Raw genomic sequence first — 108,749 nt, forward strand, 5'->3', positions numbered from 1 at the left:
GCGGTCCGCGGGCGACGCGCACGGGTCCGTCGCGTGGATCGACGGCGAGCCCGCGCGCTACCGGGTGGTCGACGCGGAACTCGGGAGCGGCCTGGTCGCGGCGGTCGCGCGGCGCGGCCTCGGGCAGGTGGTCGTGCGGATCCGGGACCCGGACGGGCCGGGATCCGGCGCCTGACCCCTCAGCGCCGCCCCACCTTCGGCAGCTGCGGCAGCGGCCCGTCCGTGAGCCAGGCCCGCAGCAGCGCGCCCGCGTCGCCGGCGGCGCCGACGAGGTCGGCGGTGGTGCGCGGCGCCGTCCACGCCGGATCCGTCCAGCGGAGGAGCAGCGCGCGCCATGCCGCGTCGCCGAGCGTCAGCCGGAGCGCGTGCACCGCGAGGGCGCCGCGCTTGTAGACGACGTCGTCGAACATCGCCTCGGGGCCGGGATCGCCGATGCCGACCTGCGTGCCGTACCGGTCGAGGCGCGCGTGGTGCTGGCGCGCGAGCGCGTCCGTGGTCGGGCCCCCGGACTCCTCCGACCACAGCCACTCGGCGTAGCAGGCGAAGCCCTCGTTGAGCCAGATGTGCTGCCACGACGCGAGGCCCACGGAGTTGCCGAACCACTGGTGCGCGAGCTCGTGGGCGACGAGCCGCTCGGATCCGCCCGTGCCGTCCGCGTGGTTCGAGCCGAGCACGGCCATCGCCTGCGCCTCGAGCGGGATCTCCAGCTCGTCGTCCGTGACGACCACGCGGTACTCGCCGAACGGGTACGGCCCGAACAGCGTCTCGAAGAAGGCCATCATGCGCGGCACGAGCGCGAGGTCCTGCAGCACCCGGGCCTCGCGCGGCTTCGGGTACGCGAAGACGGCCTGGGTGGATCCGGCGGGCACGCGCTTCTCGACGTACCGGCCGATCTGCACGGTCGCGAGGTACGGCGCGGTGGGCGCGTCCTGCTCGTAGGTCCAGGTCGCGCGGCCGGAGCGCTCGAGCCGGGACACGAGCCGGCCGCTCGCGACCACCGAGTAGTCGACCTCGCACGCGACACGGATGCGGAAGGCGGCCCGCACGTCCGGCCGGTCGTTGCAGGGGAACCACGTGGACGCGCCGCTCGGCTGCGACGCGACGAGCACGCCGTCGCCGAGCTCCTCCCAGCCGAGGTCGCCCCAGACGGTGCGTCGGGGGCCGGGCTCGCCGGAGTAGGCGACGTCGACCGTGAAGGACGCGCCCGCGGGGATGGGAGCCGCGGGCGTGACCACGAGGCGGCCGCCGCGCTGCACGTGCCGGGTCTCGCGGCGGCCGTCGACGCGGACGTCGCCGGCGCGGAGGCCCGTGAGGTCGAGCTCGAACCGGGGGAGGTCCTCGCGGGCCGTGGCGGTGATCACCGCGCGCGCCTTGAGGCGGTTGCGGGCCACGCGGTAGTCGAGGTCGAGGTCGTAGCGCTCCACGGAGTACGCGGTGGAGCCGACCTCGGGGGTGTAGCCGTCGCCGGACGCGGGTCCCGCCGCGGCCCTCACCGGCGACCGGCGGTCGCGGGGGCGGGGGAGTCGACGGAGGCGGAGGCGGCCGACGCGGCGGCGTCGGCGGCGGGCGCGGCGTCCGCCGGCAGGTAGCGTCCCGTCTTCACCTCGCGCCACGGGCCGATCGGGTTGCCGCTCCAGCGGCTCGCCTCGGGCACGAGCTCGCCGCGCATCACGAGGCTCGCGGGGCCCACGGTGGCCTGCGGGCCGATGCGCGCCGCGGGGAGGATGACGCTGTGCGGCCCGAGGCTCGCACCGGCGTCGAGGGTGACGGTGTCCATGCTCATGATCCGATCATGGAACAGATGCGTCTGCACGACACAGCCGCGGTTGATCGTGGATGCGTCCCCGAGGGTCACCAGGTCGGCCTCCGGCAGCCAGTGCGAGTCGCACCACACGCCGGATCCGATGCGCGCGCCCAGGCTCCGCAGCCACCAGACGAGCGCGGGCGTGCCGGCGGCCGACGACGCGAACCAGGGCGCGGCGACCATCTCGGTGAACACGTCGGAGACCTCGCTGCGCCACACGAACGACGACCACAGCGGGTGCTCCTCCGCGCGGATGCGGCCGATGAGGATCCACTTGGCCGCCGTCGAGATGCCCGCGGCCACCGCGCCCGCCACGAGCAGCACGACGCCGCCGAGCAGGAACGCGACGAGCGGCCCCCACGCCTCCGTGATCGCGGCGAGCGTCACGAGCACGGCCAGGCCGATCGCGCAGGTCACGAGCACGGGCACGACGCGGAGCAGCTCCCAGAGGATGCGGGCCACGCGCAGCCGGGTCGGCGGCCGGAACGTGCGCGAGTCGTCGGCCGCGGCGACCGTGCGGCGGAGCCGGACGGGCGGGGAGCCGAGCCACGAGGATCCGGCCTTCGACTTCGTGGGCGCCGCCGAGAGCACGGCGACGAGGCCGTCCTTCGGGACCTTGTGGCCGGGCCCGGCCATGCCGGAGTTGCCGAGGAACGCGCGCTGGCCGATCTCGGCGCGGGCGACGCGCATCCACCCGCCGCCGAGCTCGTAGCCGGCCACGAGCGTGTCGTCGGCGAGGAAGGCGCCGTCGCGGATCGTGGTCATCGCGGGGATGAGGAGCACGGTCGACGCCTCCACGTCCTTGCCGACGCGCGCGCCGAGCAGGCGGAGCCAGACGGGCGTGAAGAGGCCCGCGTAGAGCGGGAAGAGCACGGTGCGGGCGAGGTCGAGCAGGCGCTCGGTGGTCCAGAGCTGCCAGCCGACGCGGCTCCGCACCGCGTGGATGCCCTCGGTCACGCCGAGGCCGAGGAGGCGCACGGATCCGACCACCAGCAGCGCGAGCACCAGCCCGGTCACGAGCACCGCGGGCACGAGCGCGCCGAGGCCGCGCCACCACGCGTCGCCGAGGTCGGCGGATCCGCGGATGGCCGTCGCGAGGATCCCGCCGCCCGCGACGAACGCCACGACGGGCACGAGCGCGGTCGCCACGGACGCGGCGCCGTACGCCGCGACCCAGCGCGTGTTCCGCGGCGGCCGGTGGTCGGGCCACCACACTCGGGCCTTGCCCTCGCGCGCGGCGGGGGATCCGGCCCAGCGCTGGCCGGACGGCACGCGCCCGAAGACCGCGGAGCCCGGCGCGATCTCCGCGCCCTTGCCGATGCGCGTGCCCGGCAGCAGCGTCGAGCGGGTGCCCACCGTGGATCCCGCGCCGATGCGGACGGCCCCGACGCGGACGGTGTCGCCGTCGATCCAGTACCCGGAGAGGTCGACCTCGGGCTCGACGGAGGCGCCGCGGCCGATCCGGAGCATGCCCGTGACGGGCGGCAGCGTGTGCAGGTCGACGTCGTCGGCGATGCGCGCGCCGAGCGCCCGCGCGTAGTACGTGATCCACGGCGCGCCCGCGAGCCCGACCGCGCCGATCTGCTGCGCGATCTGCTCGGCCAGCCAGAGCCGCAGGTGCCAGCGGCCGCCGCGCGGGTGGTCGCCCGGCGTGAGGCCGCGGAGCAGGAGGCGCGCGGCGACCGCGGAGATCGCCATGCGGCCGAACGGCGTCGCGAAGAGGAGGAGGCCCGGCACGAGCAGCCAGAGGGGGACGGACGGCAGCGCGTCGAAGCCGCCGAGCGGCCGCAGCAGCGCGGAGCCCGTGAGCAGGAGCGCGAGCCAGCGGAGGCCCTGCAGGGCGAGGAGGGGCGCGCCGAGGAGGGTCTGGATCCACTGCGTGCGGCGCGGCGTCGGCCGCACGTCCACCTGCGGTCCGGTGCGCGCGGCCCGCGGCGCGCGTCCGGCCATGGCCGCGTGCATGGCGCCGAGGCGCGGGTGGGCGTAGACGTCGGCGACCGTGAACTCGGGGTCGATCGACCGGATCCGGGCCACGAGCTGCGCCGCCGACAGGGATCCGCCGCCCAGGTCGAAGAAGTTCGCGTCGGCGCTCGCCACGGGCGTGCCGAGCGCGGCCGACCACATCTCGGCGAGCGGGCGCAGCTCGGCGTCGAGGTCGGCGCCCTCGTCGCCCGCGGCGCCGGGGAGCGGCCAGGGGAGCGCGGCGCGGTCGACCTTGCCGGAGGTGCGCGTGGGCAGCGACTCGACCACGCCGATGAGCGGCACGAGCGCCGCCGGCAGGGCGACGCGGAGGCGCTGCACGGCGTCCTCGCGCGAGAAGGTCGCGGGATCCCGCGGCACGAGGTATCCGACGAGCACCGGGTTGCCCGCGCCCGTGGTCTGCACCGCGACGGCGGCGCCCTGCACGTCGTCGAGCGCCTGCAGCGCGGCCTCGATCTCGCCCAGCTCGATGCGCCGGCCGCCGACCTTCACCTGGTCGTCGGCGCGGCCCTGGAAGACGAGGCCCTCCGCCTCGAAGCGCACGAGGTCGCCCGAGCGGTAGGCGCGGTCCCAGCCGAGCGCGGGGAAGGGGGCGTACTTCTCGGCGTCCTTGGCGGGATCCAGGTAGCGGGCCAGCCCGACGCCGCCGATGATCAGCTCGCCCACGCCGCCCTCGGGCACGCGCGCGCCGTCGGCGTCGACCACCGCGAGGGTCCAGCCGTCGAGCGGCAGGCCGATGCGCACCGGTCCCGGCCCGCCGAGAGGCGCCGCGCACGCGACGACGGTCGCCTCGGTGGGGCCGTACGTGTTCCAGACCTCGCGGCCGTCGGTCGCGAGGCGCTGGCCGAGCTCGGGCGGGCAGGCCTCGCCGCCGAAGATGAGCAGGCGCACGTTCTCGAGCGACTCCGCGGGCCACAGCGCCGCGAGCGTCGGCACGGTGGACACGATGGTCACGCCGTGCGTCGTGAGCCAGGGCCCGAGGTCCATGCCGCTGCGGACGAGGCTGCGCGGTGCCGGCACGAGGCACGCGCCGTGGCGCCAGGCGAGCCACATCTCCTCGCAGCTGGCGTCGAACGCGACCGACAGGCCCGCGAGCACGCGGTCGCCGGGGCCGATCGGCTCGTCCTGGAGGAAGAGGCGCGCCTCCGCGTCGACGAACGCGGCGGCCGAGCGGTGCGAGACCGCGACGCCCTTGGGGGTGCCGGTGGATCCCGAGGTGAAGATGATCCACGCGTCGTCGCCGGGCGCAGGCGGCGTCACGAGGGGGAGCGCGGAGGTGGAGGCGTGCGCGGCGGCGGTGGGGAGGATCCGGAGCGCGGCCGCCGTGGCGCGTGCGGCGTCGCCCGCGCTGCCCTCGCCGGCGTCCGCGGCGCCGTCCTCGTCGGCGGCGCGCGGCGCGTACTCGCCCGTGCCCGTCACGACGCCCGCGACGCGCGCCTCGCCGAACACCAGCCGCGCGCGCTCCTCGGGGTCGTCCGCGTCCACCGGCACGTAGGCGGCGCCGGCCGCGAGCACGCCGAGCACCGTGACGTAGAGGTCGCGGGACCCGGACGGCATGCGGATCCCGACCCGGTCGCCCTTCTCGACGCCCGCCTCCCGCAGCGACGCGGCGACCTGCACCACGCGCGCCATGAGCTCGCGGTAGCTGAGGGCGCCGTCGCCGTCCTCGATGGCGGAGGCGTCGGGGTGCGCGGCGACGGTCGCGCGGAGCACGTCCACGAGCGTGCGCGCGGGAGTGACGGCGTCGGCCCCGTCGAGGACCCGCTGCGCGTGGGCGGGGGCGGCGGCCTCGGCGGCGCCCGCGGCGGCCTCCTCCGGAGGAGCGCCCGCGGCCCGTGCGTCGTCGTGCGGCGTCGCCGCCTCCGGGGAGGACTCGGGCATGTGGTCTCCGATCGGACGGGGCGGCGTGCGTACTGTCGGGCCTCCGGGTGAACGGGAGGTGGAATCGCGGCGACCCCGGGGCTCCGGAGCCCGCGGCGGCGGATCAGCCGGCCGCGAGCGCCTCGTCCACCAGGCGTCGTGCATCGGCGTCGGAAGCGCCGAGCCGCCGCGCGAGCTGCGCGTACGCGGCGGCGGATGCCCGCAGCGCCGCCGGCACGTCGTCCTGCGCCGCGACGAACGACCCGGCGCGTCCGCGCGTCTCGATCACGCCGTCCGCCTCGAGCTCCTTGTACGCCCGCGCGACCGTGTTGACGGCGACGCCCGCCTGCTCGGCGAGCGCCCGCACGGTCGGCAGCCGCGCGCCGACCGGCAGCTCGCCCGCCGCGGCCCGGCGCGCGACCTCCGCGCGGAGCTGCTCGTAGGGCGGGATCGCGGAGCCCGGGTCGATGCGGTAGCCGGGCGCGGGATCCATGCGCCGAGGCTAGCGAGCCGCGGGCCGCCGCCGGGCGCGACATGCACGGCGCGCGCACCCGCCGAGCGCGCCGGCAGGGGAGGATGGACGCGCGGCACGCACGGCCGCCGACAGGAGGTCCCGCATGTCCGAGCTCGAGCTGATCACGATGTGGTCGCGCGCCCGCAAGCAGATGATCACGAGCCAGCTCGGGCCGATCCTCCTGCTCACCGCGACGGTGTTCCTGCTGCGCACCGGCCTCGCCGACGCCGACCTCGGCACGCGCCTCGCGGCCGCCCTGATCCTGCTGGCCACCGGCGCCCTCGGCGCGGCCGTGCAGTTCTCCATCAACTCGCAGGCCATCGCGATCGCCCGCGATCTCCGCGAGTCCGGCGCCTCCTCGCACGCGGCCCGCGTGGTCATCGCCGCCGAGGGCCTCACGAACCTCGTCCGCTACGCGATCCCGGCGCTCTTCGTCGTCATCTACGTCGTGATCCTGGTGGCGCTGTTCGCCTGATCGTCAGGGTGTGATCGCGGGTGTGATCGCACTGTCGCTCAGCGTGTGTTCCACTCGCTCAGCGGATAGCATGTCCCCATGTCGATCACCACGCCCGGGCTGGGCGCCTACGAGACGGCCATCCGCGCGTCTGATGCTGAGCTGGTCGCCGGCCTCCGCGAGGTCCTCGGCGCCAAGCTCGTCGCCTACCTCGGCTCCGTGCAGGAGACGCGCGCCGTCCGACAGTGGGCGGAGGGGGAGCGCGTCCCGTCCGCGGTGGCCATGAACCGGTTGCGCCTGGCCTTCCACGTCGCGGGGATCCTCGTCGAGCGAGAGCATCCCCGGGTGGTGCAGGCCTGGTTCACCGGCCTCAACCCGCAGCTCGACGATGCCTCGCCCGCACGTCTCATCCGGGAGTCCCCGGACCTCGACGAGGCGGGCGCCCGGATCCTGGCGTCGGCCCGCTCCTTCGTCGCGAACGCCTGAGGCGGGATCGGTGGAACGGCCCCGCCCTGCGCTGCGCACGGACCCGGGCGAGGTGTGGCGGGTGGGACGCGCCCCGGATCCGTGGGGCTGGACGGACTGGCGGTACGCCGAACGCGGTCGCTTCCCCGGGCGGTGGGATTCCCCCGACGGCTCGTACCGCACGATCTACGCCGGCTCGACCCCGCACGCGTGCCTGGTCGAGCTGATCGCGCCGTTCCGCCCCGACCCGTCCGTGGCCGACGATCTCGCGGCCATCGTGGAGGACGAGGCGGACGCTGCGCTGCATCCGACCGTCGCCCCCGGTCGTCTCGACGACTCGTGGTTCGGCGCCCGGCGTCTCGGTCGCGCCGTCCTCACGGGGACCTACTGCGACGTCACCCACTCGTCGACCGTCGCCGCTCTCCGTCCTCGGTTCCTCGACCAGGCGCGACAGGCCGGACTGGCGGACCTCGACGTGGCAGCCCTGCAGGACGCGCGTCCCCGTCAGCTGACCCAGGCGATCGGGCGGGCGCTGTACGAGGAGACGGAGGACGGACGCGCGGTCGTCGACGGGATCCGGTTCCCGTCACGCCACGGGCGTGACCTCGAGCTGTGGGCGGTGTTCGAGCGCGCCTCCGACGTCGGTCGGAGCGGTCGTCTGACCGAGGCGACCGTGCAGGCGCTCGACGCCGATCACCCGGCCGTGCGCTCCGCTGCGGCGCTCCACGGCGTGCGGATCGGCTAGCCCTACTCCAGCGTCCGGTTCACCAGCCGCGAGAGCACGATGGCGCTGCGGGTGTGGTCGACGTTCGGGGCGAGGCGCACCTTCTCGAGCGCGTCCTCGAGGCTCGGGATGTCGCGCGAGCGGATGCGGACGATGGCGTCGGCGTCGCCCGTGACGGTGCCCGCGTCGACGACCTCGGGCACCCCCTGGAGGATCCGGCGCAGCTCGTCGGGCGCGACCGTCCCGCGGCAGAACAGCTCCACGTAGGCCTCGGTGCTGAGGCCGTCGACGGCGGGATCGACCTGGATCGTGAAGCCGCGGATCACGCCGTCGGCCACCAGCCGGTCGACCCGCCGCTTCACCGCGCTGGCCGAGAGGCCGACGGTGCCGCCGATGTCGCCGTAGCCGGCGCGTCCATTCTGGCGGAGGAGGTCGATGATCCGGTGGTCCAGGTTGTCCATGCTCCGAGCCTATGGCGGGATCCTGCGCCGGACGGGGGTCGGACGCGCGGAATCCGCGCCGCGCCCCCTCGAACGGGCGTGATGCGCCTGCCAGGCTGACGGGAAGGCGTCCCCTCGGGGCTCTGGGACATCGTCCGCCTCCACGACCGCGCCCCGGCGCCGCACGAAGCAGGAGCACCATGCCCTCCACCCTCTCCCGGCCCGCGGACACCGCATCCGGCCGCACCCCCGTCGCGAAGCGCGTGCTGATGTGCCGGCCCGACCACTTCGACGTGGTCTACAAGATCAACCCCTGGATGGACCCGGCCGTCCCGACCGACACCTCGCTCGCGGTGCGCCAGTGGCAGACCCTGCACGACGCGTACGTGGGCCTCGGCATCCAGGTCGAGCTGATCGACGGCATCGCCGGCCTGCCGGACATGGTCTACGCGGCCAACGGCGGCTTCACGCTCGACGGCATCGCGTACGGCGCCGCGTTCCAGTTCCCCGAGCGCCAGCCCGAGGGCCCCGCGTACATGGACTGGTTCCGCGAGGCGGGCTTCGACGTGCGCGTGCCCGAGCAGGTCAACGAGGGCGAGGGCGACATCCTCCTCGTCGGCGACACGATCCTCGCGGGCACCGGCTTCCGCAGCGACAGCACCAGCCACGCCGAGGTGGCCCGGATCTTCGACCGCGAGGTCGTGACCCTCCGCCTCGTGAACCCGTCGTTCTACCACCTGGACACCGCGATCGCGGTGCTCGACGACGCGAACATCGCCTACCTGCCGAGCGCCTTCGACGCCGCGAGCCTCGACGAGATCGAGCGCCGCTACCCCGACGCGATCGAGGTCAGCGAGCAGGACGCGTCGATCCTCGGCCTCAACTCGTACAGCGACGGCCTGCACGTCGTGATCGCCGAGAAGGCCGTGGGCTTCGAGGCGTCGCTGCGCGAGCGCGGCTACGAGCCCATCGGCGTCGACCTGTCCGAGCTGCTGCTCGGCGGCGGCGGCGTGAAGTGCTGCACGCTCGAGCTGCGGCAGTAGGCCCCCGATGACCGACACGATCGACCGCCCCGCCGCCTCCGAGGCCGGCGCCCTGGCCATCCACGCGGAGGAGGCGCACGCCGCGCACAACTACCACCCGCTGCCCGTCGTGGTCGCGTCCGGCCAGGGCGCGTGGGTCACCGACCTCGACGGCCGGCGCCTGCTCGACTGCCTCGCCGCCTACTCGGCCGTGAACTTCGGGCACTCGCACCCCGACCTCGTGCGGGCCGCGACCGAGCAGCTCGGGCGGATCACGCTCACGAGCCGCGCGTTCCACAACGACAAGCTGGGCCCGTTCGTCACGGCCCTCGCCGAGCTCGCCGGCAAGGACATGGTGCTGCCGATGAACACGGGCGCCGAGGCCGTGGAGTCCGGCATCAAGGTCGCGCGCGCCTGGGGCTACCGCGTGAAGGGCGTCGCCGCGGGCCGCGCGAAGATCATCGTGATGGCCGGCAACTTCCACGGCCGCACCACCACCATCGTCAGCTTCAGCGACGACGAGGAGGCGCGCGCCGACTTCGGCCCGTTCACGCCCGGCTTCGTGACGGTGCCGTACGGCGACGCCGCGGCGCTCGAGGCCGCGATCGACGCGGACACGGTCGCCGTGCTCGTCGAGCCGATCCAGGGCGAGGCCGGCATCGTCGTGCCGCCCGCCACGTTCCTCGCGGACGTGCGGCGCATCTGCACGCGCGAGCGGGTGCTGATGATCGCGGACGAGATCCAGTCGGGCCTCGGCCGCACGGGCGCCACCTTCGAGTGCGACAACGCCGGCATCGTGCCGGACCTCTACCTCCTCGGCAAGGCGCTCGGCGGCGGCATCGTGCCCGTCTCCGCGGTCGTCGGCGACGCGGACGTGCTGGGCGTCATCCAGCCGGGGCAGCACGGATCCACCTTCGGCGGCAACCCGCTGGCCGCGGCCGTGGGCCACGCGGTCGTCGCGATGCTCGCGACCGGCGAGCCGCAGGAGCGCGCACGTCGCCTCGGCGCCGTGCTGCACGCGCGGCTCGCGGACCTCGTGGGCCACGGCGTGCTCGAGGTGCGCGGTCGCGGCCTGTGGGCCGGCATCGACATCGACCCCGCGCTCGCCACGGGCCGCGCGGTCTGCGAGCGGCTCGCCGAGCGCAGCGTGCTGGCCAAGGACACGCACGGCTCGACGATCCGGCTCGCGCCGCCCATCGTGGTGGAGGAGGAGGACCTCGTCTGGGCCGTCGACCAGCTCGCCGCGGTGCTCCGGGAGCTCGGGGCGCGCTGAGCCGTCGCCCGACCCCGGTCCGCGCCCGGCCGCCCTACGAGGTGGTCGGGCGCCGTCGCGTCCGGGATCCGCCGGCTGCGGCCGGGGCGCGCGTCGCGATGGCGACGCCGGCCGCGACGCACACCACGACGATCGCCCCGAGCTGCACCGGCGAGAGCGTCTCGCGCAGCACGATCACGCCGAGCACCGCCGCGACCACCGGGCTGAGGCTCGTGAGCACGGCGAAGAGCCGCGGGGTGATGCGGCGGAGGATCACGGTGTCGAGCGAGTAGGGCACGGCCGACGACAGCAGGCCGATGGCCACGAGCAGGACGAGGATCCGGCCGTCGATCGCGCCGACGTCGAGCGTGGTCAGCGCCCACGGCACGAGCACGACGAGGCTCACGACGCTCGCGACCGCGATGCCCTGGAAGCCCGGCAGCCGCTCCGCCACCCGGCGCGTGAAGACGATGTAGGCGGCCCACGTGACGGCGGCGGTCGCGCCGCAGACGAGGCCGAACGCGTCGATCCGCCCCTCGAGGCCCGTGAGCACGACGACGCCCGCCGCGGCGACGAGCGCGCACGCCGCGTCGAGCAGGCGGCGCGACGCGAGCAGCGCGATCGACAGCGGCCCGAGGAACTCGATGGTCGCCGCGATGCCGAGGCCCAGCCGGTCGACGGCCGCGTAGTAGGAGAGGTTCATCAGCGAGAGGGAGAGGCCGAGCATCACGGCGGGCACGAGCTGCGCGCGCGTCATGCGGTGGATCCGCGGCCGCGCGACCGGCAGCACGAGCGCCGCCATCATCACCTGGCGCGCGGCGACGACGAGCACGGGGCCGACCGCGGGGATCGCGAGCCCGGCGAGGGACGACCCGAGGCTGACGCTCACGATGGTGCCGACCTGGAGGGCGGCGCCCGCGGCCGTGCTGCGCGGGCGGGAGCCGGGTCCGCCGGGAGCGGCCGCGTCCGTCGCGTCCGCGACCGCCGCCTCGACGCCGGCCGGGGTGGTGCCGGGCGCGGATCCGGGGTGCGCGCCCGCGGGATCGACGGGGTCCCCGGGGCTGGTCACCCCGCGAGCGTACCGACGCGGGGCGCGGGCGACCGGGCGGGAGGAGGCGGCGTCGCGCGGCGGATCAGCGGACGAGGTCGCCGAAGGGCTCGGGTGGCGGCGGCCGCTCGCCCGCCGCGAGGAGCACCGCCTCCTCCAGCTCGTCGGCGACGTCCTCCCAGCGGTCGTCGCACGCGTCGCAGCCGCACGCGGGGAACGCCGCGGACGTCCGGCGGCCCGTGTGCAGCATCACCCCGGGGAACGACGTCCACTCGAGCGCGAAGGCCGGTCCGCTCCCGTCGCGCGGCGCGAGCCGGACGGTGCGCACGGCGTCGGGATGCGGGTCGGCGAGCGTCGGATCCGCGCCTGCGATGGCCGTCACGTCGTGCGTCGCCACGAGGTGCGCCACGAGCGCGTCGGCGACCGCGTGCAGCGGGGCGAACCGCTCGAGGTGCGAGGTGCGCGAGCACGCGTCCTCGGGCGGCCCGTCCGCGAGGTCCCACCGGGAGCCGGAGGGGACGCCGGCGTCGTCGAGCGCGGGTGGCGCGTCGATGCGCGGGCGGACGTAGGCGGGCATCTCCGGAGGCTAGCGACGGGCCGCCGAGGGGTGCACGCCCCCGAACGGCCGCTCGCGGCGGACGTCGCTCAGTCGACGGATCCGCCTAGCGCGGCAGCGCGTTCCCGTCGGCGTCGAGGTGGTCGCGCCAGCTGCGCTTCGGCTCCCAGCCCAGCAGGCGGCGGGCCTTCGCGGTCGAGATGCCCGAGGAGTCCACGCGCTCGATCGCCCGCAGCTCGATGGCGTCGCCGTAGTGGCGGCGCAGCTCCGCGGCGAAGTCGTGCCCGCCCGCGTTGTCGGCCGCGGCGATGTAGAACACCTCGTGGCCCGGCAGGTCGGACGCGACCGACAGCACGATCGCGTCGGCCAGGTCGTCCGCGTCGATGTAGCTCCAGAGGTTCGCCGTGAGCACGGACGCGTCGCGCACCTGCTTCCCGAGGTTCGACGCGTAGTTGTCGTCGTTGTGCACGGTGCTCGGGCGGAGCGAGATCACGCGGATGTCGGAGCGGCGCACGGCCGCGTCCATCAGCTGCTCGCCGAACGCCTTGGAGAGCGCGTACGGATCCTGCGGGTGCAGCGGGTGCTCCTCGTCGACGGGCGCGTAGTCCGGCAGGAACGGCCTCTCGGGGAAGAAGTTGCCGACGATGCTCTCGCTCGAGATGTTGACGAAGCGCGGCACCCCGAAGCGCACGGCCGCCTCGATGAGGTGGAACGTCGACATGAGGTTCGTCTGCAGCACCACGTGGGCCGGGTTGCCGGTGGGCTGCGGGATGGCGGCGACGTGGACGACGGCGTCCATGCCGGCGACGACGGCGAAGGCGTCGCCCTGGTCGGTGAGGTCCGCCATCACGTAGCGGCCGGGCACCACGACGCCGGCGTCGAAGACGGGACGCACGAGGTCGACGCCCGTGACGTCGTGGCCCGCGGCGACGAGCGCCTCGACGGCGGCGCGGCCGACCTTGCCGCGGGATCCGGTGACGAGGACCTTCATGCGCCGGCCCCCGCCTGGCCCTCGGGGGCCTTCATCACGACGGGCACGAACGGGTCGTCCTCGAGCCGCTCGGCGAACCAGGCCTCGTCGACGTAGCCCTCCGACCACAGCTTCAGCGGGGTCGCGACGGTGGGCGTGAACAGCTCCCACCGGGTCCAGAGGCGCGCCTCCTCGGTCATCATCCGGCCGACCTCGCGGGTCCAGCGGACGACGACGTGGTCGGCGGGCAGCAGGCGCTCGAACGCGGCCTGCGCCTCGGCGAGACGGGCGGACCGGGTGCCGTCGCCCGACACCTGCTCGGCGCTCAGCGCGAGGACCAGCGTCCAGGTCGTGCTCTGCAGCTCGGTGTCGCGCGGCCCGGACGCGTCGACGGCGGCGTCGGCTCCGGGCGATGCGGGGGTGGTGTCGTGGCTCATGCGGCGTCGCGCTCCTCGTGTCGATCGAGTCTGTCACGCGGGGTCGCCCGCGTCCGGAGCGCGAGGTGCACCAGGACCCCCGCCACGAGCGCGCAGAACGCCGCGCCCAGGCCGCCCACCGTGATCCCGGACGCCGCCACCACGAAGGTCGCCACCGCGGGCAGGTGCGCGCCCGGCTCCCGCATCGCGGACGCCAGGCTCGACGCGAGCGACGGCGCGAGCGCGAGCCCGGCCGCGGCGGCCACGACGCCCGCCGGGCCCGCCACGATCAGGGTCGCGAGCGCCGCCGACGCGAGCCCGAGCACGAGGTTCGTCCACCCGGCCGTGCTCGCCGCGCGCCACCGCTCGTCGGGATCCGGATGCGCGGAGGGCGCCGCCGACAGCGCCGCGGACAGCGCCGCCAGGTTCACCGCGTGCCCGCCGAAGGGGGCGCTCACGAGGGTCGCCGCCGCGGTCGTCGCCATCGACGCGCGCCACGGCGTCTCGTACCCGAAGCTCGCGAGCACGGCGACCCCGGGCAGGTTCTGCGACGCCATCGTCACGACGAACAGCGGGATCCCGAGCGCGACGGCGGCGGAGAGCGTGACGACGGGCGCGGTCAGCTCGATCCGCGGCAGCAGGTGCGCCGCGTCGAGCGCGGCGCCCGGGGCCGGCCCGACCACGGCGAGCGAGACGCCGACCACGACGAGGGCCGCCGCGAGCGCCGCGGGGGCCGCCCAGCGCGGGGCGAGGCGCGCGGCGACGAGCCAGGCGGCGATCACGGGCAGGACGACGAGCGGCGTCGCGACCGCCGCGGTCACGGTCGCGACGCAGAGGGGGAGGAGCACGCCCGCGAGCATCGCGGCGGCGACGCTCGCCGGGATCAGCCGGACGAGGCGCCCGAGCAGCGGCCACAGCGCGGTCGCCAGCACGAGGATCCCGCACACGAGGAACGCGCCCACCGCGGCGGCCCACCCGCCCTCGACCGCGCCGGATCCGATGAGCAGCGCCGCCCCGGGCGTCGACCACGACAGGGTGATCGGGCGGCGGAAGCGGTGCGCGAGCAGCACGGTGCCGAGGCCCTGGGTGATGCAGAGCGCGAGCAGACCCGATGCGGCCTGCGCGGGCGACGCCCCGACCGCCGTCAGCCCCGTGAGCACGACCGCGGAGGTGCCGGCGAACCCGACCACGGCGGTGACGATCCCGGCCCCGCGCGCCTGCGCCCGACCGCCCCGCGCCTCGATGACCGACATGCGAGCTCCCGACCGGACGCGGGTCGTCCTGCCGCCCGATCCTAGGGTCGCGGCCGTCCCGCGTCGGTGGCGCGGACCGGATTTCCTCATGCGCGGAAACGAAAGTGGATGGTGGTGTTCCTGCGCATTTCGGTTACCGTCGAAAGGACCGCGCTCCACCGACACCGACGAGGCCCGCCATCTCCCGCATCGCCCGCACCTCCCGCCGCGCCGCATCGCGCCCCCGGGCCCGCACCGCGCGGGGCCTCCGGATGGCCGCCACCCTCGCCGCGAGCGCCCTCCTGGTCGGGCTCGGCGTGCCGTCGGCGCAGGCGGCGGAGGAGTACCCCACCTGGTCCGAGGTGCAGGCCGCGCGCTCGAGCGAGCAGGCCACCGCCGACCAGGTCACGCGCATCACCTCCCTCATCTCCGGCCTCGTCGGCGAGGTCGAGGCGGCCACGGCCCTCGCCCTCCAGCGCGCCGACGAGCACGCGGCCGCGGTCGACGCGCTCGACGAGGCGACCGGCAAGGCGGAGGCACTGGCGACCAAGGCCCAGAAGGCCCAGACCGAGGCGGACGACGCCAAGCGCCAGGTCGGCCAGCTCGTCGCGCAGCTCGCGCGGAGCGGCGGCGGCGACGTCTCGCTCCGCCTCTTCGCGAGCGGCGGCGAGGACGCCGACGCCCTCCTCGCCCGCATGGGCACCGCGACCAAGCTCGCCGACCGCCAGGACACCGCATTCACGTCCGCGGTCACCGCGGCGCGCACCGCCGAGTCGCTCGGCAAGCAGGCCGCCGTCGCCAAGGACGCGCTCGCCGAGCTCGCGGCCGTCGCCGAGGCGAAGCTGCAGGAGGCGTCCGCGGCCCAGGCCCGGGCGGATCAGGCGCTCGCCGAGCAGGAGGCCCGCAGCTCCGAGCTCCAGGCGCAGCTCACGACGCTCCGCGACTCGCGCATCTCCGTCGAGGAGGGCTTCGCGATCGGCGAGCGGAAGCGCCAGGAGGCCGCGGCCGCCGAGGCGCGCCGCCAGGCCGAGGCCCGCGCGGCGGCGGCCGCCGCAGCCGCCGCGGCGAACGCGGCCTCACGCCCGCCGGCCAACGCGCCCCGCCCGCCGTCCTCCGGCGGCCAGCCCTCGGCGTCCGGCTGGACCATGCCGATCCGCAGCTACGGCTTCTACCAGTCCTACGGGATGCGCCTCCACCCGATCGCCAAGGTCTGGCGCCTGCACGCGGGCGACGACTTCGGCACGGGCTGCGGCACCCCGATCTACGCGGCGGCCTCCGGCACCGTGCAGTTCGCGGGCGGATCCAGCGGCTTCGGCAACGCGATCACGCTCAACCACGGCGGCGGCGTCACGACCGTCTACGGGCACATGTACTCCTACGGCGTCATGGTGCGCACGGGCCAGGCCGTGCAGGCGGGCCAGCAGATCGGTGCGGTCGGCAACGCCGGCTACAGCACCGGCTGCCACCTGCACTTCGAGGTCCGCCAGGGCGGGGTGGCCACGTCCCCCATGCCGTTCCTGCGCGCACGCGGCGTCTGACCGGGGAGTAGCCTGGACGGGACGATCACCGGGGGGTGCGGCGCGTGGCAGGTCGGATGAGGCGCATCGCGCAGGGCATCGTCCGGCCCGTCATCTTCGTGCAGTACCTGGCCCTCCGAGCGGGCCTGCAGAGCAACGTCTTCCCGCGCGACGCCGGCTCCGGCACGGTGGAGGGCGAGGCGCCGCAGCGGATCCTCGTCATGGGCGAGGCCACCGCCGTCGGCTTCGGGGTGCTCTCGCACGAGCTCGGCATGGCCGGCCACTTCGCGCGGCAGCTGTCGCGACGCACCGCGCGCGGCGTCGAGTGGACCACCCGCCCGTTCGCCGACCTCACCATCCACACGGCCGCCGCCACGGTCCGCGACCGCGAGCTCCTCGAGGACGTCGACGTCGTGCTGCTCATGCTCGGCGTGGGTGACAGCATCCGGCTCACCCCGCAGCGCACCTGGCGCCGCCTGCTGTGCGCCACCATCGACGACCTCAGCCGGGGCCTGCCCGAGGGTGCGCGCGTCCTGCTCTCCGAGGTGCCGCCGCTCAAGGACAGCGCGGGCCTGCCCGAGCCCTGGCGCACCATCGCGGCACGTCACGGTCGCCTGCTCAACCGGGTCACGGCCGAGGTCATCGCGTCCCGCCCCGCGGTCGCGTCCGTCGCGTTCCCCAGCGAGAGCGTCATCGACCTCGGCGACCCCGACTCCGCCCAGGCCTCGCGCGTCTACGCGACGTGGGCGCGCGCGTTCCTCACGCGGATGCTCGGCCCGTCGGCGTCGTCCCCGCGCGAGGCGTGACCTCCGCTTGACCGTTCCCTGTGCATTCCCCGGGTGCGGGATCCCCGGCTCGGGCCGGGCGTAGCGTCGGACGCGTGCCCGCCCCGGTGTCCTCACCGGAGCCCGGGCTCCCGGGTCGCATCGCGACCCGACCCCACGCACCGAGATCGAACGAGGAGAAGCAATGCCCCAGGTAATCGAGACCGTCGACGTCAACGTCCCCGTCAGCACCGCCTACAACCAGTGGACCCAGTTCGAGTCGTTCCCGAACTTCCTCAGCTACGTGGAGTCGATCACGCAGGTCACCGACACGCTCACCGAGTGGAAGGTCAAGATCGGCGGCGTCGAGCGCACGTTCGAGGCGAACATCACGGAGCAGCACCCCGACGAGCGCGTCGCCTGGAACTCCACGGGCGGCGACGAGGACCACGCCGGCGTCGTCACGTTCCACAAGCTGAGCGACACCGAGACCCGCGTCACCGTCCAGCTCGACTGGGCCGCCAAGGGCCTCGTCGAGAAGGTCGGCGCCGCGATCGGCGTCGACGACCACGTCATCAAGGGCGACCTCAAGAACTTCAAGGAGTTCATCGAGAAGCGCGGCACCGAAGAGGGCGCCTGGCGCGGCGACGTCCAGGCCTGATCGTGCAGACCGACGAGATCCGCTGGAACCAGGAGGCGCGCGACAAGATCCTCACGGACAGCGACCGCGTGCTCCAGGAGGCCGTGCAGACGGCCGCCCGCGAGCTCGAGGGGAAGGACTGGGAGACCGTGTACCAGCGCCTCTTCGAGCAGCTCAAGGACCGGTTCATCGACTTCGAGCCCGGCCCGGACCTCCGCAAGTACGCCGAGGCCGTGTCCCGCGGGGAGATCCAGGGCTGACGCGAGCGTCGCCCGCACGACCAGCACGACCGGGAGGGCCCGGCACCCACGAGGGTGCCGGGCCCTTCCCGCGTCCCGATTCCCTCACCCGCTGGATACTCTGGATCCGCGCCGCCGGGCGCAGCGACCACGGGAGACGCGATGAGCGACACGCACGACGACGGACGGCCGGACGCGGGGGAGCGGCCGCAGGAGCGCGGGGCGGCGGATCCGCAGGGCGGGTCCTCGTACGCGTCGGAGTACGCCCCCGCGTCCGCGTACCCGGCCGGCTCCTTCCCCGTCGCGCCCCAGCCCGGCGACCCGCACCCCGCCGGGCCCTACCCGCCGATGCACCCGGGCGCCGTGCCGCCGCCCGGCTACGGCATGGTCCTCGTGCCGCACGCGATGCGGCCCCTGCCCGCGCACGTCGATCCCGGCTGGCGGCTCGCGGGCGTCGGGCGGCGCGCGGCCGGACGGATCCTCGACCAGGTCGTCTTCGGGATCGTCGGCGGGCTCTCGGCGGGCGCCTTCATCGTGCCGCTGCAGGGGATCGCCCGGCAGCGGATCAACGACATGCAGCTGTTCGGCCAGGCGGCCGAGGACATGATGGACGCGTACTTCGGCGCAGCCCTGCTCGGCTTCCTCATCAGCATGGTCTCGTACCTGCTCATCGCGACGTGGTGGCTCGGCTGGAAGGGCTCGACGCCCGGCAAGGCCATGGTCGGCATCCGCGTGCAGCGCTTCTCGGAGCCCGGGATGCTCGGCTTCGGCCGGGCGCTGCTCCGCGGCGTCGTGCAGAACGCGTTCGCGATCGGCTCGATCTTCACCATCTGGCTGCCGTACGCGTCCGTCGGCTGGGACTCCCGCCACCTGCTCCGCGGCTGGCACGACCTGGCGGCGGACGACGTGGTGCTCGCCCGCCGGACGGAGGCGTCCGCCTCGTTCTGACGAGCGATCCCGCGGCGCCCTCCTCGTCCTGCCGGCCGGCCCCGCGGCGCGCCCGGCCGTGCAGGCAGCCTGACGAGCGCCTGGGAGAAGGGACCCGCGAGGAATGGCACCCGCCGGGACCGGGTTCGGGCGAGGGCGGTCCGCTCGGGCCGCTGGTCCCCGCCCGCACCCCGACGTGATCCGTCGCGGCGCGCGCCGGGCCACCCGCGAGACGAAGGATCCACCACGTGAAGCTCTTCTCCCCCGTCACCCTGGGCGCCCTCGAGCTCCCCAACCGCGTCGCCATGGCGCCCCTCACCCGCATGCGCGCCGACGAGCAGGGCGTCCCCGGCGACCTGATCGTCGAGCACTACCGCCAGCGCGCGTCCACCGGCCTCATCGTCACCGAGGGCGTGTTCACCAGCGAGCGCAGCAAGGCGTACCCGGGACAGCCCGGCATCGTGACGGACGAGCAGATCGCCGGCTGGCGCCGGGTCACCGAGGCCGTGCACGCGGCGGGCGGCCGCATCGTCATGCAGCTGATGCACGGCGGCCGCGTCTCGCACGAGGACATCACGGGCGGCCTGCCGCTGCTCGCGCCGAGCGCCATCGCCATCCAGGGCGAGGTGCACGTGCCCACCGGCAAGAAGCCGTACCCCGTGCCGAGCGAGCCGGAGACCGACGAGGTCCCGCTCATCGTCGACGAGCTCACGGTCGCCGCGCGCAACGCGGTCGACGCCGGCTTCGACGGCGTCGAGATCCACTCCGCCAACGGCTACCTGCTGCACGAGTTCCTCTCGCCCGTCTCCAACGTGCGCACCGACGCCTACGGCGGATCGCCCGCGGCCCGCGCGAAGCTCGGCATCGACGTGGCCCACGCGGTCGCGCGCGAGATCGGCGCGGACCGCGTCGGCATCCGCATCTCCCCGTCGCACAACATCCAGGACGTGCTCGAGGAGGACGCCGACGAGACGCGCGCGACCTACGAGGCGCTGCTCTCCGGCATCGCGCCGCTCGGCATGGCGTACGTGAGCATCCTGCACGCGGAGCCCGCGGGCGAGCTCGTGCAGGGCCTGCGGAAGACGTTCGGCGGACCGCTCATGATCAACAGCGGCTTCGGCGTGCAGACCGAGTACGACGAGGCAGTGCAGCTCGTCGACGACGGCACGGCCGACGTCGTGGCCGTGGGCCGCATGGTCATCGCGAACCCCGACCTCGTCGAGCGCTGGGAGTCCGGCGCCCCCACGAACGAGCCGAACCCGGCCACGTTCTACGGCCCCGGCGCCGAGGGCTACACCGACTACCCGGCGCTCGCCGCGAGCTGATCCGCCGCGTCACCTGACCGGCTCCGGCCGGCACCGCCCGAGGCCGGGCTCACTCCGACGGAGCGAGCCCGGCCTCGTGCACGAGCACGGCCACCTGCACGCGTCCGTCGACGCCGAGCTTCTCCAGCACGTGGCCCACGTGGGTCTTCACCGTCGCCACGCTCACGAACATGTCGGCGGCGATGCGCGCGTTCGGCAGGCCGCGGGCGATGGCGAGCGCGACCTCCTGCTCCCGCTCGGTGAGCGTGTCGAAGCGGGCGCGCTCGGTGGTCCGGTCGCCGCGGTCGCGCTGCGCGGCCACCCCGATCACGGTGTCGAGCACCGAGGGGGAGAGGATCGACCGGCCGGCGGCGGCGTGGCGCACGGCGTCGACGAGCTCGGCGGGCGGCGTGTCCTTGAGCAGGAAGCCGCGGGCGCCCGCGCGGAGGGCGCCGAGCACGAGTTCGTCGGCGTCGAAGGTCGTGAGCACGATGACCGGCAGGTCGGGTCGGCGGGCGACCTCGCGGGCCGTCGCGGCGATCCCGTCGCAGACCGGCATCCGGATGTCCATCAGCACCACGTCGGGCGCCGTGCGCGCGATCACCGCGGCCGCCGCGAGCCCGTCGGGCGCCTCGCCGACGACCTCCAGGCCGTGCCCGCCGCCCAGCATCATGCCGAGGCCGGCGCGCACGAGCGCGTCGTCGTCGACGACCACCACGCGGATCGGGGCGTCCGGGACGGCGGGGACGCTGTCGCCACCGCCTCTCACGCCGCCCACGGGAGCACCGCCTCGACGACGTGCCGGCCGTCGATCCGCGCGACCCCGAGGGTGCCGTGCACCGCGCGGGCCCGCTCGGCGAGGCCGGTCAGGCCGTGGCCCGCGGGAGCGCCGTCCGCCGGGGCGGCCGCCACGTCACCGTCGACCGCGTCTCCGGGCAGTGGGTTGGCGACGGCGATCCGCAGCTCCCCGCCCGCACGGCCCGAGACCGCGACCTCGACCGGGGCGCCCGGCGCGTGCCGGCGGGCATTCGTCAGGCACTCCTGCACGATCCGGTACGCGTGGCGGGAGGTCGTGACGCCGAGGCGCGGGAGGTCGTCGCGCGTGCCGTCGGCCACGTCGACCCGGACCGCGACGCCGAGCGCGCGTGCCTCGTCGAGCAGGGCCGGGAGGTCGGCGAGCGTCGGCTGCGGCGGCGCGGCGGCCGGCGACCCCTGCGGATCGCGCAGGACCCCGAGCACCTCGCGCAGCTCGGTGAGGGCCGTCCGGGCGTTGTCCCGCACGACGCCGGCCGTGCGCCGGACCTCGCCCGGGTCGAGGTCGTCGCGGTACTCCAGGGCGCCCGCGTGGAGCGCGACGAGCGAGAGCCGGTGCGCGAGGACGTCGTGCATCTCGCGCGCGATCCGGGTGCGCTCGTGGTCGGCCGCCTGCGCCGCGCGGAGGGCCTGTTCTTCGTCCGCGAGACGGGCGCGCTCCCGGAGCGAGGCGAGCAGCTCGCGCCGGCCGCCGACGTACAGGCCGACGGCGATCACGAGTCCGACGCCGGCCACGAGCACGGCCGCCAGGAGCGGGTGCTCGCCGGACGTGGAGGGGAGGAGCGCGAGGCCGGAGAGCTCCCAGCCGCCGATGGCCAGGATCCAGGCCAGGGCCACCGGCGCGATCTCGCGGGGGCGGCGTCGGGCGGCGAGCGAGACGAGCGCGATCAGGGCCGCGAGGAACGCGAGGCTCGAGACGGCCGAGATGGCGCCGAGCGCGACGGCCACCGTCACGGGGGCGAGCCGCCGGAGTGGCAGGAGCGCGATGCCGAGGAGCCCGGCGCCCGCGTCGAGCAGCAGGAGCGGAGCGGCGCGCGATCCGGCGACCCCCGCCTCGTCCACGAACGTGAGCGTGGCGCCGAAGGCGACGAGGCCGACCACGACGGAGAGGGCGACCAGCGCGGTCTCGCGGCCGACGGCGCGGGTGCGGCCGGGGATCCGGAGGCGGGGAGCGGGGGCGCTGGGAGAGGACATGCCCCGACCCTACGGAGACGCGTGGAGGCGGCGGATCGACCGGAGGGGGGAGATGCCGGCCGTCGGAGAGCGGAGGGACCGCCGGGTCAGCGGCGGACGCGCTCCGCCTTGCGCGCGGCGCGGGAGGCGCGCCAGCGGCGCCAGGCGTCCCAGAAGCGATGGAGCTGGCGCTTGAGGAAGACGTTCACGCGGTGGGCGGCGGGGAACTCGGTGCCGAGCACGGCGATGCCGAGGAAGACGATGAGCCAGCCCGGGCCGGGCAGCGGGATGAGCACGATGCCGACGAGCACGATGCCGACGCCGAGCATGCCGACCAGGATCCGGTAGAGCCAGCGCGCCTTGGGGTGCAGCTCGATCCAGGCCCGGCAGCGACGCAGGAACCGGCGGAGCGGATGGGCGTGGCTGGAGCCCGCCTCGAACTCGCGGGTCAGGGTGTCGGACATGTTCCCACGCTACGGGCGGGTCCTGGGAGGCGTCTCCCTCATCCGGGGAATCCGCAGGGTGCCGTGACGGATGCGCCGGGGGAGGAGCCGGCGACGGCTCCGCTCGCGGCCGACCGCCTAGCGCGTGGGCGGCGCCGTGATCCGGCGGGCTGCCTCCACGACGGCCGCCCGGTCGGCGGCGCGCGCCCGCGGGCCGTCCGCGTGCATGGCCGGGTACGGCGACTGCACCCACGCCTGCGCGAGCGCGAACAGCATCGTGAGGAGGCGCTGCGGATCCCAGGACGGGTCGATGTGCCCCTCCTCCTGCCCGCGGCGGACCGCCTGCACCTTGGCCGACGGCGAGGTCGCGCTGTGCGGCACGTCGAGCTCGAGGCCGTCGAGCCGTGCCCACGCCAGCATGCGGCGGTGCTGCGGGTGCTCGTACGCGTGGTCGAAGAGCTGGCCGACGAAGCCGGGGAGGTCGGCGGGATCCAGCGTCACGGCGGAGAAGAACTCGACGCCGTTGAGCTTCAGCACCGCGTGGAACAGCGACTCCTTGTCGGTGAAGTGCGCGTAGAGCCGCTCCTTGCTCGCGCGGCCCGAGCGGGCGATGCGGTCGACCCGCGCCCCCGCCAACCCGTGCGCGGCGAACTCCTCGCGCGCGGCCAGGAGGATGCGGTGCCGGACGTCGTCCTGCTTCTCGTCGGTGGTGGATCGGGCGGACCCCGTCGTCTCTGCCATGTGAACAGCGTATGTCAAACGAACCGGTTCGTTTGACTCGGTGCACGGCGCGGCCCTAGATTGGACCGTCCTCGCCCGCCCGGGCGCCGCACGATCCTCCAGGAGCACCAGATCTCCCACGCACGCACCCCCGAAGACGCACCGCCCACGACGTCCCCCGCCGCGCCCGCCGGCCCGGCCGGCTCCGCTGCGGAGCCCGCGGGCCCCGCGACCCCCGCCGCGCCCTCCGCCCGCAGCAAGTGGATCCTCCTCGCCGTCGTCGCGCTCGCCCAGCTCATGGTCGTGCTCGACGGCACCATCGTGAACATCGCGCTGCCCGCCGCGCAGCGCGACCTCGGCATGACCGACGCCGACCGCACCTGGGTCGTCACCGTCTACGCGCTCGCGTTCGGCTCGCTCCTCCTGCTCGGCGGCCGCGTCGCCGACTACTGGGGCCGCAAGCGCTCCTTCCTCCTCGGCATGGTCGGCTTCGCCGCGGCCAGCGCGCTCGGCGGCTTCGCCGTCTCGAGCGAGATGCTCCTCATCGCCCGCGGCCTCCAGGGCGTCTTCGCGGCGCTCCTCGCCCCCGCGGCCCTCGCGCTCCTCTCGGTGACGTTCCCGTCCGGGCCCGACCGCGTCAAGGCGTTCGCGGTCTACGGCACCATCGCCGGATCCGGCGCGGCCGTCGGCCTGCTGCTCGGCGGCGTGCTCACCGAGTACCTCAGCTGGCACTGGTGCCTGCTCGTCAACGTGCCGATCGCCATCGTCGCGATCATCGCCGGCATCCCGCTCGTGCAGGAGAGCCGCGCCGACGGCGACCGCAGCTACGACGTGCCGGGCGCGCTGCTCGTCACTGTCGGCCTCGCCTCCATCGTCTACGGCTTCTCGCGCGCCGAGAACGGCTGGGGCCAGCCCGACACCATCGGCTTCCTCGCGCTCGGCGTGGGCATCATGGTCGCCTTCGTCTGGTGGGAGTCGCGGGCGCGCAACCCGCTGCTGCCGCTCCGCGTGGTGGCTGACCGCACCCGCGGCGGCGCGTACCTCACCTCGGTGATGGTGGGCGCGGCGCTCCTCGGCGGCCTGCTCTACCTCACGCTGCACTTCCAGATCGTGCTCGGCATGTCCCCGCTGATCTCGGGCCTCGCGTCGCTGCCGATGGCCGCGACCATCATGCTCACGGCGCCGCAGGTCGCGCGGCTGCTGCCGAAGGTGGGCCCGCGGATCCTCATGACGGTCGGCCCGCTCATCGCCGCCGCCGGGCTCCTCTGGTTCAGCCGCGTCACGGTCGACGGCGCGTACGTCGTGCAGGTGCTGCCCGGCCAGATCCTCCTCGGCATCGGGCTCGCGTGCGTGTTCGTGCCCATGCAGAACGTCGCGCTCTCCGGCATCGAGCCGCGTGACGCGGGCGTCGCGGGCGCGGCGCTCACGGGCACGCAGCAGATCGGCGGATCCATCGGCACGGCCGTCTTCACCGCGCTCTTCGCCTCCGCCGTCACCGCGGCGACGACCGACGGGGTGCAGAACCCGCTGCAGCAGCAGGTGGACGGCTACCACGTGGTGTTCCTGGCCGCGGCGATCGGCGTGGCCTGCGCCGCGATCATCTCCTGGTCGATGGTGCGCGTCCCGATCGAGCGCTTCCGCGAGGGCGCGTCGACCGAGGCCGTGAGCATGCACTGATCCCGCGCCGGATCGCACGACGACGCCCCTCCCGCACCGACCCTCGTGGTCGGGCGGGAGGGGCGTCGTCGTGCGCGGGCCGGGTCAGACGGCGGGCGACCAGCCGAGCGCCGGGCCGAGGAGCTCGGCGATGTCGGTGAGGATCTGCTCGAGGTCGGCCTCGCCGAGGGTGAAGGGGAGGGCGAACGCGACCTCGTCGACCGCCTGGTACGCGGGGTCGGCGTGCAGGCGCGCGGCGATCTCCTCCGAGGTGCCCACGAGGTCCTCGGCGAAGAGCAGCCCCCGCGGACCCTGCGGCACGCCCACCCGGTGCGACCGGGACGCCGCGTACGCCTCGTAGCGGGCGCGCTGCTCGGGGGTCGCGCGGTCGGTGGGGATCACGACGAGGCCCTGCGACACCCGGGCGTCGGCGCCGGCCGGATGCGCGGCCCGGTAGGCGTCGATCTGCGCCCGCTGGTTCGCGCCGAAGTCGTTGCCGAGCTCGCCCTGGATCACGCTCGACGTGAGGAGGCGGAAGCCGTTCTCGCCGGCCCAGACCGCGGAGCGCGTGCTCGCGGCGCCGTACCAGATCCGCTCGGCGAGTCCCGCGGCGTACGGCTGCACGGTGGAGGCGTACTCCTCCTGTCCCTCGCGGGAGGCGGCGTCGCTGACGGTCCGGCCGCGCACGAGGTCGCGGAAGCGGAGGAGGCGGTCGTAGCCGAGGTCCTCGAGGTCGGCGGTCGCCGGGTAGATCGCGTCCTGGTAGGTGTCGAAGCGCATGGGCGTGCCGACCGAGAAGCCCGGCTGGAGGCGGCCTTCGGTGAGGAGGTCGACGGTGGCGAGGTCCTCGGCGAGGCGGAACGGGTTCTCGGCGCCGATGGGCGTGACGGCCGTGCCGAGGTCGATGCGGCGCGTGCGCTGCGAGGCGGCGGCCATCACGGCGACGGGGGAGGAGATGCCGTGCTGGAGGTGGCGGTGCCGGAGCCACGCGCTGTCGAGGCCGAGCTGCTCGCCCCTCTCGATGATCCGGAGGGTGGCCTCGTGGCCCTCGGCGGGCTCCGTCGGGTCGAACGTGCCGATGGTGAGGAAGCCGAGGCGGGCGAGCGGGGTACCGGATGCGGGCATGGACCGATGGTAGGCGGGCGGCGCCGCAGCGCCCGGCGGCGACCCCGGACGCGGCTCGCGCCGGGAGGCAGCCGACGCGGATCAGGCGGTCGCGGGCGCCCAGCCGAGCGCCGGGCCGAGGCGCTCGGCGACGTCGGTGAGGATCCGCGCGAGGTCGCCCGCGGGGAGGCCGGCGGGCAGCGCGATCGCGAGCTCGTCGGCGGCCTGCACCGCCGGGTGCGCGAGGAGCGCGGCGGCGAGCTCGTCGGACGGGCCCACGAGGTCGGGCGCGCGGACCATGCTCGACGCGGCCGCCGCGTCCTCCGACTGGTCGGTGCGCCGGGCCCGCTCGGCGCGCGCCGCCGCGTCGGCCGCGTACCGGGCCCGCTGCTCGGCCGTCGCGCCGTCGGTCGGCACCACGACGAGGGCGAGCGTGACGTGCGCGGCGGCCGGGTCCGGATGCGCGGCGCGGTAGGCGTCGATGAGGTCGCGCTGGTCGGCCGCGAAGCCGCGGCCGCCGGTGCCGGATGCGCGCTCGGTCACGTCGGAGGCGAGCAGGCGGAAGCCGTGCGATCCCGCCCAGGCCGCGGTGCGGAGCGTCGCCGCGCCGTAGCCGAGCCGGTCGGCGAGGCCGGGGGACGCCGGCTGCACCGTGGGGGTGAGGGCGTCGTCGTCGTGCTCGTCGTCGGATCCGTCGGGCCGCTCGTCCGCGCCCGGCACCCGTCCGCCGCGCAGCAGGTCGCGGAAGCGCAGGAGCCGCTCGCGCCCCGGCTCCTCGTGCTCGGCCGTCATCGGGTGCACGGCCCGGTCGACCGCGGCCACGCGCTTCGGGCTGCCGACCGAGAGACCGGGGCGCAGGCGGCCGCCGGAGAGGAGGTCGACGGTCGCGAGGTCCTCCGCGAGGCGGAGCGGGTTCTCGGCTCGGACGGGGATGGAGGAGGTGCCGAGCGCGATGCGGCGCGTGCGCTGCGAGGCGGCGGCGAGCATCGCGACGGGGGAGGAGATCGCGTGGCGGAGGTGGTCGGGCCGGAGCCACGCGGTGTCGAGGCCGAGCGCGTCGCCGAGCTCGACCAGCCGGAGCGCCTCCTCGAGGCCGACGGCGGGATCGGCCGGATCGAACGGGCCGGTGGTGAGGAAGCCGAGGCGCGTCGGCGCGGATCCGGGTGCGGGCATGCGACGAGGGTAGGCGGTGCCGATGCGAGCGCGCCGACCCGGCCTCAGGGGATGAGGACGATCGAGCCCGTGGTGCGCCGGGCCTCCAGGTCCTCGTGCGCGCGGGCCGCGTCGGCGAGCGGGTACGTGGCGCCGACGCGCACGTCGAGGGATCCGTCGAGCACGGCCGCGAACAGCTCGCCCGCGCGCCAGCGCCGCTCCTCCGCGTCGAGCAGGAAGTGGGCGAGCGTCGGGCGGGTGACGGCGAGGGATCCGCCGGAGTTGAGTCGCTGCAGGTCGAACGGCGGCACCTGGCCGCTCGCGCCGCCGAAGAGCACGAGCGTGCCGCGGATGCGCAGGGACGCGAGCGAGCCGTCGAACGTGTCGCGGCCCACGCCGTCGTAGACCACGTCCACGCCGCGGCCGTCGGTGAGCTCGCGGACGCGCACCGGCACGTCGTCGTAGCCGAGCACGTGGGCGGCGCCGGCCGCGCGGGAGAGCGCGGCCTTCTCCTCGGTGGAGACCGTGGTGATCACCTCGACGCCGCGATCCGCGAGCAGCTGCGTGAGCAGGAGCCCCACGCCGCCGGCGCCCGCGTGCACGAGCGCGCGATCCCCGGGGCCGGCCGGGTACGAGCTCGTCGCGAGGTAGTGCGCGGTGAGGCCCTGGAGCGGGAGCGCGGCGGCGACCTCCATGCCGACGCCGTCGGGCACGGGCAGCAGCGTCTCGGCGCGGACGAGCGCGTGCTCGGCGTAGGTGCCTGTCGCCTCGGCCGTCGCGACGCGGTCGCCGACGTGCACGCCGGTCACGCCGTCGCCGAGCGCCTCGATCACGCCGGCGGCCTCGGATCCGGGGACGTACGGGTGCGCCATCGGGTAGACGCCGCTGCGGCGGTACGTGTCGATGAAGTTGACGCCCGCGGCGTGCACGCGGATCCGCACCTCGCCGGGCCCGGGATCCAGCACGGGGCCGTCCGTCAGGGTCATGACCTCGGGGCCGCCGGGCCCCTGAACCTCGATGCGCGCGCTCATGGGTCCAGCCTGCCGTGTCGGCGGCCCGCGGTCACGCGTCCGACGCGACCTGCCCGGCGAGGAGGTCGCGACGGTCCGGTGCGAGTCCCCGGTGTCAGCGCAGGGGGACCGTGCTGACGGGGAACGTCACCCCGGTGAGCTCCTCCGACACCGTCCACAGGCGCTGCTGGACCGCCAGGTCGTGCGAGTCCGGGCTGGAGGTGACGATCTTCGGGTGGCCCCGGGTCTCGCTGCGGTTGCCGGGTCCGTAGTACTGGCCGCCGAGGACGCCCGGGTCGGTCGCAGCACGCGCCGTCGGCAGGGCGCCCATCTCCGCGGGCTGCGTCATCAGCGGCGTGAGCCAGGCCACGGGCAGGCGGAACGCGGCAGGCGCGTTGCGCGTGAGCTCCGTGTCGGAGAGCCCGGGGTGGGCGGCGACGGCGACGGTGGTCCCGTGGGTGGCGAGGCGGCGCTGCAGCTCGTAGGTGAACATCAGGTTGGCGAGCTTGGACTGGCCGTAGGCGCCGGTGCGGCTGTAGGAGCGGTCCCACTGGAGGTCGTCGAAGTGGATGGCGGCCTGCATCCGATGGCCGATGCTGCTGACGGTCACGACGCGGGAGCCCGCGACGGGCAGGAGCCGGTCCAGCAGCAGGCCGGTGAGCGCGAAGTGGCCGAGGTGGTTCGTCCCGAACTGCAGCTCGAACCCGTCCGCGGTGGTCTTCTTCGGCGTGTGCATGACGCCGGCGTTGTTGATCAGCAGGTCGATCCGCTCGTGCTCGGCCCGCAGGTCCGACGCCGTGGAGCGCACGGAGTCGAGGGAGGTCAGGTCGAGGGCCTGCACCCGCACGTCGCCGGTAATGCGGCTGGCCGCATGCCGGCCCTTCTCGACATCGCGGACGGCGAGGACCACGGTCGCACCGTGCTCAGCCAGCATGCGCGCGGTCTCGAACCCCAATCCGGTGTTCGCGCCGGTGACGATCGCCACCCGGCCGCTCTGGTCGGGGATCTGCTGCTCGGTCCAGTCGTGGTTCACGATGCTCCTTGGAAGGCCGGTGGTCTGTCGTCCGCATCAAGATAGGAGACCGCCGGTCTTTTGTCAAGGGACCGCCGGTCTTTACTAAGGTCGGCACATGACCTTCCAACGAGCACGCAACGACGAGCAGCGGCAGATCCGGCGGCAGGCGATCCTGGACACGGCCGCGGGCATGCTCCAGGAGATGACCGTGGCCGAGGTGACCCTCAACGAGTTGAGCAGACGCGTCGGCTTGGCCAAGTCGAACGTCCTGCGGTACTTCGAGTCGAGGGAGGCGGTGCTGCTCGACCTGATGGACGACTACTTCGCGAGGTGGCTGGTCGTGCTCGAGACCGAGTTGGGTGACGAGCTCGACAGGAAGTCGACGCCTGCGGTGCGTGCCGACCGGCTGGCGGAGGTGCTCAGCGGCACCCTGGCGCAGCAGGTGGTGCTCTGCGACCTCTTCGGTGCGCAGGGCGGCGTCCTCGAGCACAACGTCTCGGTCGAGGTCGTGAAGGCGCACAAGCGGTCCTCCCTCGCCAAGCTCGCCACGATGACCGAGCTCGTCCGCCGCCACCTCCCCGAGCTCGGCGAGGGCGCGCAGATGTTCTGCTTCATGACCGTCGTGTCCGCCGGAGCGCTGTCGACCTACGTGCCGCCCTCGCCCAGCCTCCTCGCCGCCTACGCGGACGAGCCCGAGCTCGGCGTGCTGAACCTCGAACTGGTCGACGCCCTCCGGGACGTCTTCACCTCGACGCTCGTCGGCGCGCTGCCGCGCCCCGGATCCGATCCGCTGGCGCATCTCGACGGCGTCTCCGGTCCGTCCGCGTAGGCGGGGATCCGCCCGCATCTCCCTCGCCCGGCGCTCGTCCGTTCGACCCGCCGGGTCCGCGGCCCGGGGTCACGCGTCGCGCGGCGGACGGTCCTCCTCGTCGCGCTCCTGCTCCTCGTCCCGCGCGCGCTGCTCCTCGCGCTCGGCGATCTTCCGGCGGTACCCGTCCATCGCCCGTTCGTCCAGCCGGTGGCGGATCTCGGCGACGTCGGGCGCGGAGGTCTCCTTCGTCAGCTCCCGGGACGCCAGCCACTTCTCGTGGAACTCGGCGTCGGTCGCGCGGGGGCGCCAAGCCCGTCTCCACAGCGTCTCGCGTCCTTCGACGCCGGCCATCACCGAGGCGAGCACGACACCGCTCGGGACGCCGAGCGACAGGATGACCGCCGCTGCTGCGGCGTCGCCCCCGCGAGCCACGGGAGGACCGCGAAGCCCCATCCGCCCGGAGCCATCAGCCGACGGCGGACGACGAAGGGACGCTCGACCACGACCTCGACGGCGCAGAAGACCAGGGTCATGAGGGTCGCCCCTCCGATCGTCCGATCGAGCGAGCCCGGGCCCCAGGCAGGGATGAGCATGAGGGCCTGGGACACCACGACCACGATCGGCGCCTTCACCAGCGCCACCGTGAGGTGCCCCGACAGCGGCGCCCACAAGCCGGGCGGTGTCCAGTCGGGCGGGTTCCGCCGGACCGGGTCGCCTTCCTCCGGTGCAGGCGCGTCACGCATGCCGTGCGGTGGGGCGGTCGGGCATGTCCCTCCTCCACAGCTCGACCGCGGTCGCCGTCCACCCGCCCCGGAATGCCGCCGCGACGCGCGCGGTTGGCCTCCCATAGGCTCGACGACGAGCCGGTGCGCGCGGTCCGGCCCCGCACCGATCAGGATCACGACGAAGGTGGAACCCATGGCAGGTCGCGTCTACGACGACATCACCCAGCTGGTCGGCGGCACGCCGCTCGTGCGTCTCAACCGGCTCACGGAGGGGCTCGACGCGACGGTGCTCGTGAAGCTCGAGTCGCACAACCCCGCGTCCAGCGTGAAGGACCGCATCGGCGTGGCCATCATCGACGCGGCCGAGGCGTCGGGCCAGCTGAAGCCCGGCGGCACGATCGTCGAGGGCACGAGCGGCAACACCGGCATCGCGCTCGCCATGGTGGGCGCGGCGCGCGGCTACACGGTCATCCTCACGATGCCCGAGACCATGAGCATCGAGCGCCGGCTGGTGCTGCGCGCGTACGGCGCGCGGATCGTCCTGACCCCCGGCCCCGAGGGCATGCGCGGCGCCGTCGAGCGCGCGCAGCAGATCGTGGCGGAGACGCCGAACGCCATCTGGGCGCAGCAGTTCGCGAACGCGGCCAACCCGCAGAAGCACCGCGAGACCACGGCCGAGGAGGTCTGGGCGGACACCGACGGCGCCGTCGACGTGTTCATCGCGGGCGTCGGCACGGGCGGCACCATCACGGGCGTCGGCCAGGTGCTCAAGGAGCGGAAGTCCGGCGTGAAGATCGTCGCGGTCGAGCCGCTGGACTCGCCCATCCTCACCGGCGGGAAGCCCGGCCCCCACAAGATCCAGGGCATCGGGGCGAACTTCGTGCCCGAGATCCTCGACACCGAGGTCTACGACGAGGTCGTCGACGTCTCGCTCGAGGACTCCATCCGCGTCTCCCGCGCGCTCGCGACCGACGAGGGGATCCTCTGCGGCATCTCGTCGGGGTCCATCGTGTGGGCCGCGCTCGAGATCGCCAAGCGCCCTGAGAGCGCAGGCAAGACCATCGTCGCGATCGTGTGCGACTACGGCGAGCGGTACCTCTCGACCGTGCTCTTCGACGACCTGCGCGACTAGGCGTGGGAGTCGTCGCCCGCCTCGTCGAGGACCTCCGCTCCGCCCGCGCCCACGATCCCGCCGCGCGCGGGTACCTGGAGATGGTGCTCGGCTACCCGGGCCTGCACGCCGTGTGGCTGCACCGGGTGTCGCACGCGCTCTGGCGACGGCGCATCCGGCTGGCGGCGCGGCTGCTCGCGCAGGTCGGGCGGGCGCTGACGGGGGTGGAGATCCACCCGGGCGCGCGCATCGGGCGGCGGCTGTTCATCGACCACGGCATGGGCGTCGTGATCGGCGCCACGGCCGAGATCGGCGACGACGTGCTGATGTACCACGGCGTCACGCTGGGCGGGAAGAGCCTCGTGCACGGCAAGCGGCACCCGACGGTCGGCGACGGCGTCACCATCGGCGCGGGCGCGAAGCTGCTCGGGCCCATCGCGATCGGGGCGGGGAGCGTCATCGGCGCGAACGCCGTGGTCGTGAAGGACGCGCCCGCGGGATCCGTGCTCACGGGCATCCCCGCGGTGGAGACCGGCAAGCGCGCCGGGCGCGGGCCCGACGCGCACGTGGATCCGGCCTTCTTCGTCGACCCGGCGATCTACATCTGATGCCCGAGCCCGAGGGGTCGGAGCGCACGCCGGCGGCCGCCGCCGACGCGGCGTCGAGCGCCGAGCCGGCACCGGCCGCCGAGCCGGCACCCGCCGCCGAGCCGACGCCCACCCACGAGCACAGCACGCACGGCGTCGGTCCCTGGCCCGGCGGCCCCGAGGCGTGGCCGGACGAGCCGCACCTGGATCCGGAGCTGCTGGAGCGCGGCGACACCCGCAACGTGATCGACCGCTACCGGTACTGGCGCATGGACGCGATCGTCGCCGACCTCGACCAGCACCGGCACCCCTTCCACGTGGCGATCGAGAACTGGCAGCACGACATGAACATCGGGTCGATCGTGCGGAGCGCCAACGCGTTCGCGGCCGACACCGTGCACATCGTCGGCCGCCGCCGCTGGAACAAGCGCGGGGCGATGGTCACCGACCGGTACCAGCACGTCGTCCACCACGCGACCATCGCCGACCTCGTGGGGTGGGCGCACACCGAGGGGCTGCCCATCATCGCGATCGACAACGTCGACGGATCCGTGCTGCTGGAGACCACGCGCCTCCCCGAGCGCTGCGTGCTCGTCTTCGGGCAGGAGGGCCCGGGCCTCAGCGACGAGGCGGTGGCCGCGGCCGACATGACCGTCGCGATCTCGCAGTTCGGGTCCACCCGCTCCATCAACGCGTCGGCGGCCGCCGCGGTCGTGATGCACGCGTGGATCACGCAGCACGTGGCGTTCGACTGACCCGCTCGGCATGGCCGTGCGCGCCTGCCAGGATGTCCCGGTGATGCACGACCGCGACCGCCGCCGACCCGACGTGACGACCGTGGAGGTCGTGGGCGGGCAGCCGCCCCTCACGGTCGGGCTGGAGGAGCACGACCCCGCCTGGGCGGAGGCGTACGCCGCGCACCGGCGGCGGATCCTCGACGCCGTGGGCGACGCGGCGCTCGCCGTCGAGCACATCGGCTCGACCTCCGTGCCGGGCCTCGCCGCGAAGCCGATCGTCGACGTCGTGCTCGTGGTGGCCGACATCACGGCCGAGGAGGACCACGTCGCGCCGCTGGTCGCCGCGGGCTACGAGCTGCGCGTCCGCGAGCCCGGGCACCGCCTCGTGCGCACGCCCGCGCGGGATGTGCACGTGCACGTGTACGAGGAGGGCGACCCCGCGGTCGAGGCGTACCTGCTGCTCCGCGACCGGCTGCGCTCGGACTCCGCCGACCGCGACCTCTACGCGCGCACGAAGCGGGAGCTCATGACCCGCCGGTGGGAGTCGATGGACGCCTACGCGGACGCGAAGACCGCGGTGATCCAGGGCATCCTCGCCCGGGCGCGGGCGGCGCGGGCGGCCGGCGAGACCTGAGGGTCGCCGCCCTGGCCGGATCCGGTCAGGGGAACGGCCACGCGTCGTGCGCGTGCGGCACGGCGACCACCTGCACGTCGTCCTCGTAGGTGATGCGGCCGGGCGTCCGCGTGCGCAGCTCGTGCCAGGGCACGTCGTGCCGGTCGAGGAGGTCGAGGTACGCGCGCGTGACGTGGAGCAGGTCCACGGCATCGACCGCGTCGGCGCGGAACCAGGCGCGCGCCCGCGGGTGGAGCGCTCGGTCATAGCAGCCCGGGACGACCGTGGACGGATCCGCGTACGTCGCGTTCATGTGCGCGTTCCGGTCGGCCAGCCAGGCGAGCTCCTCCTCGGAGAGGCGCCCCTCCTCGCGCAGCCCGTTCGCGAGGGCGAAGACGCCGGGGAAGGTGCCGCGGCGGTTCGGGGCGGCGCTCTGGAAGCGCACGAAGTCGGGCATCCGGCGAGGGTAGCCCGACGGGCGCGGACCGCGCGGACCGCGTCCCCGGAGCACCCGCCAGGACGGCCGAGGGGCCGAGCGGGAGATCCCGCTCGGCCCCGGACCGGATGCCGCGCGCGGCGGGCGCTAGTGCCCGCAGTGGAAGCGGATGTCGGGGAGGGGGATGTGCATGGAGGCCCCGTGACCTCCGCAGATCCCGTTGGTCTTGACGAACTCCAAGAGCCCGGCCGCCGCTCCGGCGATCATCACGCAGGTGATCTTGGTGAGGTCGGGGAAGGCGGCGCAGACGAGACCGGCGACCGTGCTGCCGGCGGCGGCCATGACGGATCTGATCAACGCGTTGTTGAAGAAGACCCACTGGGGCGCGATCGGCTGGAGGATGTTGGGCGTCTGGCCGATGATGCCCTGGATCCTGTGGATGATCTTGGGGACGTTGATGTGGATGTGCGGGATGAACCGGCTCCACCAGTGCTTGGACTCGGCGACCGGTGCATCGCCGGACAGGGGCGCCGGTCGGTAGGAGGTGGTGGAGGTGCCGTCGGGCGCGGACGCGAGCGCGCTGTCCATCTGCGCGGACGCGGATCGTAGGGATGCGATGGACTCCGCTGTCTCCGGGTCGGTGGCGGCGCTCGCGCGGAACTCCGCGACGGCCTTCCCCTGCGTGGCCTCCTCCTCGGGGGTCAGGCCCGCCCACTTGTCGACATGGTGCCCGAAGACGTCCATGCCGGTCGTGCTGACGATGTCGACGTCGGCCTCGGTGATCCTGCCGGCACTCACGTCGTCGAGGAAGTGGCCGTGCTCGAGGGAGGCGGCGACGCGCTCCTGGGGGGAGGCGAGACCTGCGGCGAATGCGTCGCTGCCGGGGGCGGCGATGACGAGGCCGATGACCGCGACAGCGGTGAGGGCCGTGTGCGCGAGCATCGTGCGCGGGGTGAGGGACCGGGCGGCCCTCGAGCGGATGGACATGGGTGATGTGCCTCCTCGGCTGCGGCGTCGGTCGCCGCACTCAGAAGCTAGGAGCAGGGGTCACGCTGTGCGGTCAGTCCCCAGTCGCGCAGGTGAAGGGCAGACGACCGACTGGCCAAGGGGATGCGGGGCTCCTAGCGGAACGGCCAGTCGTCGACCGTGTGCGGGGTCGCGATGACCTGCACGTCGTCGGCGTAGACGATGCGGCCGGGCGTGCGCGTGCGCAGCTCCTGCCAGGGCACGTCGTGCCGGTCGAGCAGGGCGAGGTAGTCGCCCGTGAACGCGAGGAGGTCCGCGGCGGTCGCGCGGAACCAGGCGCGGGCGCCGGGGTTGATGTCCCGGTCGTAGCAGTCGGGGTCGACCGAGCGCGGATCCGCGTAGGACTCGGACGCACGCGCGTTCGCCGCGTCCATCCACTCGCCCTCCTCCGCCGAGAGCAGGCCGCTCAGGCGCAGGCCGTTCGCGAGGGCGAAGACGCCGGGGTACGTCCCGCGGCGGTTGGGGACGGCGCTCTGGAAGCGGACGTAGTCGGACACGGGGCGATGCTAAGGATCCGGGCTGCGCATGCGACCGCGCGGGCGCGGAACGGACAGCGCGTGGATGCGCAGCGGACATCCGAGCGGCGCGAGATGGGCGGCGGGCGGGCGGGCGACCGGCGCGGGGCGGGCATCGGGTCGCGTGCGCGGGCTGGCAGGCTGGTCGGGCCGCGGGGACCCGCCCGCGTGCGAGACGGGAGATCCATGACCGCCGTGACCCTGATCCGCTCGGCCGCCCTCGCGGACGCCGCCGAGTACGCCTACGCCGCGACCGCGCCCGCCGACGCGCGGCTCGTCTTCCTCGCCGGATCCTGCCCGCTCGACGCCGAGGGCCGCACGGTCGGCGTCGGCGACCACGCCGCCCAGGCCGTGCAGTGCGTCGCGAACCTGCGCGCCGCGCTCGCGGCCGCGGGCGCCACGACCGACGACCTCGTGAGCACGCGCGTGCTCGTCGCCTCCGACCGGCAGGCCGACCTCGTGACCGCGTGGGAGGTCGTGCGCGACGCGCTGGCTCCGCACGATCCGCCGAGCACGCTCCTCGGGGTCACCGTGCTCGGGTACGACGACCAGCTCGTGGAGGTCGAGGCCGTCGCGGCCGTCGTCGACTGAGCGCGGTCGCGGCCGTCCCCGACCGACCGACCTGCCGGCCCGGGCGCCGGGATCAGGCCGGGATCAGGTCGGGCTCAGAGCGCGGAGGCGCGCCAGGCGTCGACCGCCGCGAGGAGCTCGGCCCGGCTCTCGTCCGGCAGGAACGCGGCCTCGAACGAGTTGCGGGCGAGGAGCGCGACGGCGTCGTCGTCGAACGCGTGCGCCTGGCGGAGCTGGCGGAGGTTCTCGCCGAGGTAGCCGCCGAAGTAGGCCGGGTCGTCGCTGTTGACCATCGCGAGCACGCCGCGCGCGAGGAGCTCCGGCAGGGCGTGCTCGTCGAGCGTCTCGTTCACGCCGAGGCGCACGTTCGACAGCGGGCACACGGTGAGCGGGATCCGGTCGGCGACGAGCCGGTCGACGAGGGCGGGATCCTCGAGGCAGCGCACGCCGTGGTCCACCCGCTCCACGTGCAGCAGGTCGAGCGCCTCCCAGACGTACGCGGGCGGGCCCTCCTCGCCCGCGTGCGCGACGGCGTGCAGGCCGAGCTCGCGGGCGCGCGCGAAGACGTCGACGAAGAGCGACGGCGGGTAGCCGACCTCGGCGGAGTCGAGCCCGACGGCGAGGATCTCGTGGGCGCGGCCGGCGACGGACTCGAGGGTCGCCATCGCCTCCTCCACCGGGCGGTCGCGCAGGAAGCTGAGGATCAGGCCGCCGGAGATGCCGTGGCGCACGCGCGCATCGCGGAGGGCGTCGAGGAGGCCGTCGACGACGTCGTCGATCGCGACGCCGCGGGTCGTGTGCGCCTGCGGGTCGAACGACATCTCGACGTGCCGGATCCCGTCGGCCGCGGCCCGCTCGAGGTATGCGGCGGCGAGGTCGTGGAAGTCGCGGCGCGTGCGGAGGACCGCGGTGCACGCGTAGTAGAGGTCGAGGAACGACTGCAGGTCGGTGAAGGCGTAGCGCGAGCGGAGGTCCTCGATGCCGGCGTACGGCAGCTCGACGCCGTTGCGCTCGGCCAGCTCGAACACCAGCTCCGGTTCGAGGGTGCCCTCCACGTGCAGGTGCAGCTCGGCGGTGGGCGGGAGCGTGGAGATCATCCGTCCACGGTAACGGGCGTCGTCCGGGTGCCCGCCGGGGAGGGGCCGCCGACCGATCGCTCGTAGGCTCGCGGGATGGAGGCGTTCGAGGTCGTCGTGCTCGGGGAGCGCTGGCGGATCTCGGAGCGCGAGCCGCGGGGCGCGACCCCGACCTACGACCTCGCCTGGCTCGACGGGCCCGCGGACGGCACGTACGGGTTCACGGTCGGCGGAGCCCACCGCACGCCCGAGCAGCTGATCGCGGAGGCGACCGCGTTCGTGGACGCCTTCTCGGAGCCCGGCGGCATCGGCGAGGACTTCCCGGGCTTCGTCCCGGTCCGCTTCCGCGGCGAGGGCTGAGACCGCGACCGGCCCGGCCGCGACCCGTCTGCGAGCATGGCCCCATGGATCCCGACGACGAGCCCGACCTGGTCCCCGAGCTGCTGGTCACCGACCTCGCCGCGAGCCTCGCGTTCTGGCGGGACCTCTGCGGCTTCCGCGTGCGGTACGACCGCCCGGAGGAGGGCTTCGCCTACATCGCGCGCGGCGGGGCGCACCTCATGCTCGAGCAGGCGGGCATCATCCGGAACTGGGTGACCGGGCCCCTGGAGCGGCCGTACGGGCGGGGGATCAACTTCCAGGTCTTCGTGGAGGACGCCGACGCGGTGGCCGAGGCGCTCGCCGCGGCCGGCGTCGCGCTCTTCCTGGAGCCGGAGACGACCTGGTACCGGATCGGCGACGAGGAGACGGGCGTGCGCCAGTTCCTCGTCACCGATCCCGACGGCTACCTCGTGCGGTTCCAGTCGTCGATCGGGCGGCGGCCGGCGGCGGATCCCGCGGGCTGACGCCGCCACCGCCGCTACGGCCCGCCCGGTGCCGGGCGGGCCGCAATCGTCACCCCTCCGCGATGCCCGCGGGCAGCGTCGCGCCGGCCGCCGTGAGCGCGTCGACGAGCTGCTGGCCGCTCACGGTGGTGGTCTTCTGCCCGCCGATCATCAGCGTCGGCGTCCCGGTCACGCCCGCGGACGCCGCGGCCTCGGTGTTCGCGGTGATCCAGCCGGCGTACGCGCCCTTCTCCGTGCAGGTGAGGGCGTCGGCGTCGGTGACCCCCTGCGAGCCGAGCCAGGAGGAGAAGTCCTTGCCCGTCCACGAGTCGGTCGCGGCGGAGTGGTTCGCGAACAGGGCGGAGTGCACGCCGGGCCACGCGGACGGGTCGTGCTGCAGGACGCACGCGGCCGTGCTGCCGGCGGCGCGGCCGTAGTTCGTGACGATCCGGATGGGGTGGTAGACGACGCGCACCTGACCGGACGCGGCGACGCGGTCGAGGAGCGGGCCGGTCGCGGCCTCGTACTCCTGGCAGTGCGGGCAGGAGTAGTCCTCGTAGACGTCGAGCGTCACGGGCGCGTCCGCGGCGCCGACCGACACCGCGTCGGGCTCGGTCGCGACGTGCGCCTCGCCGGCGCTCGCCAGCTGCACGGTGGCGTCCGCGGTGGGCGCCACGCTGCCGGCCGACGCCTGCTGGCGGAGGAGGCTGGCGCCGCCCCAGATGCCGGCGACGAGGATCACGACGGCGCCGGCGACGCCGAGCTGGGTCAGCAGGCGGCGGCGCTTGCGCTTGGCCTCCTCGAGGCGGCGCTGCGCGTTCGCCTTCTCCCGGATCTCGCGGGTGCGGTCGCGGTCGGCGCTGGTCTTCTTGCTCATGATGCGGTGCTCCTGTCGGTGGGTCGGGCGGTGTCGATGTCGATGGCGGTGTGAGGGCCTGGGTCGGTGTCGGGATGGGGGTCGGGCGCGACGGGGACGGCGCGGTCGCCCGCGCTGCGCCGCATCACGGCGCCCGCCGCGGCTCGTCGGCGCGCTCGTCGAGGGCCGAGAGCCGCGCGTTGTAGGCGCGGAGCTCGGCGTCGTCGTCGCGCGCGGCCGCCCTGTCGTAGCGGGTGGCCGCGCGCTGCTCGGATCCGGACCACTGCCGCACGACCATGAGCGCCACGAGGACGACGGGCAGCTCGCCCGCGCCCCACGCGATGCCTCCGCCCGCGGCCTGGTCGGCGAGCAGCTGCGCGTCGGTCTGGATTCCGAGCTGGTGCCACCAGTCGATGGCGAGGATCTGCGTGCCCGACATGATCGCGAGGCCGAAGAACGCGTGGAACGCCATGGTCGCGAGCAGCAGCATCAGGCGGATCGGGTACGGCGGGCGCTTCGGCCCCGGATCCACCCCGATCAGCACGAAGAAGAAGAGGTACCCGCTGATGAGGAAGTGGACGGTCATCAGCATGTGGCCCTGGTGGGTGGCGAGCGACCACTCGAACCACGGCGTGTAGTAGAACGCCACGAGGCTCCCGGCGAAGACGACCGCGGCGACGATCGGGTTCGTCACGATCCGCGAGTACCGGGAGTGCGTCGCGGCGAGCACCCACTCGCGGACGCCGCGGCTGCCGTCCTTCCGCGCCGGCAGCGCGCGCAGCAGCAGGAGCACGGGGGCGCCGAGCACGAGCAGCGGCGGCACGTACATCATCAGCATCATGTGCTGGATCATGTGGGTGCTGAAGTGCACGGCTCCGTACACCGCGGGCCCGCCGCTCGTGGCGTAGACGAGCATCGCGCAGCCGAGCAGCCACGGCACCGTGCGCGCGGCCGACCAGGCGTCGCCGCGACGACGGAGGCGCCGCACCGCGACGAGGTACAGCCCGGCCATGGCCGCGGCCACCCCGAGGAACAGGAAGTCCGGGTGGACGGCGGTGAGCATCCGCAGCGGCGTGACGGGGTCGGGGAAGGTGAAGCCGATGAGCGACGCGAGCGGGTCGACGTCGGCGATGGTCGTCTGCGGCACGGGCGGGGCGCTGCGCGAGAGCGCCACGGAGACGCCCATCGCCACCGACATCACGACGACCTCGCCGACCGCGAGGCGGAGGAACGCCGTCCGCCGGGTCGCGTCGCGGACGAGGCCCGGGATCAGGATCCGGCGGTGCGCGAACCCGGCGACGCCGAGCCCGACCAGGATCGCCGTCTTCACGAGGAGCAGCAGCCCGTACGCGGTCGTGACGAGGTCGAGCGGCGTGCCGATGCGGAGCGAGGCGTTGACGATGCCCGACATCGCGACCGCGACGAACGCCCATCCGGCGAGCGTCGAGTAGCGGCCGACGACCGCGGGCAGGGCGCCCTTCGCGAGCTTCTGGCAGAGGATCACCGCGACCAGGCCGCCGGCCCACACGGTGACGCCGACGAGGTGGATCCCGAGGCTGTTCACCGCGTTCGCGTGCTCGTAGGTGCCCGCGGCGTGGCCCGACAGCGAGAGCGGGAGCAGCGAGGCGAGGGCGACGGCCGCGGCCACGCCGATGCCCGAGACGCTCCGCGTCCACGCGCTGATGCCGAACGCCACCGCCACGCAGACCAGCGACGCGAGCAGGGTCTGGCCGAGCTCGAGCCGGAGCGTGAAGTAGCCGAACTGGCCCCGGAAGGTCGGGGAGGTGAGAGGGACGCCGATCACGTTCGCGCCCGAGAGGACGAGCACGGCGATGCTGGCGGCCAGCCACACGGCGGCGGCGCGAGAGGCCCAGCGGGTCGCCCTCCACTGCGCGAAGCTCGCCAGCCCGGGCTGCTTCCGCTGGCCGGGCAGCGCGAAGGCGGCGACCACGAGCAGCCCGATGGTCACGGCGGCGGCCGCGTCGTGGATGACGCGCGCGACGGGGAGGCCGTAGGTGACGACGTCGCCGGGATCGACGAGGAGGGTCTGCGTCGTCGCGCCCGTGAAGGAGGCGGCGGCCAGCGTCACGGCGACGGCGAGCGGGAGGCACGCCCACAGCAGCGCGTCGCGCCCGCGGACGTGCGGGACGGTCAGCGTGCGGGGGACGAAGACGGGGTCGTCGGGATCCGGTCGGTCGTGGTCGGTGCCGGGATCGGCGGAGGGCAGGGCGGAGGGTGGGGGCATGGCAGGTGTCCTGGGTGGGCGCCGTCCGGGGAGGGCGCGACGGGACGGCCGGGTCTCCGGCGGGCGGGGCGCGTCCGAGCGGGTCGGACGGGACCGCCGCGCGGAGGGCGCGGGCGCGTCGGGGTGCGCGTCGGAGGACGCGCGAGGGCACGGCGCCGGGGGCGTCGTGCGTCGTCCGGGCGCTCGTGAGCGGGCCGGACCGGGGGTCGGATCAGGCGGCGGCGGGCGGCCCGCGGTGGGGCGACGCGGCGACGCAGACGCCGAGGTCGCGGATGCCCGCGCGGAGCGCGCGCGCGACGCGGTGGCGCACCTCGGCGCGCGGGACGACGTCGAGCGCGGCCACGAGGACCAGCGCCCGGAGGCTCGTGCGCGCGAGGGCCACGAGGTCCCAGAAGGCGCGCTCGCCGGAGCGCAGCGCGACGATCGTCAGGACGGCCGCGAGCAGGTGCGCGACCCACATCGCGGATCCGTGGTGCATGCCGCCCATGTCGCCGGCGCCGGCCGCGGCCGGGCCCGTGCTGACCAGGTGGCCGCCCATGCCGTGGTGCCCGCCGACGACCTGCATGGTCGTCGTGGTCGGCGCGCCGACGGAGAAGAGGAGGTGCAGCACGGCCTGGCTGCACCCGACGGCGACGGCGAGCCGCGCGGTCGAGACGGTGCGGCCGGCGAGCAGCACGCACGTCGGCACCGCGAGCGCCGCGGCGACGACGAGGCCGACGGCGCCCGGGACGGGTCCGCCGCCGGCGACGTGCGAGAGCATCGACACGAGGATGGCGAAGGCGGCCGTGACGGCGCCGCGCGCGACGCGCGTCCCCCGTCCGGCCATCGCCAGCGTCCCCGGTTCCCTCATGTGCACGACAGCCTAGGTGGGGTTCCCGGGGAGACGGTGGGCGGCGGGGACCCCGAGGCGTGGTCGGAGGTGCGTCCCCTCGGCCCCGCCGTACGGGGGCATTCCCCACCCCCGATCCGGGAGCGGGCAGGATGGGCCCGGTGCCCGTCGCTCGCGAGGCTGGGACCATGAACCAGACACCCACCACCACCGACGCCGAATCGACGCCCGTGCCACTCGAAGAGCTCTTCCCCGGCGCCGCCGACGCGTCCGACGGCGCGTCCGACGGCGCAGGCGCGTCCGGCGCCGGCGTCCCGCCGGCCGGCGACCCGCACGGGAGCGACGACGTGGATCCGGACGACGCCGCGCCGCCCGCCGAGCGCCGCCGCCGCTCCTTCTACGCCGAGGCCTGGCGGCGCTTCCCGCGCGACATCGGCTACCTGCTCCTGACCGCGGCGCTCTTCGCCACCGTCTACTTCGCCGTGCCCACCGTGGTCTACGGCCTGATCGACACGCTCCTGTCGTCGTCCGGCCTGTTCGCCGCCGTCGCCCTCTTCGGGGCGCTGTTCGCGGCCCGCGCGCTCGGCGCCCTCGAGCGGATCCGCATCGGCTGGGCCGAGCCGCGACCGATCCGGCCGGTGGACTGGTCCCCGCGGTGGACCCAGAACCGGGCGATGCGCATCCTCTCGGCGGTCGCCAACCCGCACTACTGGCTGTACCTGCTGCACGCGGTGGTCGTCTACCCGCTGGTGGCCCTCGTCACCCTCGGCGCGGGCGCCCTCCTCGTCGTGGGGCTCGTCCTCCCGGTGCTCGGCAGCATCGCGGTGCTGATGTACGGCGGGCGCGTGGACGCCAACATCGCCGAGGCCGGCTTCACCCCGCCGACCTCGTGGATCCCGGTCGTCGTCGCGGGCGGAGTGACCATGATCCTGTCCGCGGTGCTCCTGCCGCTCTGGAGCCGCGGCTCCACGCTCGCCCACTACTGGGTCGACCACGCCCTCCTCGGCGGCTTCCGGTCCGACGCCCTCGAGCGCCGGGTGCAGGGCCTCGAGCAGTCCCGCGCCGGCGCCGTCACGGCCGAGGGGCAGACGCTCCGCCAGATCGAGCGCGACCTGCACGACGGTCCGCAGCAGCGGCTCGTGCGCCTCCGGATGGACCTCGCGGCCGCCGAGCGCGCGATGGACGCGGATCCCGAGCGCGCCCGCACGCTCATCGCCGAGGCCTCCGCCCACGCGCACGACACGCTCGAGGAGCTGCGCGCGCTGTCCCGCGGCTTCGCCCCGCCGATCCTCCTCGACCGCGGGCTGGTCGCCGCCCTCGAGGCGCTCGCCTCCCGTTCGACGGTGCCGGTGGCGCTCGACGTGCAGCTCCCCGAGGGCCTGGCGCTGCCGACCGAGGTCGAGCGGAACGTGTACTTCACCGTGAGCGAGCTGCTCACCAACGTCGCCAAGCACTCGGGCGCCACCCGCGCCGACGTCACGCTGGCGCTCGTGAGCGACCTCGACGGCGACCGGGTGCTCGCCGCCCGCGTGACGGACGACGGCCAGGGCGGCGCGTCCGTGCAGGAGGGCCACGGGCTCGAGGGGCTGCTCGGCCGCCTGGGCGCCCTCGACGGCGACGTCAGCATCTCCAGCCCCGCCGGCGGACCCACGCGCATCACCGCGCGCGTGCCGCTCGTCGCGCTGAACGGCACGCCGACCGACCCGCGGGCCGCCGCGGACGGGACCGCCGACGACGCGGGCGCGGGATCGGGCGGCGCGACCACCGCCCCGCCCGCCGCGTGACCCGCCCGCTCGATACGATCGGGGCCATGGACGACGGCCCGGATGCAGCGCGCATCCGGGCCGTCGTGGTCGACGACGCGGTGCTCCTCCGGGAGGGGCTCGCGCGCGTGCTCGTCGAGGCCGGGATCGACGTGGTCGCCCAGCACGAGGACGCGGACGCGTTCCTCGCCGCGCTCGCCGACGACGCCCCCGACGTGGTGGTGATGGACGTCCGGATGCCGCCGTCGTACACCGATGAGGGCATCCGCGCGACGGTCGAGGCCCGGCGCCGCATGCCCGGGATCGGCGTGCTGCTGCTCTCCCAGTACGTGGAGGCCGCGTACGCCGAGGAGGTGTTCCAGAGCGGCACCGCCGGCATCGGCTACCTGCTCAAGGACCGGGTGACCCGCCTGGAGGAGATCGACGACGCCGTGCGCCGGGTCGCGTCCGGCGGCACCGTGCTCGACCCCGAGGTGGTGACGCAGCTGATGGCCCGACGACGCGACCCCCTCAGCGCGTTGACCCCGCGCGAGCTCGAGGTGCTCGGGCTGATGGCCGAGGGCCGCACGAACCCGGCGATCGGGCGGGCGCTCGTGATCGGCACGGGCGCGGTCGAGAAGCACGTGACGAGCATCTTCGCGAAGCTCGGCCTGGAGGACACCGGCGAGGACCACCGCCGGGTGCTCGCGGTGCTCGCGTACCTCGGCTGACGGCAGACGGCTGACCGCCGACGGCTGACGGCTGGCAGCCGGGACCTAGGGCCGCGGCTCGCCGGTCGGCCCGGACGGCGCGTCGTCGCCCACGCCGCCGGCGGGCTCGCCCTCCCAGGACACCAGCGTCCAGTCCGCGCCCGACCCCTCGAGCACCACCACGCCCGTGTTCTCCAGCGCGTGGTCGGCGACGAAGGCCGCGTCGAGCCCGCGCGCCCGCATCCCCGACCAGCAGCGGATGGCGGCGCCGTGGCTGACGAGCGCCACCGTGCCGTGGCCCGTCGCCTCCGCCTCGGCGACCACGGCGTCGAACCGCGCGGCGAACTCGCGTCCTGTCTCGCCGCCCGCCAGGCGCCGGTCGTCCTCGCCGCCGACCCAGCGGATCATCGTCTCCAGGTACTCCACGACCGCGTCCCGGTCGCCGCGCATCTCGAGCCCGCCCGCGGCGATCTCCCGGAGCCCGGCGCGTTCGACCGGCGCGAGGCCGAGCGCCCCCGCGAGCGGCGCGGCCGTCTCGTGGGTGCGGCGCATGGTCGAGACGTACAGCGCCCCGATCGCCTCCGCCCGCAGGGTCCCCGGCAGCAGCGCGGCCTGCTCGCGCCCGAGGTCGGTGAGGCCGGGACCGGGGATGCGGGTGTCGAGGACGCCCTGGACGTTGGAGGGGGTCTGGCCGTGTCGGATCAGGATCAGGCGCATCCTCCGACGCTAGCGCGGGAGCCGGCTGGCTCGTGCCCCGAGCGCGGCGCTCAGCCCGCCGCGGGCACCAGCCAGACCGCGACGTCCGGCGGCAGCGTCCCGGCGACCTCGCCCGAGGAGCTGAGCGCCACGCGCATGCCGGACGGGAGCGGCGCCGGATCCGCGCCGAGGTTCACCCAGCACTCCAGCCGGCCGCGGCGGAAGGCGAGCACGTCGGGCGGGGAGCCCAGCCAGACGAGCGGCTCCGTCGGCACGACCAGCGCGCGGCGGGCGGCGAGCAGGCGGCGGTAGTGCCGGAGGGTCGACGCGGGATCCGCCTCCTGGCGCTCCACGGTCAGCTCCGCCCAGGAGTCCGGCTGCGGCAGCCACGGCTCGGCGCGGCCGGCGGTGCCGTCGCTGTCGCGATCGGGCACGCCGCCCGAGAAGCCGAACGGCGCGACGGTGCCCGACCAGGGCAGCGGCACACGGGATCCGTCGCGCCCCGGGTCCGTGCCGCCCGAGCGGTGGTGGATCGGGTCCCGCCGCCGGGCGTCGGGGATGTCCTCCACCTCGTGCAGCCCCAGCTCCTCGCCGAAGTAGAGGTACGCCACGCCGGGCAGGGCCGTCGTCATCGTGATCGCGGCGCGGGCCCTGCGGCGGCCGAGCGCGTGATCCACCGGGTCGACCCCGAAGCGCGCCCGCTGCTGCTCGTTCGACGCCCGGACCTCCGGCTGCTCCCGGCCGTACCGGGTCGCCTGGCGCACGACGTCGTGGTTGGTCAGCGCCCACGCGCTCGGCGCCCCCGAGAGCGCGGCCTTCGCGAGCCCGTCGTCGATGACCCGCCGCCAGGGTCCCGCGCGGAAGGCCGTGTGCAGCGGCTCGAACTCGAACGCGGTGTGCAGCTCGTCGGGCCGGAGGTAGAGCGGCAGCCGCTCGGGTCGCGCCACCCACGCCTCGGCGACGAACACGCGCGGCGGATCGTAGGAGTCGGCGACCCGGCGCCACTCGCGGTACACGTCGTGCACCTCGTCCTGGTCCCAGCCGGGGTGCGCCTCCGTCCGCCGGTCGGCGCCGAGCCCGTCCGGCAGGCCCTCCGCCTTGGCGAGCCCGTGGGCGACGTCGACGCGGAAGCCGTCCACGCCGCGGTCGAACCAGAAGCGCAGCACGTCGACGAACTCCGCGTGCACCTCGGGGTTCGACCAGTCGAGGTCGGGCTGCTCGGGCGCGAACATGTGCAGGTACCAGGGGCCGGGGCGGCTGTCGGCGTCGGTCGTGCGGGTCCAGGCCGGACCCCGGAAGCAGCTCTCCCAGTCGTTGGGCGGCAGCTCGCCGTGAGCGCCACGCCCGTCGCGGAACAGGTAGCGCGCCCGGGCGGCCGGATCCCCGGCGAGGGCGGCCGGGAACCAGGGGTGCGCGTCGGACGTGTGGTTCGGGACGATGTCGAGCAGCACGCGGAGGCCGAGGGCGTGCGCCTCGTCGATCAGCGCCTCCGCCTCCGCGAGCGTGCCGAGCGCCGGATCCACGTCGCGGTAGTCGGCGACGTCGTAGCCCGCGTCGACCATGGGCGAGGGGTACCAGGGGTTCACCCAGATCGCGTCGACGCCGAGCTCGGCCAGGTACGGCAGGCGGGAGCGGAGGCCCGCGATGTCGCCGATCCCGTCGCCGTCCCCGTCGGCGAAGCTGCGGAGGAGCACCTGGTAGATGGCGGCGGAGCGCCACCAGGCGGCGTCGTCATCGCGTGCGGATCCGGATGCGTCGGGGGCCTCCGGGGCGGAGCGGGGGCTGGTGTCCACGGGGGGCCCTTCGGTGCGGGGGAGCGGGCGGAGGCTCCGCGGCTCGCGGCCGGTGACCGGGCCGCCGGCAGCGTCCGCGGTTGCCGGTACGGCCCTCCCACCGTACGCGCGGGTCGGCCCGGCGTCGCGGGCCCCGGCGCCCCGGACGCGGGAAGGCCCCGCGGATCGGATGATCCGCGGGGCCCTCCCGGTGCACGTGGCGTGCGGGTTACGCGAACGTCTTCGCGTCGATGACGAAGCGGTAGCGCACGTCCGACTTGAGGACGCGCTCGTAGGCCTCGTTGATCTGCTCGGCCGAGATGAGCTCGGTCTCGGGCACGATGCCGTGCTCGGCGCAGAAGTCGAGCATCTCCTGCGTCTCGGCGATTCCGCCGATCATGGATCCGGCCCAGCTGCGGCGCGCGGGGATGAGCGCGAACGCGGGGATCTCGAGCGGCTCCGACGGGGCGCCGACGTTGACGAGCGTGCCGTCGATCGCGAGCAGGCCGATGTACTTCGACATGTCGAGCTTCGCCGAGACGGTGTTGATGATCAGGTCGAACGAGCTCGCGAGCTCGGTGAACGTCGCGTCGTCGCTCGTCGCGAAGTAGCGGTCGGCGCCGAGGCGGAGGCCGTCCTCCTTCTTGGAGAGCGTCTGCGAGAGCACGGTGACCTCGGCGCCCATGGCGTGCGCGATCTTCACGGCCATGTGGCCGAGCCCGCCCATGCCGACGACGGCGACCTTGGTGCCGGGGCCCGCGTTCCAGTGGCGCAGCGGCGAGTAGGTGGTGATGCCGGCGCAGAGCAGCGGCGCGACCTTCTCGATGTCGAGGGACTCGGGGACGCGGAGCACGAAGTCCTCGTCGACGACGACGGCCTCGGAGTAGCCGCCCTGCGTGATGGTGCCGTCGGCCGGGTCGGTGCCGCCGTAGGTCTGGATGTTGCCCTTCAGGCAGTACTGCTCCTGGCCGGCCGTGCACTGCTCGCACTCCTTGCAGGAGTTGACCATGCAGCCGACGCCGACGAGGTCGCCGACCTGGTGCTTGGTGACGTCGGAGCCGACCTCGGTGACGCGGCCGACGATCTCGTGGCCGACGACCTGCGGGTACTGGATGGGGCCCCACTCGCCGCGGACGGTGTGGATGTCGGAGTGGCAGACGCCCGAGTAGGCGATGTCGATGGAGACGTCCTTCGGGCCGACGTCGCGGCGCTCGATGGTGGTCTTGACGATGGGGTCGGTGGCGGACGGGGCCGCGTAGGCGTTGACGGTGCGCATGGGTTCTCCTTGTGCTGTCCGGTGGGGGAGGGGAGGGATCGGGTCGATCCGGCCGCGCCCTCTTCGGATGCGGTACCCCTCGACGCTACGCCCGCGGAAGGTGTTCCCCGAAACCGCGCGGCTTTTCCTCGGCCGCCGGATAGCGTGGCGGGATGCCCGCTCCCTCCGTCCCCGGCCCGACCCCGACGCGATCGGGGCCCGTGACGGGCCTCCGGGACGGCGACGTGATCCGCTACCTCGGGATTCCTTACGCGACGGCGGCCCGCGGCGTCCCGCCCGTGTCGGCGGTGCCCGAGCGCGGATCCGACGGCTCGCCCGTCGTGCGCGCGGCCGTGGAGCCGGCGCCCGCGTGCCCGCAGCCCTCGTCGCGGATCCTCGACACCCTGATGCAGGGCGCCCTCGACGGGATCGGGCGGTCGGAGGACTGCCAGCGGCTCTCGATCACGCTGCCCGCCGACCTCGCGCCCGGCGAGGTGCTGCCCGTGATCGCGTGGTTCCACGGCGGCGGCTACACGACGGGCGCGGGAGACCTCGCGATCCACGACCCGCGCGCTCTCGTGGTGGAGCAGCGGGTGATCGTGGTCGCGGTGACCGCGCGGCTCGGGCTCCTCGGCTTCGGCGGCGGCGGTCGCGGCGGATCCGGTCGCGGCGGATCCGGTCGCGGCGCGTCCGACGGCCCGCCCGCGAACCTCGGCCTGCTCGACCAGATCGAGGCGCTGCGCTGGATCCGCGACTCCATCGCCGCGTTCGGCGGCGATCCCGCCACCGTGACCGCGATGGGCCAGTCGGCGGGCGGCGACGCGATCCTGCACCTCATGATCGCCGACGGCGCCCGCGGGCTCGTCCGGCGGGCGATCGTGCAGAGCCCGCCGGTGGGGATCACGGGCGGGCGCGAGCGCATGTTCCGCGCGATGGCGCGCGTGACCCGCGGTCTCCGATCCGACGCGACGCTCGCCGACGTGATGCGGCGGCAGGCCCGGGCCGAGCGCGCGGCGTGGCCGTCGGGCATCCGCGCGGGCCTGCCGTGGGGCCCGCGCTACGGCCACGCGCCGCTGCCCGCCGAGGCCGACCGCGACGCCGCCTGGCGGGAGGTCGCGCCGCACGTCGACCTCCTCATCGGCACGACCCGCGACGAGACGGCGATGTACCTGCCCGCGCTGCCGGTGGTCGGCCCGCTGCTCGACGTGCCGGTCGTGGGCCGCGCGCTGCGGCGGGTGCTGATGCGGGCCGTCGTCCGGCCCACCACGCGGCTCGTCTACGCGCGGCCGGTCCGCGCGTTCGCCGCGCGGCACCGGGCCGCCGGCGGTCGGGCCGTGCGCTACGTGCTCCGCGCGGCACCGGCGTCGAGCCCCATCGGCGCGGGTCACACCTCCGACCTCCCGCTGATCCTCGGCACCCGCGCGGCCTGGACCCGCATGCGCCTGGTGCCGCCGGAGGCGTGGCCCGAGGTCGCCGAGCGCGGGCGCGCGGTGCGTCGGGTGTGGGCCGAGTTCGCGCGCACGGGCGGCGTCGCGGCGGATGCGGACGCGCGCGCCTGCGGGATGCGCTTCGACCGCGGCTGAGCGGGCCCGGGCGCCCTCCGCACCCGGCCGCGCGCCGCATGTCAAGGGGGTAGGCGCATCCAGGCCGCGGGAGTCGGCTCGATCCCACCGACGGAGGGAGCGACATGCGAGCGATGGTGTACCGCGGGCCGTACCGGATCCGCGTCGAGGAGAAGGACATCCCCCGGATCGAGCATCCGAACGACGCGATCGTGCGGGTGACCCGGGCGGCGATCTGCGGATCCGACCTGCACCTGTACCACGGCCTCCTGCCGGACACGCGGGTCGGCACCACGTTCGGCCACGAGTTCATCGGCGTCGTGCACGAGGTCGGCTCGTCGGTCGAGAGCCTGTCCGTGGGTGACCGCGTGATGGTGCCGTTCAACATCTACTGCGGCTCCTGCTTCTTCTGCGCCCGCGGCCTGTACTCGAACTGCCACAACGTGAACCCGAACGCCACGGCGGTCGGCGGCATCTACGGCTACTCGCACACCACCGGCGGATACGACGGCGGCCAGGCGGAGTACGTGCGCGTCCCGTTCGCGGACGTCGGGCCCATGGTGATCCCCGACGACATCCACGAGGAGGACGCCCTCGTGATGACCGACGCCCTGAGCACCGGCTACTTCGGCGCCCAGCTCGGCGACATCGCGGAGGGTGACACGGTCGCGGTGCTCGGCGCCGGGCCCGTCGGCCTCTACGCGGCGCGCTCGGCGTGGTTCATGGGCGCGGGACGCGTGATCGTGGTCGACCAGCTCGACTACCGGCTGCGGATGGCCGAGACGTTCGCGCACGCGGAGACGCTCGACTTCTCCCGTGCCAAGGACACGGTCCTCGCGCTCAAGCGCATGACCGACGGGCTCGGCGCCGACGTCGTCATCGACGCGGTGGGCGCGGAGGCCGACGGGCACGCGCTGCACCAGATCACCGGCACCAAGATCAAGGTGCAGGGCGGATCCCCGGTGGCGCTCAACTGGGCGATCGACGGCGTGCGCAAGGGCGGCACCGTGAGCGTCCTGGGCGCGTACGGGCCGGTGCCCGCCGCGATCAAGTTCGGCGACGCCGTGAACAAGGGCATCACGATGCGGATGAACCAGGCGCCCGTCAAGCGGCAGTGGCCGCGGCTGATCGAGCACGTCCGGGCGGGGCGCTTCTCGCCGCGCGACATCATCACGCACCGGATCCCGCTCGAGCACATCGCGGAGGGGTACCACACGTTCTCCGCGAAGCTCGACGACTGCGTCAAGACCGTCATCACCTTCGACGAGGAGTAGGAGCCAGCCATGCCGTACCGCGCGAGCGACCACCACCGTCCCATCGACGCCGACGCGCTCCGGGCCCGGATCCCGGGCTGGGGCGCCGACCTCGACCCCGCCGACCGCCCCGCGTTCCCGCGGGAGCGCACCGACCTCGTCTCGGGCGCGCACTGGGACTTCCCGGAGCGCCAGGAGGAGCGCACGCGGCGCGAGCGCTCCATCGAGCACACCGAGCTGCCGCCCGTGTTCGGCACGGTCGCGCCGCTGCACGGCGTCTCGGGCGCCATCCGGCGCTACGCCTACGCGACCTTCAGCGAGGGCCGGTCCGTGCACTGGCTGCTGCTGATGCTCGGCGACCGGGTGGACGCCGCGGGCGCGCACCTCGGGTCCCTCGTGAGCGGCCGGCCGGACGACCCGCTGACCGAGACGGGGATCCTCACCGAGGGCCGGCACCACCCGGTCGCGTCGCGGTTCGGGCGCGGCCGCGCCGACATGAAGCACATGTGGATGGATCCGCTGATCGTCGGCGCATGGCCCATCGCGGCGGTCGCGCTGCTGTTCGTCGTGCGGCGGAAGCGGCGCTGACGACGGGCGGCGGCCGCCGGATCAGGCGTCCTGCACCCGCACGGGCCCGGCTCCGCGGTCGCCCAGCGCGTCGTCCGGGTTGAGGAGGCCGCAGGCGCGCATCGAGAGGCAGCCGCAGCCGATGCAGCCCGTGAGCTCGCGCTCCAGGCGCTCGATGCTGCGGCGCCGCTCCTCGAGCAGGCGCTTCCAGCGGCGCGACGCGCGCTGCCAGTCGGCGTGGCTCGGCGGGCGGTCGAGGGGCACGTCGTCGAAGGTCGCCTGCACGTCGGACAGCGGGATCCCGAGGCGCTTGGCCACCGTGATCAGCGACACCCGCCGCAGCATGTGCCGCGCGTACCGGCGCTGGTTGCCCGGCGTGCGCTCGGCCGCGATGAGGCCGAGGTCCTCGTAGAAGCGGAGGGCGGACGCGGCGACGCCCGTCCGGCGGCTCATCTCGCCGACCGTGAGCAGCTCGTCCGGCGCGTGCCGGGGCGTGGGCGCGTGCCGGGGCGTCGGCGCGACGCCCGCCGGCTCCTGCGCATCCGCCACGACGTCCCCTCCCGATTGACCTCAAGGGTACGTGAGGTTCTACCCTGGAGACCATGCGCATCACCCGCCCCGCCGTCACGACGGCCCCCACCCGTGGAGACGCCCTGTGACCTACGTGATCGCCCTGCCGTGCGTCGACGTGAAGGACCGCGCCTGCATCGACGAGTGCCCGGTGGACTGCATCTACGAGGGCGAGCGCTCCCTCTACATCCACCCCGACGAGTGCGTGGACTGCGGCGCCTGCGAGCCGGTGTGCCCCGTCGAGGCCATCTACTACGAGGACGACCTGCCCGAGAAGTGGTCGGACTACTACACCGCGAACGTCGAGTTCTTCGCCGACCTGGGCTCGCCCGGCGGCGCCACGAAGATCGGCGTCGTGCCGAAGGACCACCCCGTCATCGCCGAACTCCCGCCGCAGGGCGAGCACGCGTGAGCGCCGACACCGACCTCTTCAAGGCCGCGTTCCGCGGGCACCCGGCGGGCGTCGCGCTCATCACGGCCCGCACCGCCGACGGGCCGTCCGGGCTCACCGCGTCGAGCGTCGCTTCTCTCTCGGTGGATCCGCCCGCGCTCTCGTTCTCGGTGACGCGCGCCACGGGTTCCGCCGGCGCGATCCTCTCCGCCGACAGCTACGTCGTGCACCTGCTCGCCGGTCACCACGCCGCCTTGGCCCGCGCCTTCGCCGTCTCCGGATCGCCGCGCTTCACGGAGGAGCAGGGCTTCCAGGAGCTGCCGACCGGCGAGCCGCTCCTCGCCGACGCGCGCGCCGCCCTCCGCTGCCGCACGCTGCAGACCGTGCCGGTCGGTGGATCCGTGCTGGTCGTCGCCGAGGTCCTCGACGTGATCCTCGGCGAGCCCGCCCCGCCGCTCGTCTACCGCGACCGCCGCTTCCACCTGCTCGCGGACGACCACCCGGAGCTGTAGGCCGCGGGCGGCCGCCCGCCGCGAGTTCATCCTCGAGTCGGGCGCGCCGGCCCCTCGGGCTCTCGGGCAGGCATCGCGATGGCGGATCCCCGCCGGTCGTGTCTGCACGACGGCAGGCGATCGATGATCTCCCGATGTATCCCCATGTCTGTCGAGATTTGACAGAAATAGGGAGACAAGGGGAGATCCGAGTCGCCGATCCCGAGGACGACCGCCCGGAGCTGTGAGCCCCGGACGGCCGCCCTCCCCCTCAGGCGACGCCGCCGCATCAGGCGGCCGGCCTCACGCGTTCATGAACTCCGAGGGCTTCAGCGCGCGCTCCACGATGCGCACGTCGCCGATGGAGCCGGGGAACACGTGGTCGAGCTTCCCGCCGTAGTGGTTCGCGCCGACGAGCCACGACTTGCCGGCCGAGGCGAGCCCGCGGTTCGACGTCGTGGGGTTCCGCACGACGGGGTTGCCGTCGACGTACATCGTCGTGTGCTGGCTGTCGTTGACCACCGCGACGTGCCACCACGTGGCCGCGGGCAGCTCGTGCGACCAGTTCGTGAGGGGTCCGTCCTGGCTGGTCGGGTAGACGCACCACTGCATCTCGCGGCTGCCGGAGACCGTGAGGACCACGGCGGGCTCGTCCGGGTCGCCCGAGGAGGTCGCCTTGCCGGCGTCCTTCGCGGAGGCCGACTGGGAGAGGATCGAGCTCCAGGCGTCGCCGCCGCCGTAGCCCTCGGGGATCCGCAGGTAGGCCTCGAACGTGTAGCCCTGGCGGAAGGTGGCCGTGTCGAGCGGGGCGCCGTCCACGGTGCGGAGGTGGTCGCCCGTGGCCTTGCCGCCCGTGAGGGTGAGGCTGCCGGCGCTCGGCGAGTCGTCGTGGTGCTCCGCGGAGAAGCGGAGCGATCCGGAGGCGGCGCCCGCGCGGTTCGCGACGACCAGGTCGTTGCCGTGGCCGGAGGCGTCGCGGATCCGGGTGGCGGGGCCCAGCGCGGATCCGTCCGGCTGCCCCTCGAAGCGCCAGTACGCGACCGTGCCGGGCACGAGCATCTGCGCGGCGGGCCGGGCGGCGCGCACGGGCACGGGCGCGAAGCCGGCGAACCGCTGCTCGAAGTCGACCGACACCGTGAAGCGGTCCACGTCGCCGGAGAGCTGCGCCTCCTCGTCCGCGAGCTCGTTGCCCGTGCCGAGGCCGCCCCCGAGGAGGAAGGGTGACAGCGTCTCGACGTCGATCGCGTTCCGCTCGAGGTCCACGTGGTACAGCCGGATCATCGCGGCGCCGCCGTAGTAGCGGTCCTGGTAGTTCACGAGGTGCAGGTCCACGTCGTGGCCGGCGCGGTTCCTCAGCGTGGTGCGCCCCGGCTTCCAGTAGTGGCCGTTGAGCGTGAGGAAGATCTGGTCGTGCTGGGAGATGAACGCGTCCCAGAGGCCCTGGCCGTAGGCGTCGAGCGCGGCGGATCCGTCGGGCTTCGAGTCGACGATGTCGTGCGCCGTGAGGATCACCGGCAGCGTCGGGTGCGCCCGGAGGACGCCCCGCGCCCACTCGACGCCACGGGCGCTGGTGCGCCAGTCGAGCGCGAGGACGAGCCAGTCGCGGCCGCCCGCCGTGAAGGTGTGGAACGAGTTGTAGCCGTCGGGGCTGGATCCGCGGTAGCTCGGGGACTTCTTGAACCGCTTGGGCCCGAACGCGTCGAGGTAGGGCGTGCGTCCGCGCTGGTCGTCGGTGGAGGAGGGGACGTCGTGGTTGCCGGCCAGCACGCTCCACGCGGCGCCGGCCTTGTCGAGGAGCGTGAACTGCGCGCTCGCGGCCTGGATCTCCTTCGCGGCGCCGTTCTGGGTCACGTCGCCGAGGTGCGCGAGGAACACGATGTTGTGCCGGTCGCGCTCGGCGAGCACGTAGCGGAGCGACGCCTCGAGCGGCTCCGGGTGGATGGCGGCGCCGTCGAAGAGGTACTGCGTGTCGGGCAGCACGGCGATCGTGAAGCGGGGCGACGAGGTGTCGGGCTTCCAGCGGGCGCCGGATCCCTGCTGTGCGGCCGGGGTCCTCACCGCGCTGGCGCCGAGCGCGTCGTCGGACGCGGTCGCGGCGGCCGCGGGCAGCGCACCGCCCAGCCCGGCCACCCCGAGCGCACCGGCGGCGCCGCTGGTGATGAGGAAGCCGCGTCGGGAGAGCGGGGAGGAGGGAGGCGTCGTCGGATCCTGGGTCACGGACGACGACGGTAGGGCCGGCGGGTGAATGCGGTGCGACGGCGCGGTGGACGGGCGGCGGCGGGTCGATCGACCGGCGGCTGGATGAGGTCCCATGGCGCACCGTACGGATCCTCGAACACCGCGACGGTCCCATGCGGCTCGTGAGGCGGCTCCTCGGGGAAGACGACGCCGTGCGCGAGCATCCGCGCGTGCGGGGCGGCGAAGTCGTCCGTCTCGAGGAAGGACGCGAGCGCCGTGTCGTGGTCGCGGACGAGGCGGGTGACGTCCTGCGGCCGGATCATCCCCGCACCGCATCGCCCGCCCCTACGGTGGATCCGTGACCCGATTGCCGCGCCTCCTGCTCGTCGTCGCGACGCTCGCCGTGGTGGCGGGGGCCGTGACCCTCGGCGTCGGGCTGACGCAGCCCGCCGCCTCCGGCTGGTTCGCGTACGCGCCGCTGTCCGGCGAGTCGTTCGTGCCGTCGGGCGTGCACCTCGTCTCGACGGGGGCGCTCGTGTCCGCCGCCGTGCTCGCCCTCGGCGTCGTCGCCCTGGCGCTCGCGGTGGGGATCCGGATCGGCCGCCGCTCCGACTCCGCGTCCGACCACGGCTCCGACCGCCGCGACGACACCTGACCCGGGACCGGCCCGTGCGACAGTGGGCCATGCGCATCGCCGACTTCCCCGTACCCGACACGGCAGCCGCCCGCGGCGCCCTCGACCTCGCGACCTCGTACCAGTCCGCCGCGATCACGGCCCACGGGATCCGGTCGTGGCTGTGGGCCGAAGCCTTCGCGGTGGTCGACGGGCTGGCGGGCGTCGACCACGAGATCCTCTACGTCGCCGCCGTCCTGCACGACATCGGCACGGTCGCCGAGTTCGACAACCACACGGTCTCGTACGAGCACGCGGGCGGGCACGTGGGCGTCGCGCTCACGGCCGGCGCGGGCTGGCCGGCCGCCCGCCGGCAGCGCGTGCTCGACGCGATCGTGCGGCACAACTGGCCGTCGGTGGATCCGGAGCTCGACGTCGAGGGGCACCTCCTGGAGATCGCGACCGGGCTCGACATCTCCGGTGCGCGCGCCGACGTGCTCCCCGAGGGGTACCTGCGGGAGGTGCTCGCGGTGCATCCGCGCGGCGACCTCGCCGCCGAGTTCGGCGCGTGCGTCGTCGACCAGGCGGAGCGGAAGCCGACGACGGCCGCCCGCCGCCTCGTCGACGGCGGCGTCATCGCGAAGCTCGCGGCGAACCCGCTCGAGGCCCTCCGATGAGCCGCACCGGGATGCGCGTGCTGCTCGCCGTGGCGGTGCTCGCGACCGCGGGCGGGGCGGTCGCGCTCGTCGTCGCGCTGTCGCAGCCGGTCGTCATCGGCTCGTTCGCGGCCGTCGGCCCCGGGAACCCGTTCCGCGGATCCGGCGTGCACTTCCTCACGACGACCGCGGTCGTGGGCGCGGGGGTGCTCGTCGCGGGTCTCGCGGGCCTGGCGCTCGCTCTCGGGATCCGGTTGGGCGGGCGCGCCCGTCGCGACGATCGACCCCCGCGCGCCGACCGCTGAGGAGGCCGGCGCGCCCGGATCAGCCGATCAGCGACGGCCGCAGGTCGCGCAGCGTGCGGTGCGACGTGATCCGGACCGCCCCGGCCAGCGCCACCGCGAGCCCGGCGACCAGCCACAGCGCGAGCACGCCGGCGTCCTGGGCGGCCTGCCCGAGGTCGCCGCCGTACATGAGCTGGCGGAGGGCGTCCACCGCGAAGCTCATCGGGAGCACGTGGTGCAGCGCGGCGAGCGGCCCGGGCAGGGTCTGCCAGGGGAACGTGCCGCCCGCGGTCACGAGCTGCACGACCATGAGCACCAGGCCGAGGAACTGGCCGACGCTGCCGAGCAGCACGTTGAGCGCGAGGATGATCGCCGCGAACGTGATGGAGGCGAGCACCATCGTCCCGTACATGGCGAGCGGGTGGGCGATGCGGAAGCCGAGCGCCCCGGCCACGATCGCGTAGAGGCCGGCCATCTGCACGACGCCGAGGAGCGCGGGCGTCAGCCAGCCGGCGAGGGTGATCCGGAGCGGCGCCTTCCGGGCCGTGATCGCGCGGCGCGACAGCGGCTTCACGATGAGGAACAGGGCGTAGATCCCGATCCACGCGGCGAGGCTGATGAAGAACGGCGCGAGCCCGGCGCCGTACTCGCCGGCCTGGGTCACGGCGTCCTGCCGGAGCGCGACCGGATCGCCGATCGTGTCGGCCTGCGCGTCGCGCTGCGCCTCGGTGGAGGCGGGGATCTGGTCGAGCCCGGAGTCGAGGCCGTCGCGCAGCTTCACGGTGCCGTCCTGCAGCGTGCCGAGGCCGGACGCGAGCGAGGTCGCGCCGTCGGACGCGGAGTGCGCGCCGGTCGCGAGGGTCGCGCTGCCGTCGGCGGCCTTCGCGATGCCGTCGGCGAGGGCGGGGGAGGCCTTCGAGAGTGCATCCGCGCCCGTCGCGACCTGCGAGCTGCCGGACGCGAGCGTGCCGGCGCCCTGGGCGAGCGCGGCGGATCCGGTCTGCAGCTTCGCGGCGCCGTCGGCCACCTGCGCGCTGCCCTGGGCGACCTGCTCGCTGCCGGCGGCGAGCCGCTGCAGCTGGGTATTCAAGCCGTCGGCCTTCGCGGCGGCGCCCGTGATGTCGGTGCCGAGCACGTCGAGCTTCGCGAGGGCCGCGTCGATGTCGGCCTGCGGGATGCCCGCCTTCGCCATGCGGTCCTGGATGGCGGTCCGGAGCGCCGGGACCCTCCCGGCGAGCTGGTCCACGCTCGCGGTGGCGGGCGATCCGAGGGCCGCGATCTGCGCGTTGCCATCGGCGACCTGGCGCGCACCCGCCGCCGTCTGCTGCGCGCCCGGCGTGAGCGCCGCCGCGCCGGTCGAGAGCTCGGTCGCGCCGGACGACAGCGTGGCCGCGCCCGACGCGACCTGGTCGGCACCCGTGGCGAGCTGCTTCGTCTGCGCGGGGAGCTGCGCCGTGCCCGTGCGGAGCTGGCCGAGGCCGGAGGAGAGCGTGTCTGCACCGGTCGCGAGCTTCCCGTTCCCGTCCGCCAGCGCGTCCGCGCCGGAGCGCGCGCTGGCCGTCCCGTCGACGAGCTGCTGCGCGCCCGAGGCCGCGTCGCCGAGGCTGGAGCGCACGTCCGCGAGGCCGAGCAGGAGCTTGCCCGCGGCCTCGGTGCCGACGCGCGAGGCGACCGACTTCGTGATCCGCGCGCCGGCCTGCTGCGCGATGGTGGTGGCGAGGTAGCTGTTGGCGTCGTCGGTGGCCATGACCACGCGGGCCTGCTGCGGATCCGTGCCCGACGCCGACGAGAGCGCCGCCGAGAAGCCGGACGGGATGGTGAGCGTGAAGTCGTACGTGCCGTCCTCGAGCCCGGTGCGCGCCTCGGCGGAGGAGACCTCGTGCCAGTCGAAGGAGGCGTCGTCGAGCACGTCCTTCGCGACGTCGGTGCCGTAGTCGACCGGCTTCCCGTCGACCGTGGCGCCCTGGTCGGCCACGACGAGCGCGGCGGGGACCCTGTCGAGGCTGCTGTACGGATCCTGGTTCGCCCAGAGGTACAGCCCGCCGTAGAGCACGGGCACCAGCACGAGCGCGACGAGCGCGATCTTGGACATGGTGGTGGCGGTGAGGCGCGTCAGCTCGGCGCGCACCAGGGGGATCAGTCTCATCGGGTCTGCGTTCCGTCGATCGAGGGGGTGGGGGAGTCGGGGGCGCCGGCGGGGTCGGCGGGCGCGGCGACCGGGTCGTCGGCGGGCAGCGCGGCGATCGCCTCGGCGGCGGCCTCGCTCGTGACGACGAGGACGCCGGTGCCGGCGCGGGCGAGGTCGTGGAGGACGCGCATCCACTCGCCGACCGCGCCGCCGTGCCGCTCGGGCGAGGTGACGACGACGGCCTCGACGCCCGCGCGGCTGGCGGCGAGCGTCGTGAGCAGGCGGATCCGGGCGACGGCAGGGACCGCGGAGAAGGGGGCGCGCGCGAGGTCGGCGAGGCCCTGATCGTCGAGGATGACGCCGACCTCGTGCCGGCCGGAGCGGTGCCCGGCGAGGGCGAGCTCCTCGGCGACGACCGCGCGGAGCGACACGTCGTCGGCGGGCTCGTTGATCCGCGGGGTGTCGACGAGCGCGACCCGCTCGGCGACGCGGGCGGCGGCGTCCTTCGGGTCGGCGTCCGTCTGCGGGGCGGAGCTGCCGTCGTCGATCGCGATCGTCCCGCCGTCGAGGCGCATCCGCCCGGACGCCACGAGCGAGAGCACGGTCGGCCGCAGCTCGGTCTCGGCGACGGCGACCACGGGATCCGGGCCGCCGTAGGAGAGGGAGACGGCGGGCAGGGCGGGGGCGGGGCCGTCGCCGACGCGCGCGTCGGTCAGGGTGACGATCACGAGGCGGCTCCGGCGGTCGACGCGGTCGACGCGGCGGACGCGGCGGCGGCGGTCGCGGGCGCCTCGTCCGCGCGCGGCGCGACCTCGCGCAGCTCGGGCGTCACGGCGATCAGGTCGCCAGCCGCCCGCCAGTCGAGGCCGCAGAGCGCGAGCGAGGTGAGGATCACGAGGGAGTGGCCCTCGGCGCGGCCGATGTCGCTGCGGGTCGCCTCGTCGAGCACCGCGAGCGCGCCGCCCTCGATGAGGCGCGCGAGCGTGGGCGCGGGGATGTCGCCGCGCAGCTCGCCCGCGGCGATGCCGCGCTCGACGACGCGCTGCAGCTCCGACCGGAGCGGCGCCAGCTCGGTGCCGACCTCGCGGGCGAGCGGCCCGCGCACGGCGACCCGCGCCATCACGCGCACCTGCTCGACCTCGGCCCAGAGGCGCGCGCCGATGAGGGCGACGTGGATCCGGCTGTCGTCGTGGGCGATGCCGGCCAGCGACTCGACGATGCGCCGGGCGCCGCGCTGCAGCACCTCGCGCACGAGGTCGTCGCGCGTGGCGAAGTGCCCGTACACGGCACGGCGGCTGAGGCCGGCGGTGGTCGCGATGGTCTCGAGGGAGGCGTCCGGGTCGCGATCGAGCGCGACGACGGCCGCGTCGATCAGGGCCTGGCGGTTCGTCGCGGCGTCCTTGCGGGGCGCGCGGGCGGAGGCGAGGGAGGTCATGCGACCAGGCTAGCTATCTTGCACAGCCGTGTGCAAGTTGCTGAGCGCATTCACGGTCTCCGCGTCGCGCCTCCCGCTCCGGGGTCCGGGGTCAGCTCCGGAGGGTCTCGCTGGGCAGCTCGCCGAACACGGAGGCGTACGACGCGGCGAACCGGCCGAGGTGCGCGAAGCCCCACCGCTCGGCGACGCTGCGGACGGTCGTGGTGGTGGGGGCCGCGTCCAGGAGCTCGGCGCGCACCCGGCGCAGGCGGATCCCGCGCAGGTACTCGGTGGGCGTCTGGCCGTGGTGGCGGCGGAGCGCGAGCTGGAGGACGCGCGTCGAGATGCCGGCGGCGGCCGCGGCCTCGGCCGGCGTGATCGGCAGGTGCGCGTTGTGGTGCAGGTACTCCACGGCGACGCGGATGTGCGCCATGCGGGGCGCGCGCAGCTCGGCGGGCAGCTCCACGTCGTCCCAGGGGAAGAGGTGGAGCGTCGCGCGGGCGAGCGCGAGGTCGGCCTCGAGGCGCAGCAGCGGGGAGGCGTCGGGATCCGTGATGACGGGGGCGGCCGCGGCGACCGCCCGGCGCCACGCGGCGGCCGTCTCGATGCTCGGCACGCTGCGGTGCTCGAACAGGAGCGGGCGGGCGGGGCCGTGGTGGAACTCGGTCGCGGTCTGCTCGAGGAACCCGGCGTCGAGGTGCACGCAGTTCTGCCGCGTGGAGCTCGCCTGGTACTGGAACGGGCGGCCGGAGGGGAAGAGGAAGGGGAGCTGGCCCTGGGAGGAGACGGCGCGGGATCCGCGGTCGACCGTGATCTGCCCCTCGAGGAACCAGGTGACCACGTGCTCGGGGCGCTGGGGGCTCTCGGCCCACTGCGTTCCCGCGATGCGCGAGGTGCGGAGCGTGACGCGCTCGCCGCCGAGGACGGCGTAGCGGTAGGAGAAGGAGTTCGTGCGGCGGTCGCGGGCGAAGCGGATGCCCTCGAGGACGGGCGCGAAGCTCGCCGTGGCCTCGTCGATGTCGGCGCCGGACATGACGGCGCGGACGAACGGGTCGGGCTCCAGCTCGGCGGCGGAGATGACCGGCTCGCTGTCGAGGTCGACGGGGGCGGCGGCGCGCGCGGCGGCCGCGTCGTCGTCGGAGGCGGTGTCGATCATCGCGGTGGCTGCGGCGACGACCGCGGCGGCGCCGGCGGCGGCGTCCTGCGAGGGGTCGACGAGCGAGGCCGCGTCGGAGGCGGCCGGGGTGCGCTCGAGGAGCGGTGCGGCGGTCGCGGGGGCGTCGTCGGCGACCGATGGCACCGGCGTCCCGAGGGTGTCGTCGACCGCGGCGGCGAGCGGCGTGCGCGGGCGGCGCGAGGGGTCCCTCGTTCCGGCGGGGGTCAGCGTGGTCGTCATGGTCCCTGGTGTCTCTGGGTGTCGGTCGTCTCCACCCTCCCGCTCATCATGCACGGCGCTCCTGCGGGGAGGGGCCTCCGCGGTGCGAGAGGCTGGCCCTTCTTCGGCACGGCCCCGTAGGAGAGCTGGTGCGCGCTCCGGGGCTATCCGCTGAGCGAACGCGCGTCCCCCGGTCGCTTGCGGCGGCGGCCACTCCACGCGCACGGGATCCGCACCGTCGGGACGCCTAGGCTCGTGCCGCGGGCGATCCCCGCGCCCCCTGATCCCGAGAGGCGCCGCATGACGAGCGACCGGTCCCTGGCCTTCATCCTGCTGCGCTCGTGCCTCGTGATGGTGGCGCTCGGCGTCGTGACGGTGCAGACGGGCGGCGGCCTGGGCGTCGTCGGCGTCGTGGCCTTCGTGCTCGCGGCGGGCCTCGGCGGCGGCGCGACCTTCTACTGGCGACGGCACCTGGCGGCGAAGCGGCGCGACCCGTTCAGCTGATGGGCTGATCCGGCGGTCCTCGGCCCGCCCGCCGATCCGCCGCCGCCGCGCCTCAGGCCGGGTCGGCCACCGTGGACGTGAGCGTCGACGATCCGTCGGGGAGGCGCCGCACCTCGATCCGGTCGGCGACGCGCTGCTTCAGCTCCTCCACGTGGCTGACGATGCCGACCGTGCGGCCGTCGGAGGAGAGGCGGCCGAGCTCGGACATGACGGCGTCGAGGGTCTCGGGATCCAGCGTGCCGAACCCCTCGTCGACGAACAGCGTGCCGAGCTGCAGCCCGCCCGCCTCCGCCTGCACGACGTCGGCGAGCCCGAGCGCGAGGCTCAGCGCCGCGTAGAACGTCTCGCCGCCGGAGAAGCTCGCCGGCTCGCGGACGCGGTCGGTGACGTGGTCGCGGATCTGCAGGGCGAGGCCCGTCTTCCGGGACCGGCTCGTGGCCTCCCGCTCCTCGCTCACCTCCAGCTCGTAGCGGCCGCTCGACATGATCCGGAGGCGCGCGTTGGCCGCCTGCACGACGTCCTCGAAGCGGCGGAGGAGCACGTAGGTGCCGAGGGTGAGGCCCCGCGTGTTCTCCGGGCTGGTGGCATTCGCCACCTCGGACATGCGGATGGCGGCGCGCGCCTCCTCGCCCGCGAGCGCGCTCGCGCGGCGCGCGGCGTCGTGCCGGGCGAGGGCGGCGGCGCTGCGGTCGGCCCGGTCGCGCGCGCGGGCGGCGCGCTCGGCGGTCGCGCGCGCGGCGGCCTGGGCGGCGTGGGAGGCGGCGAGGGCGGCGGCGGGATCCGCGTCCTCCGCGTCCTCGGCGCCCGTGAGCGTCGCGACCTCCGGATCCACGAGGCCCTCCGCGACGACGGCCTGCTCCCGCTCGTGCGCGGCGACCAGCTGGGCGAGCGCCGGGAGCTCGGCCGGCGGCAGGGCGGCGGCGCGGGCCTGGTCCTCCGTCGCGAACGACCGGGCGGCGAGGGCGTCGGCGAGCTCGGTGGCGCGCGCCTCGGCCTCGGCGGCCGTGCGCGCGCGATCGGCGGCGAGCGCGAGGAGCCGCTCGACGAGGGCGCGCTCCTCGGCGCGGTCGGCGACCAGGGCGGCGACGCGCGGGGCGTCGGGGGTGTCGGTCTCGGTGTCGTCATCGGCGGCTGCGGCGGCGTCGGACACGCCGGCGTCCGACGCGGCGTCCGGCTGGGCACCGGCCGCGCGCAGGGCGGCGCGCACCGCCTCCGCGTCCTCCGCGAGCCGTTCGCGGGCCCGGATCACGCGCTCCCGGAGGCCCGACAGCGCGGCGCGCGCGTCCTCGCGGCGGACGCGGATCCGCTCCGTCTCGGCGTCGTGGGCCGCGAGCCGCGCCTCGGCCGCGCGGAGCGCACCGCCCGCGGCCTCCGCCTCGGCGAGTCGCGCGGTGCGGTCGGCGACCTCGCGCTCGGCGTCCTCCTGCGTGACGCCGTCGAGCTCCGCGGCCATGGCCTCATGCCGCGCGGTCTCCGCGGCCAGGGCCGCCGCCGCCTCGGCCTGCGCCCGCCCCGCGCGCTCGCGCGCCTCGGCGGCGGCCTCGATCTCGTCGTCGTCCGGGTGGCCGGGGGTGCTCGGGGCGGGGAGCGGGTGATCCGCGGATCCGCACACCGGGCACGGCGCGCCCGCCACCAGCTCGCGCGCCAGCTCGCCCGCGAGACCGCGGACCTTGCGCTGCCGCAGCTCGGCCTCGTGCCGCACGGCGTCGCCCGCGTCGGTCGACCGCGACTCCAGCGCCGCGCGGGCCGCGGTGATGCGCGCGTCCTGGGCGACGAGCGCCGCCGCCTTCCGCCTCGTGGCCTCCGCCTCGGCGACCGCGGTGCGGGCCGCGTCGACGCCACCCGCCGCTCCCGCCGCGGCGTCGCGGGCCTCGACCAGCGGGATCCGCTCGCCCGGCCGCTCCGCCAGAGCCGCCTCGGCCGCCTCCGCGTCCGCCTCGCGCTGGGCGACGGCCGCCTCGGCCGCGCGCACCTCGGATCGCCGACCCGGCAGCCCGCGTTCGCGCGCCTCCGCGTCGGCCAGGGTCGCGAGCTCGGCGACCAGGGCGTCGCGCCGCGCGGAGAGGTCGTCCGCCGAGGCGTCCGCGAGCGTCGGCCGCGCGTCGCGGCACGCCGCCCGGGCCGCGTCCTCGGCCGTGCGCGCCCGCTCCCCGGCCGCGTCGGCCCGGTCGCGCGCGGCCAGCGGCCCCGCGACCGCCTCCGCCCGCCGGGCCTCCTCCAGCCGCGCCGCCAGCAGCGCGACCTCGTCGGCCTCCGCCCGCAGCGCCTCCTCGCGCGCGATGAGGGTGCGTCGGCGTTCGAGCGCGCGCGTGATCCGCTCCGCCTCCTCCCGCGCATCCGCCGCCCGGCGCCGCGTGGCCTCGTCCTCCTCGCGCGCCGCGTCCGCCGCATCCGCCAGCTCGGCGAGGAGGCGCACGGTGTCGGCCGCGTCGTCGACCGCGAGCGCCTCCACGCGCGTCGCCTCGCGCAGGCCCGTGAGCGCCTCGGCGACCCGCGCGTCGGCCGCGTCGGTGCGCGCCTTGGCGGCCGTGCGCATCTCCGCGAGCTGCTTCGCGGTCACGTCGTAGACGGCCGTGCCGAACAGCGACTGCAGCACGAGCCGCCGCTGCTCGCCCGTCGAGCGCAGGAACTCCGCGAACTCGCCCTGCGGCAGCACGACGGTCTGCACGAACTGCGCGCGCGTGAGCCCGACGATGCGCCCGATCTCCGTCCCCACCTCCTGCGTGCTGGTGCCGAGCACCTCGCCCGCCTCGGCCTCCGGCGACGACAGCCGGAACAGCTTCGCCGTGGCGTTCTGGTTCGTGGTGCCCGTGCCGCTCTTCTTCGGGCGCTGGTGCTGCGGGCTGCGGCGCACCCGGTGGATCCCGGCCGCGGTCTCGAACACGAGCTCCACGTACGGCTCCACGCCGGGCGCCGCGTGGTGGCTGTGCAGGCGGTCGCGGCTGGATCCCTCGCTCGCGAGCGAACCGTAGAGCGCGAACACGATCGCGTCGATGAGCGTCGACTTCCCGGATCCGGTGGGCCCCTCGAGCAGGAACAGGCCCGACCGCCCGAGCTCGGCGAAGTCGATGACGTGCTCGCCGGCGAAGGGGCCGATCGCGCGCAGGGTCAGACGGTGCAGGTCCATCAGGCGCTCCGGTCCGCGGCCAGGGCCTGCTCGTACGCCTGGCGCAGCACGAGCGCCTCGGCGTCGGTGGGCGGCGCGCCCGTCGCGTGCTCCACGAAGTCGGCGGCGACCTCGAGCGGATCCGTCGTGGCGTCCACCACGCGCGACCGCACGCCCTCGACCCGTCCCTCCGGCTCGTGCAGCACGACGAGCGCGTGCGGCAGCGCCTCCCGCACGCGCGCGACGAGGTGGGCCGGATGCACCGGATCCGTCACGTGCACGCGCAGCCACGCGTCGGCGAGGTCGGCGTGCCGTCCGTCCGTGATCTCCGCGAGCGTGCCCGTGACCTCATCCAGCCGCCGCGGCACCGGCGCGTCGATCAGCTCGACCGTGGTGGACCCGTCGGCCGCCAGCTCGACGAGCGCGCTCGACTTCCGCTGCATGCGCTCCCCGAACGAGAACGCGAGCGGCGAGCCGGAGTACCTGATGCGCGGTGCCCGGATGCCGGGCTGCTCCGCCCGCACCTCCTGCGCCCCGTGCAGGTGCCCGAGCGCCACGTAGTCCGCGCCCCGGAACACCGACGCCGGCACCTGGTCGAACCCGCCCACGCGGATGTCCCGCTCGCTCTCGCTGGGCGCCGCTCCCGTGACGAACGCGTGCGCGACCACGACCACGCGCGCCTCCGGTCGTCCGGCGGCGTCGGCGCGCACCCGGTCCATCGCCGCGCCCAGCACGGCCTCGTGCGAGCGCGGCAGGGGAGGGGCGTCGGCGGCGGCGAGCGACGCGCGCACGGCATCCGGATCGAGGTACGGCACCCCGTAGATCGCGACCGGCCCGTCCACGTCGTCGAGCACCACGGGCACGTCGAGCGCCTCGGCCGACGCGAGGATGCGCACCCCGTCGCGCAGCAGCCCCGACGCGAACCCGAGGCGCGCGGCCGAGTCGTGGTTGCCGGGCGTCACGATGACGGTGGCGTGCGCGCTCAGCCGCGCGAGCGCGTCACCGAGCAGCGTGACGCTGGGGACGCCCGGCACCGCGCGGTCGTACACGTCGCCGGCGACCAGCACGACGTCCACCTCCCGCTCCTCCACGAGCGCGACGAGGTGGTCGAGGAACGCCGCGTGATGCGCGTGCAGGTCCTCGCCGTGGAGGGTGCGCCCGAGGTGCCAGTCGCTCGTGTGGAGGATGCGCACGCGGGTCCTTCCGTGGGGCTGCCGGCGGTGCCCGTCACGCTACCGGAGGGCGCCGACACGGCCGGGCCGGTCGGCGCCCGCGCGGGCTAGTCCTTCTTCCCGTGCGCCGCGACCGACACGTCCTCCCACTCCCGCCACGTCGCGAGGCGCTGTGCGTAGTCCTTCTCCGCGATCGCCAGCGGCCCGTCGCCGAGGAAGATCCGCAGCGGCGGCTCCTCCGCGTCGACGATCGCGAGGATCGCGTCGCGCGTCGCCGTCGGGTCGCCCGGCGTCGTGCTCTTGTAGCCCTCCGCGCGGCGCTCCCGCATGCCGTCGTAGGCGGCGATGGGCTCGGCGCGCTTCGCCGAGGCGCCCGACCAGTCGGTGCTGTAGCCGGCGGGCTCGACGAGCGTCACGTGGATCCCGAACTCCGCCACCTCGAGCGCCAGCGACTGGCTGAACCCCTCGAGCGCCCACTTCGACGCGTGGTAGATGCCGGTGTTGGTGAAGGCGCTGATCCCGCCGATGCTCGACACCTGGACGATGTGCCCGGATCCCTGCGCGCGCATGATCGTGACCGCGGCCTGCGTGATCCACAGCGCGCCGAAGACGTTGGCCTCGAACTGGCCGCGCACCTCCTCCTCGGTGAGCTCCTCGATGGCGCCGAACTGGCCGAAGCCCGCGTTGTTGACGACCACGTCGAGCGTGCCGAAGCGCTCCGCCGCCCGCTGCACGGCGGCGATCCCGGCCTCCCGGTCGGTGACGTCGAGCTGCAGGGGGAGCACGGCGTCGCCGTACCGCTCGACGAGGGCGTCGAGCGTGGAGGTGTCGCGGGCCGTCGCGGCGACGCGGTCGCCGCGCTCCAGCGCCGCCTCCGCCCACTCGCGGCCGAAGCCCTTGGATGCGCCGGTGATGAACCAGGTCGTCATGGGGATGTCCTCTCGTCGGTACTCCGGCCAACGTCCGCGGCCGGATCCCCATGCCCGGATCCGCCGATCCCTCCCCAGGCGTCGCCCGACGGACACCCGCGACCAGCCCGCCCGCCATCGGGACCCGCGGGACCGCCTTGGTAGGATCGAGTGTGACTGGAGAGAACCTGCTCGGCGTCCCCGAGACGCGCCTGGCCGACGAGCCCGAGGTCGCCGCCCGCATCGCGAACGCCGACGGCGATCACGACACCCTCGGCGCCATCGCGGCCGACCACCCGCAGTCGTCGCTCGTCTGGGCGCTGCTCGCCGACTCCGCGTACGTGCAGGGCGACCGCATCGCCTCGTACGCGTTCGCGCGCGTCGGCTACCACCGCGGGCTCGACTCGCTGCGCAAGTCCGGCTGGAAGGGCCAGGGCCCCGTGCCGTGGAACCACGAGCCGAACCGCGGCGTCCTCCGCTCCCTCTACGCGCTGCGTCGCGCGGCCGCCGCCATCGGCGAGGAGGACGAGGTCTCGCGCCTCAGCGCCTTCCTGCGCGACGCGGATCCCACGGCCGCCGGCCACATCGAGGCGGCGACGGCCGGGGCGCTCCCGCCCACGGAGGCCATCGTCATCCGCGGCCAGGACTGACCTGCCCGCACCGCGCACCACCCGCACGACGCCCCACCGCACCACGCACCGCCCGCACCACCGCACGCCACCCGATCCAGACCCGACCGACCCGCCCCGACGAGGAGTGAGCCATGCCCGCAGTAGTGATCATCGGAGCCCAGTGGGGGGACGAGGGCAAGGGACGCGCGACCGACCTCCTCGGCAGCCGCGTCGACTACGTCGTGAAGTTCAACGGCGGCAACAACGCCGGCCACACGGTCGTCGTCGGCGACGAGAAGTACGCGCTGCACCTGCTGCCCTCGGGCATCCTCACGCCGGGCGTCGTGCCCGTCATCGGCAACGGCGTCGTCGTCGACATCGAGGTGCTGTTCCACGAGCTCGACGCGCTCGCCGCCCGCGGCGTCGACGTCTCGCGCCTCCGCGTCAGCGCCAACGCGCACGTCATCACGCACTACCACCGCACCATCGACAAGGTCACGGAGCGCTTCCTCGGCAAGCGCCAGATCGGCACCACCGGCCGCGGCATCGGGCCCACCTACGCCGACAAGATCAACCGCGTCGGCATCCGGATCCAGGACCTCTTCGACGAGAACATCCTGCGCCAGAAGGTCGAGGCGGCCCTCGACGCCAAGAACCACATGCTCGTCAAGATCTACAACCGCCGCGCCATCTCGGCCGAGGAGATCGTGGAGAGCCTCCTCTCCTACGTGGAGCGCCTCCGCCCCATGGTGGGCGACGCGTCGCTCGAGCTGAACGCCGCGCTCGACGAGGGCAAGACCGTGCTCTTCGAGGCCGGCCAGGCCACCATGCTCGACATCGACCACGGCACGTACCCGTTCGTCACGTCGTCGTCCGCCACGTCCGGCGGCGCGGCCACGGGCTCGGGCGTCGCGCCGAACCGGCTCGACCGGATCATCGCGGTCGTCAAGGCGTACACGACGCGCGTCGGCGCCGGCCCCTTCCCCACGGAGCTGCACGACGCGTCCGGCGAGTACCTGCGCGCCAAGGGCTTCGAGTTCGGCACCACCACCGGCCGCCCGCGCCGCTGCGGCTGGTACGACGCGCCCATCGCGCGCTACACGGCGCGCATCAACGGCGTCACCGACTTCGTGCTCACCAAGCTCGACGTGCTCTCCGGCCTGGCGACCATCCCGGTCTGCGTCGCCTACGACGTCGACGGCGTGCGTCACGACGAGGTGCCCGTCTCCCAGTCCGACTTCCACCACGCGACGCCCGTCTACGAGGAGCTGCCGGGCTGGCAGGAGGACATCACGGGCTGCCGCACCTTCGCCGACCTGCCGAAGAACGCGCAGGACTACGTGATGGCCATCGAGCGCATGAGCGGCGCGCGCATCTCGGCCGTGGGCGTGGGCCCGGAGCGCGAGCAGGTCGTCGTGCTGCACGACCTCCTCGAGGCCTGACCCTGATCCACGACGGCTGGGCCGACGACGCCCGCCTCGGCACCGACGCGTCGGACCTCGCGCGCTTCCTCAGCCGGGCGGACGCGCGCACGATGAACCGCGAGCGCCTCCAGGCCGACCTCGACATGGGCCAGGAGCAGTACGTGGCGGCATGGCGCGAGCTGCACCGGTTCGGGTACGTGTCGTCGGCGGAGCTGCGGCGGCTCGTCGTCGAGCGGTAGTACGGGTCCGGCACCCGGCGCGCATCCTTCCTCGGCGACCGACCAGGATTATTGGCGATCGACTACGATCCTGGGCATGCAGCTCCAGCATCCCTTCCGCACGATCACTCCGACGATCGACGGGGACGTCCTCCGCGTGCTCGCTGGCTCGGATTCCTGGTTCACGGTCGCGCGGATCCGCAGCCTCGCGGGATCGGGATCACCGGAGGGCATCCGCCGCGTCCTTCGTCGTCTGGCGGAGCAGGGCGTGGTCGACACCCAACCGGCCGGGAAGGCCGTGCTGCACAAGCTCAACCGCGACCACCTCGCTGCTCCGGCGATCCTCGACCTCTCGCGTCTCGATCGCGAGCTCCACGACCGCATCCGTGCCGCCCTCGCGGCATTCCGCGTCGCACCCCGGTTCGCCGTCCTCTTCGGCTCGGGGGCTCGGCTCTCCATGAGGCTCGACAGCGACCTCGATCTGCTGCTCGTGAGAGATCGGCCCGCCTCCGACGAATGGTCGGATGACGTCTCGGAGCTCACGCGCCGGATCCATCGGTGGACGGGAAACGACCCACGGATCATCGAGTACGGTCGCGACGACATCCGAGGGGCGGCCGCGGAGGAGCCGCTCCTGGAGTCGATCGCCGACGAGGGGATCGTGTTGACGGGGAGCGCGGCGCGCTTCCGGAAGGAGGTCGCAGGCACATGACGCCGACTCGCGAAGCAGGGCGGACCGAGGCGGACGGTCGATTCCGCAAGGCGAGGCAGTTCGCGGACGCCGCGGAGCTGTTCGCCGACGCGGCCTCCGATGACGCCGACGAGTTCGGCGATGCCTACGTCACCCTCGCGGTGCATTCCGGCATCGCCTCCGGGGACGTCATCTCGATCGTCGCCAGCGGTGAGTACTCCCCGACGGGCAACCACCAGGAGTCGGTGGCGATGCTCCGCCGGGCGGACCCGGATGCGGCCAAGCACCTCGAGAGGCTGCTCGCCCTGAAGACCAAGGCCGGCTACGCGCATCGCCCCGTCTCCTCGGACGACGTCGCCAGGGCGCGTCGCGCACACGAGGCGCTGCTGGACATCGCGTCCGCTGCCGTCGTCGGGTAGCGCTTCGAGGATCCCGTCACGAGCAGCGCGTGGCAGCCAGGTGGCTCTTCACGGAGCAGTAGCGCGCCCCCGATCCCACTATTCCGTTGCGCTGTATGTCGTCCGACTGTACAGTCGGACGACATGAGGAGGGCGAGATGACGAGGGACCCGCTGCTGCCGCTCACCGAGACGGTGGCCTGCATCCTGCTCGCGCTGCGCGAGCCGGCGCACGGGTACGCGATCATGGCGCGCGTCGAGGAGATGAGCGAGGGCGCCGTGCGCCTCGCGCCGGGGACGCTCTACGGCGCCCTCGACACGCTCGTGAAGCAGCGGCTCATCGCGCGGGTGGCGAGCGAGGATCCGCGCCGCAAGGTCTACCTCCTCACCGACAGGGGATCCGAGGTGCTCGGGCAGGACGCCGAGCGGATGGCCCACCTCGTGCGGCTCCACGCGCACGGGCCGGCACGCAGGGAGGGATGACCATGGTGATCAGGTTCTTCGTGGACTTCGACGAGGAGGAGCGCTGGCTCGACCGGATGGCGGCCGAGGGGCGGCTGATGCAGAAGCGGGGGTTCGTCTACTCCTCCACGGACATCGAACCCGGATCCGCGGTCGTGCGGATCGACTACCGGCCCCGCATGAGCGCCGACGACTTCGCCGACTACGTGCAGCTCTTCGCCGACGCGGGCTGGCGGCACATCAGCGGCAGCCGCACGAGCGGGACCCAGCACTTCGCCTCGACGACGGCGGATGCGGTCGCCGACATCTTCTCCGACGCCCGGTCCCGGGCGCAGCGCTACAAGCGCGCGCTCGACGTGAACGCGGCGGTGCTCCTGCCGCTCCTCGTGGTGGTGTCCATCCTCCTGGCGACGGAGGGCTCGGGGTTCCGCCTGGCCTTCTCGCCGGGCGAGTGGTACCTCACGCCGGGCCTGTGGGAGATGCAGGGGTGGCGGTTCGCGGGCGCGTTCCTCTTCGAGTCGGTCTTCGTGGCCCTGCGCGTGGGGCTGCCGTTCCTGATGATCGCCGCGTGCATCGTGATGCTCGTGACGGCGGTGCGCCAGGGGATCCTCTACCGGCGCGCGATCGCGGCGGCGTAGGCGACGCAGCTCTTCCCGCGTTGCCCGCAGCCCTCCGCGTCAGCGGCCGGCGACCGACGCCGCGATCCGATCCGCCGCCTCGACCGGCGTGATGCGCGACGTGTCGACCACCTCCGCGTCCGCGTGCAGCCAGGTGCGGGCGGCCTCGGCGTAGGGCTCGACGCGCGAGAAGCGGAAGGCCGACGGGCCGAGGTCCTGGTCGTGCTGGATCCGGTGGCGGAGCGTGTCCGTGTCCGCGTGCAGCACGAAGTGGCGGATCGGGACGCCGTGCGCGGTCAGACCCCCGCTGATCTCGCGCCAGTACGCCTCGACGAGCACCGTCATCGGCATCACGAGCGTGCCGCCCGCGTACTCGAGCACGCGCCGCGCGGTCTCGACGACGAGCGGCCGCCACGGCGCCCAGTGCTGGAAGTCGTCCGTCGCCGGCAGGCTCGGCCGGACGTCCATGAGCACCTCGCCGACCTTCTCGGCGTCGAGGACGCGGCTGCCGGGGATCCGCTCCTGCACGAGCCGCGCCGTCGTCGTCTTCCCCCGTGCGTCCCGTTGAGCCAGATGATCATGGCCGGAGGCTAGCGGCGGCGCGACGCCCACGGCATCCGCCGGGCGACGTATCCGGCCGCGTCCTGGTCGCCGCCGCGCCGGAGGACCAGGCTGGAGGGGCGGCGGGGACCCGGCCCCGCGCACGCGGAAGGACCCCATGCTCTCGATCGTCTACTCCAGCACCGCCGAGCGGTCCTTCGACGACGTCGACCTCGCCCAGCTCCTGGCCCAGAGCCGCGCGACCAACGCGGCGCACGGGCTGACCGGGCTCCTCGTCCACCGGCAGGGGCGCTTCCTCCAGCTGATCGAGGGGGAGGAGGCCGACGTGCGCGAGCGCATGGCCGCGATCCTCGCCGACGACCGCCACGGCCGGATCGCCACGCTCATGGAGGAGCGGATCACGGAGCGGCAGTTCCCCGACTGGACGATGGGCATGGCCAAGTACGACGCCCGCGTGGCCGAGCGGATCCCCGGCTACCGCGACACCTTCGACGACCTCGAGGGCGAGCGCCCGGACGACGTCATCCGGCCCGCGCTCCGCGAGCTGATCCGCTGGTTCCAGGAGGACACCGGCCGGCTGTCCTGAGGGTCGCGGCCCGACGCGGAGGCCGACGCCGACGACCGCGTCATGCGCTCGGGTACCGGTAGAACCCCTCGCCCGTCTCGACGCCCGTCCTGCCGTGCCGCACGTAGTTCTCGTGGAGGTACTCCGCCCAGGCCCGCACCTTCGGATCCGCCGACATGCGCGCCGTGGCGTACGAGTTGCGGAGGCCGATGGCGTCGTAGATCTGGAACGGGCCGTAGGGGGATCCGGTCGCCGTGCGCCAGGTCGCGTCGATGGTCTCGACGTCGGCGTAGCCGCCCACGAGGAGCTCGGCGGCGGCGCGCATGAACGGCGCGAGCATGGTGTTGAGCACGTAGCCGGACCTCTCCCGCTGCATCACGATCGTGAGCATCCCGGTGTCCGCCGCGTACCGGCGCGCGGCGTCGACGGCGGCCGCGTCGGTGGAGGGGGAGGTCATGATCTCCGCCGTGTTGTAGCGCCAGATGCGGTTCGCGAAGTGCAGGGCCAGGAACCGACCGGGCAGGTGCACCACGTCGACGAGGTCGCTCGGCAGCATGTAGGAGGAGTTCGTGGCGATGATCGCGTCGTCGCGCGCGAGACGCGAGACCGCGTGGTGGAGCTCCCGCTTGACGGAGAGGACCTCGGGCGCCGCCTCGATGACGAGGTCCGCGTCGCGCACGGCCTCGGCCAGGTCCGTCGTGATGCGGAGGGAGGCGAGCGCGGCCGCCGTGCTGCTCGGCGTGGCGCCGGGCACCGCGTCGTCGACGTACGCCGCGGGCAGCCCGGCGAGTCGCCGTCGGGAGGCGTCGAGCGCCGTCTCGCTGATGTCGTAGGCGGTGACGCGTCGGCCGTGGAACGCCGCGTGGAAGGCGATCTGCGAACCGAGCGTGCCGATCCCCAGCACGGCCACGCTCCGGATGTCGGGCATGGGGGACCTCCTGGGCGGCGGGACTGCGCGACCCACGAGGAGCGGGTGCCGGATGACGCCCGGCCGCCTTTCGCGCCCGGTCGTCTGCGTCACGGTAGCCAGCCGCCGTCCGGCCCGGGCCCGTCCTCCTCAGGAGCGCCGGGCCCGCCGTCGCTCAGGCGGCCGGCGCCGCGCTCCGCCAGAAGCCCGCGAGGAGATCCGCGCTCGCCTCCGGCTGGTCGACCTGCGCGGAGTGGCCGGCGTCCGCGATCACCTCGTAGCGGGCCCCCGCGCGCGCGGCCATGTCGCGCTGCCACTCCTGCGGCCAGGCGTCGTCGGCGTCGCCGTGGGAGACGAGCGCCGGGAGTCCGGTCGCGCGCAGCTCGTCGACGCGGTCGGTCTGCGCCTGCATGATCTCCAGCGCGCCCAGCAGCTGTGCCGACGCCGTGCCGACGAGGCGCGTGCGGAACCACTCCACCTCGGGGTCGTCGCCGTCGAGCTGCTCGGGAAGGAACCACAGCGGCCAGAGCCCGGCGCTGCCGGACGCGCGGACGGCCGCGATCTGCTCGGCGCGGTCGGCGCGGCTGCGCGGGCCCGAGTTCCAGTGCACGTAGCTGGCGAAGCGGCCGGGGTCGCGGATCACGGCCTGCAGGCCGACGACGCCGCCGAAGCTGTGGCCGAGGAGGTGCACGGGGCCGAGGGGCGCGGCGGGGGCGGTGCCGGTCGCGACGTGACGGCCCCCGGATCCGCCGACGCCCGCGAGCGCGTCGACCACGTGGTGCACGTCCTGGCCGAGGGTCTCGAGCTCGTAGCCGGAGGCGTCGACGGGCGGCTCGGCCTGGCCGGGGCCGGTCGATCCCCACTGCCCGCGCTGCGAGAACGCCACGACGGTGAAGCCGCGGTCGGCGAGCGGACCCATGACCGGGAAGAAGTCCTCCTTCGATCCCGTGAAGCCCGGCACGAGCAGCGCGACGGGCGCCGTCGCCGGGTCCCCGGTGCGGGCGGGCACGCGGACGGCGGACAGCCGGGCCGCCGGGACCTCGATCGTCAGGTCCTCCGCGTCCTCGGGCCGGTGCTCGGACAGGGTGCGCGGGGCGTGGGCGTCGGTGCTCATGTCGTCAGCGTAGGCCGGGGGTGGGGCGGTGGCGCGGTCGTCAAGCCGCATCCACCACCGGCAGCGTCAGGCGGAAGCGCGCGCCCGCGCCCGGGACGGCGGGCAGGCAGACGAGGTCGCCGCCCTGGGCGCGCGCGAGCGCGCGGGCGATGGAGAGGCCGAGGCCCGCGCCGCCGTGCTGGCGGTCGCGGCCGTCGTCGAGGCGTACGAGGCGGTCGAAGACGCGCTCGCGGTCGGCGTCGGGGACGCCGGGGCCGTCGTCGGCCACCGTGATCCGCACGGTGCCGTCCGCGGGCGCCTCCGCCGTCACGCGCACCTCGGACGCGGCGTAGCGGGCGGCGTTCTGCAGGAGGTTGTCGAGCACCTGGGCGAGCCGGTCGGGATCCGCGCGCACGGCCGGGGGAGCGGCCGGCACGTCGGCGGTGATGCGCGTGCCGGGCGTGCGGGCGCGCTGCTGCGCGACGGCCGCCTCCATCACCGGCGGGAGGCGCACCGGGCGCCCCTCGACGGAGAGGCCCTCGTCGAGGCGCGCCATCGTGAGCATGTCGTCGACGAGGCGGCCCGCGCGGATCGCCTCGCGCACGACGTGCACCGCCAGGCGCTCGCGCTCCTCGGCGCTCGGGTCGGCGCGCACGAGGGCGTCGGCGGAGGCGCGGATCCCGGCGACGGGCGTCCGCAGCTCGTGGGCGGCGTCCGCGACGAACGCGCGCATCCGCGCCTCGGCCGCGAGGGCCTGGCGCTCGGCGTGCTCGATGTCGTCGAGCATCTCGTCGAAGGCGACGGCGGTGCGGCCGAGCTCCGTGGTCGGACGCGTGGGGCGGAGGCGGCGGCCCCGGTCGCCGCGGCCGATGGAGCGGGCGACGCCCGTCATCGCCTCGAGCGGCCGGAGCGTGCCGCGCACCACCACGACGAGCGCGACCGCCGCGAGCACGAGGAACGCCAGGGAGGCGACCGCGAGGATCCCGCGGAGGGAGGCGAGCGTGCCGTCCACGGATCCGGTGCCCGCCGACAGCTCGAGCACCGTTCCGTCGCTGAGGTCGGAGCGCAGGGTGATCCCGTCGGCCGAGGAGCTCACGGAGCTCGCGGTGACGGAGACGGCGTCGGCGCGCGGCGTCGCCGGGGTGCTGACGGATCCGGGGGCGTCGCCGAGCGGATCCGGCCCCGGCAGCGCGCCGCCGAGAGGATCCCGGCCCGGACGCACCGAGACGGCCCCGCCGTCGGGGCTCGTGATCTGCACGGCCACGCCCTGCGCGCTCAGCCGCTCGGCGAGCGCGTCGTCGTCGAGCACGCCCACGAGCGCGGCGGCGGCGGACGCGCGGTCGGCGAGCCGGTCCTGGATCTGCTGCCGCAGCTGCGCGCCGAGGATCGCCTGCACCGTGAGCGACAGCGCCACGAGGAGCACCGCGAGGAGCGCGAGCACGGCGAGGACCGTGCGGGTGCGGAGGGATCCGGTGCGCAGCGGCGCGTCGGGCCCCGCGGCGGGAGCGAGGCCGTGCGCGAGGCGCCGCGCGCGGGCGACCGCGCTCACGCCTCCACCCGGTAGCCGAGCCCGCGGACGGTGTGCAGGAGCCGCGGCCCGTGCGCCTCCATCTTCTTGCGGAGCGCGCTGATGTGGACCTCGACGAGGTTCGGATCCGCGTGGTCGTACCCCCACACCTGCGTGAGCAGCTGCGTCTTCGACAGCGTGCGGCCGCGGTGGGCGGCGAGGTAGGCGAGCAGCTGGAACTCGATGGAGGTGAGGTCGAGCGGCTCGCCGCCGCGGCGCGCGAGGCCGGAGTCGGGATCCACCAGCAGGTCGCCGATCTCGACCACGGACGCGAGCCGCCCGCGCCTCCGGAGCACGGCGCCGACGCGCGCGACGAGCTCCGCGAGCGCGAACGGCTTGACGATGTAGTCGTCGACGCCCTGGCCGAAGCCGCGCAGGCGGTCCTCGACGGCGTCGCGCGCGGTGAGCATGATGACGCTCGCGTCGCTCCAGCGGCGGATCCCCTCGGCCAGCCGGATGCCGCTCGGGCCGGGGAGCATCCAGTCGAGCACCACGAGGTCGGGCAGGAACCCCTTGACCTCCTCCTCGAGCTCGACGCCCGAGGCGAGGCCGCGGACGACGAAGCGCTCGGCGGCGAGGGTGGACACGACGGCGGCGCGGATGGCCTCGTCGTCCTCGACCACGAGGACGCGTGCGGGAGGGAGCATGAGCCGACTGTAGGAGGCCCGGATGGGCGATCCCGGCCGCATGTCCGCCCGGGGCGCGGAACTTAAGCAGGACTTCAGATCCGCTGCCGAGCCTGGCTGTACCGACCCGGCGCACCCCGCGCCGCGGCGGACACGGAAGGAACACCATGGACGACACCATCACGGTCTTCGAGAAGGGCCGCGGCACGGGGACGCCCGCGCCGCGGAAGCGCCGCGCGGGCATGGCCGTCGGCATCGCCGGCGCCTCCCTCGGCCTCGTCGCGCTCTTCTCCTCGGCGGCGTTCGCCGACGGGAACGGCGGCGACGCCAGCGGATCGACCGGATCCGGGAGCGGCACGACCGCGACCTGCCCCGCGCCGCCCGCGCTGCCGGACGGATCCACGCCGCCCGCGCTCCCCACGCCGCCCACGAACGCGGACGGCACCCCGGCCACGCCGCCGACCCCGCCGACCAACGCCGACGGATCCGCGGCCACCGTGCCCGCGCCGCCCACGAACGCGGACGGGACCCCGGCGACGCCGCCCACCCCGCCGACGCCGCCGACGAACGCCGACGGATCCGCGGCCACCGTGCCCGCGCCGCCGACGAACGCGGACGGCACCCCGGCGACGCCGCCCACCCCGCCCACGCCGCCCACGAACGCGGACGGCACCCCGGCCACCCCGCCGGCCCCGCCCGCCGACGGCTGCGCGCCGCCCGCCCCGCCCGTGGGCGCGGACGGCAAGGCGCCCACCCCGCCCGCCGCCCCCGCGGCCCCCGGAGCGACGGGCGGCGCCACCGCCCCCGCCGCCCCGGAGCAGTCTGGCGACGGATCCGCCACGACGCCGGCGCCCACCTCCGGCAGCTGACCGGATCCATCCCCTCCGGCCGGGGCCCGCGTCACCCGCGGGTCCCGGCCGCACGTCTGCCAGGCTGGCCGGGTGACCGCCACCGTCCCCGCGCCCGCGCCGCTCGTCGGCGCCCACGTCCGCCTCGAGCCGCTCACGCCCGACCACGTCCCCGCGCTGCACGCCGCCATCGCCCACCCCGCGGTGTTCGCCGGCGGCTTCGGCGGCGGCGCCGCGGGCCTCCGCCCGGATCCGGCCGGGTTCGCGGAGTGGGCGCGCGGCTACTTCCGCTGGGACGACCTGCCGCACGCGGTGATCCTCGTCGGCGGCCCCCACGATGGCGAGCTCGTCGGCACCAGCACCCTCACCGACCTCGACGTGCCGCGCGAGCGGATCCACCTCGGCTGGACCGCGTACGACCCGCGCGTCTGGGGCACCGTCGTCAACGCCGAGGCCAAGCGCCTCCTGCTCGGCCTCGCGTTCGACTCCGGGTTCGGACGCGTGGAGCTCCAGGCCGACGCGCGCAACGACCGGTCGCGCGCCGCGATCCTCCAGCTCGGCGCGACCCTGGAGGGCGTCCGTCGCCGCGACCAGCGCCGCGCCGACGGCACCTGGCGCGACGCCGCGGTGCACTCGATCCTCGTCGACGAGTGGCCGGCCGTGCGCGCGGGCCTCGACGCCCGCATCGCCGCCCACGAGGGCCGGCCGGTGCTGTTCCGCACGCCGCCCGCGTGAGCCGGATCCGCGTCGCGGGCACGTCCGGCGCCTGACGGCGTCGCCGCGTCAGCCGGCGGTCGGGCCGGGGTCGTCCCGGTCGAGGCCGAGGTCCGCGTCGAGGTCGAGGTCGAGGTCGAGGTCCGCCGGATCCGTCGGCCCGGCCGGGTAGTGGAACCGCAAGCCGACCGCGTCGATGCGGCCCGTCCAGACCATGTCCGGGCCGACGCGGCGCAGCGGCGGAGCACGTCCGCGAGCCCGAGCTCCGCGATCCAGTCCTCGATGATGTCGCGGCGGCTCGCGGCGGCGTACGCGTCGGCGCTCCCGGTGAAGTGCACGAAGTCGGCGTCCCCCACCTGCCACGCCAGCGGGCGCAGGCCCCGGCGGCGGCCCTCGTCGTTCCAGGCGACGGCGATCATCAGCTCGATGTCCTCGAAGCGCATCGAGCGCCGTCCGAGGGGAGCGTGCGCGTCCCCGGTCATGGGCGGCCCCTCTGTCGTGGTGCGGGGGAGTGCGGGCACGTGCGCGGGCGGGCGGCGGATCCGCCGCGGGAGAGAGGGGGGGGGGAGGGGGGGGGGAGAGGCGGGGTGGGCCGGGAGCGGGTGGTGCGGGCGGTTCGCGACGCTCCCGGTGCGCCGGCGCACCGAGCCCGAGCCCGGCCAGCGCGCTATCGCGTGCCGGGCCCTGCTCCCAGCCCTCCCTGTTCGGGTCGGAGACCTGGTGTGACCGCGCGATTCCGCTGGGCTGTCGCGCTCCTGCGGCTCCGGACGACGTCCCCAGCGACGGGTGACCGCTCGGGACTGAGGTGAAGCTATGCCGCGGCGGCCCGGCGCGCCAGGCCCCGGCCCGAACGGGGGCGCTGCTGCGGTCCGGCCGGCGGACGCCGTGCCGCCGCCACGACGCGGGCGCCGCCGTCCCGCTGCGCGGCGACGGGGGCGACGCCGGCGTGCTCGAGGTCGTCCTCGCGCCCGGTGATGCGGATCGAGTGCACCCGCAGCGGCGTCCCCGCGCTGCCCTCGGCCACGCGGATCACCGCGGGCCCGCGCTCCATGCGCAGGTCGAGCGTCGTGGAGCGGCGCGCGGCCCCGGGTTCGAGCGGCGGGTAGCGGACGGTGCGCGTGTGCGCGCGGTCGAGCGCGAAGCCGAGCGCGAGGGGCACGGCGGCGGCGTGGTCGTAGGTCACCGTGACGGAGTGCACGCCCGACTCCTCCGCCACGACGGCGAAGTCGAGGTAGCTGCGGCTGCCGGGGTCGGCGTCGGGCGGTGTCGGGCTCGCGTGGACGCGGGCGGCGTCGACGGCGGGGTAGCAGCGGACGTGGGCGATTCCATGCCTCCGGGGGTGGGCATCATGTCGACGTCCGCGCGATCGGCCCGGCGTCGTCGCCGGTCGGATCCTGCGGACACCCGATGCTGCGAGGAGCAGCGGCGCGGCGCGGCCGGTGGGTGGCCGGCGCGGGCATCGGGGCGGGACCGCGCACGGGATCCCGGGTGACCGGTCGGCACGTCGTTCGGCTCTGGCGATGCAGGGCGACGGCCTCACCCTACGGCGTCGGCGGGCGTCGCGGTGCCCCGCGCCCCGGACGGGGGCGGCCACCGCCGCGTACCCTCGGGACGGACGGCAGGGGGAGCGATGGGCGACGCGGCGGCGCGGACGGGGACCGACGGCGGTGGCGATGCGGAGGCCCGGCGGACGGCTCGGCTGCCGACCCGCGGATCGCTCCACCACGTGGAGCTGCAGGTGCGCGACCTCGAGCGGGCGCTCGCGACGTGGGGCTGGATCCTCGGCGAGCTCGGCTACCGCGAGGACGCGCGCTGGCCGGACGGCGCGAGCCTCCGCCTCGGCGACGCGTACGTGGTCATCGCCCGGGCACCCCGCGACGCCGCGCACGACCGCCGCGGCGCGGGCCTCAGCCACCTCGCCTTCCACGCGGGATCCGCGGCCGACGTCGACCGCCTCTGGGACGCGGCGCCGGCTCACGGTTGGTCGCGCCTCTACGCCGACCGCCACCCGTTCGCCGGCGGCCCGGACCACCGCGCCGCCTTCCTCGAGGACGCCGAGCGCTTCAAGGTGGAGCTCGTCGCCGATCCCGGGACCTGACGCAGCTCCGCGCACGGACGCCGCCCCGCCTCGTGCCTCCGGGACGCCCGCCTGAGACTCGAGTCGCGGACGGCTGAGCCCGACGTCGGGAGCCTCCGCCTGCGACTCGAGTCGCAACCCGGGTGCCGACTCCCGCCCCCTGTGCCGCGGGCGTCGACCCGGGAGCGTGGGATGCATGGACACGACACCCCGCTCCACCTCCTCTCCCGCCGCGGCGCCGCGCCGCGCGACCCGCCGATCCCGGCGGCTCGCCCCCGTCGTCGGCGCCCTCGCGCTCGCCCTGGCGCTGCCGTTCGCGCTGGGCGCCGCCACGACCGCCGGCCCCGCGGATCCGCCGCCGCCCGCCCCGCCCCAGCACCAGCCGGGCGGGCACGACCTCCAGAAGGACGACGTCGACGCCTGGCTCGACGGCGTGGTCGGCTCCGCGCTGCCGACGACCGGCATCCCCGGTGCCGCTGTGTCGGTGGTCGCCGACGGCCAGGTGCTCACCTCCCGCGGCTACGGCCTCGCCGACACCGGCACCGAGGGCTCGCCCGCCCGCGCGGTGGATCCGGCCGACACGCTCTTCCGCGTCGGCTCCGTCTCGAAGGTGGTCTCCGCCACCGCCGTGATGCAGCTCGTGGAGGAGGGCCGCCTCGACCTCGACGCCGACGTGCAGCAGTACCTCGACTTCGACCTCGACACCCCGAAGGGCACGGTGACGCTCCGGCACCTGCTCACCCATACCGCCGGGTTCGAGGAGGTCATCACGGGCCTGATCGGCGCGCCCGGCTCGGAGCGCGCCCTCGGCGACGTGATGAGGACGGATCCGCCCGAGCAGGTCTTCGTCCCCGGCACCACCCCCGCCTACTCGAACTACGGCGCCAGCCTCGCCGGCTACGTCGCCGAGCGCGTGGGCGGCATGCCGTTCGTCGACCTCGTGCAGCAGGAGGTGCTCGACCGCGCCGGGATGACCTCGTCCTCCTTCGCGCAGCCGCTGCCCGCCGACCTCGATGCGCGCCTGGCGAAGGGCTACCCCGACGACGCGCAGCCGTCGTACCCGACCGAGGTCGTCAACGCGGCCCCCGCCGGCGCGCTCTCGGCGACCGCCGAGGACATGGCCCGCTTCATGCTCGGCCACCTCGGCGACCTGCCGGAGGACCGGGCCCTGCTGGATCCCGCCACCCTCGACGAGATGCACCGCCCGGCCCTCGACGCGGACCAGCTCGGCACGTTCGCCGCCGGCCAGCGCATGGACCTCGGCTTCTTCGACGACAGCACGCCCGGCATCCGCGCGTTCGGCCACGACGGCGACACCAACGTCTTCCACACGGCCATGCGCATGTTCCCGGACAGCGACGCCGGGATCTTCGTGACGTTCAACGGCAACGGCCGCGACGCCGTCGACACCCTCGAGCTCCGCACCGCCGTGCTCCAGGGCTTCGCCGACCGCTACCTGCGCGAGGACGACGGCGCGACGGGCGCCACGGCCGGCGCGTCGGAGGCTGCTGCCGCGGGCGATCCCGAGGCCGCCGCCGAGCTCGCCGGGACCTGGCTGTCCTCCCGCTCCCCGTTCTCGAACCCGGGCGCGCTCCTCAGCCTCAGCGGGCAGACCGAGATCGTGCCCCGCGCCGACGGCACCATCGCCGTCACGCCGAAGCCGCTCGGCATCACCACGGGCGTCTACGAGAAGGCGGGCGACCACCTGTGGCGCGAGGTCGGCGGCGACGCCCTGCTCGCGACCCGTGCCTCCGCCGAGGGCGGGCCGGTCGACGCGATCACGTGGGGCGCGTCGTTCACGATGCTCCGGGCCGAGCCGTGGCAGGCCGCGTCCGTCGTGATCCCCGGGCTCCTCGCCGCGGTCGCCGTGCTCGTCGTGTCGGTGGTCGTGTGGCCGACGACGGCCATCGCCGGCATCGGGCGCCGTCGCCGGGCCCGCCGCGACGGATCGGACGAGGCCGTCGCCGTGCCGCGCCCCCGCCGCAGCCGGACGCTGCTCCTGTCCCGCATCGGCCAGGCCGTGACGCTCGTGGCGCTCCTCGGCTGGACCGCCGCCGCCGTGCAGGCGCTCTCCCTCGTCGACGTCCCGGCCGGGCAGCTCCGCGTCCTCCAGGTGCTGCAGGTGCTCGGCGCGCTCGCCGTGATCCCCGCCGCGCTGGCCGCCTGGCAGGCGATCCACGCCCGTCGGGGCGCGTGGATCGTCGCGGGCCGGATCCTCGTGGTCGTCGCCCTGGTCGGCATCGCGGCCTTCGCGGTCGGCTTCCGGCTCCTCGCGCCGAGCGTGAGCTACTGATGCGCGGCGGGGGCGGGCCGTCCGCCTGGCATGCTCGGGAGGTGACCGATCCGACCCCCGACCGCGCGGACGCGGACCGCGCCACCGCGGACCGCGCCACCGCGGCGGCGCGCGCCGATGCGGCCCGTGCCGCCGCGACCGCCGCCGCCGTCCGGCCGCGGGGCGCGCTCGCCGACCGGATCCGCGCCGCGCTCGGCCGCGTCGGCATCCGCACCGACGCCGGGCGCGACGCGGCGGCCGCGGCCGCCTGGGCGCTCCTCACGATCCCGCTGCTCGGCGTGCTCGCCGCGCTCGTCTGGTCGGACGGCACCGCCCGCAGCATGTCGCCGGCGCAGGGCGGGGTCATCGCGATCCTCGCCGTCGTGCAGTGCGCGCCCCTCGCGTTCCGGCGGCGGCACCCGCGCTCGACCCTCCTCGCGGTCTCGCTCCTCCAGGGGGCGCTCGTCGCGGTGCTCCCGCCGCAGTTCGGGTTCTGGGCCGCGGCGCCCGTCGTCGCGGCCTACACGGTGGGGGCGCTGCTGCCGCCGGCCTCCGCCGTCCGCATCGTGGTCGCCGCCGTCGGCATCGAGGCGGTGGGCGCGACCCTGGCCGCGACGGGACAGGTGCGGGCGCTGCTCGTGCCCACGGCGGTGGACGCGCGGTTCGGCGTCGACACGGTCGTCTCGGCCGCGTCGATCCTCGTCAGCGGCCTGCTCATCGCCGCCGCGAGCGCCGCCGTCGGATCCTGGGTGGCGCTCCGCCGCCGCCACGACGGCGACGTGCTCGCCCGGGCGGCCGAGACCCTCGAGCACCAGGCCGCGCTCGGCCGCGCCGCGATCGCCGCCGAGCGCACCCGCATGGCGCGCGAGCTGCACGACGTGGCCGCGCACCACCTCACCGCGCTCGTGGTGCAGGCGGGCGCCGCCGAGCGGCTGGTGGACCTCGATCCGGAGCGCGCCAAGGACTCGCTCCGCGGGATCCGCGTGCAGGGCCGCGAGACGCTCGACGCGCTGCGCTCCATCGTCGGGATCCTCCGGCAGACCTCCGACGCCGAGGGCGGCGACGGCGCGGGCACCGCTCCGGTGCCCGGCCTCGGCGACCTGCCCGAGCTCGTGGCGGCCGCCCGCGCCGCCGGCACCGAGGTGGAGGAGCGCACGACCGGCGACGCCCCGCCGCTCGCGCCGCTGGCCGACGTGACCGCGTACCGCACCGTGCAGGAGTCCCTCGCGAACGCGCGCCGGCACGCGCCGGGGTCCGCGGTGACGCTGACCGTCGAGGCCGAGCCGACCCGCATCGCCCTCACGGTCGAGAACGCGCTGCCGGCCGCGGCCCCCGCGACCGCGCCCGGCTACGGGCTCGTCGGGATGCGCGAGCGGGCCGCGCTCGTCGGCGGCCGCCTCGAGGCGGGCCCGACCGCGCGCGGCACGTGGCGCGTCCGCCTCGAGCTGCCGGTCGAGCCCGCCGCCGTCGACCGGACGGCCGGCGCGTGATCCGCGTGGTCCTGGTCGACGACCAGTCCATCGTGCGCGCGGGCTTCCGCGTCGTGCTGGAGACGGCCGGCGGCATCGAGGTGGTCGGCGAGGCGTCCGGCGGCCGCGAGGCCGTCGCGCTGGTCGGCCGGCTCGCGCCCGACGTCGTCGTGATGGACGTGCGGATGCCCGGCGGCGACGGCATCGAGGCGACCCGCGCCATCACGGGAGCCGACGCCGACGCGGACGCGGACGCGGTGACCGTGACCCCCGCCGGATCCCCGCCCCGCGACGACCGCGCCCCCGCCGTCCTCGTCGCCACCACCTTCGACCTCGACGAGTACGTCTTCGGCGCGCTCGAGGCCGGCGCCCGCGGCTTCGTGCTCAAGGACGCCGAGCCCGAGGAGTTCATCCAGGCCGTGCGCGCGCTCGCCGCGGGGCAGGCCGCGCTCGACGGCGTCACCACCCGCCGCGTGATGGCGGAATTCACGCGCCGCCGCGCCGCCTCCGCCGTGCACCCGGGCGCCGACGTCCTCACGCCGCGCGAGCAGGACATCGTGCGGCTCCTCGGCGACGGCCTCTCCAACGACGAGATCGGCGGCCGGCTCGTGATCGAGACGAGCACCGTGAAGTCGCACCTCACCCGGATCATGACGAAGCTCGGCACGCGCGACCGCCTGCAGACCGTCGTCTGGGGCTACCGCTCGGGCCTCCTGCCCTGACCCGGGCCGCCGCTCCGCGCGACGCGCCCGGGACGTCCCGCGGGGTCGCGGCCTCCGCCCGGCGCGTTCGCCCGGGATCCACCGTCCATGCCGCGAACGTCCATGGAGAGCGTCCGGCGCTCCCAGCCGCGACGTGGTCTGATGGATCCATGGAACCCATCTACACCGCTATCGCGCACGCCTCCGGCGGAGGACGCGACGGACACGTCCGCAGCGAGGACGACCGCATCGACTTCGACACCCGTCCCCCCAAGGAGATGGGCGGCTCGGGCGAGGGCACGAACCCGGAGCAGCTCTTCGCCGCCGGGTACAGCGCCTGCTTCCTGGGCGCCACCCACCTCGTCGGCAAGAACGCCGGCGTCGACACGAAGGACGCGGGCGTCTCCGCCAGCGTCTCCATCGGCGACAACGGCCAGGGCGGCTTCGGCCTCGCCGTCGAGCTCGACGTCTACCTCCCCAACGTGGCGCCCGAGCGCCGCCAGGAGATCGCGGACGCGGCCCACCAGGTCTGCCCGTACTCCAACGCCACGCGCGGCAACATCGACGTGAAGGTCACCATCGTCGACTGACCGGCACCGCACGACCCGCGAGGCGGGCGTCCCCCGATGGGGACGCCCGCCTCCGTCGTCCAGGGGCGGATGGGTAGGGTCGGACCATGCCTGAGAACACCGGCCCCGCAGGGGCTCCCCTCGACGACGACGCCCGTGCCGCCCTCGAGGAGCTGGGGGAGATCCGCGGCAGCATCGACAACATCGACGCCGCCCTCGTGCACCTGCTGGCCGAGAGGTTCAAGTTCACCCAGTCGGTCGGCCGGCTGAAGGCCGCGCACGGGCTGCCCGCGGCGGATCCCGAGCGCGAGCGCCGCCAGATCCTCCGCCTCCGCGCCCTCGCCGAGGAGTCGCGCCTCGACCCCGCCTTCGCGGAGAAGTTCCTGAACTTCATCGTCGCGGAGGTCATCCACCACCACACGCGGATCGCCGAGGACCAGGGCGCGTCGACCTCCGCGGTCGCGCCCGAGGACGGCGGCCCGACGGCCTGACCCGTCAGGCCGCGGGGGCTCAGGCCGCGGGGGCTCAGGCCTCCGGGGCTCACGCCTCCGGGGCTCAGGCCACCGGGTACGCCTCCCGCAGCACGCGCTCCAGCAGCTCCGCCACCGCGCCCGGGCCCGACGCGGGAGCCGCCGCCTCGACGCCCGCGTTGTAGTTCGTGTTCGTGTTCACGTCGTAGGTCACGACGCGGCCGTCGGTCGTCTCGATGAACTCGATGCCCGCGACCTCGATCCCGAGCCCGGCGAGGAACGCGACGTAGCGCTCCACGATCGGGCTCTCGGCCGTGATGTCCTCCCGCAGCGAGAAGATCGTGTCGCCCGGCTGCTGCGCGATGGTCGCGCCGGGCGGCATCACGAGGGCGCCGGTCGCCGGGTCGATCGCGCATGCGTCCGCCGGGCACAGCTGGTAGCCGCCGCGCGCGGTGTCGGCCTGGATCGCGTAGACGAAGCGCCCGCCCACGATCTCCACCCGAGTGACCCGCGGCGTCGCCGCCTCGAGGAACTCCTGCAGCAGGGTGATCCCGTCCTGCGGCTCCTCGAAGTCGGGCCCCTCCACGTAGGCGGCCAGCTCCTCGACGCTGTCGAACCGGCGGACGCCGAGGCCCTTGCCGCCCTGGTTGTGCTTGGTGATGAACGGCGTCGGCAGGCCGCGCGCCGCCTCGACGATGCGGTGGCTGCCGATCACGGCGCGCGTCCGCGGCACCTCGATCCCGGCGGCGCGCAGGGCCGTGAGCTGGTCGACCTTGCTCACCTCGAGCTCGATGGTGCGGCGCCCGTTGACCGTCCGGCGGCCGTGCGCCTCGAGCCACGACATGAGCCCGCGCGTGTAGTCCTTGGAGAGCGCGTGGTCGCGCGTGTGGGCCGAGGCGCTGATCCTCGACCAGAAGATCCCCTCGGGCGGTGCCTCGTCGATCTCGAGCACGCCGTCGGTCAGCAGCCACTCCTCGTAGGGGACGCCGCGCGCGTCGAGCGCCTCGGCGAACGGCCCGAACCACTCGGGGTTCTCGTGGATGGCGAATACCTTCGGTGCGGTGGTCATCCCCCCAGGCTACGAGGCCGCGCGCGCCGCGCCGGACGCGTGACGCGCGGCGTCCCGGCGACCGCCCGGCGTCAGCGCAGCCGCACGAGGGCCTGCACGGGCAGGTGGTCGCTCATCATGCGGCCCTGCCAGGCGAAGTCGTTCACGGCGGCGGCGCGGACGTCGACGCGCTCGCTCACGAGGATCCAGTCGATGCGCGGCGCCCCCACCACCGGCGGCCGGTAGTCGGGGAACGTGCCGAACGCCGGGGTGGCCTGGCGCGCGGTGTCGAGCCAGGAGTCGCGGAGGCCGCCGCGGCGCGTGAGCGCGTCGTAGGGCGTGGAGTCGACGGGCGCGTTGAAGTCGCCCATGAGCACGAGCGGGAGGCCGGCGAAGCGCGTGCGGACCAGCTCGGCGATGGCCTCGGCCGCGCGGTCGCGGGCCTCGGCGACGTCGTGGTCGAGGTGCGTGTCGAGCACCACGAGCGGGAGGCCGGTCGCCTCGTCCTGGAAGCGGGCCCAGGTGAGGATGCGCGGCATGGGGTTGCCCCACGTCATGCTGCCGATCACGTCGGGGGTGTCCGAGAGCCACATCACGTCGTGCTCGAGGAGCGTGAGGCGGGACGCCTGGTAGAAGATCGCCCCGTGCTCGCCGTGGCTGCCGCCCTCGCGGCCCTGCCCGACCATGCGGTACGACGGCGGCAGCGCCTTCTCGATCGCCTGGATCTGCGGCCACAGCGCCTCCTGCACGCCGAGCACCGTGGGCCGCTCCTGCTGCAGGAAGCGGGTCAGCGGCTCCTGGCGCTCGGGCCAGTGGTCGGCCTCGCCGGGGCGGGTGCCGTGCCACGGCATCCGCACGTTGAGCGAGATCAGGTGGATGTCGTCGCCGGTCGTCGGGCCGATCGCGGGGGTCATGTCGTCCATTCAACCGCGCCCGCCCGATCGCCGCGTCGCGGCGCGGCGCCAGGCGGACATGCGGTGCCCCGCGCGGGCGGCCGTCCGCGCGTCAGCAGCCGGGCGTGACGAGCGCCTTGACGAAGGCGCCCGACTGGTACGTGTACTGCGAGATCCACTGGCGGAGGCTGAAGTCCACCGGGTCCTCGACCACCATCAGGTCGCCGTCGAAGCAGCGGTCGAAGAGCAGCTCGGTGCGGGTGACGTGCGGCGTCCAGGTGATGACGATGGCGCTCGTCCACCCGTTCTCCTCCGACTTGTCGCGGAGGTAGCGGGCCTCGCCCTGCGTCGTGAACGGCGACGGGGTGTCGCACGTGACCGGGTAGGGGAACTCGCCGTTGCACGCCGCGAGCTCGCCGGCCGACTGCGGGCCGGTGGGCGGCACGGAGAAGACGACGGTGTCGGAGTAGCCCTCGTCCACGAGCTTCGCCGCGAGGTCACGGCGGGTGGGGTTCGGCGGGCCGATGACGTAGATCACGTCGGCCTTGTCCGGCTGGCTCGCGGGCGGGAACACGAAGAGCGGGATGCCGGCGAGGAGCCACGCGAGCAGGAGCACGAAGAGGGCGAGCAGGGCGCGCAGGATCCATCGGCGGACGCGGCCGCCCCGACGGGCGGGGGTGGGGGTGGTGCTGGGTGTCAACGTGCGCTCTCTGCCTGGTGGATCCGCGGGTGACGGCGGGCGGGCGTGCGGGGCTCGGGTGCCCGCGTCGGCTCGACGAGCCTATGCGGCGGACCGGTGGATGACGACGCCCCCATCCGGGGAGGGAGCGCGGGCGTCGTCGGGGCGGTGGGGCGGATCAGCCGCCCGTCGAGCAGGGCACCAGCGTGATGTCCGACTCGAGCGGGCGCACGAGGGGCGTGTGGCGGACCTCGAGCGGCCCGGCGTCGTCCGCGGCCGGCATCGTGAACGTGACCCGGACGGTCTTCGTGTCCTGCGGCGCGAGCTCGGTGCGGATGCGGATCATGCCGCGCCCCATGTCGGTGCCGCGCGCCTCCTCGGTGGTGAGGTCGGCCTCGGTCGACCACCCGGTGACGGTGGAGCCGACGGGGCCGTAGACGAGCAGGTCGTCGAACTGGCGGCCCTTGGCGACGCCGTCGAGGCCCGTGACGTAGCGGGGGAGGCTCGTCGCGGCGTCGAGCGGGGCGATGCTCGTCATGTCGACGTCGACCGTGTAGGTGGTCGTGTCGGCGCAGGTCTCCGCCTGGATCCGGGACGCCGAGCGGAGGTAGTAGCTCATCTTGGATCCGGAGCCGATGTCGTTGAAGAACAGCCCGATGGACGTCTGCTCGGCGTTGTCGTCCGGCAGCGCGCCGCTCAGCGGCCCGCCCTCGATGAGCGCCTGCTCCTCGGGCACCGTGCTCCACATGAGGAGCCGCCGCTCGTCGATGGCCCGGTCGAGCGCCGTGACCAGCGGGACGACGGGCGGGGTGTCGGTGACGAGCTTGGCGAAGATGGTGCCGGCCGCGCTGGCGAAGTAGCGGTCCTGCGCGAGGTAGTCGGGGTACTGGCTGTAGACCGCGCCGAGGAGGACCGGCACGGCGTTCTGCGCGTCGAGCACGTCGCCCGTGGCCAGCGTGATGGGGCCGGTCGCCTCCAGCAGGTAGCTGAGCGCGATGGGGTCGAACGACAGCACGCCGTCGACCCGGTCGCCGAGGTACCGCTCCCAGTACGCCTTCGCGAGCGCGCCCGAGGTGGGGAAGTCGGGGAACATCGTGATGTTCTGCTCGAACCGGTCCGAGCGCGGCTCGACGAGGCGCACGGTCTCGTCCGGCACGTCGCCCTGGCGGACGTTGCGCGGGAAGTCGTTGCTCGACGCCTGCTTCGCGATCCGCACGGCGCCGTCCTCGACGGTCAGCAGCACGAGCGCGGCGGGGTTGCCGCCGGTGGAGCGGACCTCGGCGTTGTTCTGGAACATCAGCAGGTAGTTGCGGGCGCCGTCGGCGCCGAGGAGGGCGGGCAGCGCGCCCGTGACCTCGGCGAAGGTGTCGGCCGTGGCCTGCGTGCTCGACAGCGTCTCGTCCATCAGGTCGACGTCGTCCCGGACCTGGGCCCAGAGGGCGTCGCGGTCGATGGCGTCGACCTCGGAGCGGGCGCCGGCGAGGCCCCGGGAGGCGGTGTCGACGGTCTCGCCGAGGGAGCGGATCCCGTCGAGGTCGATGCGCCCGAGCACGGGCGTGAAGGCGGAGAGGGAGACCTCGGTGGCGGGCGTCACGACGTCGGTCGCGAGCCGGTCGGTCGCCGACGCCAGCACGCGCGCGGCGTGCAGGTTCGGGCCGACGGCGGGGACCCACTCGTATGCGGCGAGCACGCCGTCGTCCGCCGCGTCGGCCGCGGCGGCCGTGTGCTCGCGGAGCTCGGCGGCGCCGGCCTTCGCGGCGTCGACATCGCCCGCGAGGAGCGACGCCTGCACCTGGTCTGTGGGCGGTGCCGCTTCATGGCGCGGTTCTGTTGCCGTTCGGTGTCGTCATCCGGTGACGAGGATGCTGGCGGCGGCTTCGACGACGTCGTCGGTGATGGTCTCGAGCTGGTTGATCTTGAGGACGCGCTGGATCTGCGGGAAGAGCCGTTCGAGGAGTCGGAAGTTGCCGCGGGTGATGCGTTGGATCGCGGCGATGGCTTGCGCGTCGGTGAAGTCGTCAGGGTTCAGGGTGTGGCCGAGGCGCTTCCAGTGGCGGTCGAGAACGAACAGGAGCTCGTCTTGGCCGAGGGCGCGGTAGCGGTGGGCGAAGCCGAGGCGACTGTAGAGCTGCGGGTAGTGACGGAAGCGCTGGTCGATTCCGGGCATGCCGATGAGGATGATCGCGAGGTGCTCACGGTCGTGCCGATCGCGGAGGAGCTCGAGGGCGGTGGGCGTGAGCCGTTCCGCTTCGTCGATGATCAGCAGCTCGACCCACCGGCGCGCATCGCCGGCGGTGCCGGTGATCTTCCCGATCGTGCGCTGGTGATCCTCGATCCTGATGCCGAGGTCGACCGTCCAGCGGTCCAGCTCCCGCATGAGGTCCTTCGGCCGGGGCAGGACTTCGGGCGTGTAGAACACCGCCCGGGAGCGGTTCGCGGCCGCATCGAGCTTCGGGTCGTCCGCGCCGCGCCGACCCCACTCCTGGGCGTACGGCTCGAGCGCATCCCAGTGCGCGTACCGGCGGGCGGAGTTGGTCTTCCCGACGCCGGCATCGCCGTGGCAGATCCCGATGGTCTGCTCCTTCCGGACGGCGTTCGCGAACTCGACGAACCGCCGGTGCTCTTTCGTGGTGATGAACGTGTCGGGCATCATCCGTCCTCTTCATAGGTGCGCAGGCGCGGCCGCCGAGGCGGCGGCGGTGTCGCGGGGAGCTCGGCACGGCTGGCTGTAGTTGGGATCCGGTCGTTGAGGTCCCGGCGCAGCTGCCGGCGGCGGGCGCGGCGTGCGGTCTCGACGTCGCGGAGGCTCATCCGCAGGTTCGGGTGGGCCTCGTCGACGGCGACGCAGATGAAGGTGTCGTGGTCGTAGACGCGGATCTCGGAGATGTCACGCGGGTCGTACCGGATCGTCACGGTCCGGCCGACGAACGGAGCAAGGGTCGGGGCGAGGTACCGCTGGCCCTGGAAGTGGATCCCGTCGCGCTGCACGGTGCGGCTCTTCGGCACAGTCAGCAAGAGCCCGTCGAGCTCCACGAGGCTCTCCGGCATCCGAGGCAGCCAGCCGTCACCGGCCCAGGTTGTTCGCGGTGTGGTCCCGAGCTCCTTGTGCGGGCGGTCGTTGTAGGTGGCGATGAACGACCCGACGGCCGTGTCGAGGCCGGCTAGGTCGAGCACCGGGTCCGGGCGTCGGTTCCCGGGGCTGAGGTGTCCGGGAAGGAGCGGGAGCAGTTCGGTGGTGATGGTGCCGAAGAACCGCTCGATCTTCCCGCGGCCCTGGGGGCGGCCGACAGCGGAGTGGATGATCCGGATCCGCAGCTCCGCGGCCGTGTGCTCGAGGTGTCGGCTGGTGAAGTCGGTGCCGTGGTCGACGTGGAGGATGTCGGGGATCCCGCACATCGCCCAGCCGGGATCCGGCTTCCTCCAGATCGCTTGCCGGAGTGCGAGTGCGGTGTTCATCGCCGATGGGGCGCCGGTGAAGACGGTGTATCCGCAGATGGCACGGGAGTAGTCGTCCATGATCACGGTCAGCCAGGGGCGGTCGGGCTTCCCGCCGGCGCCGACGATGAGGACGTCGAGCTCGGTGTGGTCGGCCTGCCACGTCTGGTTGGGGCGCTCCGCCCGGCGCCGATACACGAGCTCGTGCCGATCCCGATACGACGCCGGCCCCTCCAGGGCCAGCGTCACCAGCGCGGGGTCGAGCGCCTGCACGATCTCCCGCACCGTGGAGTAGCTCGGGACCGGGTCCCCGCGCTGCTGCGCGTCCGTGGCGGCGAGGCGGTGCAGGGTCGCGATGCTCGGACGGGGCTTGGTCAGCGCGAGCCGTTCGATGAACGTGACCGTCGCGGCCGCTGTCCGCCGCCGGCCCGCGTCGATCCGGGACCTGGAGTCGAGGGCAGTGATGCCGCCGGCGCAGTAGAGGTGGTGCCAGCGCTGCAGGGTCCGCGCGCTGATCCCGGTGGTCCGGGCGAGAGCTGCGAGCGGGATCTGGTCTTCGACATGCAGTCGAAGAACGCGCCACCGCTCGAGCCCGTCCACCCCGGCACCTACATCGCGGCGCTCTCGCGCGCAGCGTTCGACTGGTGCCGGTACAACGTCGCGCGGCTCCACCCGACGAGACGGGCCGCGTCCTCCGCGGTCCGGCCACGGGCTCGCGCATCGGTCGCGATCTGGAGCTTGTCGGCGATGACGGCCGGATCCGACAAGGGGCGGCCGAAGCGGGTCCCGTTGTCGCGCGCGACGGCGATGCCGGCGTTGACGCGCTCGACGATGAGCTCGCGCTCGTACTCGGCCAGGCTCGCGAGCATGCCCAGCATCAGCCGGCCCGAGGTCGTCGCCGGATCGATGCCGTCGGAGATGGAGCGGATCTGCACGCCCCGTTCGCGCAGCATCTTCACGGTGCTGAGGACGTCGAGCATCGAGCGGCCTAGACGGTCGATGCGCCAGACGACGATGGTGTCGCCGTCCTCGGCGTACTCGAGCAGCTTCTTCATCCCCGGCCGATCGATCGCGGCCCGGCTGCCGGAGGTGACGTCGGCGAACACGTCCCGCTTCTGCACGCCGTCCTTCACCAGCGCGTCGAGCTGGAGCTGCGCATCCTGACTCGTCGTGCTCACCCGCGTGTATCCCAGAAGCCTCACCCGAGCAGTCTGCCTCAGAAATACCCACGGTGGGGCTCTTCGAGACACTTTGCGGTGAGACGACTTGACGAGACGTCCGGCCCCCAGTGAACAGGCTCAGTCGACGCGGCTCGGAGGCGCAGATCATGGTGTCTCGAAAAGCTATTGCTTTTCGAGATGGATCGTGAAGAGCGCATGCGCAGGGTGAGAGGTGCATACTTGAGGGGTCTCACGACCCGGCAGAGGGGCTTGCCGGATCCAACTTCGACGCTCGTCGACAACAGTCCCTATCTCAGCTGGTCGCGCTAGGCGCGCCCGAGATAGGGAGAGCGATGTCCGAGCCTGTCGGTACCGGCCCCATCGTGGTCGGTCTGCAACCGGGATACGTATCTGGGGTCGTTGAGGTCGCCGCGTCGTACGCCGCACGCCTTGGTTCGTCTCTAGTGTGCGTGAGCGTCGATCCTGCGTTCGTGGATACCGGGACTCGGGACGACGGGTCCGAGATGCTCGAGCCGTTGGACTCCGACACCGACGACTCCGCCCCGAGGACGCTGTCCGCCTCAGAGGAAGAGGAAGTGCGGGCCGTGGCCGCGCGAGCGGGAGTAACCGTGGAGCTCCTGGCCGGAGTCGGCGACCCAGCCCGGGCGCTCATCAGGGCTGCGGAGCAGCGGGATGCGTCGATGCTGGTCATCGGTAGCCGAAGTGGAGCGCGTCGCATCGCCGAGTTCTTCTCGGGATCCGTCGCCGCGCAGCTGGTGCACCACCAGCACCGTCCGGTGCTCGTGATCCCGACCGACCCGATCGGATTTCACGCGTCACCGCCTCAGCAGGATCTCTGATGGGCCTGCTGGTGCTTCTGCGCCACGGGGAGAGCACTGCGAACGCGGCCGGGATCTTCACGGGCTTGCAGGACGTCCCGTTGACGCGGCAAGGCGTGGCGGAAGCGCGCCGCGCCGGATCTGCGATGGCGAGACAGGGGATCCGGCCGGATCTGGTCCTCACCTCCACGCTGCAGCGCTCGATCCACACGGCGGAGGTCGTGACGGATGTGCTGGGCCTGGACGTGCGGACCGAGCAGCGGTGGGAGCTGAATGAGCGCAACTACGGTGCGCTGACCGGGATGACCAAAGCGCATGCGCGGACGGTCCTGGGCGAGGAGCGGTTCTTCGCGGTGCGTCGGACCCGCACCGGCCGACCCCCGCGGATGTCGGTGACAGCCTGGATGCGTCTTCGGCGTACGCCGGCTCTGCGGAATCTGCCGTGGGCAGCGGTGCGGCGGACCGAGGCGCTGGCGGACGTCATCTTGCGCGTGCAGCCTTTCCTCGTCGCGCAGGTCTTGCCCGAACTGCGCCTGGGTCGGACAGTGGTGCTGATCGCACATGGGAACTCCCTTCGCGCGGTCTGCGCCTGCGTCGACGAGCTGACCGATGGTGAGCTCGCCCAGTTGAATCTCCCCACCGCGCAGCCCCTCATGTACCGCTTCGATGCGGCGACGGGTTTCGGTCCACGGGGTGGCGAGTACATCGATCCGGACGCACAGGAAGCAGCAGCGGCCGTCGCTGCCGAGGGGGGAACATGACCACGCGATCGCACGACGCCGCAACGGGTGGGCAGTTGCCTGATGACCCCGACGTCGACGTCGATGACCCCACGACCTCACCGCAACCGGTGCACCTGCGCTGGCGGTACCTCGGACTCGTCGCGCTCGGCGGCACGGTCGGCACCGGAGCGCGAGAGACCATCAGCTACGTCTTCCCTGCCGCCGACGGGGTGTCCTGGGCGATCTTCTGGATCAACGTCACCGGTGCGCTCCTACTCGGGCTGCTGCTGGAGCATCTCGCACATCGAGGCCCTGACGAAGGCCGCCGCCGCACCACCCGGCTGCTCATGGGGACCGGAGCGCTCGGCGGGTTCACGACCTACAGCGCCCTCGCGTCCAGCACGGCCGCCCTGATCCTCGACGACCATGCGCTCGTCGGCGCCGGGTATGCGTTGCTCACGGTCGTGACCGGCGCCCTGGCCACCACCATCGGTCTCGTCACCGCGCGTGCGCTCCGGCCCAGAGGAGCGCACTCATGAACGTACTCATCCCGATCGTGGTCGCCGTGGCCGGAGGCGTCGGCGCCGCCTTGCGGTTCTTCCTCGACGGAGCGATCAACCGAACTCGCCAGTACCGGCTCCCGGTGGGGACACTGACGATCAACATCACCGGCTCATTGCTACTCGGCCTACTCACCGGCGCAGCGACCCATCTCGGCGCCACAGCCGTCGCGGTCCTCGGCACCGGCCTCATGGGCGGATACACCACCTTCAGCACCGCCAGCTACGAGACGATCCGCCTCGCCCGCACCGGGCGGGTGCTCACAGCAGCCGGCTACGGCTTCGGAATGCTCATCACCTCCGTCGCCTCCGCGATCGCCGGCATCGCTCTCGGCACACACCTCTGACTCCCCGACCCGACACAGGAGACGACATGCACTTCGACATCACCATCGAGATCCCCCGCGGCAGCGGCAACAAGTACGAGATCGATCACGCGACCGGGCGGATCCGCCTGGACCGAGCCGTGTTCACCAGCATGGTGTTCCCGCAGGACTACGGCAGCATCGATGACACCCTCGGCGACGACGGTGATCCTCTGGACGCGCTCGTGCTCCTGCCCCGCCCGACCTTCCCCGGTGTCGTCATCGACGTGCGTCCTGTCGGAATGCTCCGCATGGTCGACGAGAACGGCGGCGACGACAAGATCCTCACCGTCCCCTACGGTGACCCCCGCTTCGCGGACATCCACGACATCGCCGACGTCCCGGACACGACCCTGCAGGAGATCGAGCACTTCTTCTCCCACTACAAGGAGACCGAGCACGGCAAGCACGTGACCACCGCCGGGTGGACCTCTGTCACTGACGCGGAGGCCCTCATCCGCACAGCCCAGCAGCGCTTTCCCCGCCACCGCTGACCCCTCAGCCGGCCGACCGTCGGCTCCCGCGCACGACCTACCCCGAATGAGAAGCGATCCCATGAACGAGTACATCAGCAACACGCACCACGCATCACGGCACACAGGCGAGTACGTCACCCGCACCCTGCACCCGGTCACCATCACGGACCTCCGCGCGTCCCGCATCCTCGACTCCCGCGGCTACCCGACGGTCCGCGTGCACCTCACGCTCACCGACGGGACCACCGTCACCGGTGACGCCCCGGCGGGAGCATCGACCGGTGCACACGAAGCCGTCGAGCTCCGCGACGGCGGCGACGCCTACGCTGGCCGCGACGTCTCCCAGGCCCTGCTCATGACGGCCGCGGAGGTCGCCCCGCTGATCACCGGCAGGAGCTGGGTGTCGATCACCGAGCTCGACGCCGCCCTGGCCGCACTCGACGGCACCGCCGGGTACTCGCGGTTGGGAGCGAACACCGTGGTCGCGACCTCCATCGCCATGTCGCGCGCGTTCGCCGCCGCCGCTGGACTGCCGCTGTGGCGGTGGATCGCTGACGTCACCGGCAGCACGCCGCGCCTCCCCGTACCGCACTTCAACGTCCTCAACGGCGGCGCTCACGCTGCGAACGCGCTCGACTTCCAGGAGTTCATGATCGCGCCCGTCTCCGCGACCAGCATGGTCGACGCCGTCCGCGTGGGGTCGGACGTCTACCACGCCCTCTCTGGCATCGTGCGGGAACGCTTCGGCGCGGTCGGACTCGGCGACGAGGGCGGTTTCGCACCGGCGATCACATCCCCGGAGGAGGCCCTGGATCTACTGGTCGACGCCATCCGCATTTCCGGACACGACGCGGGCGTGAACGCGATGGCTATCGCACTCGACCCCGCAGCGAACGAGTTCGCGCTCGGCGACGGCACGTACCGGATCGTCGATCAGCACCTGGACCGTGACGGCCTCGTCGCGTACTACGAGCGCCTCGTCGGCACCTACCCGATCCGCAGCATCGAGGACGGCTTCTCGGAGGACGACCATGCCGGGTGGAAGGCCATGAACACCGCTCTGGGCTCTCGTCTGCAGATCGTCGGCGACGACCTCTACGTCACAGACCCCCAGCGCATTCGCGACGGGGGCCGGGATGGCCTGTCCAACGCCGCCCTGATCAAGCCCAACCAGATCGGCACCGTGTCGCAGACCTTGGACGCGATTCGCACGGCCCGCGAGCTGGGTATGCGCAGCATGGTCTCGCACCGCTCCGGAGAGACCACGGACGCGTTCATCGCGGACCTCGTCGTCGGAACCGGCACTGGGCAGATCAAGTCCGGAGCCCCCGCACGAGGCGAGCGCGTGGCGAAGTACAACCGGCTCACCGAGATCGAAGAGACCGCACACGACCTGCCGTACGGGCTGGCATGACCCGTCAGCAAGCACGACGAGCGTCACACGGCACGTGCGTGCACGGCCACGAGAACACGCGACGAAAGAGGGTGCGATGACTGGAGCAACCGACATGAAGCCACGGAGCTGGGCTGTGACGCACGGGATCGAGGCGACGCCGTCCCGCGGCATGCTGCGGGCCGTCGGCATGGGCGACGAGGACTGGGACAAGCCGCAGATCGGCATCGCCTCGTCGTGGAACGAGATCACGCCGTGCAACCTGTCCCTGGACCGTCTCGCCCAGGGAGCGAAGGAGGGTGTCCATCGAGGTGGCGGCTACCCGCTGCAGTTCGGCACGATCTCCGTCTCGGACGGGATCTCGATGGGCCATGAGGGCATGCACTTCTCCCTCGTGTCTCGGGAGGTGATCGCCGACAGCGTCGAGGTCGTCGTCAGCGCTGAGCGGTTGGACGGCACCGTCCTGCTCGCCGGATGCGACAAGTCCCTCCCAGGGATGCTCATGGCAGCCGCGCGACTCGACCTCGCGAGCGTGTTCCTCTACGCAGGATCCGTCCTACCCGGATACGTGCAGCACGCCGACGGGACGGGCAGGGAGGTCACCATCGTCGACGCGTTCGAAGGCGTCGGCGCCTGTGCTGCCGGAACCATGACCGAGGAAGAGCTGAAGAAGATCGAGTGCGCGTCCGTCCCCGGGGAAGGCGCATGCGGGGGCATGTTCACCGCGAACACCATGGCCTGCATGGCCGAGGCGCTGGGCATGTCGCTACCCGGATCCGCGGCGCCACCGAGCGCCGACCGCCGTCGCGACCAGTACGCGCACCGATCAGGTGAAGCGGTCGTGGAGATGATCCGGATGGGGATCACCGCACGTCACATCCTCACCAGAGAGGCATTCGAGAACGCCATCGCCGTCGCCATGGCACTCGGAGGGTCGACCAACGTGGTGCTCCACCTGCTGGCGATCGCGCACGAGGCTGAGGTCGAGCTCACCCTCGACGACTTCGACCGGATCGGATCCAAGGTCCCGCACCTGGCCGACATGAAGCCCTTCGGGCGCTTCGTGATGCGCGACGTAGACCGTCGAGGCGGTGTCCCCGTCATCATGAAGGCGCTGCTGGACGCCGGCCTGCTCCACGGCGACTGCCTGACGGTCACAGGCAAGACCGTCGCAGAGAACCTCGCGGAGATCGACCCACCCGAGCCCGACGGGGAGGTGTTCCACCGCCTCGACGATCCCCTCCACGCCACCGGCGGACTCACGATCCTCCGAGGGTCGCTTGCGACCGACGGCGCTGTTGTGAAGACAGCCGGCTTCGACGCCACCTCGTTCGAGGGATCCGCGCGAGTCTTCGATCGCGAGCGCGCCGCACTGGACGCGCTAACCGAAGGCCGCATCCGCCCGGGCGACGTCGTCGTGATCCGCTACGAAGGCCCCAAGGGCGGACCAGGCATGCGCGAAATGCTCGCCATCACGGCCGCCATCAAGGGCGCGGGATTGGGAAAGGACGTCCTCCTTCTCACCGACGGGCGGTTCTCCGGCGGCACCACCGGCTTGTGCATCGGCCACGTCGCCCCGGAAGCCGCAGACGGCGGCGTCATCGCGTTCGTGTGCGACGAGGACCGGATCCGCGTCGACATCCCCACCCGACGCGTCGACCTCCTCGTCGACGAGGAAGAGCTGGAGCGACGCCGACAGGGCTGGGTACCTCTGCCTGTTCGGTACACACGGGGAGTGCTCGCCAAGTACACGCGCCTCGTCGGATCGGCCGCCATCGGAGCGGTCACCGGGTAGGGGGCCAGCAGGACGAGCGCTGCGCGCTCGTCGCTGCTCGCCGCATGACGCACGGGCCGGCCTCCCGGAGGAGGACGGCCCGTGCGTCATTCGCCCCGCTGCGGGGCGCCGGCGGGATCAGACGCCGTAGTACAGCTCGAACTCGAACGGGTGCGGGCGCTGCGCGAGGGGCTTGATCTCCATCTCGCGCTTGTACTCGATCCACGTCTCGATGAGGTCGGGTGTGAACACGTTGCCGGCCGTGAGGAACTCGTGGTCGGCCTCGAGCGCCTCGAGGGCGGCTCCGAGCGACGCGGGCACCTGCGGGATGTTCTTCGCCTCCTCGGGCGGGAGCTCGTAGAGGTCCTTGTCGACGGGCTCGTGCGGCTCGATGCGGTTCTTGATGCCGTCGATGCCGGCCATGAGCTGCGCGGCGAACGCGAGGTACGGGTTGCTCGACGCGTCGGGCGCGCGGAACTCGATGCGCTTCGCCTTCGGGTTCGTGCCCGTGATGGGGATGCGGATCGACGCCGAGCGGTTGCCCGCCGAGTACACGAGGTTGACGGGCGCCTCGAAGCCGGGGACGAGGCGGTGGTACGAGTTCACCGTCGGGTTCGTGAACGCGAGGATGGCGGGCGCGTGCTTGAGGATGCCGCCGATGTACCAGCGCGCGACGTCCGACAGCCCGCCGTAGCCGGCCTCGTCGTAGAACAGCGGCTTGCCGTCGTTCCAGAGCGACTGGTGCGTGTGCATGCCCGAGCCGTTGTCGCCGAACAGCGGCTTCGGCATGAACGTGGCCGTCTTGCCCCACTGCTCGGCCGTGTTCTTGACGATGTACTTGAACTTCAGGATGTCGTCCGCCGCGTGCACCATGGTGTCGAAGCGGTAGTTGATCTCGGCCTGGCCGCCCGTGCCCACCTCGTGGTGCGCGCGCTCGAGGATGAGGCCGGCGTCGATCAGCTTGAGGCTGATGTCGTCGCGGAGGTCGGCCTGCTTGTCGACCGGGCTGACGGGGAAGTAGCCGCCCTTGTAGGGCGTCTTGTTGCCCAGGTTGCCGCCCTCCTCCTCGCGGCCCGAGTTCCAGGCGCCCTCCTCGGAGTCGACCGAGTAGAAGCTCGTGTGCTGGTTCACCTCGTAGCGGACGTCGTCGAAGATGTAGAACTCGGCCTCGGGCGCGAAGAACGCGGTGTCGGCGATGCCGGACGCGGCGAGGAACTTCTCGGCCTTCTTGGCCACCTGGCGCGGGTCGCGGGCGTAGATCTCGCCGTTGCGGGGGTTGTAGATGTCGAACACCATGATGAGGGTGCGCTCGATGCGGAACGGGTCGATGTAGGCCGTCGTCACGTCGGGGATGAGCTGCATGTCCGACTCGTGGATGCTCGCGAAGCCGCGGATGGACGACCCGTCGAAGGCGATCCCCTCCGTGAAGAACTTCACGTCGACCGTGGATGCGGGGATCGTGAGGTGCTGCTGGACGCCGGGAAGGTCAGTGAACCGGACGTCGAGGAACGTGACGTCCGTGTTCGTGATGAAGTCCAGGACTTGGCTGGGGTCAGTGAACACGCTGGCTGCTTTCTGCGTCGATGCGCAGGTGATCGCCTCAGGACCGATGGCACCGCAAGCGACCACCCGTACGGGTGGGATAGGAACCATCAGCAAGCGGTGCGGTTCGGACGGGTCGTCCTGGCGGGATCCATCGCCGCCGCGAGTGTAGCCCGCGCCGCACATCGAATCGTGTGCCACCCCTCGGCCCGTGGGACAGCGAAGGGTCCGGGAACGCCAGCGTCGGTGCGGGCTACCCGATGACGGGGCGATCCGCCGGCCACTCGTAGAGGAGGGTCCGCCGTCGGATGGCCAGGGCCGACGCTAGCCCGATCGGACCGACGCGGCCGGCGAACATGAGAGCGGCGAGGACGTACTTCCCGACCGTTGCTGCCCCAGAGGCTCATCCACCCGTTGGTGCCGGACGTGCGCTTGGGCAGCAGCATTCGGTTAGGCACCGCAGCGGCACGCGCGCGCGCTCACGCGGCAGCTTGACGGCGGGGAAGTAGGCCGCGGGCTAAGGGTGTCGCTGGCACTCCACCGCAGCCCGGGCCGCCATCGATTGATCAAGATCAGACGCCACTAAGCGGCGAAAGTCACACACCTGGTCGGAGAGCGGCAGGGCGGCGCGGAGCTCGCTCTGCACGGTGTCGACGCGGGGCAGGATCAGCGCGGCCGAGACGCCGACGCCGACGACCGCCAGGACGACGACGCCCACGGGGATCCACAGGCGCTTGCGCTTCCACAGCGGGCGGCGCGGCCGGTCGGCGCGGTCGCCGCGATCCGCGCGGCCGGCGCGGGCCGTGCGGTCCCGGCGGTCGGCGCCCTCGGCGGGGTCGCCGGTGATCTCGGGGCCCGTCATCGGTCGCGGTCCCAGGTCACGGCCGGGCGGCCGGCGGGGAACGCGCGGCCGTTGCCGACCGCCGGCCGGGGCTCGGCCACGCCGGCGCCCGCGGCGACGCCCGCGCCGACGAGGGCGCGCTCGCGCTCGGCGGCCGACGCCGTCTCGTCCGGCAGCGGCTCGGGGGCGCTCACGGGTCCGGTCACCTGCTTCCGCGTGGTGGAGAACCAGAAGAAGAGCACGAGGATCACGAGCGACGCGATGCTCGTCGACATGCCCTGGTACGCGTCGCCGCGGATGAGGGAGAAGAGGTACGGGGTCACGACGACCGCGATGGCGCCGCCCAGCACGCCGCGGCGGCGCATGCGCGCGCGGATGAAGAGGCCGGCCACGAGCCCGAGGAGCGCGCCGACGGCGACCACCCCGGGGATGCCGAAGTTCGAGAACGCCTCGCCGATGGCCGACAGGCTCGTCTCGACGCGGTTGACGCCGTAGAACCGGGGCACGTAGGTGGACGTGAACCACGTGTTGCCGCCGCCGAACGGCTTGTCCTCCCAGAGCCCGCGCGGGACGAACCAGGCCGGCACGGCCGCGTAGGTGGCGCCCCACTGGTAGACGAAGTCGGGCAGCGACGCGACCTCGTTGAGGCGGATGAGCACGTCGAACGGGCGGGTCTCGATGCCGCTGGTGAGGCGGTCGAGGAGCACGCCGATCGGGTCCTGCGTGAGGCGGTCGAGCGAGCGGCCGTTGTCGAACGTGGACTCGCGGATGACGATCGAGTAGACCATCGCGACCACGGCCGTCACGCCGCCGATGAGGGCGATGGTGCGGAAGCGGAACGGCTTCGGACCGACCTGCTTGAGGATCAGGAACGGCAGGAACACGCCGATGATGAGCGGTCCGCGGCCGCCGGCGGACCCGGCGCAGACCACGAGCACCAGCACGGCGACCAGGTTGACCCAGTTCCAGCCCTCGAGGCCCTTCTGTCGGCGTGCGAGCACGTTGTAGACGATCGCGATCTGCACGGGGATGTAGGAGAGGCCGATGAACGACTTGCCGGAGAGGAAGTCGCTCCGGTTGGCGAGGCCCGTCGTGTACGCCTGGATGCCGCCGGAGGAGAGCACCAGGTACACGAGGAGGCCGAGGGCCACGACCGAGGAGATCACCACGATGGCCTGCGAGACCGACGTGTTGAACACGCGCTGCCAGCGCACCTGCGTGTCGGGGTCGACGAAGGCGGGGCCGCCCGCGAGGGCGTTGTCCTGCAGGGACTTGGCGTCCTCGCCGCCGCGGGCGATGCGGCGGGCCTCGCGGGCCACCGTGTAGTAGTAGACGACGAAGAACGCCGAGAAGAAGATCAGCGCCTCGATGAGGGCGGAGCTCGCGGCGAGCTGCAGCGTGGGGGAGAAGAAGCGCGTGTCGGCGATGGCGCCGGGGCTCGTCTCCATGCTGTTGGCGACCGTGAGCGGGCGCAGCACGAACAGCAGCAGGCCCGTGAAGGCGACGATGCCGCCCGGGGTGATCGGGTCCCCGTTGGAGACGGTCTCCTTCACGAGCACGCCCACCAGCAGGATCGCGAGGACCGCGATCATGAACGGGTAGGAGAGCTCGTTGCCGAGCAGGGCCACGCCGCCGAGCGCGGCGAGGACGGTGAGCACCACGGCGGCCGCGAAGACCGCCGGGGTCGCTAGGCGGTACGTCGGACCCATGAAGTCATCTCCTCGAATGCCGCGTCCAGGCGGGCGGTGGCTGCGACGAGGGCCGTCGCCGTGGTGGATGCGGTGCCGGCGTCGGCCGGACCGGTGACGGCGGTGCGGACCGCCTGGTCGAAGGATGCCTCCGACGGGATCTGGAACTCGGTCACGAACGCCCCGACCTTGGTGGCTCCGCCGACGGCCACCACGGGCGTCGTCAGCATCGTACCGAGGTACATGGCGTGCATGCGAGAGGCGATGACGACCTCGCGACCGGCCATCAGCTCGGCCGCGCGGCGCCAGCCGTGGTCGCCGGGCTCGGTGACGAGCCGCGCGCGGACCTCGGGGTGCAGCGCGCCCGCGTCGGAGTCGTCGCCCTGGTCCATCGAGACGAAGGCGACCTCGCCGAAGCGCTCCTCGAGGGCGGCGACGTCCGCGAGCGTGACCTGGGGGGAGTGCGTCGCGTTGAGCGCGACGACGGCGCCGCGGCGGTCGGCGGCGGGGGCGGCCATCCGGGCGAGCTCGGGGGCGGCGAAGAGGCTGACGTCGGCGGCCACCTCGACCGGGGCCCGCGAGTAGCCCGCGGCGCGGCCGGCCGACGCGGGGTCGCGGGTCCAGACGCGGGCGGCGTCGAGGCCGGAGCGGAGGGCGAGGCGCGCGCGGCGGCGGGTCACGGGATCCGCGCCCACGCCGAACACCGCGAGCGGCGTGCGGCTGGTGCGGGCGATGAGGCCCGTCACGGCCATGAGGCGCGGCAGCCCGGCGAACGGCCGGTCCGGCTGGTCGTCGGCGAGGAGCGTGCCGCCGCCGACGACGACCGCGTCGACCTGGCGCACGAGGTCCGCGAGGCCGCGGACGCCGCCCACGCGGGCGCGCTCCTCCGTGGAGTCGCGCCGGGCGGTCTGCCCGAAGTCGGCGACCACGGTCTCGTGGCCGGCGCGGCGGAGGCGCTCGGAGAGGGCGTCGGTGAGGAAGGCGTCGCCGAGGTTCTGCGGGTGGCCGGACGCGAGCGTGCGGTCGGCGGAGACGATGAGGATCCTCATGCGTCCTCCTTCCTGCGGGTGCGGGTGCGGGTGCGGATGAGGAGCACGGCGATGGCGGCGCTCAGGACGAGCTCGCTGGCGAGCGTGACGCCGGCGAGGAGGGCGGGGCCGGCGGTGAGCGCGGCCGCGAGCGTGAGGGCCACGGCGACGACGCCCGTGACGACGGTCGCGACGAGCCGCACGCGGACGAGGCCGGAGCCCATCGCGTACGCCATGAGCGCGTAGTTGCCGAACTTCGGGGCGACCGAGAGCAGGATCACGAGGAACACGACCTGGTCGAACGCGGCGCCGCCGAAGACCCGCTCGACGGGCTCGCGGATCAGCGCGATGATCCCGGCGAGCACGAGGCCGCCGAGCGCGAACCGCCACCAGTAGGCGCGCGCGGGGCGGCCGGCGGTGCGGATGCGCGGGATCAGCTGCTGCGAGAGCGTGGCCGGCAGCACCTCGAGCGGCTGCACCACGCGGTAGGCGAGGGCGAGCGGCACGACCGCGTCGACCCCGAGGATCGCCGTGCCGAGCACGAGCGGCGCCTGCGAGTAGAGGGCGCTGAGCGATCCCGAGAGCCCGAACTCCAGGATCTGCGGGAAGACGCGCACGGGCTGGTCGCCCGTGGTCGGCAGCCCGCGGCGGACGGCGATCCACGTGCCCGCGGTGACGACGAGCGACACGAGCGGGAAGGCCAGCAGCACGAGCACCTCGGGCACGAGCACGGCGATCGCGAGCGGCACGGCCTTCAGCACCACGAGCGCGAGGTCGGGGAACGCGTAGGACGCGTCGCGGCGGCCGACGAGCAGCGGCGCGCGGATCGTGCGGGTGAGGGAGTCGAGCACCTGGCTGACGCCGAGCGCCACCAGCAGCAGGACGGCCTCGCCGGGGATGGACGACGCGGCGGCGACCGTGAGGACCACCGCGATCGCGGCGCCGAGGGACCCGAGCGCCGCGTGGAAGCCGACCGCCCGCGCGTGCACGCCCCGGGTGAGCCGCGCGCGCGGCAGCGACAGCAGGAAGTTGGCCGCGCCCGAGTCGGTGATGATCGCGAACGAGCTGAGCAGCGCGAACCCGGTGACGAGCGCGCTCTCCGCCGACCCGTCCGACAGGTTCGCGAGCACCACGAGCAGCACCAGCTGCAGCACGCGCGTGAGCCCGGCCGCGCCCGTGGGGAGCAGCAGCGCGAGACGACGGATCATCGGGTCCCGATGCTCTGGTAGGCGTCGTGGACGGTCTGCGCGGAGGTGCGCCAGTCGAAGCGGCACATGACGGCGCGGCGGATGCGCGCGGCCTCCTCCTCGTCGAGCGGCGGCGCGGCGGCGAGGCGGGCGAGCGCGTCGGTGACGGCGGACGTGTCGGCGGGGGAGAAGTAGGTGGCGTCGTCGCCGCAGATCCAGTGGAAGACGGGGATGTCGGAGACGGCCAGGCGCGCGCCCGCGACCATCGCCTCCACGAGCGGCAGGCCGAAGCCCTCCGCGAGGCTCGGGAACACGACGCCGCGCGAGGCCGCGTAGAGCACGGCGAGCTCGTCGTCGGTCACGTAGCCGGCCAGCTTGATGTCGTCGGACTCGGCCAGGTCGACGTCGCCGAAGACGGCGCTCTTGGCGCCCACGAGCACGAGGGGGGCGGCGGCCCGGGTCTCCGCGGGCAGCGCGAGGTAGGCCTCGGACAGGCGCTGGAGGTTCTTGCGCGGATCCATGCTGCCGACCGCGAGGAGGTACCCGCCGTCGGTCACGCCGTGCTTCGCGAGCACGCGAGCGCGCTCCTCGGCGCCGCGCGGCTCGCCGAACACGGGGCTCGGCGCGTTGGGCGCGACCACGACGGGCGCGCTGGAGAGGCCGAGCTGGCGCACCTGCTCGGCGACGGGCTCGCTCACGCAGACGATGACGCGCGCGTCCCGCAGGTTCGCCTTCAGCAGCGGCACGTGCGTGACGACGTACTCGCGGCTGTACCACTCGGGGTTCGTGAGCACGAACAGGTCGTGCACGACGACGATGTGGCGGCGGTGCACGAGGGGCGCGCGGCTCGTGAGCGACAGGAGCACGTCCTGGCGCGTCAGCCACGGCAGGGTCGTCTGCACCCAGAGCCAGCTGCGGGCGCCGGACGACGCGGTGCGCGCCGCGGGCGTGGCGCGCGTGACGCCCTCCTTGCCCTCGAGGGCCTTCGCGATCTCGACGGCGTAGCGCTGCTGGCCGGTGATCCGCTGCCCCGCGTAGGCCTCGTTGACGACGAGCCGGCGCATCAGGCGGCCGTCCCGTCGAGCCGGGCGCCGTCGTGGCGGACCCAGGAGGCGATGCGGCGCTCGAAGACGGACACGTCGAAGTCGGCGGAGCGGCGGACGCTCGCGGCCGGGTCGAGCGCGGCGGCGCGGGCCACGGCGTCGGCGAGGCCGGATCCGGCCCAGTCGTGCACGTGCACGCCCGTGACGCCGTCGACGACGCTCTCGGTCGCGCCGCCCACGTCGCTGACGAGCACGCGCGCGCCGGCGGCCATCGCCTCGACCGGCATGATCCCGAAGTCCTCGACCGCGGGGAACACGTACGCGAGGCAGCGCTGGTAGAGCGTGTAGAGGAGCGCGTCGCTCGGGCGCGGGACGATCGTGACCGGCACGGTGGCCGCGGCGGCCCGCGCGCGCAGCTCCTCGGCCAGCGGCCCGGATCCGGCGAGCACGACGGGCACGCCGGCGGCCTCCCCCGCGCGGATCACCAGGTCGAGCTGCTTGTACGGCACGAAGCGGCTCGCGCCGAGGAGGAACCCGTCGGGCAGCGACGCGGCGGTCGCGGCGTCGGATCCGGTGAGCGTCGCCTCCCACGAGGCGGTCGCGCGGATCGCGGTCGCGTCGACGGGCGGGTGGATCACCTGCGCGTCCACGTCCCACGCCGTCCGCACGCGCGCCTGCACGAACGCGCTGTTCGCGGCGAACTCGGCGTGCGACGAGCGCGCGCGCCGGCGGTCGAGGGCGCGGAGCGGGGGAGCGGCGGCCTTCACGAGCGGGTTCGCGCCGCGCTGGTCGAGGTCGGGCGTCCAGAGGTAGCGCGCGGGGCTGTGCACGTAGACGTGCTTCCGCGCGGATCCGGCGCCGTGCCCGAGGTGGTGCGCGAACAGGTGCGAGCTCGCGAGCGTCCACTCGTACGCGTCGAGGTCGACCGAGCTCCAGGTGAGCGGCATGAACGGCAGCGCGAGGGGCTTGCGCTTCCGCAGCGGCGTGCGCGCGATCCAGCTCTCCCGCACCGGGCGGTCGCCGAAGCGGCCCGGGTCGTCGTTCCAGAGCGTGAAGAGGTCGGCGTCGGGGAAGGCGTGCGCGAACGCGTCGAACACCTTCTCGGATCCGCCCGACCTCTCGATCCACTCCTGGACCAGCAGCCCCGCCATCAGACGGCCCCGTCCGCGCCGAAGACGGCCTTGAACGTGCGCGCGAGGATGATGATGTCGCCCGTGAGCGACCAGTTCTCCACGTAGTAGAGGTCGAGCCGGATGGCGTCCTCCCACGAGAGCGAGGAGCGGCCGGAGACCTGCCAGAGGCCCGACATGCCGGGCTTGATGAGCAGGCGGCGGCGCGCGGCGCTGTCGTATAGCGCGACCTCGCCCTCGCGCTGCGGGCGCGGGCCGATGAGGCTCATGGATCCCAGCAGCACGTTGAGGAACTGCGGCAGCTCGTCGAGCGAGTAGCGGCGGAGCACGCCGCCCACCTTCGTGATGCGCGGGTCGTCCGTCACCTTGAACAGCGGGGTGTCCGCCGTGCCCTGCTGCTCCAGCAGCGCGAACAGCTCGGCGTCGGCGTTCATCCGCATGGAGCGGAACTTGAGCATGTGGAACGGCTCGCCGTTCAGGCCGATGCGCTCCTGCTTGTAGAAGACGTCGCCCGCGCTCGTGGCCTTGATGAGGATCGCGAGGATGAGGAACACCGGGCTGAGCA

115 protein-coding genes and 1 riboswitch (2 of these 116 cut by a window edge) are annotated in these 108,749 nt (G+C 74.3%); of the genes, 55 read left to right on the forward strand and 60 right to left on the reverse strand.

Features of this window, described 5'->3' with window-relative positions:
* Nucleotides 1–175, forward strand: partial view of a 4'-phosphopantetheinyl transferase family protein gene (locus FGG90_RS14205; RefSeq protein WP_094126390.1) — the final stretch only. It extends 407 nt beyond the left edge of the window; only the last 175 of its 582 coding nucleotides appear in the window; its start codon lies off the left edge, out of view; the stop codon is at nucleotides 173–175.
* A gap of 4 nt (nucleotides 176–179) precedes the next feature.
* Here the strand turns inward: FGG90_RS14205 and FGG90_RS14210 are convergent, their stop codons facing one another.
* The 3 genes from FGG90_RS14210 to FGG90_RS14220 form a co-directional block, all read right to left on the reverse strand.
* Nucleotides 180–1,493, reverse strand: coding sequence for a M1 family metallopeptidase (locus FGG90_RS14210; RefSeq protein WP_094131201.1), 1,314 nt, complete (start codon nucleotides 1,491–1,493; stop codon nucleotides 180–182).
* Nucleotides 1,490–5,665 (reverse strand): Pls/PosA family non-ribosomal peptide synthetase, encoded by a 4,176-nt coding sequence (locus FGG90_RS14215; RefSeq protein ID WP_094126389.1) that lies wholly within the window; start codon nucleotides 5,663–5,665, stop codon nucleotides 1,490–1,492. Before FGG90_RS14215 ends, FGG90_RS14210 begins: the two co-directional genes overlap by 4 nt.
* A gap of 103 nt (nucleotides 5,666–5,768) precedes the next feature.
* Nucleotides 5,769–6,137, reverse strand: a complete 369-nt coding sequence (locus FGG90_RS14220; protein WP_094126388.1) for a GntR family transcriptional regulator — start codon at nucleotides 6,135–6,137, stop codon at nucleotides 5,769–5,771.
* A 124-nt stretch (nucleotides 6,138–6,261) separates the two neighbouring features.
* Here FGG90_RS14220 and FGG90_RS14225 point away from each other — a divergent pair, with 124 nt between their 5' ends.
* From FGG90_RS14225 to FGG90_RS14235, 3 genes are all read left to right on the forward strand, one after another.
* Nucleotides 6,262–6,633 (forward strand): hypothetical protein, encoded by a 372-nt coding sequence (locus tag FGG90_RS14225; protein WP_094126387.1) that lies wholly within the window; start codon nucleotides 6,262–6,264, stop codon nucleotides 6,631–6,633.
* 78 nt (nucleotides 6,634–6,711) lie between these two features.
* Entirely contained in the window at nucleotides 6,712–7,098 is a 387-nt protein-coding gene (locus FGG90_RS14230) for a hypothetical protein (protein ID WP_094126386.1), read from the forward strand.
* 61 nt (nucleotides 7,099–7,159) lie between these two features.
* Nucleotides 7,160–7,822, forward strand: a complete 663-nt coding sequence (locus FGG90_RS14235; protein ID WP_165771350.1) for an RES family NAD+ phosphorylase — start codon at nucleotides 7,160–7,162, stop codon at nucleotides 7,820–7,822.
* Nucleotides 7,823–7,824: 2 nt separating this feature from the next.
* On the opposite strand, the gene FGG90_RS14240 is transcribed toward FGG90_RS14235, so the two are convergent.
* On the reverse strand, nucleotides 7,825–8,262 hold the full coding sequence (locus FGG90_RS14240; RefSeq protein WP_011931848.1) for an Lrp/AsnC family transcriptional regulator: 438 nt from the start codon (nucleotides 8,260–8,262) through the stop codon (nucleotides 7,825–7,827).
* A gap of 179 nt (nucleotides 8,263–8,441) precedes the next feature.
* Between FGG90_RS14240 and ddaH the strand changes: the two genes are divergently transcribed.
* Together ddaH and rocD are read left to right on the forward strand one after the other, a co-directional pair.
* Complete coding sequence (gene ddaH / locus FGG90_RS14245; protein ID WP_094126384.1) at nucleotides 8,442–9,284, forward strand: dimethylargininase; 843 nt, start codon at nucleotides 8,442–8,444, stop codon at nucleotides 9,282–9,284.
* Nucleotides 9,285–9,291: 7 nt separating this feature from the next.
* Complete coding sequence (gene rocD / locus FGG90_RS14250) at nucleotides 9,292–10,536, forward strand: ornithine--oxo-acid transaminase (RefSeq protein ID WP_094126383.1); 1,245 nt, start codon at nucleotides 9,292–9,294, stop codon at nucleotides 10,534–10,536.
* Between the two features lie 34 nt (nucleotides 10,537–10,570).
* Here rocD and FGG90_RS14255 read toward each other — a convergent pair whose 3' ends face one another.
* The 5 genes from FGG90_RS14255 to FGG90_RS14275 form a co-directional block, all read right to left on the reverse strand.
* On the reverse strand, nucleotides 10,571–11,584 hold the full coding sequence (locus FGG90_RS14255) for an EamA family transporter (RefSeq protein WP_210433010.1): 1,014 nt from the start codon (nucleotides 11,582–11,584) through the stop codon (nucleotides 10,571–10,573).
* Nucleotides 11,585–11,648: 64 nt separating this feature from the next.
* The gene (locus FGG90_RS14260; RefSeq protein ID WP_094126382.1) at nucleotides 11,649–12,140 is read right to left on the reverse strand and encodes a DUF6226 family protein; all 492 of its coding nucleotides are present in this window, start codon (nucleotides 12,138–12,140) and stop codon (nucleotides 11,649–11,651) included.
* Between the two features lie 85 nt (nucleotides 12,141–12,225).
* A complete protein-coding gene (locus FGG90_RS14265) occupies nucleotides 12,226–13,110 on the reverse strand; it encodes an NAD-dependent epimerase/dehydratase family protein (protein ID WP_094126381.1) in 885 nt (294 codons plus the stop codon).
* The gene (locus tag FGG90_RS14270; protein WP_094126380.1) at nucleotides 13,107–13,526 is read right to left on the reverse strand and encodes a hypothetical protein; all 420 of its coding nucleotides are present in this window, start codon (nucleotides 13,524–13,526) and stop codon (nucleotides 13,107–13,109) included. The genes FGG90_RS14265 and FGG90_RS14270 overlap by 4 nt, the downstream gene beginning before the upstream one ends.
* Complete coding sequence (locus FGG90_RS14275) at nucleotides 13,523–14,758, reverse strand: benzoate/H(+) symporter BenE family transporter (protein ID WP_094126379.1); 1,236 nt, start codon at nucleotides 14,756–14,758, stop codon at nucleotides 13,523–13,525. The genes FGG90_RS14270 and FGG90_RS14275 overlap by 4 nt, the downstream gene beginning before the upstream one ends.
* 251 nt (nucleotides 14,759–15,009) lie before the next feature.
* Between FGG90_RS14275 and FGG90_RS14280 the strand changes: the two genes are divergently transcribed.
* The 6 genes from FGG90_RS14280 to FGG90_RS14305 all read left to right on the forward strand — a co-directional run bounded on the left by FGG90_RS14280 (nucleotide 15,010) and on the right by FGG90_RS14305 (nucleotide 20,149).
* Nucleotides 15,010–16,275, forward strand: coding sequence for a M23 family metallopeptidase (locus tag FGG90_RS14280; protein ID WP_094126378.1), 1,266 nt, complete (start codon nucleotides 15,010–15,012; stop codon nucleotides 16,273–16,275).
* A 56-nt stretch (nucleotides 16,276–16,331) separates the two neighbouring features.
* On the forward strand, nucleotides 16,332–17,060 hold the full coding sequence (locus FGG90_RS14285; RefSeq protein WP_094126377.1) for an SGNH/GDSL hydrolase family protein: 729 nt from the start codon (nucleotides 16,332–16,334) through the stop codon (nucleotides 17,058–17,060).
* A gap of 163 nt (nucleotides 17,061–17,223) precedes the next feature.
* On the forward strand, nucleotides 17,224–17,679 hold the full coding sequence (locus tag FGG90_RS14290; protein ID WP_094126376.1) for an SRPBCC family protein: 456 nt from the start codon (nucleotides 17,224–17,226) through the stop codon (nucleotides 17,677–17,679).
* A gap of 2 nt (nucleotides 17,680–17,681) precedes the next feature.
* A complete protein-coding gene (locus tag FGG90_RS14295; protein WP_094126375.1) occupies nucleotides 17,682–17,918 on the forward strand; it encodes a hypothetical protein in 237 nt (78 codons plus the stop codon).
* Between the two features lie 141 nt (nucleotides 17,919–18,059).
* A complete protein-coding gene (locus FGG90_RS14300) occupies nucleotides 18,060–18,845 on the forward strand; it encodes an RDD family protein (protein ID WP_094126374.1) in 786 nt (261 codons plus the stop codon).
* 227 nt (nucleotides 18,846–19,072) lie between these two features.
* A complete protein-coding gene (locus tag FGG90_RS14305; RefSeq protein WP_094126373.1) occupies nucleotides 19,073–20,149 on the forward strand; it encodes an alkene reductase in 1,077 nt (358 codons plus the stop codon).
* A gap of 49 nt (nucleotides 20,150–20,198) precedes the next feature.
* Here FGG90_RS14305 and FGG90_RS14310 read toward each other — a convergent pair whose 3' ends face one another.
* From FGG90_RS14310 to FGG90_RS14325, 4 genes are all read right to left on the reverse strand, one after another.
* Nucleotides 20,199–20,897 carry a response regulator gene (locus FGG90_RS14310; RefSeq protein WP_094131197.1) on the reverse strand — a complete coding sequence of 233 codons (699 nt, stop codon included), beginning with the start codon at nucleotides 20,895–20,897 and terminating at the stop codon, nucleotides 20,199–20,201.
* On the reverse strand, nucleotides 20,894–22,135 hold the full coding sequence (locus tag FGG90_RS14315) for a sensor histidine kinase (protein WP_094126372.1): 1,242 nt from the start codon (nucleotides 22,133–22,135) through the stop codon (nucleotides 20,894–20,896). Before FGG90_RS14315 ends, FGG90_RS14310 begins: the two co-directional genes overlap by 4 nt.
* Before the next feature lie 86 nt (nucleotides 22,136–22,221).
* Entirely contained in the window at nucleotides 22,222–22,578 is a 357-nt protein-coding gene (locus FGG90_RS14320) for a TIGR02611 family protein (RefSeq protein WP_094126371.1), read from the reverse strand.
* Nucleotides 22,579–22,695: 117 nt separating this feature from the next.
* On the reverse strand, nucleotides 22,696–23,298 hold the full coding sequence (locus FGG90_RS14325) for a TetR family transcriptional regulator (RefSeq protein ID WP_094126370.1): 603 nt from the start codon (nucleotides 23,296–23,298) through the stop codon (nucleotides 22,696–22,698).
* Between the two features lie 60 nt (nucleotides 23,299–23,358).
* Between FGG90_RS14325 and FGG90_RS14330 the strand changes: the two genes are divergently transcribed.
* On the forward strand, nucleotides 23,359–24,954 hold the full coding sequence (locus FGG90_RS14330; protein WP_094126369.1) for an MFS transporter: 1,596 nt from the start codon (nucleotides 23,359–23,361) through the stop codon (nucleotides 24,952–24,954).
* A gap of 84 nt (nucleotides 24,955–25,038) precedes the next feature.
* On the opposite strand, the gene FGG90_RS14335 is transcribed toward FGG90_RS14330, so the two are convergent.
* From FGG90_RS14335 to FGG90_RS14350, 4 genes are all read right to left on the reverse strand, one after another.
* Entirely contained in the window at nucleotides 25,039–26,058 is a 1,020-nt protein-coding gene (locus FGG90_RS14335) for an LLM class flavin-dependent oxidoreductase (protein ID WP_094126368.1), read from the reverse strand.
* 81 nt (nucleotides 26,059–26,139) lie between these two features.
* Nucleotides 26,140–27,210 carry an LLM class flavin-dependent oxidoreductase gene (locus FGG90_RS14340; protein ID WP_094126367.1) on the reverse strand — a complete coding sequence of 357 codons (1,071 nt, stop codon included), beginning with the start codon at nucleotides 27,208–27,210 and terminating at the stop codon, nucleotides 26,140–26,142.
* 44 nt (nucleotides 27,211–27,254) lie between these two features.
* Nucleotides 27,255–28,220 (reverse strand): quinone oxidoreductase family protein, encoded by a 966-nt coding sequence (locus FGG90_RS14345; RefSeq protein ID WP_094126366.1) that lies wholly within the window; start codon nucleotides 28,218–28,220, stop codon nucleotides 27,255–27,257.
* 94 nt (nucleotides 28,221–28,314) lie between these two features.
* Nucleotides 28,315–29,232, reverse strand: a complete 918-nt coding sequence (locus tag FGG90_RS14350) for an SDR family NAD(P)-dependent oxidoreductase (protein WP_094126365.1) — start codon at nucleotides 29,230–29,232, stop codon at nucleotides 28,315–28,317.
* Between the two features lie 97 nt (nucleotides 29,233–29,329).
* Between FGG90_RS14350 and FGG90_RS14355 the strand changes: the two genes are divergently transcribed.
* Entirely contained in the window at nucleotides 29,330–30,043 is a 714-nt protein-coding gene (locus FGG90_RS14355) for a TetR/AcrR family transcriptional regulator (RefSeq protein ID WP_094126364.1), read from the forward strand.
* Nucleotides 30,044–30,112: 69 nt separating this feature from the next.
* Here FGG90_RS14355 and FGG90_RS14360 read toward each other — a convergent pair whose 3' ends face one another.
* Nucleotides 30,113–30,457 (reverse strand): hypothetical protein, encoded by a 345-nt coding sequence (locus FGG90_RS14360; RefSeq protein WP_237583437.1) that lies wholly within the window; start codon nucleotides 30,455–30,457, stop codon nucleotides 30,113–30,115.
* Nucleotides 30,458–30,943: 486 nt separating this feature from the next.
* Between FGG90_RS14360 and cysK the strand changes: the two genes are divergently transcribed.
* The 4 genes from cysK to FGG90_RS14380 are packed head-to-tail and all read left to right on the forward strand — an operon-like array spanning nucleotide 30,944 to nucleotide 33,819.
* Complete coding sequence (gene cysK, locus FGG90_RS14365) at nucleotides 30,944–31,882, forward strand: cysteine synthase A (protein WP_094126363.1); 939 nt, start codon at nucleotides 30,944–30,946, stop codon at nucleotides 31,880–31,882.
* Nucleotides 31,883–31,884: 2 nt separating this feature from the next.
* Nucleotides 31,885–32,469 carry a serine O-acetyltransferase EpsC gene (epsC, locus tag FGG90_RS14370; protein ID WP_094126362.1) on the forward strand — a complete coding sequence of 195 codons (585 nt, stop codon included), beginning with the start codon at nucleotides 31,885–31,887 and terminating at the stop codon, nucleotides 32,467–32,469.
* The gene (locus tag FGG90_RS14375; RefSeq protein WP_165771349.1) at nucleotides 32,469–33,203 is read left to right on the forward strand and encodes a TrmH family RNA methyltransferase; all 735 of its coding nucleotides are present in this window, start codon (nucleotides 32,469–32,471) and stop codon (nucleotides 33,201–33,203) included. The genes epsC and FGG90_RS14375 overlap by 1 nt, the downstream gene beginning before the upstream one ends.
* Nucleotides 33,204–33,246: 43 nt before the next feature.
* Nucleotides 33,247–33,819 (forward strand): GrpB family protein, encoded by a 573-nt coding sequence (locus tag FGG90_RS14380; RefSeq protein ID WP_094131195.1) that lies wholly within the window; start codon nucleotides 33,247–33,249, stop codon nucleotides 33,817–33,819.
* Between the two features lie 25 nt (nucleotides 33,820–33,844).
* On the opposite strand, the gene FGG90_RS14385 is transcribed toward FGG90_RS14380, so the two are convergent.
* The 3 genes from FGG90_RS14385 to FGG90_RS14395 form a co-directional block, all read right to left on the reverse strand.
* On the reverse strand, nucleotides 33,845–34,255 hold the full coding sequence (locus FGG90_RS14385) for a hypothetical protein (RefSeq protein ID WP_094126361.1): 411 nt from the start codon (nucleotides 34,253–34,255) through the stop codon (nucleotides 33,845–33,847).
* A 126-nt stretch (nucleotides 34,256–34,381) separates the two neighbouring features.
* Complete coding sequence (locus tag FGG90_RS14390; protein ID WP_094126360.1) at nucleotides 34,382–35,221, reverse strand: hypothetical protein; 840 nt, start codon at nucleotides 35,219–35,221, stop codon at nucleotides 34,382–34,384.
* Nucleotides 35,222–35,355: 134 nt separating this feature from the next.
* Nucleotides 35,356–35,757: a hypothetical protein gene (locus FGG90_RS14395; RefSeq protein ID WP_094126359.1), complete on the reverse strand. Its 402-nt coding sequence runs from the start codon at nucleotides 35,755–35,757 to the stop codon at nucleotides 35,356–35,358.
* 204 nt (nucleotides 35,758–35,961) lie between these two features.
* Between FGG90_RS14395 and FGG90_RS14400 the strand changes: the two genes are divergently transcribed.
* Nucleotides 35,962–36,366, forward strand: coding sequence for a RidA family protein (locus FGG90_RS14400; RefSeq protein ID WP_094126358.1), 405 nt, complete (start codon nucleotides 35,962–35,964; stop codon nucleotides 36,364–36,366).
* Nucleotides 36,367–36,440: 74 nt separating this feature from the next.
* Here FGG90_RS14400 and FGG90_RS14405 read toward each other — a convergent pair whose 3' ends face one another.
* On the reverse strand, nucleotides 36,441–37,442 hold the full coding sequence (locus FGG90_RS14405) for an adenosine deaminase (protein ID WP_094126357.1): 1,002 nt from the start codon (nucleotides 37,440–37,442) through the stop codon (nucleotides 36,441–36,443).
* A gap of 75 nt (nucleotides 37,443–37,517) precedes the next feature.
* Between FGG90_RS14405 and FGG90_RS14410 the strand changes: the two genes are divergently transcribed.
* Nucleotides 37,518–37,781, forward strand: coding sequence for a hypothetical protein (locus tag FGG90_RS14410; protein WP_094126356.1), 264 nt, complete (start codon nucleotides 37,518–37,520; stop codon nucleotides 37,779–37,781).
* A 44-nt stretch (nucleotides 37,782–37,825) separates the two neighbouring features.
* Entirely contained in the window at nucleotides 37,826–38,266 is a 441-nt protein-coding gene (locus tag FGG90_RS14415) for a bleomycin resistance protein (RefSeq protein WP_094126355.1), read from the forward strand.
* A 49-nt stretch (nucleotides 38,267–38,315) separates the two neighbouring features.
* Here the strand turns inward: FGG90_RS14415 and FGG90_RS14420 are convergent, their stop codons facing one another.
* The 3 genes from FGG90_RS14420 to FGG90_RS14430 all read right to left on the reverse strand — a co-directional run bounded on the left by FGG90_RS14420 (nucleotide 38,316) and on the right by FGG90_RS14430 (nucleotide 42,196).
* A complete protein-coding gene (locus FGG90_RS14420; protein ID WP_094126354.1) occupies nucleotides 38,316–39,122 on the reverse strand; it encodes a DsbA family protein in 807 nt (268 codons plus the stop codon).
* A gap of 124 nt (nucleotides 39,123–39,246) precedes the next feature.
* Nucleotides 39,247–41,346: a cytochrome c oxidase assembly protein gene (locus tag FGG90_RS14425; RefSeq protein ID WP_094126353.1), complete on the reverse strand. Its 2,100-nt coding sequence runs from the start codon at nucleotides 41,344–41,346 to the stop codon at nucleotides 39,247–39,249.
* Nucleotides 41,347–41,557: 211 nt separating this feature from the next.
* Nucleotides 41,558–42,196, reverse strand: a complete 639-nt coding sequence (locus FGG90_RS14430) for a hypothetical protein (protein ID WP_133065120.1) — start codon at nucleotides 42,194–42,196, stop codon at nucleotides 41,558–41,560.
* A 167-nt stretch (nucleotides 42,197–42,363) separates the two neighbouring features.
* On the opposite strand from FGG90_RS14430, the gene FGG90_RS14435 reads away from it, so the two are divergent.
* The gene (locus FGG90_RS14435; RefSeq protein ID WP_094126351.1) at nucleotides 42,364–43,959 is read left to right on the forward strand and encodes a sensor histidine kinase; all 1,596 of its coding nucleotides are present in this window, start codon (nucleotides 42,364–42,366) and stop codon (nucleotides 43,957–43,959) included.
* 26 nt (nucleotides 43,960–43,985) lie between these two features.
* Entirely contained in the window at nucleotides 43,986–44,648 is a 663-nt protein-coding gene (locus tag FGG90_RS14440; RefSeq protein ID WP_094126350.1) for a response regulator transcription factor, read from the forward strand.
* Nucleotides 44,649–44,693: 45 nt separating this feature from the next.
* On the opposite strand, the gene FGG90_RS14445 is transcribed toward FGG90_RS14440, so the two are convergent.
* The 3 genes from FGG90_RS14445 to FGG90_RS14455 form a co-directional block, all read right to left on the reverse strand.
* Complete coding sequence (locus FGG90_RS14445) at nucleotides 44,694–45,344, reverse strand: histidine phosphatase family protein (protein ID WP_094126349.1); 651 nt, start codon at nucleotides 45,342–45,344, stop codon at nucleotides 44,694–44,696.
* 50 nt (nucleotides 45,345–45,394) lie between these two features.
* Complete coding sequence (locus tag FGG90_RS14450) at nucleotides 45,395–47,116, reverse strand: glycoside hydrolase family 13 protein (protein WP_094126348.1); 1,722 nt, start codon at nucleotides 47,114–47,116, stop codon at nucleotides 45,395–45,397.
* A gap of 208 nt (nucleotides 47,117–47,324) precedes the next feature.
* Complete coding sequence (locus FGG90_RS14455; protein WP_094126347.1) at nucleotides 47,325–48,371, reverse strand: NAD(P)-dependent alcohol dehydrogenase; 1,047 nt, start codon at nucleotides 48,369–48,371, stop codon at nucleotides 47,325–47,327.
* A 152-nt stretch (nucleotides 48,372–48,523) separates the two neighbouring features.
* Between FGG90_RS14455 and FGG90_RS14460 the strand changes: the two genes are divergently transcribed.
* From FGG90_RS14460 to FGG90_RS14470, 3 genes are all read left to right on the forward strand, one after another.
* Nucleotides 48,524–49,933, forward strand: coding sequence for a carboxylesterase family protein (locus tag FGG90_RS14460; protein WP_094126346.1), 1,410 nt, complete (start codon nucleotides 48,524–48,526; stop codon nucleotides 49,931–49,933).
* A 104-nt stretch (nucleotides 49,934–50,037) separates the two neighbouring features.
* Nucleotides 50,038–51,186 carry a zinc-dependent alcohol dehydrogenase gene (locus FGG90_RS14465; RefSeq protein ID WP_094126345.1) on the forward strand — a complete coding sequence of 383 codons (1,149 nt, stop codon included), beginning with the start codon at nucleotides 50,038–50,040 and terminating at the stop codon, nucleotides 51,184–51,186.
* A 9-nt stretch (nucleotides 51,187–51,195) separates the two neighbouring features.
* Nucleotides 51,196–51,753 carry a hypothetical protein gene (locus FGG90_RS14470; RefSeq protein ID WP_094126344.1) on the forward strand — a complete coding sequence of 186 codons (558 nt, stop codon included), beginning with the start codon at nucleotides 51,196–51,198 and terminating at the stop codon, nucleotides 51,751–51,753.
* A gap of 21 nt (nucleotides 51,754–51,774) precedes the next feature.
* Here FGG90_RS14470 and soxR read toward each other — a convergent pair whose 3' ends face one another.
* Complete coding sequence (soxR, locus tag FGG90_RS14475; RefSeq protein WP_094131193.1) at nucleotides 51,775–52,185, reverse strand: redox-sensitive transcriptional activator SoxR; 411 nt, start codon at nucleotides 52,183–52,185, stop codon at nucleotides 51,775–51,777.
* 202 nt (nucleotides 52,186–52,387) lie between these two features.
* Here soxR and fdxA point away from each other — a divergent pair, with 202 nt between their 5' ends.
* A complete protein-coding gene (fdxA, locus tag FGG90_RS14480; protein ID WP_094126343.1) occupies nucleotides 52,388–52,714 on the forward strand; it encodes a ferredoxin in 327 nt (108 codons plus the stop codon).
* Nucleotides 52,711–53,205, forward strand: coding sequence for a flavin reductase family protein (locus FGG90_RS14485; protein WP_094126342.1), 495 nt, complete (start codon nucleotides 52,711–52,713; stop codon nucleotides 53,203–53,205). Before fdxA ends, FGG90_RS14485 begins: the two co-directional genes overlap by 4 nt.
* A gap of 282 nt (nucleotides 53,206–53,487) precedes the next feature.
* On the opposite strand, the gene FGG90_RS14490 is transcribed toward FGG90_RS14485, so the two are convergent.
* Together FGG90_RS14490 and FGG90_RS14495 are read right to left on the reverse strand one after the other, a co-directional pair.
* Complete coding sequence (locus FGG90_RS14490; protein ID WP_094126341.1) at nucleotides 53,488–55,401, reverse strand: LamG-like jellyroll fold domain-containing protein; 1,914 nt, start codon at nucleotides 55,399–55,401, stop codon at nucleotides 53,488–53,490.
* Nucleotides 55,398–55,685, reverse strand: a complete 288-nt coding sequence (locus FGG90_RS14495) for a VOC family protein (RefSeq protein WP_237583439.1) — start codon at nucleotides 55,683–55,685, stop codon at nucleotides 55,398–55,400. The genes FGG90_RS14490 and FGG90_RS14495 overlap by 4 nt, the downstream gene beginning before the upstream one ends.
* Before the next feature lie 35 nt (nucleotides 55,686–55,720).
* Here FGG90_RS14495 and FGG90_RS14500 point away from each other — a divergent pair, with 35 nt between their 5' ends.
* From FGG90_RS14500 to FGG90_RS14510, 3 genes are read left to right on the forward strand one after another with little or no spacing between them, the layout of a single operon-like run.
* Entirely contained in the window at nucleotides 55,721–56,017 is a 297-nt protein-coding gene (locus FGG90_RS14500; RefSeq protein WP_094126340.1) for a hypothetical protein, read from the forward strand.
* Between the two features lie 29 nt (nucleotides 56,018–56,046).
* Nucleotides 56,047–56,652 (forward strand): HD domain-containing protein, encoded by a 606-nt coding sequence (locus tag FGG90_RS14505; RefSeq protein ID WP_094126339.1) that lies wholly within the window; start codon nucleotides 56,047–56,049, stop codon nucleotides 56,650–56,652.
* The gene (locus FGG90_RS14510; RefSeq protein ID WP_094126338.1) at nucleotides 56,649–56,936 is read left to right on the forward strand and encodes a hypothetical protein; all 288 of its coding nucleotides are present in this window, start codon (nucleotides 56,649–56,651) and stop codon (nucleotides 56,934–56,936) included. The genes FGG90_RS14505 and FGG90_RS14510 overlap by 4 nt, the downstream gene beginning before the upstream one ends.
* Before the next feature lie 19 nt (nucleotides 56,937–56,955).
* On the opposite strand, the gene FGG90_RS14515 is transcribed toward FGG90_RS14510, so the two are convergent.
* The 4 genes from FGG90_RS14515 to FGG90_RS14530 form a co-directional block, all read right to left on the reverse strand.
* A complete protein-coding gene (locus FGG90_RS14515) occupies nucleotides 56,956–59,061 on the reverse strand; it encodes a YhgE/Pip family protein (protein ID WP_094126337.1) in 2,106 nt (701 codons plus the stop codon).
* Nucleotides 59,058–59,771, reverse strand: coding sequence for a hypothetical protein (locus FGG90_RS14520; RefSeq protein WP_094126336.1), 714 nt, complete (start codon nucleotides 59,769–59,771; stop codon nucleotides 59,058–59,060). Before FGG90_RS14520 ends, FGG90_RS14515 begins: the two co-directional genes overlap by 4 nt.
* A complete protein-coding gene (locus FGG90_RS14525; protein ID WP_094126335.1) occupies nucleotides 59,768–60,478 on the reverse strand; it encodes a TetR/AcrR family transcriptional regulator in 711 nt (236 codons plus the stop codon). Before FGG90_RS14525 ends, FGG90_RS14520 begins: the two co-directional genes overlap by 4 nt.
* Before the next feature lie 91 nt (nucleotides 60,479–60,569).
* A complete protein-coding gene (locus FGG90_RS14530) occupies nucleotides 60,570–61,853 on the reverse strand; it encodes an AraC family transcriptional regulator (RefSeq protein WP_094126334.1) in 1,284 nt (427 codons plus the stop codon).
* 279 nt (nucleotides 61,854–62,132) lie between these two features.
* Here FGG90_RS14530 and FGG90_RS14535 point away from each other — a divergent pair, with 279 nt between their 5' ends.
* Nucleotides 62,133–62,336 (forward strand): hypothetical protein, encoded by a 204-nt coding sequence (locus FGG90_RS14535; protein ID WP_011931895.1) that lies wholly within the window; start codon nucleotides 62,133–62,135, stop codon nucleotides 62,334–62,336.
* A gap of 52 nt (nucleotides 62,337–62,388) precedes the next feature.
* Here the strand turns inward: FGG90_RS14535 and FGG90_RS14540 are convergent, their stop codons facing one another.
* From FGG90_RS14540 to FGG90_RS14550, 3 genes are all read right to left on the reverse strand, one after another.
* Nucleotides 62,389–65,463: an AAA family ATPase gene (locus tag FGG90_RS14540; protein WP_094126333.1), complete on the reverse strand. Its 3,075-nt coding sequence runs from the start codon at nucleotides 65,461–65,463 to the stop codon at nucleotides 62,389–62,391.
* Complete coding sequence (locus tag FGG90_RS14545) at nucleotides 65,463–66,635, reverse strand: exonuclease SbcCD subunit D (RefSeq protein ID WP_094126332.1); 1,173 nt, start codon at nucleotides 66,633–66,635, stop codon at nucleotides 65,463–65,465. Before FGG90_RS14545 ends, FGG90_RS14540 begins: the two co-directional genes overlap by 1 nt.
* Nucleotides 66,636–66,721: 86 nt before the next feature.
* Entirely contained in the window at nucleotides 66,722–67,543 is an 822-nt protein-coding gene (locus FGG90_RS14550; RefSeq protein ID WP_094126331.1) for an SDR family oxidoreductase, read from the reverse strand.
* Between the two features lie 152 nt (nucleotides 67,544–67,695).
* Here FGG90_RS14550 and FGG90_RS14555 point away from each other — a divergent pair, with 152 nt between their 5' ends.
* The 7 genes from FGG90_RS14555 (at nucleotide 67,696) to FGG90_RS14580 (ending at nucleotide 71,963) form a co-directional block, all read left to right on the forward strand.
* Entirely contained in the window at nucleotides 67,696–68,172 is a 477-nt protein-coding gene (locus FGG90_RS14555) for a DUF3151 domain-containing protein (protein ID WP_094126330.1), read from the forward strand.
* A gap of 113 nt (nucleotides 68,173–68,285) precedes the next feature.
* Nucleotides 68,286–69,575 carry an adenylosuccinate synthase gene (locus tag FGG90_RS14560; protein ID WP_094126329.1) on the forward strand — a complete coding sequence of 430 codons (1,290 nt, stop codon included), beginning with the start codon at nucleotides 68,286–68,288 and terminating at the stop codon, nucleotides 69,573–69,575.
* Between the two features lie 92 nt (nucleotides 69,576–69,667).
* Nucleotides 69,668–69,796: a hypothetical protein gene (locus FGG90_RS16155; RefSeq protein WP_011931910.1), complete on the forward strand. Its 129-nt coding sequence runs from the start codon at nucleotides 69,668–69,670 to the stop codon at nucleotides 69,794–69,796.
* A gap of 247 nt (nucleotides 69,797–70,043) precedes the next feature.
* On the forward strand, nucleotides 70,044–70,487 hold the full coding sequence (locus FGG90_RS14565) for a nucleotidyltransferase domain-containing protein (protein WP_133065119.1): 444 nt from the start codon (nucleotides 70,044–70,046) through the stop codon (nucleotides 70,485–70,487).
* Nucleotides 70,484–70,885: a hypothetical protein gene (locus FGG90_RS14570; protein WP_210433008.1), complete on the forward strand. Its 402-nt coding sequence runs from the start codon at nucleotides 70,484–70,486 to the stop codon at nucleotides 70,883–70,885. The genes FGG90_RS14565 and FGG90_RS14570 overlap by 4 nt, the downstream gene beginning before the upstream one ends.
* A 137-nt stretch (nucleotides 70,886–71,022) precedes the next feature.
* Nucleotides 71,023–71,346 (forward strand): PadR family transcriptional regulator, encoded by a 324-nt coding sequence (locus FGG90_RS14575; RefSeq protein WP_094126327.1) that lies wholly within the window; start codon nucleotides 71,023–71,025, stop codon nucleotides 71,344–71,346.
* Between the two features lie 2 nt (nucleotides 71,347–71,348).
* Nucleotides 71,349–71,963 (forward strand): DUF2812 domain-containing protein, encoded by a 615-nt coding sequence (locus tag FGG90_RS14580; protein WP_237583441.1) that lies wholly within the window; start codon nucleotides 71,349–71,351, stop codon nucleotides 71,961–71,963.
* 39 nt (nucleotides 71,964–72,002) lie between these two features.
* Here the strand turns inward: FGG90_RS14580 and FGG90_RS14585 are convergent, their stop codons facing one another.
* Nucleotides 72,003–72,470: a P-loop nucleotide/nucleoside kinase family protein gene (locus FGG90_RS14585; protein ID WP_237583442.1), complete on the reverse strand. Its 468-nt coding sequence runs from the start codon at nucleotides 72,468–72,470 to the stop codon at nucleotides 72,003–72,005.
* 190 nt (nucleotides 72,471–72,660) lie between these two features.
* Here FGG90_RS14585 and FGG90_RS14590 point away from each other — a divergent pair, with 190 nt between their 5' ends.
* Nucleotides 72,661–73,089, forward strand: coding sequence for a BLUF domain-containing protein (locus FGG90_RS14590; RefSeq protein ID WP_094126325.1), 429 nt, complete (start codon nucleotides 72,661–72,663; stop codon nucleotides 73,087–73,089).
* A 40-nt stretch (nucleotides 73,090–73,129) separates the two neighbouring features.
* Here FGG90_RS14590 and FGG90_RS14595 read toward each other — a convergent pair whose 3' ends face one another.
* The 4 genes from FGG90_RS14595 to FGG90_RS14610 all read right to left on the reverse strand — a co-directional run bounded on the left by FGG90_RS14595 (nucleotide 73,130) and on the right by FGG90_RS14610 (nucleotide 77,282).
* Entirely contained in the window at nucleotides 73,130–73,996 is an 867-nt protein-coding gene (locus FGG90_RS14595; protein WP_094126324.1) for a 3-hydroxyacyl-CoA dehydrogenase, read from the reverse strand.
* A 154-nt stretch (nucleotides 73,997–74,150) separates the two neighbouring features.
* Entirely contained in the window at nucleotides 74,151–75,089 is a 939-nt protein-coding gene (locus FGG90_RS14600; RefSeq protein WP_094126323.1) for an alpha/beta fold hydrolase, read from the reverse strand.
* Nucleotides 75,090–75,129: 40 nt separating this feature from the next.
* Nucleotides 75,130–76,617 (reverse strand): sensor histidine kinase, encoded by a 1,488-nt coding sequence (locus FGG90_RS14605; protein WP_094126322.1) that lies wholly within the window; start codon nucleotides 76,615–76,617, stop codon nucleotides 75,130–75,132.
* Nucleotides 76,614–77,282, reverse strand: coding sequence for a response regulator transcription factor (locus FGG90_RS14610; RefSeq protein WP_165771348.1), 669 nt, complete (start codon nucleotides 77,280–77,282; stop codon nucleotides 76,614–76,616). Before FGG90_RS14610 ends, FGG90_RS14605 begins: the two co-directional genes overlap by 4 nt.
* A 146-nt stretch (nucleotides 77,283–77,428) precedes the next feature.
* On the opposite strand from FGG90_RS14610, the gene FGG90_RS14615 reads away from it, so the two are divergent.
* Entirely contained in the window at nucleotides 77,429–78,130 is a 702-nt protein-coding gene (locus FGG90_RS14615) for a hypothetical protein (protein WP_094126320.1), read from the forward strand.
* A 72-nt stretch (nucleotides 78,131–78,202) separates the two neighbouring features.
* Entirely contained in the window at nucleotides 78,203–78,844 is a 642-nt protein-coding gene (locus FGG90_RS14620; protein WP_094126319.1) for a GNAT family N-acetyltransferase, read from the forward strand.
* A gap of 48 nt (nucleotides 78,845–78,892) precedes the next feature.
* Here FGG90_RS14620 and FGG90_RS14625 read toward each other — a convergent pair whose 3' ends face one another.
* Both FGG90_RS14625 and FGG90_RS14630 read right to left on the reverse strand, forming a co-directional pair.
* Nucleotides 78,893–79,039, reverse strand: a complete 147-nt coding sequence (locus tag FGG90_RS14625; RefSeq protein ID WP_237583443.1) for a hypothetical protein — start codon at nucleotides 79,037–79,039, stop codon at nucleotides 78,893–78,895.
* A 595-nt stretch (nucleotides 79,040–79,634) separates the two neighbouring features.
* Nucleotides 79,635–80,021, reverse strand: coding sequence for a hypothetical protein (locus FGG90_RS14630; RefSeq protein WP_237583445.1), 387 nt, complete (start codon nucleotides 80,019–80,021; stop codon nucleotides 79,635–79,637).
* A 501-nt stretch (nucleotides 80,022–80,522) separates the two neighbouring features.
* Between FGG90_RS14630 and FGG90_RS14635 the strand changes: the two genes are divergently transcribed.
* The 6 genes from FGG90_RS14635 to FGG90_RS14660 all read left to right on the forward strand — a co-directional run bounded on the left by FGG90_RS14635 (nucleotide 80,523) and on the right by FGG90_RS14660 (nucleotide 86,402).
* Entirely contained in the window at nucleotides 80,523–80,921 is a 399-nt protein-coding gene (locus FGG90_RS14635) for a VOC family protein (RefSeq protein WP_094131192.1), read from the forward strand.
* Nucleotides 80,922–81,096: 175 nt separating this feature from the next.
* The gene (locus FGG90_RS14640; protein ID WP_094126318.1) at nucleotides 81,097–83,193 is read left to right on the forward strand and encodes a serine hydrolase domain-containing protein; all 2,097 of its coding nucleotides are present in this window, start codon (nucleotides 81,097–81,099) and stop codon (nucleotides 83,191–83,193) included.
* A 41-nt stretch (nucleotides 83,194–83,234) separates the two neighbouring features.
* Nucleotides 83,235–84,662 (forward strand): sensor histidine kinase, encoded by a 1,428-nt coding sequence (locus FGG90_RS14645; RefSeq protein WP_237583447.1) that lies wholly within the window; start codon nucleotides 83,235–83,237, stop codon nucleotides 84,660–84,662.
* Nucleotides 84,659–85,363 (forward strand): response regulator, encoded by a 705-nt coding sequence (locus tag FGG90_RS14650; protein ID WP_094126316.1) that lies wholly within the window; start codon nucleotides 84,659–84,661, stop codon nucleotides 85,361–85,363. Before FGG90_RS14645 ends, FGG90_RS14650 begins: the two co-directional genes overlap by 4 nt.
* A 149-nt stretch (nucleotides 85,364–85,512) precedes the next feature.
* A complete protein-coding gene (locus FGG90_RS14655; RefSeq protein ID WP_011931929.1) occupies nucleotides 85,513–85,932 on the forward strand; it encodes an organic hydroperoxide resistance protein in 420 nt (139 codons plus the stop codon).
* Between the two features lie 86 nt (nucleotides 85,933–86,018).
* Nucleotides 86,019–86,402 carry a chorismate mutase gene (locus FGG90_RS14660; protein WP_094126315.1) on the forward strand — a complete coding sequence of 128 codons (384 nt, stop codon included), beginning with the start codon at nucleotides 86,019–86,021 and terminating at the stop codon, nucleotides 86,400–86,402.
* A 64-nt stretch (nucleotides 86,403–86,466) separates the two neighbouring features.
* Here the strand turns inward: FGG90_RS14660 and FGG90_RS14665 are convergent, their stop codons facing one another.
* From FGG90_RS14665 to FGG90_RS14695, 7 genes are all read right to left on the reverse strand, one after another.
* A complete protein-coding gene (locus FGG90_RS14665) occupies nucleotides 86,467–87,450 on the reverse strand; it encodes an ATP-grasp domain-containing protein (protein ID WP_094126314.1) in 984 nt (327 codons plus the stop codon).
* Nucleotides 87,451–87,521: 71 nt separating this feature from the next.
* On the reverse strand, nucleotides 87,522–88,343 hold the full coding sequence (locus FGG90_RS14670) for an endonuclease/exonuclease/phosphatase family protein (protein WP_237583448.1): 822 nt from the start codon (nucleotides 88,341–88,343) through the stop codon (nucleotides 87,522–87,524).
* A gap of 91 nt (nucleotides 88,344–88,434) precedes the next feature.
* Complete coding sequence (locus tag FGG90_RS14675; protein WP_094126312.1) at nucleotides 88,435–89,022, reverse strand: YdcF family protein; 588 nt, start codon at nucleotides 89,020–89,022, stop codon at nucleotides 88,435–88,437.
* Nucleotides 89,023–89,179: 157 nt separating this feature from the next.
* Nucleotides 89,180–90,793 carry a DUF4012 domain-containing protein gene (locus FGG90_RS14680; protein ID WP_237583450.1) on the reverse strand — a complete coding sequence of 538 codons (1,614 nt, stop codon included), beginning with the start codon at nucleotides 90,791–90,793 and terminating at the stop codon, nucleotides 89,180–89,182.
* A gap of 54 nt (nucleotides 90,794–90,847) precedes the next feature.
* Nucleotides 90,848–91,651: an AAA family ATPase gene (locus tag FGG90_RS14685; protein WP_094131546.1), complete on the reverse strand. Its 804-nt coding sequence runs from the start codon at nucleotides 91,649–91,651 to the stop codon at nucleotides 90,848–90,850.
* Nucleotides 91,651–93,036, reverse strand: coding sequence for a Mu transposase C-terminal domain-containing protein (locus FGG90_RS14690; protein WP_094131547.1), 1,386 nt, complete (start codon nucleotides 93,034–93,036; stop codon nucleotides 91,651–91,653). Before FGG90_RS14690 ends, FGG90_RS14685 begins: the two co-directional genes overlap by 1 nt.
* Nucleotides 93,037–93,044: 8 nt before the next feature.
* Complete coding sequence (locus FGG90_RS14695) at nucleotides 93,045–93,638, reverse strand: recombinase family protein (protein WP_094131548.1); 594 nt, start codon at nucleotides 93,636–93,638, stop codon at nucleotides 93,045–93,047.
* 428 nt (nucleotides 93,639–94,066) lie between these two features.
* On the opposite strand from FGG90_RS14695, the gene FGG90_RS14700 reads away from it, so the two are divergent.
* From FGG90_RS14700 to ilvD, 7 genes are all read left to right on the forward strand, one after another.
* The gene (locus FGG90_RS14700; RefSeq protein ID WP_237583451.1) at nucleotides 94,067–94,456 is read left to right on the forward strand and encodes a universal stress protein; all 390 of its coding nucleotides are present in this window, start codon (nucleotides 94,067–94,069) and stop codon (nucleotides 94,454–94,456) included.
* Complete coding sequence (locus FGG90_RS14705; RefSeq protein WP_210433110.1) at nucleotides 94,456–95,196, forward strand: 2,3-bisphosphoglycerate-dependent phosphoglycerate mutase; 741 nt, start codon at nucleotides 94,456–94,458, stop codon at nucleotides 95,194–95,196. Before FGG90_RS14700 ends, FGG90_RS14705 begins: the two co-directional genes overlap by 1 nt.
* On the forward strand, nucleotides 95,193–95,696 hold the full coding sequence (locus FGG90_RS14710) for a fluoride efflux transporter FluC (RefSeq protein ID WP_237583452.1): 504 nt from the start codon (nucleotides 95,193–95,195) through the stop codon (nucleotides 95,694–95,696). Before FGG90_RS14705 ends, FGG90_RS14710 begins: the two co-directional genes overlap by 4 nt.
* On the forward strand, nucleotides 95,693–96,064 hold the full coding sequence (locus tag FGG90_RS14715; RefSeq protein WP_086505365.1) for a fluoride efflux transporter FluC: 372 nt from the start codon (nucleotides 95,693–95,695) through the stop codon (nucleotides 96,062–96,064). Before FGG90_RS14710 ends, FGG90_RS14715 begins: the two co-directional genes overlap by 4 nt.
* A 26-nt stretch (nucleotides 96,065–96,090) precedes the next feature.
* The gene (locus FGG90_RS14720) at nucleotides 96,091–96,576 is read left to right on the forward strand and encodes an inorganic diphosphatase (RefSeq protein ID WP_086505366.1); all 486 of its coding nucleotides are present in this window, start codon (nucleotides 96,091–96,093) and stop codon (nucleotides 96,574–96,576) included.
* Nucleotides 96,577–96,637: 61 nt separating this feature from the next.
* On the forward strand, nucleotides 96,638–97,972 hold the full coding sequence (eno, locus tag FGG90_RS14725; protein ID WP_094131551.1) for a phosphopyruvate hydratase: 1,335 nt from the start codon (nucleotides 96,638–96,640) through the stop codon (nucleotides 97,970–97,972).
* Nucleotides 97,973–98,066: 94 nt separating this feature from the next.
* Complete coding sequence (gene ilvD / locus FGG90_RS14730) at nucleotides 98,067–99,746, forward strand: dihydroxy-acid dehydratase (RefSeq protein ID WP_231689108.1); 1,680 nt, start codon at nucleotides 98,067–98,069, stop codon at nucleotides 99,744–99,746.
* A gap of 117 nt (nucleotides 99,747–99,863) precedes the next feature.
* Here ilvD and glnA read toward each other — a convergent pair whose 3' ends face one another.
* From glnA to FGG90_RS14770, 8 genes are all read right to left on the reverse strand, one after another.
* Nucleotides 99,864–101,288 (reverse strand): type I glutamate--ammonia ligase, encoded by a 1,425-nt coding sequence (glnA, locus tag FGG90_RS14735; RefSeq protein WP_094131552.1) that lies wholly within the window; start codon nucleotides 101,286–101,288, stop codon nucleotides 99,864–99,866.
* Between the two features lie 73 nt (nucleotides 101,289–101,361).
* Nucleotides 101,362–101,435: riboswitch (Fluoride riboswitch) on the reverse strand.
* Nucleotides 101,436–101,784: 349 nt separating this feature from the next.
* Entirely contained in the window at nucleotides 101,785–102,129 is a 345-nt protein-coding gene (locus tag FGG90_RS14740) for a hypothetical protein (RefSeq protein ID WP_237583453.1), read from the reverse strand.
* Complete coding sequence (locus tag FGG90_RS14745) at nucleotides 102,126–103,817, reverse strand: O-antigen polymerase (RefSeq protein WP_094126310.1); 1,692 nt, start codon at nucleotides 103,815–103,817, stop codon at nucleotides 102,126–102,128. Before FGG90_RS14745 ends, FGG90_RS14740 begins: the two co-directional genes overlap by 4 nt.
* Nucleotides 103,796–104,845: a polysaccharide pyruvyl transferase family protein gene (locus FGG90_RS14750; RefSeq protein ID WP_094126309.1), complete on the reverse strand. Its 1,050-nt coding sequence runs from the start codon at nucleotides 104,843–104,845 to the stop codon at nucleotides 103,796–103,798. The genes FGG90_RS14745 and FGG90_RS14750 overlap by 22 nt, the downstream gene beginning before the upstream one ends.
* On the reverse strand, nucleotides 104,842–106,032 hold the full coding sequence (locus tag FGG90_RS14755; RefSeq protein WP_094126308.1) for a polysaccharide transporter: 1,191 nt from the start codon (nucleotides 106,030–106,032) through the stop codon (nucleotides 104,842–104,844). Before FGG90_RS14755 ends, FGG90_RS14750 begins: the two co-directional genes overlap by 4 nt.
* Nucleotides 106,029–107,075 carry a glycosyltransferase family 4 protein gene (locus FGG90_RS14760; RefSeq protein ID WP_237583454.1) on the reverse strand — a complete coding sequence of 349 codons (1,047 nt, stop codon included), beginning with the start codon at nucleotides 107,073–107,075 and terminating at the stop codon, nucleotides 106,029–106,031. The genes FGG90_RS14755 and FGG90_RS14760 overlap by 4 nt, the downstream gene beginning before the upstream one ends.
* Complete coding sequence (locus FGG90_RS14765) at nucleotides 107,075–108,205, reverse strand: glycosyltransferase (protein ID WP_094126307.1); 1,131 nt, start codon at nucleotides 108,203–108,205, stop codon at nucleotides 107,075–107,077. The genes FGG90_RS14760 and FGG90_RS14765 overlap by 1 nt, the downstream gene beginning before the upstream one ends.
* Nucleotides 108,205–108,749: the 3' end of a sugar transferase gene (locus tag FGG90_RS14770; protein WP_094126306.1), read on the reverse strand. Its footprint extends 931 nt past the window's final position; the window shows 545 of its 1,476 coding nt (coding positions 932–1,476); its start codon lies off the right edge, out of view — the gene reads right to left on this strand; the stop codon is at nucleotides 108,205–108,207. The genes FGG90_RS14765 and FGG90_RS14770 overlap by 1 nt, the downstream gene beginning before the upstream one ends.

It is taken from the genome of Clavibacter michiganensis subsp. tessellarius, assembly GCF_021922985.1.
Classification (GTDB): Bacteria; Actinomycetota; Actinomycetes; order Actinomycetales; family Microbacteriaceae; genus Clavibacter; species Clavibacter tessellarius.

What these genes read in the sequence shown, in the direction of transcription:
- FGG90_RS14215 (WP_094126389.1), bottom strand. Translation starts at nt 5,665, where the DNA reads ATGCCCGAGTCCTCCCCGGAGGCGGCGACGCCGCACGACGACGCACGG.
- FGG90_RS14220 (WP_094126388.1), bottom strand. Translation starts at nt 6,137, where the DNA reads ATGGATCCCGCGCCCGGCTACCGCATCGACCCGGGCTCCGCGATCCCG.
- FGG90_RS14225 (WP_094126387.1), top strand. Translation starts at nt 6,262, where the DNA reads ATGTCCGAGCTCGAGCTGATCACGATGTGGTCGCGCGCCCGCAAGCAG.
- FGG90_RS14230 (WP_094126386.1), top strand. Translation starts at nt 6,712, where the DNA reads ATGTCGATCACCACGCCCGGGCTGGGCGCCTACGAGACGGCCATCCGC.
- FGG90_RS14240 (WP_011931848.1), bottom strand. Translation starts at nt 8,262, where the DNA reads ATGGACAACCTGGACCACCGGATCATCGACCTCCTCCGCCAGAATGGA.
- ddaH (WP_094126384.1), top strand. Translation starts at nt 8,442, where the DNA reads ATGCCCTCCACCCTCTCCCGGCCCGCGGACACCGCATCCGGCCGCACC.
- rocD (WP_094126383.1), top strand. Translation starts at nt 9,292, where the DNA reads ATGACCGACACGATCGACCGCCCCGCCGCCTCCGAGGCCGGCGCCCTG.
- FGG90_RS14260 (WP_094126382.1), bottom strand. Translation starts at nt 12,140, where the DNA reads ATGCCCGCCTACGTCCGCCCGCGCATCGACGCGCCACCCGCGCTCGAC.
- FGG90_RS14265 (WP_094126381.1), bottom strand. Translation starts at nt 13,110, where the DNA reads ATGAAGGTCCTCGTCACCGGATCCCGCGGCAAGGTCGGCCGCGCCGCC.
- FGG90_RS14270 (WP_094126380.1), bottom strand. Translation starts at nt 13,526, where the DNA reads ATGAGCCACGACACCACCCCCGCATCGCCCGGAGCCGACGCCGCCGTC.
- FGG90_RS14275 (WP_094126379.1), bottom strand. Translation starts at nt 14,758, where the DNA reads ATGTCGGTCATCGAGGCGCGGGGCGGTCGGGCGCAGGCGCGCGGGGCC.
- FGG90_RS14280 (WP_094126378.1), top strand. Translation starts at nt 15,010, where the DNA reads ATGGCCGCCACCCTCGCCGCGAGCGCCCTCCTGGTCGGGCTCGGCGTG.
- FGG90_RS14285 (WP_094126377.1), top strand. Translation starts at nt 16,332, where the DNA reads ATGAGGCGCATCGCGCAGGGCATCGTCCGGCCCGTCATCTTCGTGCAG.
- FGG90_RS14290 (WP_094126376.1), top strand. Translation starts at nt 17,224, where the DNA reads ATGCCCCAGGTAATCGAGACCGTCGACGTCAACGTCCCCGTCAGCACC.
- FGG90_RS14300 (WP_094126374.1), top strand. Translation starts at nt 18,060, where the DNA reads ATGAGCGACACGCACGACGACGGACGGCCGGACGCGGGGGAGCGGCCG.
- FGG90_RS14315 (WP_094126372.1), bottom strand. Translation starts at nt 22,135, where the DNA reads ATGTCCTCTCCCAGCGCCCCCGCTCCCCGCCTCCGGATCCCCGGCCGC.
- FGG90_RS14320 (WP_094126371.1), bottom strand. Translation starts at nt 22,578, where the DNA reads ATGTCCGACACCCTGACCCGCGAGTTCGAGGCGGGCTCCAGCCACGCC.
- FGG90_RS14325 (WP_094126370.1), bottom strand. Translation starts at nt 23,298, where the DNA reads ATGGCAGAGACGACGGGGTCCGCCCGATCCACCACCGACGAGAAGCAG.
- FGG90_RS14335 (WP_094126368.1), bottom strand. Translation starts at nt 26,058, where the DNA reads ATGCCCGCATCCGGTACCCCGCTCGCCCGCCTCGGCTTCCTCACCATC.
- FGG90_RS14340 (WP_094126367.1), bottom strand. Translation starts at nt 27,210, where the DNA reads ATGCCCGCACCCGGATCCGCGCCGACGCGCCTCGGCTTCCTCACCACC.
- FGG90_RS14345 (WP_094126366.1), bottom strand. Translation starts at nt 28,220, where the DNA reads ATGAGCGCGCGCATCGAGGTTCAGGGGCCCGGCGGCCCCGAGGTCATG.
- FGG90_RS14355 (WP_094126364.1), top strand. Translation starts at nt 29,330, where the DNA reads ATGACCTTCCAACGAGCACGCAACGACGAGCAGCGGCAGATCCGGCGG.
- cysK (WP_094126363.1), top strand. Translation starts at nt 30,944, where the DNA reads ATGGCAGGTCGCGTCTACGACGACATCACCCAGCTGGTCGGCGGCACG.
- FGG90_RS14375 (WP_165771349.1), top strand. Translation starts at nt 32,469, where the DNA reads ATGCCCGAGCCCGAGGGGTCGGAGCGCACGCCGGCGGCCGCCGCCGAC.
- FGG90_RS14380 (WP_094131195.1), top strand. Translation starts at nt 33,247, where the DNA reads ATGCACGACCGCGACCGCCGCCGACCCGACGTGACGACCGTGGAGGTC.
- FGG90_RS14385 (WP_094126361.1), bottom strand. Translation starts at nt 34,255, where the DNA reads ATGCCCGACTTCGTGCGCTTCCAGAGCGCCGCCCCGAACCGCCGCGGC.
- FGG90_RS14390 (WP_094126360.1), bottom strand. Translation starts at nt 35,221, where the DNA reads ATGTCCATCCGCTCGAGGGCCGCCCGGTCCCTCACCCCGCGCACGATG.
- FGG90_RS14400 (WP_094126358.1), top strand. Translation starts at nt 35,962, where the DNA reads ATGACCGCCGTGACCCTGATCCGCTCGGCCGCCCTCGCGGACGCCGCC.
- FGG90_RS14405 (WP_094126357.1), bottom strand. Translation starts at nt 37,442, where the DNA reads ATGATCTCCACGCTCCCGCCCACCGCCGAGCTGCACCTGCACGTGGAG.
- FGG90_RS14410 (WP_094126356.1), top strand. Translation starts at nt 37,518, where the DNA reads ATGGAGGCGTTCGAGGTCGTCGTGCTCGGGGAGCGCTGGCGGATCTCG.
- FGG90_RS14415 (WP_094126355.1), top strand. Translation starts at nt 37,826, where the DNA reads ATGGATCCCGACGACGAGCCCGACCTGGTCCCCGAGCTGCTGGTCACC.
- FGG90_RS14420 (WP_094126354.1), bottom strand. Translation starts at nt 39,122, where the DNA reads ATGAGCAAGAAGACCAGCGCCGACCGCGACCGCACCCGCGAGATCCGG.
- FGG90_RS14425 (WP_094126353.1), bottom strand. Translation starts at nt 41,346, where the DNA reads ATGCCCCCACCCTCCGCCCTGCCCTCCGCCGATCCCGGCACCGACCAC.
- FGG90_RS14430 (WP_133065120.1), bottom strand. Translation starts at nt 42,196, where the DNA reads ATGAGGGAACCGGGGACGCTGGCGATGGCCGGACGGGGGACGCGCGTC.
- FGG90_RS14435 (WP_094126351.1), top strand. Translation starts at nt 42,364, where the DNA reads ATGAACCAGACACCCACCACCACCGACGCCGAATCGACGCCCGTGCCA.
- FGG90_RS14440 (WP_094126350.1), top strand. Translation starts at nt 43,986, where the DNA reads ATGGACGACGGCCCGGATGCAGCGCGCATCCGGGCCGTCGTGGTCGAC.
- FGG90_RS14445 (WP_094126349.1), bottom strand. Translation starts at nt 45,344, where the DNA reads ATGCGCCTGATCCTGATCCGACACGGCCAGACCCCCTCCAACGTCCAG.
- FGG90_RS14455 (WP_094126347.1), bottom strand. Translation starts at nt 48,371, where the DNA reads ATGCGCACCGTCAACGCCTACGCGGCCCCGTCCGCCACCGACCCCATC.
- FGG90_RS14460 (WP_094126346.1), top strand. Translation starts at nt 48,524, where the DNA reads ATGCCCGCTCCCTCCGTCCCCGGCCCGACCCCGACGCGATCGGGGCCC.
- FGG90_RS14465 (WP_094126345.1), top strand. Translation starts at nt 50,038, where the DNA reads ATGCGAGCGATGGTGTACCGCGGGCCGTACCGGATCCGCGTCGAGGAG.
- FGG90_RS14470 (WP_094126344.1), top strand. Translation starts at nt 51,196, where the DNA reads ATGCCGTACCGCGCGAGCGACCACCACCGTCCCATCGACGCCGACGCG.
- soxR (WP_094131193.1), bottom strand. Translation starts at nt 52,185, where the DNA reads ATGAGCCGCCGGACGGGCGTCGCCGCGTCCGCCCTCCGCTTCTACGAG.
- FGG90_RS14495 (WP_237583439.1), bottom strand. Translation starts at nt 55,685, where the DNA reads ATGATCCGGCCGCAGGACGTCACCCGCCTCGTCCGCGACCACGACACG.
- FGG90_RS14505 (WP_094126339.1), top strand. Translation starts at nt 56,047, where the DNA reads ATGCGCATCGCCGACTTCCCCGTACCCGACACGGCAGCCGCCCGCGGC.
- FGG90_RS14510 (WP_094126338.1), top strand. Translation starts at nt 56,649, where the DNA reads ATGAGCCGCACCGGGATGCGCGTGCTGCTCGCCGTGGCGGTGCTCGCG.
- FGG90_RS14515 (WP_094126337.1), bottom strand. Translation starts at nt 59,061, where the DNA reads ATGAGACTGATCCCCCTGGTGCGCGCCGAGCTGACGCGCCTCACCGCC.
- FGG90_RS14525 (WP_094126335.1), bottom strand. Translation starts at nt 60,478, where the DNA reads ATGACCTCCCTCGCCTCCGCCCGCGCGCCCCGCAAGGACGCCGCGACG.
- FGG90_RS14530 (WP_094126334.1), bottom strand. Translation starts at nt 61,853, where the DNA reads ATGACGACCACGCTGACCCCCGCCGGAACGAGGGACCCCTCGCGCCGC.
- FGG90_RS14535 (WP_011931895.1), top strand. Translation starts at nt 62,133, where the DNA reads ATGACGAGCGACCGGTCCCTGGCCTTCATCCTGCTGCGCTCGTGCCTC.
- FGG90_RS14540 (WP_094126333.1), bottom strand. Translation starts at nt 65,463, where the DNA reads ATGGACCTGCACCGTCTGACCCTGCGCGCGATCGGCCCCTTCGCCGGC.
- FGG90_RS14550 (WP_094126331.1), bottom strand. Translation starts at nt 67,543, where the DNA reads ATGACGACCTGGTTCATCACCGGCGCATCCAAGGGCTTCGGCCGCGAG.
- FGG90_RS14560 (WP_094126329.1), top strand. Translation starts at nt 68,286, where the DNA reads ATGCCCGCAGTAGTGATCATCGGAGCCCAGTGGGGGGACGAGGGCAAG.
- FGG90_RS16155 (WP_011931910.1), top strand. Translation starts at nt 69,668, where the DNA reads ATGAACCGCGAGCGCCTCCAGGCCGACCTCGACATGGGCCAGGAGCAG.
- FGG90_RS14570 (WP_210433008.1), top strand. Translation starts at nt 70,484, where the DNA reads ATGACGCCGACTCGCGAAGCAGGGCGGACCGAGGCGGACGGTCGATTC.
- FGG90_RS14575 (WP_094126327.1), top strand. Translation starts at nt 71,023, where the DNA reads ATGACGAGGGACCCGCTGCTGCCGCTCACCGAGACGGTGGCCTGCATC.
- FGG90_RS14580 (WP_237583441.1), top strand. Translation starts at nt 71,349, where the DNA reads ATGGTGATCAGGTTCTTCGTGGACTTCGACGAGGAGGAGCGCTGGCTC.
- FGG90_RS14590 (WP_094126325.1), top strand. Translation starts at nt 72,661, where the DNA reads ATGCTCTCGATCGTCTACTCCAGCACCGCCGAGCGGTCCTTCGACGAC.
- FGG90_RS14595 (WP_094126324.1), bottom strand. Translation starts at nt 73,996, where the DNA reads ATGCCCGACATCCGGAGCGTGGCCGTGCTGGGGATCGGCACGCTCGGT.
- FGG90_RS14600 (WP_094126323.1), bottom strand. Translation starts at nt 75,089, where the DNA reads ATGAGCACCGACGCCCACGCCCCGCGCACCCTGTCCGAGCACCGGCCC.
- FGG90_RS14610 (WP_165771348.1), bottom strand. Translation starts at nt 77,282, where the DNA reads ATGCTCCCTCCCGCACGCGTCCTCGTGGTCGAGGACGACGAGGCCATC.
- FGG90_RS14615 (WP_094126320.1), top strand. Translation starts at nt 77,429, where the DNA reads ATGGACGACACCATCACGGTCTTCGAGAAGGGCCGCGGCACGGGGACG.
- FGG90_RS14625 (WP_237583443.1), bottom strand. Translation starts at nt 79,039, where the DNA reads ATGGTCTGGACGGGCCGCATCGACGCGGTCGGCTTGCGGTTCCACTAC.
- FGG90_RS14640 (WP_094126318.1), top strand. Translation starts at nt 81,097, where the DNA reads ATGGACACGACACCCCGCTCCACCTCCTCTCCCGCCGCGGCGCCGCGC.
- FGG90_RS14655 (WP_011931929.1), top strand. Translation starts at nt 85,513, where the DNA reads ATGGAACCCATCTACACCGCTATCGCGCACGCCTCCGGCGGAGGACGC.
- FGG90_RS14660 (WP_094126315.1), top strand. Translation starts at nt 86,019, where the DNA reads ATGCCTGAGAACACCGGCCCCGCAGGGGCTCCCCTCGACGACGACGCC.
- FGG90_RS14665 (WP_094126314.1), bottom strand. Translation starts at nt 87,450, where the DNA reads ATGACCACCGCACCGAAGGTATTCGCCATCCACGAGAACCCCGAGTGG.
- FGG90_RS14670 (WP_237583448.1), bottom strand. Translation starts at nt 88,343, where the DNA reads ATGACCCCCGCGATCGGCCCGACGACCGGCGACGACATCCACCTGATC.
- FGG90_RS14685 (WP_094131546.1), bottom strand. Translation starts at nt 91,651, where the DNA reads ATGCCCGACACGTTCATCACCACGAAAGAGCACCGGCGGTTCGTCGAG.
- FGG90_RS14705 (WP_210433110.1), top strand. Translation starts at nt 94,456, where the DNA reads ATGGGCCTGCTGGTGCTTCTGCGCCACGGGGAGAGCACTGCGAACGCG.
- FGG90_RS14710 (WP_237583452.1), top strand. Translation starts at nt 95,193, where the DNA reads ATGACCACGCGATCGCACGACGCCGCAACGGGTGGGCAGTTGCCTGAT.
- FGG90_RS14715 (WP_086505365.1), top strand. Translation starts at nt 95,693, where the DNA reads ATGAACGTACTCATCCCGATCGTGGTCGCCGTGGCCGGAGGCGTCGGC.
- FGG90_RS14720 (WP_086505366.1), top strand. Translation starts at nt 96,091, where the DNA reads ATGCACTTCGACATCACCATCGAGATCCCCCGCGGCAGCGGCAACAAG.
- eno (WP_094131551.1), top strand. Translation starts at nt 96,638, where the DNA reads ATGAACGAGTACATCAGCAACACGCACCACGCATCACGGCACACAGGC.
- ilvD (WP_231689108.1), top strand. Translation starts at nt 98,067, where the DNA reads ATGAAGCCACGGAGCTGGGCTGTGACGCACGGGATCGAGGCGACGCCG.
- FGG90_RS14740 (WP_237583453.1), bottom strand. Translation starts at nt 102,129, where the DNA reads ATGACGGGCCCCGAGATCACCGGCGACCCCGCCGAGGGCGCCGACCGC.
- FGG90_RS14745 (WP_094126310.1), bottom strand. Translation starts at nt 103,817, where the DNA reads ATGGGTCCGACGTACCGCCTAGCGACCCCGGCGGTCTTCGCGGCCGCC.
- FGG90_RS14750 (WP_094126309.1), bottom strand. Translation starts at nt 104,845, where the DNA reads ATGAGGATCCTCATCGTCTCCGCCGACCGCACGCTCGCGTCCGGCCAC.
- FGG90_RS14755 (WP_094126308.1), bottom strand. Translation starts at nt 106,032, where the DNA reads ATGATCCGTCGTCTCGCGCTGCTGCTCCCCACGGGCGCGGCCGGGCTC.
- FGG90_RS14760 (WP_237583454.1), bottom strand. Translation starts at nt 107,075, where the DNA reads ATGCGCCGGCTCGTCGTCAACGAGGCCTACGCGGGGCAGCGGATCACC.
- FGG90_RS14765 (WP_094126307.1), bottom strand. Translation starts at nt 108,205, where the DNA reads ATGGCGGGGCTGCTGGTCCAGGAGTGGATCGAGAGGTCGGGCGGATCC.